This window comes from Propionispira arboris, from assembly GCF_900109225.1.
Lineage (GTDB): Bacteria > Bacillota > Negativicutes > Selenomonadales > Selenomonadaceae > Propionispira > Propionispira arboris.
This window is the reverse complement of record NZ_FNZK01000007.1, coordinates 1-115,343: the sequence shown is the minus strand read 5'-3', so window position 1 is coordinate 115,343 and position 115,343 is coordinate 1. Positions and strand designations below refer to the sequence as shown.

The window sequence follows — 115,343 nt, the reverse complement described above, 5'->3', positions numbered from 1 at the left end:
AACAGGCCTCGGCTAGAGTTTCCCATATGACTACCAAAGGAATGAAATGGTATAAAACTTAAAGATAATGGTTGCACTTGATTCTCCAGCTCTAACAAATCACTTTCACTCAAATCATTAATCCCTAACTTGGCTGCTGCGATATGAATAATTTGTCTATCATATAGTTTAATATTTAATTTTTCTGCTAATTTTGTTGCTAGCTCACGTCCACCACAACCATACTGCCTACTAACGGTTATCACAACTTTTTCATTCATAAAAAATCACCTCATCTTATTTTTTAGTCAATACCAACAAATTATTTATTGCATCTTTGTTTCATTCGTCATAGTAAACGTTTTCTTTTTATTAAACAAATTTACCTTATCAAATTAAGCCGACTGGTACAAAACTTCACACTACTTCGACACCAAGCCGAGAATTGATCTACTTTCAAAAAGCAAACGTTTTCTTTGACAGCTTTCATTTTACACTCACCATAATCTAAAATCAACATTATTTTTGTAAAAATGTTTTTTTTCTGATAATATCGTTATTTTATGAAATCAAACCGGCCTAACAATCACCCCTCCGCTTTATATAAATTAGCCGCTCAGTCTGCCTCTAGACCAGAAAATTATTTCGTAAGTGTATGTTTCTGACTTAATTTTATAAAATAAAAAAAGGCTCCGCGCAAGCCATGCGAAGCCTGGAAATCACTACTGGCAGAGAGGGTGGAATTCGAACCCACGGTACCTTGCGGTACAATTGATTTCACTGGGTTTTTAAAGCAATATTTTTCTTAAAAATTCACACTTCGTTATATTTTCCTATAGAAACACCCACTTATTGCACCCTAAAAATCAGCAAAAGCGAAAAGGTAATCTATGCATAATTCTATAGATTACCTTTTCGCTTTTTCAGGAGTCAATCGATCCAATTGTATGTCACTTTTTCCAGTTCCGATATATCCAATGATTTTTTTAGTGGACATTTTAAGTGGTTACTGAATAGTTAAAAAGTGACATAAGCAAAGACCGTCTGCTTCGAAACGACCTTTGCTTATATTATTTAGTTAGCGGAACATGAAGACCACTTGCGATAAGGCACATAGCCATTTGATTTAAACTTACACCTTCATCTTTTGCGCACGCAGCTAAATTTCTATGCAAACTCTTAGGCAATCTTAGATTAAATTTACCACTAAAATCATCGTCATGAACTGGTTCTAGAATATCTATCCCTGACTCCAAAGCAGTTTCAATCCACCCCTTCTTTGCATCCTCCAACATATCTAATAATTCGGTTTTTGTTTCCGCCTGCGTAATACATCCTTTTAGATCCGGAATATATCCAACATAGCCCCCCTCAGAAGATGCTTCTATAATTTCTTTATAAGGTAATTTCATATAATACTCTATATTTTTTTTCATGCTTTTCACTTCTTTCTATCGTGATATTTATAATAAATTTAATAAGCCAAAGTTTAACAAAGGCTCGCACACTTTATCAATCTTTTTCTTCCAATGCTTTTATAACCAACTTCACATAAAATTCTTTTACATACGGCTCTTTATACGGAATCGTCAATATCATCGGGATACCTGGTTTCGTATATGAATGATGGCTAGAACCCCCATTCGGCTGCCTACACTTAAACCCTGCTTTTTTTAAAATCTTTTCCAGTTCTTCAAATCGAACAGATTTAGGGTTGTTCCTGATTCGCTGCAAAAGCTTTTCTATCTGACTCAACAGTACCATATACGATACCACCATGTAAATATTTTTTACAACGTTTGATAGTTCAAAAGAGTCTGGGGGAAAGATTTTGATCACTGCCCACGGGCTCCGTCATACCCACGCCACCCAACTTTTCAAATGGCAGAGAGCCCATGGTACCTTGCGATGCAATTGATTTCGAGTCTCTTAAAATTAGCACTTCGTTATATTTTCATATAGGAATACCCACTTATTGCACCCTAAAAATCAGCGAAAGCGAAAATGTAATCTATGCATAATTATATAGATTACATTTTCGCTTTTTTAGAAGTCAGCCGATCCAATTGTATGTCGCATTTTCCAGTTCTGATATGTACCTTCTCTTTATATAACAATGTCTGAAATATCTGCTTCAAATATAAATAGTTTATTATGTAAAAAAATATACTGAAGATCATTTAGCTGGCAATGCATATAATGAAAATTTGCAATATATCGATTATTTGCGTTATAATATTCAAATTATAATAGGATCAATAAAAAGAGGAAAGGAAGCTATTCTTTCAGAAGAAAAGACCCATCTATATAAAAAAATGAATTTCTTATAGGTCATTCACTATTTCTAATAAATATGATATATTATATTTCCAGTTTTATAGATGACCTTTATAATAAAAAGATGTTTGAATATACGGCTTTAAATGAAAAATATACATTAACTCCTGAACAATATATATTCCCAAAAGAGCATCGCCAATCTGGTCATATGAGACAAAACCTTACAGCTACAGAAATATTTCAGTTGCGTCAATCTATCGAATTACGGATCTTAGAAATTTTAGGAGTTAGGGGAATTAATGAAAGTAATGGTGCTTGGAAAAAGATAACAGCTGATCAGTTAGCCAATGCACTTGATATTGAAAAAGGCTATATTTTCCCAATTTGTATCACAAATATAATGAAGATTCATCACTGGACAAATGTCTTTATACACCAAGGCTTTATTGGAAATTATTGGCTTTCATAGTTTGCACAACATTATATCGGTAACTTTATATTTGTTAATACTTTCGTTAATAAAAAATTCTATTATGATATTCCCGAAGTTTTGAGTAATACCCTAAACTGCCCAATAGATCAAATTAAACGTACCAAGAATTTATCTGTGAAGATAATTGAAGATCCTCAAGCTCTTAAAAAGGCAAAAAATGACACTGCTAATCTTTTCAACAGTAATTATATCTTTTGAGGACGAAAGCACTGTCAGAACTCTTGAAAAATATATTTGAACCACAGCGATTTAGGAACATGGGATATAACCCAAAATGGAACCGTCGCATAAATGCCAAATTACGAGGTTTATGCTTTTCAATCAAAAAAAGTCACCTTATTTCTATTACAACACCATAGTAGACACCTTCTAACGTATACTAAATTTAAAAGGAGGTGATTACTATGAGTTGGGTCTCTCTCACAGTTCATGCCGCAGATGGGGATGATTATAAATATTATTTCCCTTATATTAACCACGTAACAGAAGATGACCAAAGAGAGCGAATTATTACTGACCTAAGAGACACTTATCATACATTCCCTGACCCCCAAAAACCGCAACCGGGCGTTAAGCCGGCACCTAATTTTAACCCTAACAACGCTGAACGAGATTTAGGTAATAACTTATATTTTTAATTTTCTAATAGGCCGTCTTGCCAGACGGTCTATTTTTATGCCCTCTATGTAATTTCAGTCCGCAAATGTAGGAGGTTGCGGACCTATAATAAAAAAAGACGCTGGTTCATTGCAACCAACGCCCTTATTATTTCAAAATTTTATTTCCTCTCCCATGCGGTACAGGCTCATGATTAATAACTGTCCTATTATCTGCCCAGAGCTCCGATATTTCGTTGCACCGATTAACCAGCACAGAAAACTGCTTATATACCATTTCTTCCGCACAATGCCTATCTCGCTTATCCCTTAGAGCGTGCTTTATAATGCAGCACTCTTTATATGTTAGTTTCAATTTGATTCTTGGGCTCATTTCACACGCTCCTCATTTAATAAAATAAGTCGCCGGCTAGTGCCAACGGCTGTTTATATTTACCAATACCATAATTTTACAAATTTAATTAATGCGTTATCGCATTTTATTCGTATAACGAATGGCAATAATTTCTTTTTCATCAATCTCTTTTTCTCTCATACTTATTTCTTTACTCCGTTCATCCAAGCTTTTTGCCTGTTTTTTGCTAATATTTTCTAAGTCTATAATCATTGAACCATAAAAAGCTATATTAGGCGATATACTCGTAAGTACAATTGATATAAAAACGGCTATCATGCAAATTTTTATATCAAGAGCATGTATAGCCCAAGACTTATCAAGCTCTATAAGATTCGTTAAAAATAAAAAAATCAATGCAGATATTAAAGATATTATTATCCCCATCAGTGGCATTGCATCTTTCTCCAATTTAAAAGCTTTAATATAATAATCGTTCTCATTTTCATCAAAATTTTCATCAAAAAATATTTTTAATTTATCGCCATAATTGATGATGCCTTTATTAATTTTGCGTGCAAACAATATTGTAATAATCAAACTTATTATAGTACTGACTAGATTCGCCATCATTGAATTATTAAATAATTTGTCACCAATAAAATATAGAGCAAACATCAATGCTGTCAATATTAAATAAAAACCAATTATTTTAGCTGAAATATCTTTTTCTTTTCCACCGTTAAATTTTATAATACATCCTAACTTCCACCCTGGCAAAGGTATTTTTTTATTAACATTATCCATAAATTACCCTCCATCCTTTAGATATATTATATCAAAAAAATGGAATAGAAAAAGTGGCTGTCGCACGAAAAAGCCCACATGCTAATAGTTTTTTCGTACGCCTTTTTTTATCCTTCAATATTAAAAATGATTTAAAACTGTTTTGTTCCGAAAAAAGGAGCCGTCGCAGAAGTGAAAAATCACTTCATGCGACAGCCCCTTTGTATCATTTTTTATTCTAAGTCTTTAAGACCTAAAAAATATTTTTTTATGATAGCGTCCTTTAAGGTATTATTTTTTTTGATTAAATCTAAAACTCGATTTTCATATTTATCAACAATATTTTTTGCCAATTCTCTAGTAAGACGCGTTTTAAAATTGACTATGTGCAATGCTTCCTCATATGATTGTTTTTCAATGATCGATTCGATAAGTGCTAACCGTTCTGTATATATGCTTTCTGCGGTCGAAGGTGATGTTATTCTTGATAGTTCCGTTTTAAGAGACTCTATACTATTTTTTTCAACTAAATAGTTATCTTTAAATTTAGCATTTATACAATTATTTACAAACCATACAGCTTGTTTTTCTTTTTCTGATTCATATAATTTCCAAAAACCACTATAAAATTTATCTACTTCTTTCTTATCTGTACAAAATCTATTTGCGGCTGCGGTTAGTATGATTGGATCACATAGCAAATTTTCAATTTCATTAATTTTGAGTACAAAAATTTTCTTTTTTTCCCACTTCTCAATTTGCTCTGGCAAATGGCAATCACCATCGATAATACCAATAGCCTTAGTAACAAACGACCGGTTTTTATTGTATGCATCAGTATAATCAATTACATTTCGATGCCCGGAAACGGGTATTATTGTGTATTCTGGAAAAAGAATTGAATAAAGCCTATAATCTAAACTACTTTTCGTATCACCCTCGCAGAAGCAAATATTTTTCCTACTCCCTACTAACTCCATTACTAAGACTTCCGGAAGCGTATCCATTGAGGGTAAAATTTCAAAATCCCATTGCGCTGGAGGAACAAAACTCTTATTCCATAATATTGTACTATCTGTTCTTGTAGTTGCAAAATCCAAATTATGAGTGAGGTAAACAAATTTACAATCTGTACGTTCTTGTTCAAGACAATCCCAAAGTTTATTACAAATTGCTAAGTGGAGGTGATTTTCTGGTTCATCGACAATAATGTATGAATTTTCTCTAGCTAATAAAATATGACCAATATAATAAAAAACAGTTTTTTCACCATCACTTAGTTGATTAAAGAGATAAGAATCAATATTCTCTCCCTGTACAAAAATACCTGTACGACTAGTTTTTAACGCTCTATGCTCTATTATTAATTTCCATAAATTTATGGTTCTTGATAAGTAGGATGTTTCTTTTTGATTGTCATCGTAATACTGAACGGTACAATCTATATGTTCAGATATTAATGCATTTACTAACTTGTTCATATCAGAAAGTAATAAGTTTGAAAAACTCGCATCATTACTTGATTTAGAATCGAGTTGAAAATTTCTAACTTCTTGTATTTCAGTTCCAGTTGCAGATATGTTCGAATTTTGTGAATAAAATAGTAAATGTTGCGCAGATAATATCACAATATTATTGGCTATTTTTCCGTTTAATTGTCGTGCAAATGTACTTTTCCCTGAACCATTGGCTCCAATCATTACAATATTTCCCTTGATGTTTTTTAATTGATTGAAAATATGGATTTTTGTAAACTTATCCCTAAAAAGATCGATATAGTATAAATATTGAGCTGGAATGTCTTTAATGTAAGTAATTGTATTATTGTCATCCGCTACAATATTTGTAGCAGTATCATTTTGTCTATTAATGAATCGAATTATTTGCTCCACAATATTTGGTTGAAATAAATGCTGCTGTGCTGGGTTAAACAATACTACCTCAGAAAACAAGAAGGTTTTAAAGTGTTCTGTTATCTCACTTTCTATTGGAGGAATAGATACATAATCATTTTCTATCAAAACAATTTTATTCTTTGAATCAATAAATTTATTAAGGTTTACTTCAAAAGTTTGAATTTCTGTAGAAAAACGATCAGAAACAATTTTCTTAATAATATGTTGTTTATCCTCAAATAAATTGCATACAGCTAATAATTGTGTTGCACCAGCGTAGATATTTTCAAATCCTTTTTTTATAGCAGCACGTTCTTCTGGTGTTATCATAAAAAACTTCCTTTCTCACAATAGTATTGGTATTAGATAAAAATTTTTTCACAACAAACTTAATACTGACCCCAAACATGAAATAAGGAGGTCATTATCTAACTATATATGTAAAGTGATGAGTAAAAACAATTATACATTGGAACAACAAAAAAGGCTTCACACTCAAGCCGCGTAAAGCCTTATAAAATACTACTGGCAGAGAGGGTGGGATTCGAACCCACGGTACCTTGCGGTACGTCTGATTTCGAGTCAGAGACCTTCGACCACTCGGACACCTCTCCATAACCATGTTCTTAATCAACGGTAATAGTATACCATAAATGGCAATAAATAAAAACCACTGATAAAAAACTGTTTCATTATAACATGAAACTTTATGAAATTTTTCTGCATACATAATAAAAAACAGAATGAATAAAAATTACATTCTCTTATGACGCATTACCGCTACTGCACCCCAGTTGCACCCTAACTGTAAAATAATTACTAAAAAGCATAATTTTATGTAGTCAAAAAGTCAGCAACATCAAGGCTTCGCGGCACTTTCTCTAAAAAACACAATTTCTGCTGGATTGATTTCGAGTCAATCACCTTCGACCACTCGGACACCTCTCCGTAAGTGTTCTATAGAGAACATAAAATATTATATCATAGAATGCTAAAAAATAAAATACATAAAGCTAGTTTTTTCAAAAAAAAGCCCTTTTTAACAAAAAATACAAGATGAATTGTTACGTAAAATATTACAGAACAATTCATCTTGCTTTTTTTTCTTGTTTATTCATTTCCCTACGCTGGCGAAAAAATGTTTTCATTATTGCAGAACATTCATCACTTAAAACGCCTGCTGTAACCTGCAATTGATGATTCAATGCAGCATTATCGACAATATTAAATACCGATTCTGCTGCGCCAGCTTTATAGTCCAAACCACCATAAACAATACGATCAATTCGGCTCATAACAAGTGCACCTGCACACATTGGACAAGGTTCTATCGTGACATATAATGTCGTTCCCGTTAAACGCCAACGTTTCAGCTGCTTGCAAGCTTCTTGAATCACAATCATTTCTGCATGTGCCGTTGCATCATGCCAAGATTCACGCATATTATGCCCAGAAAAAATTATACCGCCATTTCTATCCACCAAAATCGCGCCTATTGGTACTTCGCCCAAATCGAATGCTTTCTGTGCTTCTGCCAAAGCAAGTCTCATATATGTTTCATCTTGATTCATCTTGTCATTCCACACTCCACTACTTGTATGAGTGCATTATACACTACCACTAAAAAAGCGTCAAACTCGAGGCATCCTGCCCAACTCCAATGTATATGCTGCCGAGGGTTGTTCTTCTACTGACTTTTCCATTGTATGTTTCAATATGTTTCGGAAAGCTGATTGTTTCTTTTTCTTCGGGTTGTCAAAAGATTGACTTTGTTGATCATACTTATTTTTCAGATCGTATTGATGAATTTTTTGAACCCTAATAATTTCCGATACTTTTGGTAACATGACGTCTCCCCCTTAAACTACTTGAATTAACATCCTTGTTACTAATATTATCGGCATTATTTGTAAAAACTTAATAGTTTTTGTAAAAATAATAGGACTTTTTCCTTATTGCTATAATTGAATTAATGAATATTAGTTTTCAAATTGTTATAATGTCGTTTAAGTACGAAGATTTTAAACTTTATATTATGAGCAATAACAATTTAATTTTGTACTGCTTTTTTCAAATTGCGCATGTCATTTTGTTCATAAATTAGCAATTGACTGAACGTCAATTGGAAACACAGTGCCAGTGCCCCTATCAAAAGAAGGATGACCATCAAAATAATGCCCGTCCAACCATAATTTTTCAAAAAAACACCGCCTACAGCCCCGATCGCACTACCGCCTACGTAATAGAAAAACATATACAAAGACAAGGCAGAGGCTTTTATCTTAAAAGATGCTATTTTTCCTGCCCAACTGCAAGCGGCAGAGTGACTGCCAAAAAAGCCAAAAGTTAAAATTGCCAAGCCAAAAATTTTAATAATAAGGCTTGTTGCCAGCGTCAAAGTCACCCCAACGATCATAATCATAAGACCAAAGCATAATATGCGCCCATTGCCATATTGATCTGACATACGCCCCAAAACCGCAGAACCAATTGTGCCAAAAACATACATCAGAAAAATAAATCCAATTAATGTTTGACTTAAATTGTAAGGAGCTGCCATAAAAATATACGTAATATAATTATAAATACAAGTAAAGGCACCAAAGATCAAAAATGCTATACCATAAATCCCCCAAAGCTTGGTGTTGGTAAAAGTTTCTTTTATATTTTCCCAAATAGGAACAGACTGTCTTCCAGCCGCTGGTTTGTTTTTAGCTGCCGGCAAAGCAAAATAAAACAGCACACTAATCAGCACATAAATTAGCCCCACACTGCCAATCCCAACTCGCCAAGAAACATAATCGGTGAGCACACTAATTACCAAACGCCCCACCAAGCCACCGATTGTAATCCCCGCGACATAAAAACCTACAACCCGACCAATCACAGCTGGTTCGAATTCTTCATTGATATAGACCAAAGCTAAAGCCGGATACCCCGCCAATAAAAAACCCTGTAATGCCCTAATTTCCAAAATAAGCTGAAAATCCGGACTGACTGAAACACCAATTGCCAATAACGATGATATCAGTAAAGCAACCGTCATTGTATATTTACGATTTAATTTTTTGGCAAAACCGGCAATCAGCAGCATCGACACTGCCATTCCCATTGTGGCGAAAGACATTGCAAGACCTGCCGTCATCGGCGTCAACTTAAAGTTTTCTGCCAAAACCGGAATAATCGGCTGCACAAAACACTCGACGCCAAAAGCAACAAAGCTCCCTAAAAACAGACTCGCAATTGCCCGCCAATATTTTACTGTACCTTTTTGTATATATTCATTCACTATGATCATCCTCTTATATAGCAACTCTTTCTTTATCTTTATACTACGCGCCCCCTATCTATGTGTCCAATACACCGTTTAGATATAAATGATAACCTCCGTGCATTATATTAAATATTTATACCGATAGCTCTTGCAATGATCTATGTTTATCGGTTACGTTAATTTAAATCATGCACAATAAACATAATTATTATAATTAAATAACATAAATATAAAACATATATTAAAGCCAATCAATTACTAATAGTTATTATTATATTTACTTTAAGCTATAATTCGCGTAAATATAAGTTTTCAATAATAAATATCTATATAAATAATAAAAAATAGTCATGGAATTTATTGAATTTTTCTATTATAATAAAATTCAAACAATACTTTTTATGCATCATAAAGTCAAACGGTAGTAACTATTAAATACAATTTGGGAGGATTCCTGTGGAATTAAATCAATTAGAGTACTTCAAAGTATTGGCACGTATCAATCACTTCACGCAGGCAGCTGAAAGTATATCCGTATCACAGCCTGCACTCAGCCGTTCAATTGCAAAATTGGAAAAGGAACTTGGTGTTCCGCTTTTTAATCGTGTCGGTAAAAAAATCAAATTAACACAATATGGCCAGACTTTTTTAATTCACGTTGAACGAGCTTTGCAAGAAATTGCCAACGGCAAGCAGGCTCTGGTTAATTTGTCCGAACCTGATCAAGGTGTAGTAAGTTTATCTTTTTTACATTCCTTAGGCAGTTATTTAGTCCCTGTCCTTTTAAGTAATTTTAAAAAGAAATACCCTAAAATTCAGTTTAATTTAAATCAAAACAACTCAGCTTTACTGACCAAAGAGTTAATCGATGGTGATACCGATCTTTGTCTTTGCTCAACATTAATGACAACGGAAACTCTAGGCTGGGTTTCACTTTGTTCCGAAGAACTTTTTGTTATTGTCCCCTCGAAGCATCCCCTGGCTAAACGAAAAAGTATTCGTCTTGAAGAAATCGTCCATGAACCATTTATCACCTTCAAACCGATGTATGGACTCCGTTTGCTTGGTGATCAATTCTTTGAAACAGCATCGATTCGTCCAAAAATTACATTTGAAGGCGATGAAATCATGACTGTTGCCAGCCTGGTTGCCGCTAATCTTGGCGTTGCCCTTATCCCTCATATACCCGGCCTCGAATATCTGGAAATCGTCTTTATTCCTGTATCAGCACCGCTTTGCACGCGGCCTTTAGGAATTGCCTGGAATACAAATAAGTATCTTTCTCCGGCAGCAAGAAAGTTTCAACAATTCATTATTGATGCCTTTGCGAATCAGGAATCTGTGCCGCTGGCACCTTATATCAAAGAATTTTAAAATGAAGAATCACAAAGAAATCCCCTGAAATATGTTTTGCTGAAAAACATATTTCAGGGGATTTCTTTATATTTTCTTTGGTAATTTTTCCAGCATGATTCTGGCTAAAATGATTCCCAGTAAACCGGTAACAATTTGCGGCCAGCTCATCATGAAGGATAAAATAGCAGCAGTCTTTTCTGGCAGGTGCAGCATGTGGATAACCCACAAAGAACCTACATACAAAATAGCCATTTTTATAAAAGGAGCCAGCCAGACAAATTTTTCCTGCCAAAATTTCCGGCAATAAAGAACATAAACGATATTGCCAACCGCCACAATTGGAATCATAAAAACAATCGCCAGCTGCCCCTGCATAAATGCCACAAGCGGCAATAAAATAGCAATGATACTAGTTGGCATCACCCCTGTATAACAGATAGCCAGAATAAGTGTCATATTGAGTAAACTACCAATCAAAAACATTGTAATTGGACCCGGCAGGGGCAATACCACACGAATATTTTGAATGATCAATGCAATTGCCAAAAAAAGTGCGGCGTATACAAATAATTTCCCTGCATTTTTTTCCTCCATCTAAAAACCTCTTTTCCCGCTAAACAACTACTCCCCATTATAGCAAAAAAGACAGCTATGCAAAACCAGCTGCCTCTCAAAAAATAAATCTATGAAATTATCATTCTCTCATTCTGTTAATTCTTTATCTGTGACTTCAACGTCAGGTGCCGGCACTGCTTTTTTATCCGCTTCCGCCGTTTTATCAGCAAGTAAGATGGCTCGAATTTTACTTTCAATCTCATCGGCCAACTGTGGATCTTCCATCATCGTTTTCTTTACATTTTCCCTGCCCTGACCAACTCTTTTGTCCTGATAGGAATACCAACTGCCACTTTTGTTGATGACTTCCATCTCTGTCCCAAGATCAACAATAATACCTTCACGCGAAATACCATGCCCATACATAATATCAAATTCCGCTTCTTTAAAAGGTGGCGCGACTTTATTTTTCACAACTTTCACCCGTGTTCTAGTGCCAACGATCACATTATCCTGTTTTATCGGTTCTTTTTTTCGCACATCCAACCGAATCGAAGAATAAAATTTTAAAGCCCGTCCGCCCGTCGTAACTTCTGGACTACCAAACATAACTCCCACTTTTTCACGGATCTGATTGATAAAAATAACCGTAGTCTGCGATTTACTGACAATACCAGTCAGTTTTCGCAAGGCCTGTGACATCAATCTTGCATGCAAACCCACGTGAGAGTCGCCCATTTCGCCCTCAAGCTCGGCTTTCGGTACAAGAGCGGCTACTGAATCAATTACAATAATATCAACCGCAGCACTGCATACAAGTGCATCTACAATATCCAGGGCTTGTTCTCCATAATCAGGCTGCGAGATCAGAAGGTTATCTATATCTACCCCTAAATTACGTGCATAACTGGGATCTAGTGCATGTTCTGCATCAATAAATGCTGCCACGCCGCCTAACTTTTGAGCTGCTGCTATAATATGCAGAGCCACTGTCGTTTTTCCCGAAGACTCCGGTCCAAAAACTTCAATACATCGACCACGCGGAATCCCGCCCACACCGAGTGCGACATCAAGTGGTAATACGCCAGTCGGTATTACTTCTATATTCATTTTTGCTGCCGCATCACCAAGTTTCATGATGGAACCTTCACCAAAATCTTTACGGATCTGCTTTAAGGCAGAAGCCAAAGAGGCTTCTTTATTACCAGTTTTATCGATTGATTTATCTGCCATTGCCATCGCTCCAGACATTCACTTCATTTCTCTTAAACATATCACAAAACAAGTGTTCTGTAAAGAAATATAAAAGAAAAGCAACCCCGAATATAGATTAAACCAATATAATTCTCAAATTTGTGTTATAGTAGAAGATATTGACTATTTTCGTAAAAAAGAGACGTCGCTTGCACGTTTGTATAAAATAAACAGATTTACGAGAACGAGAAGGAAGTAATAGCACAATGAGTATTTTAACAGTTGAAAATATGAGCCATGCCTTTGGTGAAAGAACCATCTTCAGTGATGTATCCTTTCGACTATTGAAAGGCGAACACATCGCCTTAGTCGGTGCCAACGGCGAAGGTAAATCGACCTTTATGAAGATCATCACCAACCAATTACTGCCAGATGCAGGAAACATTGAATGGAGCAATAAAATCAGCGTTGGCTATATGGATCAGCATGTCGACTTGAAAAACGGTAATACCGTTGAAACCGTACTAAAAGGTGCCTTTTCCTATTTATTTGATCTTGAAACGCAAATTGCCGACTTATATAATGACTTTGGCAATTTAAGCGAAGAAGAAGGTACTAAGACCTTGCAAAAAATTGCCGGCATGCAGGATATCTTAGATGAAAATGATTTTTACGGTATTGATTCAAAAATTCAAGCTACGGCAGCCGGTCTTGGCATCCGCGAATTTTTAGATGTCGATGCATCAAATTTAAGCGGTGGACAAAGAACCAAAGTCTTACTGGCAAAATTACTTTTAGAAAAACCAGATGTTTTACTACTGGATGAACCAACTAATCATTTGGATGAAGAACATATCGAATGGCTTAAAAGTTATTTGATCCACTATGAAAATGCTTTTCTCTTAATTTCCCATGATAGTGAATTTGTCAATGATGTCATCAATGTCGTCTATCATTTGGAACACAAAAAGCTAACCAGATACGTTGGCAACTATGTGCATTTCCTTAAACTATATGAAATTCAAAAAGAACAACGCCTGATCGAATACAAAGAACAGCAAAACGAAATTTCCAAGCTTGAAAATTTCGTTCGGAAAAACAAAGCCCGTGCCTCTACCGCCAAACAGGCAAAATCCAGAGAAAAGAAATTAGAGAAAATCGATCGTATTGAAATAAAAAGCGAAAATATGAAACCTCAATTTCAGTTCAAAAAAGCTCGTCGCTCCGACAGCATGATCTTCCAATCCAAAAATCTAGTAATTGGTTATCAAAAACCACTGAGCAAATCCCTCAATTTAAAAATGCAAAGAGAACAAAAAATAGCTATAGTCGGTGCTAATGGCTTGGGTAAATCTACCTTGCTAAAAAGTCTGCTCGGTTTATTAGAACCAATCGATGGAAATATTGATTTAGGTGATTACCAGTCTATCGGCTATTTCGAACAGGAATTGGCCGAAGAAAATACGAGTATCGTACTCGATGATGTCTGGTTAAAATTTCCTGAAGCAACCCGCAGCGAAGTACGACGCAACTTAGCTCAATGCGGACTGAGTCATCAGCATATTGAAAGCCCAATCAATCGCCTAAGCGGTGGTGAACAGGCCAAAGTAAGATTATGTAAGCTTATTAATAAGCCAACCAATATACTCGTTTTAGATGAACCGACCAATCATCTCGACGTTTATGCAAAAGACGAATTAAAACGTGCCCTAAAAGCCTATGAAGGCAGCATGATTTTAGTATGTCATGAACCGGAATTTTATAAAGACATCGTAACCGATGTATGGAATTGCGAAGACTGGGCAATCTAAAGTATCCCCTATTTTCACCAAACGGAAACGAAATACAAAAAAGCCCGCAAACACATTAACGATTTCACCTGAAATCCAATACGTTCGCGGGCCTTTTTATATCAAATTACAATTAATATTGCCATTCTTTAACTGTACGCAAGCCTTCCATAAAGCTTTTACCACTTCGCAACGGGGTATTTTTTATATCTGTTGTGACAACTTGCATCACTGGCACTCTTGCCAAACGCCCGTCACTGCCTACATTATTACTGTCACCATAGGAACCTAATGAATTGATCACATAATACTGATCATCCATATGTCCAAGATAAAGCATCACGTGTCCATCCATATGAAGTGTAGCCCCCGGCAACGTTGAATCCAGAACCGACTGCACATTTTGTGGTGTAACGCTTTGGACCTTCCCGACTGCAACCTCCTGCGTATCCGCATCACGCGGCATCATAAAACCAAAAGAGCGATAAATATCCATAACAAAGCTCGAACAATCCACACTATTTTCCAGGCCGCCCCAGCCATATGGCTGGCCATAAAATTTAAAAGCCTGTTTAATGATATTCGCACGTGTATAAGGTAAATTTCCTAAATGCACCTGACCATCAGCAGAAACTGTTTTTTTGATAAAAACTGCTTTCCCATCACTCTGCCGTTGTGGTAATTTTACAATATAATTATTCTTATCTTTACCAACAACAGGTAAATGCGACCCCATTTCCAGCAATAAAGCCTCAGACTTCGTTTGTAGATTGAGTTCCGCCACCGTCACTACCAAAAAGCGATCCGGATTTTGCCATTTCAGCCACTCTTTATAACTCGTTTCGGCAATATTATCAGCCCAAACCCAGCCTCGATAATTATTACTTTGGACAAAATTCCATTTTTGATCGGTACTCTTATATAATATAGCTACTGCCTCACCCGGATTGATAATCGTAGCTTGCAAGGAATCAAACTCCTGATCATCCGCATCATCAAAAATCCCCTCAGTTGCAGGATATAAACGTAAAGAAGAACGTCTAACCGCTAATCCCCATTTTACGGGATTATCAACGGCTGCGGCTCCTAGATTCATGTTACTCAATATTTGATTTTTAAAGGAACCCGAAATGGGCTGCCCGTTCACATACCCTGTCGGAAAATCATTTTCCTGTAACATGGCTTGCAGCGTCGTGCCTTTAACAGATTTCGGATAATTCTTTAAATCATAATTCGTGGTCGGTTGTTTACGAAGCATCTCTTTATTATATTTTGTAATGTCATTACTATTCATAATAACGGCATCACCATTTTTTAAATTTTTGCGCCAAAAATCCACATTATTAACATCCGCTGAACTTGCCAGTACAGAAACTGAACTCACTGCGTAATATATGAAAACCATGGCACAGGAAACTATAAACCTGTTTTTCAAACTAAAATTCCCTTTTAAAAACTGCATGGACGAATCAATTCCTTTCATTTTACTTTCTAACAGGATAACAAAATGATTTTTGAAACTCCTTTGACTAAAAAATTACTGATACGGAGGATTACAAATTTATTTAGTGATCAATTCTTTTACCGTAATTTGCGGATGACGATAACGTCGACGGCCAGACGTACGTTTGCCGAACTCAATACATTGTACTGGGCAAACATGCAGGCACGCCAGACATTCCTGGCAATTGTTCAACCACTGAACCTTACCCGACTCCAATTGAATATTTCCCACTGGACAGATTTTCTTACAAAGTCCACACACCGTACAAGAATCAGCGCAGGAGAATTTTTTATACGAATTCGGCAGTTGATTTTTTTGCCAATAACGTGAAATCGCCGTCCAAAGACTTTTGATATGTTCCCCGTCGAAATGATGTTCTCGCTTAGAAATCATAGCGATGATGCGATCGAGTTTACGATCCGCTTTTGCCAACAATTTATCTTGTTTATCAATAGAAGGCAATGCAGATAATGGAAGATAAATGGATAACATTTGCACAAGAAACCCCGCCGAAAGCTGCTGATCTTTTTTCCCTAAAATATGCTTAACCCGACTCAAAGCGCTACTAAACGCTGAACTTCCGCATGTCACAACAGCAAATACATAGGCTGCACTGGGTATTTCTAATCGTTCAACAAACTCCCTCACCAATGGTGGAACACTAAAATAATGCAGGGGAAAGACCAAGCCAATCTGATCGCCATCTACTAAAATTTTATTTTGATCGCCAAGTGAGGCCATTGCCACTAGCTTACAATCCCCTATTCCTTCACTGATTTTCTTAGCAGCATGGAGCGAATTTCCGGTAGCTGAATAATAATAAATCGTTGTTTTCATCTAAAAATCAAGACCTCCCTGAATGAAGCTTATTTAAAAACTGCATGAACGAATCAAATTCTTTCGTGCTGCTTAAAACAAGATGCATCTCTATTATCGCATTTTACGATCGAAAAGGATAACAAAATGATTTCTAAAACTCTTTTCTTTATAATTAGGAAACATTTTTTTATAATTGTAAATCTCAGTCTTGTAAATCCATCTTATATTTTATTTCGCTAAAGGAAATAAAATAACCTGCCCTAAAGGAGTGCTGCCGTCTACCTTATAAAAGAAAAATACCTCTCTTTGCGAGAGGCATTTTTTTGTAGACATCCGTAAACTATCTTCGTACCGGACCCCATGTTAAAGATTCCAAAAGCATTCGTACACCATCGGAAAACCCTTGGTCATAAAAGATATCTTCGGCAATACTTTCCTGCAGTCCAAGTTTATACCAACTCTCCCGTATTTTTGTCATAGTTTCTTGCGGTAAATTTGCTTCTAATTCTTTCTCTAATTGATTGATCGCCTTCTGCGCCCAATAATAATCTGCCGATATGTCCTCCAAGTTTTTCAAATTCCCTTCTTCGTGCTTCAACAATAACTCCTGTGTTGCCATTTCAAAAACTTGCATAATACTCTCTCCCTTTAATATTTATTTCTGTTTGTGTATATTATACTATTCAAACAGAAATAAATCAATAACATTTTACAATTTTATTTACAAACAGAGGTTTTAATGTTATTTTTTATATGGGAAGGTGACATTTTGGATATTTTAAATACTCGTTTTAAAAACATTCGTGAAAAATTACATTTGAGTCAAAAAGATTTAGGTAACGAATTAGGGCTATCTAATTCTGGTATTTCTAATATTGAAAAAGGAATTCGCAGCGTAACAGATAAACATATAAAATTATTATCTGCTGTATTTAATGTAAATGAAACTTGGCTGCGCACTGGTATCGGTGAAATGTTTATCGAACCTGACGACTCTGCTATAGAACAGCTCGCAAAGACCTACAATCTGGATAAATTTGACCAGCAGCTGCTTCTTACATATTTGGAACTCCCCAAAAGCGACCGTGCTATTTTAAAGAAATATATTCTTAATTTATCTGCAAAAATTTCCGCACCAACATCCAGCACGGATTAAGCTATCCCATCACAGAAAATAGGAACAGATGGCTTATCCGATCGGGAAATTTTAAACATTATAAACGAAATATTAAGCTAGAATAAACTTAGTAACAACTGCATTGCAGCTTACAATAAATTCAAGAAAGAAGTGTTGATATGGATTCAAATTTATTAGCAAAAAGCAATCTATCCCCTGAACAATTAGTATTATTACAAAGCGAGTTTGACAAAAAGAAAAAATCAAAAACAATCGCTTATTTATTATGGTTTTTTACCGGAGCTTTTGGCGGTCATCGCTTTTATGCTGGGGATACCATTCGAGGAATATGTATGTTATTAACACTTGGCGGTATCGGAATTTGGGCACTTATTGATGTGTTTTTTATCGGCAGTCGCATTGAAGAAAAAAATGATGGCCTAGAATCAAATATTTTACAAGATGTTTTAGCTATTGCCGCTTCTAAAAAAGAAGCATTGTCCGAAGCAGTCCAGTAAAATGAATCATCTATCTCTATTGCAATTATTTATTATGTAAATTCATTAAGACTATCAAAAAAACAACGATCCACGCAAAGCTTTATGGCCTTGCTAACCGGGTTATTGTGATAAAATTATTAATAATGTCATTCAACTTTATACAGTGCCTAAATAAAGAGACGACTAGAATAAAATCTAGTCGTCTCTTTATTTAAATTGATCTAATTCTTCCCACCCTAAAAACAGCATTTACTGAAACGGCAGAGTGATATATTGAATGGATATTAAATATATCATTTATATCAATATTAATAATTTTCATAAGTTATTAACATGTTCTTCATAGTTCCTTGATATTTAAATTGTAAAATAAAGCCAAACATAATAAGAGAAGGTGTTCTGTTTGAAAAAATTCTGGTTGGGAATTTTAATCAGCCTTGCAGCAGCAGGGATTTTTTTATCACCAAGCTATGCAGCGAATCATTCTAATGAAACAGTCGTTAATCAACATACTACAATGGTTATGGACGATGGTATGGAAATGTCGCATGAACATGCTTCCGATGCAAGTACGTCGGAAGGAAATACTATGTCCGGAGAAGATATCCATAAAAGCCACGGTTCTGAAAATGCAGGTAAAGAACCAAATCACCATAAACATGATGACCGGACAACAGGAAAAGCAGGTGTCGGTCCTAATTGGCCATTTATCTATACCTTTTTGTTGTTTAATACTATCGTTGTTATTTCTGCTGGCGTAATGAAATTCAGAAACAAGGAGGTGTTGGGAAATGGACGAAAAATTTAATTATGTATTAAAAAGAATTTTTAAAAGTCGCTGGTACCCTGGAATCTTGCAATGGCCTACAGCTATCGTATTTTGCGTTATTATCTTTCAAATGCTCTTTGGAAGTTCTTCCCCGCATGATAATTTCGGTACTGCAATGACATGGATTTTTTGGTGGTCTATTATTCCGCTAACCTTCTTGATTGTAGGACGTGTTTGGTGTGCAATTTGTCCTTTTGCCATGTTAAGTGATTTTGTGCAAAAATTTGTAGGCAATCATCGTCCCGTACCTCGTTTTTTAAAAAAATATGGCATATGGATTATTGATTTTATATATGTGCTAATTACCTGGAGTGATCATGTTTTTGGTATGGTAGAATATCCCCGAGGCTCTGGCGTTATAATGCTCTTAATTACCACAGGTGTAATCGTTTCCGGAGCTTTTTTTGAGCGTCGAACTTGGTGTCGTTATCTTTGTTTTTTAGGTGGACTATCAGGGAATTATTCACGTAGTGCAGCTTTAGAACTTCGGAGTTCTCCTGAAACATGTAAAACATGTAATGTAGCAGCTTGCTATAAGGGGGGAGAGCAAGCTCCCGGATGCCCAATGTTTGAATTTCCTAAAACAATGGACAGCAATGCTTCCTGCAATTTTTGTGGAGACTGTATAAAAAATTGTCCCAATGATTCTATCAAGGTTTCCCTTCGTATGCCAACAAAAGAACTTTGGTTTATTCAACGCCCTAAAGTTGCAGAAGCTTTCTTAGCGGTAATTATTATGGGAATCGTTTTTGTTCAAAACATTACAATGCTTGACGTCTGGGCTGAAGCACAACATTACCTAGAAATATTTTTAGGCACAGATAATTATGCGATAACATTTACCGTAATTTTTGCTATTGCCATGGCTATTCCTGTTTTATTACTTTACATTACCAGCTGGATTAGTTCTCGTATAAACTCTGCTTCGACATATATAAATTTTGCTCGTTTTGGCTATGCATTAATCCCCTTGGATTTTGCCGGACATATGGCACATAATTTATTTCATTTGCTTGCCGAAGGAAAAGCTGTTTTGTATGCCGGTATGGCAATGTTTGGAATACATGTACAGCCAACTTCAACAGCAGTACTATCGGCAAACACAATAGAAATCATGCAATTTGCATTGTTGTTCTTAGGTGTAGTAGGGTCTGCCTATACAGCATATCGTATTTCTGGATTTAATTACGGACCACAAAGCAATGATCCGAAAAAACAAGCAATATACTCCTATGTTCCTTATGTGATATTAATTATTCTATTGACTCTGTTAAATGTATATATTTTCCTACTTCCAATGTCACATCGTGCCTAACTGTCACAGCTTCTTGATTCACTCTAAAAAAACCACCGTCGAAGCACCCTAAGCACAGGTAAGTGCCACATTAGGAATAAATGATAAAATCCGCAATCTTTATAGTTAAAGGTTGCGGATTTTTATCATTCAAAACTCTTCGTAACTGGCTGGATTTTGGTTAGCAAGACGTCCATTTTCTTGATTTAATGTCGAAATCATCATCATATCTTGTTCGCTTAAGGTAAAGTCAAAAAGAGCTAAATTTTCAAGTTGGCGTTTGGGAGAGGAAGACTTTGGTATAGGAATGGATCCGAGTTGTATGTGCCACCGAAGAATGATTTGTGATATGGATTTGTGATGTGTTTCTGCAATTCTTAAAAGTTCCTTATTTTCCATCAGTAGAGTATTTTTGCGACCTAAGGGACTCCATGATTCAGTAATAATTCCGTGTTTTTGATTATATATAAGTTGTTCTTTTTGCGAGAAAAAAGGATGTAATTCAATCTGATTGATGCTTGGTATTACGCCAGTTTCTTGAATCAATCGTTCAATATGCTCTGGCAAAAAGTTACAAACTCCAATAGATCGGATTAACCCCCATTTTTTTGCATCGATTAACGCTTGCCACGCTTCTACATATAAATTTTTAATCGGGTTTGGCCAATGAATTAAATAAAGATCATAATAATCTAAATTTGCTCGATATAAAGATTCTTGGATCGTTGTAATGGCTTCATTATATGAATGATGTCTTCCTGGTAATTTGGAAGTAATCAGTAGCTGCTCTCGTGGAATGAATGAACGTCGCACAGCTTCACCAACTACTCCTTCATTTTCATAATTAAAAGCTGAATCCAATAAACGATAGCCAATATTTATGGCGCTTAGTATTGCCTGTACCCCTGCAGCCCCATTTAATGTATAGGTGCCAAAACCAACACGTGGTAATGCTAAACCATCGTTTAAGATGACTTCGGGAATTGTATTTTTCAAAATCCATCCACCTCAATACTTTGTTTTAGATATATTATATACCGACTGCTCTGGAATGTCATTCTATTAGTAAATACTATCAGGTATTTATCTTACATTTTACTTGTCAAAAATTTAGGGCAGGCAACGTGATGGATAATATTTTGAAACAAATTCTATCTATTTTTTGCTATTATGCAACAAACTGCATGTTGATGTGCCAATCCAGCTGAATTACAGTCTATAATTTGCTCATCATAATATAGAATTTGCCAATCTGCATAGAACTTAGGCACATCACCTGATAAATAAAAGAATTCATTTTTCTCCCAGTCTGGTGCAATCTTGATAAAAGGCTTTTCTACAAAAACTAGATGTGCATTAATTCCTCCGACAGCCGTATTTTTCTTATAATTTTCAAAATGATCTTTTCTTTGATCAAGCGGTAAAAATTGTAAACTTCCACTTGAATAAATAATATTATATGTTTTTTTCAATTCGTAGTTAATCATATTTTCATGCAAAATATTAACATTACAGCCATTTTCTACACTATATTTCTGTATTTTTTCTATACCAGGTTCAGATATCTCTAACGCATCGACTTGAAACCCATTCTTTGCAAAATATACTGCATCACGACCTTCGCCGCTTCCAATGTCTAGCAAACTTCTATTTGGTATATCATCAACTAATTTTATAATTTGTTTTGCTAGTAAAGACGGTTCCTTCCCCCAATAATACGTTTCTTTTTGATATTGATTATCATATGGGCTTGTCTTTTCTATCAAGATCTCGCCAACTAACAAATAATCTATAGATACTTGTAAGACTTGTGCCAACAATGGTAATATCCCTGTATCAGGCAATGAATCACCATTCTCCCACTTAGAAATTGCTTGTGGCGTAACATTTAAAAAAGAACTCATTTTTTCTTGCGTATAATTTTTATTTTTTCTCAATAGCGCAATTCTTTTCCCAAATTCTATATTATTCAACATAAAGCATCATCCTTAATTTTAATTAACAGTATTGTCAAAAATAATTCTATGCTTAAATATATTGAATGTCCAACAAATATTATTTGAAGTTTCTACATAAAAATCAACCAGTAGTTGTTTTGGCTTTTCCATTTGAAATGCTCATGAACACCACTAACACTTGACAAAGAACCAAAAAAAGCCCCCCATCGCTGGGAGGCATTGATTTCATTTGGTGTGATTGGGGGGAGTCGAACCCTCGACCTATTGCTTAGGAGGCAACCGCTCTATCCGTCTGAGCTACAACCACACACTAAGTTATAGTATAACAAAGCAATGATTCTTTGTCAAAATTTCTCTATTCTACATTGTAGCGAGAAACCCAGTCTTTATGGGATGCGATGTATTTTTTTAGTTCCTTGATGCCAGCATCTTCGTTACTGTCGGGTACAATAGAATAAAATCTGCCATCGATTCCGTCCGTTTCAACAATCCAGCCCTTGCTTTCATTCCAGTAATTATAGGTCATGATTTTGCTTGTTTCGTTCGTTAAATTATAGATCTTTTTGCGGAATTTTATTTCCGTCACTTTGCCGCTCGTATTGCGTTCTTCCCATACCCAAAGGGTTGCCGTATTACCACGCAGACGAATTGTGGTGGTGTCAGCCCAGCATACGGTAGAACCGTCTGCTGCTTCGGATTTCCACAAGGTTAACCAGCGGTCACTTGCTTTGCTCTGCTGGGTTTCATGTTTGTTAAATACCTGATCGACAATCAGACAATAAAAATCTTCATCAAAAGAGCGAGAATTTATCTCTTTCACGATAGGTGTACTGGTATCTTTCGACCATAATACATTCCCATTCACATCATAAAAAATCTCCTGTACATATTCTACCGTACGCTCCTGTGGATTTATATGAAGTCTGGCTAAACTATAGCTGAGTCTTGCCGGATCTGGAATAATAGCTTGAATTCCATAATTCGCAATTGTTTCTGCCGCACCAGCATAATCATAACCGGTTTTGGTCCAGGCTTCAATTTGAGTTGCGATATTATTTTTTTGCACGGTGACCACAACTCGTTCCGGTGCAAAGTATTTACTGTATTTGCTATCCGATGAAATCCACTGCCACTCTGTTTCCGCACTTGCTACCTGGATATTTGCTATAAGAAATGTAAACAGCAAAAACAACAGCATGATTTTTGAATGTTTCAACATATCATCTCTCCTCATATTGGCTGGATCAATAAAAATCACAGCTTATTTAAATTACGAACTCTTTTCTATTATACTATATCAGGGGATTTTCTTCTCTAAAAATCCGCAAAAATTATTTTCTTGCTAAAATCAAAAGGAAAATTCGCCCGTCTATTGTTTTCTGGGTTTTTGAACTATACAATAGAGAAAAGGAGTGACTGATTCATGGACGAAAAAAAATATCGACGGATTCTGGCAGTTTCAGATATCCACGGACAAAAAAAATATTTTCTCAAAGTTTTAGAACAGTCTCAATACGACCCCTCACAAGATTTATTGATTATCGCAGGCGATTCTTTAGACCGCGGTGAAGATAATATTGGAAGTTTTGAACTCTGCCAGAATTTACACAAAAACGGTGCTATTTTCCTGAAAGGCAATCATGAACAAATGCTGGAAGAAAATCTACAAAAAATGCTAGCAGATACGAACTGGAAAAAACGTCCGCCAGAAGAACTTTTGATTTGGTTCACCTACAATGGTGGGTCAAAAACGCTGAACGAAATCAAAGATTTTTCGGTGACAAATTTAACCCAACTTTTTTTCTACATTCGTGCCATGCCGACACATTTTGTAATAGATGATTATATTTTTGCTCATGCCGGTATCAATCCAGCGAAAGAACTGGCTGAAAATACAACCAAAGATTTTATCTGGGGACTTCGTGATTTTTACGCGCACCCGGCTTATGTCGGCAAAACGGTCATCTTCGGGCATACCCCTACATTTTATCTGCCGAATGCCCCCAAACGTATCAGTGACTCACTAATCTGGCATGATCCGATTCACCATGACAAGATTGATATCGACTGTGGTTGTGTCTTTGGCGGGCGTCTAGCCTGCTTGGAACTTCCGTCCTTACAAGAATATTATTGCTCATAACCTAAGTCGCACGTTATAAAAAACCGTACAATTGACCAATTTTCTATATTTTTTCGCTCCACAGAAGGTGCTCATTTAGAGGTTTAGGATCTATCAGAAACGAGATATTCAGAAGCGCTTCAAACAGATATTTCACATAGTTGTATTGTCAGAAAATAAAAAACGTATTTGCAAATTTCCGGTTTGATTCTCTTGTGATTTGAAAGATTGATAAATATAAGAGATGTAACAATGTCGTTCTTACCCCCTTGTAAATATTCAAGTTTTAGAAAAATTTTGCTTGTAAAAAAAGAGCGATCGCATGGAGTGGCGGGCATACCTGGCAAATCCAGGGCGAATACAGAAAAATGCCTTTTGAAGAAGACAGTGCCCTACGACATTTAAAACCCCGTCAATCCCTGTTTTACAGGGATTGACGGGGTTTATTCTTCCTTATGTGTGTTTTTTTAATAATGCATTTCTCTTTATATTCCATAGACTATAAGGCTAATTTACGTAAAGATTTCATAAAAGCTGGTAAAGCATCGCTCAATTTTCCAAAATAGAGATCATCAATATTTTCAATTAGAGGGATTCCTTGATTCACTTTATCTCGACCAGCATCCAGTAAAAGTATGATTTTGGCGCGTGTGTCTGTAGGATGTTGCATCCTTTGAATATATAGTTTTTTTTCAAGCAATTTTAATATTTGCGAAGTTGTCATTACATCAATCGAAGAATGATCTGCAACCATTTTTTGTGTTGGATCTTCACCACGATTTTGAAAATAGGCAATGACTGTCAAAATCACAAGTTGCGAATGTGTTAATCCAATGGTATGAAGAGTTTTTTGTATTTCACTGTACCATTTACTATAGGCTTTAATAAATAAGAACCCGGGACTTTTTGAAGAATCATTTTGATATTTCGAATTAAACATTTATATCTCCACAAGTTTTTTTATCGCTAATATAGATTGAGGTGTGTCTGAAAATATATTAGATAAAAACAAAATATCTTGATCTGTAATTTCACCGGTTGATTTCTCCAATTTTGCACTCACTTTTAATAATGTCCCATTGTCATCTGGCGTAAATTCATGGCCAAAACATATTGCAATTCCTGTGTGAGGAATCTCTGTGCGATCCCAATATTGACTATATGGAATCACCGAAGTGAGTGTATATACCATTTCTGGCTGGTCTGCCAATTTCATAACACCAAAAGTCCCTGTTGAAAATAACCCATCCAATTTAATATATTCTAAATCTGTTTCCCATTGGCGGCGCTTATCAAAATCAGCATACATATTCCAAATGTCCCGTGCAGGTGCTTTAATTTTAGTTTGAAATGTAAATTCCAACATTTTATCTACCTCCATATATTATATACACTTATTATAAGTTAACTTATTATATAGCGCAATGAAAAAATAATTTTAGTGTTGCTGTTTTTAAAGGATAGATACATTACTTCACTTGCTACGAAACCAAAAAATGGGAACTATCTCGTTGGTGTTCCTCTTTTTTTCAATTACACGTACGCTCAGACGATTAAACGCCTGGGAGTTCTTTTTTTGTAAAAAAACTGCCGCACGTTTTTGCAACGTGCGACAACACCTTTTTCATTTAGAAATCAATTTTATCCAAGATACCGGACAAATAGGCGAGCACGACACCATAATTGGACATCGGTACATTTTGGGAGCGAGCCTTTTCCGCACGGGATAAGACATATTTGCGATTGAACATGCAAGCTCCGCATTGAATGACAAGATCATATCCTGATAAATCATCAGGAAAATCGGTACCACTCACAACTGTTATCGTAAGCTTTTCACCAATTTTTGCACGCAGCAATCTTGGCAATTTTTCGCGGCCAATATCTTCTTTAAGCGGTGCATGTGTGCAGGCTTCGGCAATCAATACATGAGAATCTTCCGTCAAGGAAGCAATGGATTTTGCACTTTCCGTGAAAAATTTGATATCCCCTTTATAATTAGCAAAAAGCACCGAAAATGAAGTCAATTTACTTTCTTTCGGCTTTTTATCATACACTGTTTTAAAGACTTGTGAATCGGTAATGATGAGATTAGGTGGATTTTTCATTGCTGCTAAGGCTTCATCGAGTTTATCTGTTGTTGCACTCATAACAAGACATTTTTTATCGAGCAAGTCACGTAAGGTTTGCACCTGTGGCAAAATCAAGCGGCCTTTTGGTGCCTGAATATCCTGCGGCATCACAAGAAGAACCGTATCGCCAGTTTTGGCAAGATCACCAGTAATGCTTTTAATTTCATAATCTTCCGGCAGGAGACGAATAATTTCTTCCCGGATTTTTGCTATCCCCTGTTTTTCTTTTGCACTGACAACAATCGGGTCCAGCCCACTGTTTTTCTTAATGACCTTTTTGAGTTCATCAATACGATCGGCAAGAATATCCGCCTTGTTGATAATCGCCACGACTGGTGTTTTCGCATGTTTAAAATGAGCAATCCATTGCAGTTCTTCGACAAGATCAACATCGCTGAATAAGACAAGTGCAATATCGGTTTTTTCACGAGCTAGTTTCGTTTTTTCGACACGCATTGTGCCGAGATCTCCACTATCATCAAAACCAGCTGTATCGATAAAAACGCATGGACCAATTCCATATATTTCCATAGATTTATAAACAGGATCTGTTGTCGTTCCTGCCACTTCGGACACAAGGGCAATATTTTGATTGGTAAGAGCATTGACGAGTGAAGACTTGCCACTATTACGTTTGCCGAAAAGCCCGATATGAAGGCGATTTGCTCTTGGTGTATCTGTTAAGCTCATAGATTTTCCTCCAAATATATAAAGGGGTGCTATAAAACAGACGCCGTAAAAACAATCTATATTGTTTTACTGTGTTATGTTTTATAACGACCCCTTTGTCATTTATTCTTTTGTATATAAAATGCGTTTAAAATCTGAAATCACGTTTCCCATCATGTAGTTCCTGCAAATGTTCCTGTGCGGTTACACGCACTTTTGGATTCGGGATATTGGGAATTTGGGCTTTAATGGCGATTTCGCCTTTACGCTGCGTATCTTCTGATGCATAATCTTCCAAATATTCTTTGAGCGTCATCAAAGCATTTGGCAGGCAGCAGTTCGCAATCTGACCTGATTTCACCAATTTCATGAAACGGTCACCCGTGCGGCCTGCACGGTAACAAGCCGTACAGAAGCTTGGTATATAATCAAGATCGAGCAGCCAGTTCACGACCTGATCAAGGGTACGTGTATCGTTGACGTCAAACTGCGCTGAATTGTCATCTTCAGCTTCTTTATGATCATAACCACCAACACTGGTACTGGATGCACCACTGATTTGTGAAATCCCCAAATCTAAGACACGTTCACGAGATTTTTGTGATTCACGGGTCGAAACAATCATCCCTGTATATGGTACGGCAATTCGAATAATAGCAACAATTTTAGCAAAAACATCGTCATCAATTGCATTCGTGAATGTTGCCGGATCAATATCGTCAGCCGGACGAATCCTCGGTACACTGATCGTATGTGGGCCAACGCCCATTCTGGCTTCAAGATGTTCCGCATGCATCAAAAGACCGGTAAAGTCATAACGATACATATTGAGACCAAAAAGTACGCCAATACCGACATCGTCGATGCCGCCTTCCATCGCCCGATCCATTGCTTCTGTATGATACGCATAATTATGTTTCGGACCAGTCGGATGAAGTGTTTCATAATTTTCTTTATGATACGTTTCCTGAAATAAGATATAGGTACCAATCTGTGCTTCTTTCAATTTGCGATAATTTTCTACCGTTGTTGCGGCAATATTGATATTTACCCGGCGAATTGCCCCATTTTTGTGTTTAATATTATAAATTGTTTTAATACTGTCGAGTACATATTCCATAGGATTGTTGACAGGGTCTTCGCCTGTTTCAATAACCAGACGTTTATGCCCCATATCCTGCAAAGCAATGACTTCTTTTTCAATTTCAGCCTGCGTCAGTTTTTTGCGGCTAATCGTTTTATTTTTATGATGATATGGACAATATACACAACCATTTACACAGTAGTTGGAAAGGTATAACGGCGCAAACATAACAATGCGATTGCCGTATAGTTTTTGTTTTAATTTTTTTGCCAGCGTAAACATTTTTTCATTGAGATCTTCCTGGTCACATTCTAATAAAATAGATGCTTCACGATGACTGATGCCTTTACCAGCAGATGCCTTCTCAATGATTTGCTCAATTAATTCACGATTGCCTTTATTGGCTTTTGCATAGTCTAAAGTTTCTAAAATTTCTTCGTGGTCAATAAATTCTGTTGCTTCGCCTGATTTTGGATCATACATAGCTTACTCTCTCCTTTTGTGTCATTCCGCAGTCGACGGCATTTTGGCATAAATCGTCTTCGTACTTACATTTGGCAGCATACCCAGTTTGCCTGATAATGCACTGATTTCATCCTGCGGCGCATCCATAACAATACTGATAACCGAAATATTTCGCTTGTGGTAAGGAATCCCCATACGCCCCACAATATATGTACCATATTCTTCTAAAATAGAATTCATTTTACTAACAGAATCTCGGTTTCCCACCATAATTCCAATCAGTGCCACACGTGTTTCCTCCATATAAGAACTCCTCCGTTCAGACATAAAAAAATCCTGTGCAGCCAAGGCACAGGAATAGTATATACACCAAAATTTAGACAATAAATCAAGTGTCACTATAACTCGCCTTCTCATTCAGGACGAACCTTCATGAAAATCAGCACGATTACTTTTATCCAAAATTCGGTTTGTTGTCAGGTAATAGAATCCTATCCCTAAACAACGCACCCGCTATTTAAAATAAGTATAGCACCGTTTCAGCGAAAAAACCATACTTATTTAGCTGGCGCACACTCAAACTTCCCATATAAACAGAGCTGTTTTTACCTTATAAATTCAAACAAAATGATGACGTATTTTATAATAAGTTGTTCTCCCTGTTAGAAAAGCCCTTTTGTTTTTTATCATTAAATCCTTATCCATAAATTCCAATCTTGTTCCTTCTGCTATTATCACAATTACTCTTTTATAATTCTAACTTCATACAACTACTTGATGTTGGACAAAAATTATTTAGCATGGAACTTTGTATAAGTTCATTTGGTATTTCTGATCGTTGTATCTTATGAAACCCCCAACGCACTACAAATTTTTCTGCTGTATTCGTTAAAAGGTATGCATCTTTGCTGCCTGCAGCACGTGCTATTTCTAAACAGCGATTAAATAAGGCTGCCCCTATACCACGTTTTCTTAACTCTTGAGAAATTGCCATTGATCTTAGCATTACGCCATGTCCAGCAAATTCGATTCCAATAACGCCTACAATGTCTTCACATTCAGCTACTAAAAAATTCGATAAATTTTCTCGTACACCGACGTTCGTTAATCCGCTGTCTGACAAAAGTTTATCAATCGCTGATAAATCCGATTCTCTAGCAGTACGAATCGTATAATCCGTATCTACGACAAGCTTATCAGTTGGCTTTTTAGCACGAATAAAAGCACTTACCAAACTACCACTTAAAGATTTTCTTTCCGGTTCTGACAGTTCAGATAAAAGCACATCTGCCTGTTCCTGGCTAAATTCATACGTCCGTGTTCGTACTATTTCTATATTAGTAAACCCCGCAGAAATAAGTTTTTCCCTATATTCTTCTTCAAGCAATGCCCCAGCTATGCAGCCTGCCCAGGCTGTTATATTTTTTTGTACGCAATGGTAAGACACGAGTTAGTACAATATCGGAGATTGCTAACCTGCCACCAGGTTTTAACACACGATAACCTTCCTGTAACACTTTATCTTTATCACCGGAAAGATTAATAACACAGTTAGAGATAATTACATCAATTGCATTATCGATTAATGGAATGGCTTCTATGTGACCTTTTAAAAATTCGGCATTGGAAATTCCCGAACGAGCCTTATTTTCTTTAGCCACTGCTAACATTTCGTCCGTCATGTCCAATCCATAAGCTTTACCATAAGTTCCCACTCGCTTTGCTGAAAGAAGTACATCAAGGCCAGCACCGCTGCCTAAATCCAACACAATTTCTCCCGCATGTAACTCTGCAAGGGCTGTTGGGTTTCCTCACCCGAATGATCCCTTAACGATGTCTTCAGGCAATCCCTCCATTTCATTTGCTTCATATAAATTTCCTGTTATTGGATTATGAGATGCCCCAGCACCACAACAACTCAACTTCTTTGTAATAGCTTGTGCATATTTTTTTCTTACATCTTCCCTAATATCTTGTGTCATACTATCCACCCCTATCATTTATTTATATTTATCAGCAATGATGCCCCTTAACTAATTAACAGCATCGTTTTTTGTGTATTGCTTCTGAGAAAAGTTGCAAACTTTCTATCACTTGTTCTCGTTTCTCTTTCGGGATCTCCTCTATAATTTCTGTAAAATATACTGCCATTCGCTGCTCGATAGTTCCAAACAAGACTTCACCTTTTTGGGTGAGTTGTAACACGACATAACGTCGGTCACTCAAATCGGGTTGCCGAACTAAAATATCATTATTCACTAACTGTTCTACCGTTCTACTGACTGTACTCTTATCAAGGTTTAGTAATTCTGATAATTCATTGACAGATATTTGCTTTCTCCTACCTGTTTCAACGATTGTATGGCATTGGGTTAACGTGATACCACAGCATACTGCCTCACTCCTATCTAAAAATCCAAGATTGCGAATTAACAAGCGGGTAGTTTCTCTAAGCCGCTGACTAGTATCTAAATTTTTCATAAAATCACCTCTTGATGACATCTTACTATGTATAGTTGTATTTTGCAACTGTTTCTTAACGAAACTATATGTTCAATAAATAATTGCTCGAATAGTTGGCAGCATAACCGATCAGATAGGTCGAAAGCTTAGACATGATGGATTTGCAACTCCAAAAGCTAGTTGTCTTGCAGGAATTGGTGCTGGCATTCAATCGTTTATTGATGCGGCCAAAGGTGCAGACAGGGTCATTCCTATCGATGGCTGCGATATAGAATGTGCTAAGAAAACGCTTGAAAACATAGGAATTCAACCACAACTAGTTATATTAACACGAATGGGCCTAGAAAAAGATAACTCATCGCCTACGCCTGAATTAGTTAATGATCTTTGTCAGACTATCGTAAATCAGTTTAAATAACATGATTTTTAAACAAAAAGCACATACTGAGATAAAAATCATCTCGGTATGTGCCTTTTGTTTAAACGTAAGCGTCTCATAGGTTCTTTTCAATTTTAGTTGAAAGAACCTATGGTGCCGTGGTAAAAGCTAAACTATCAGAGTGCGCACCATTAAAAATCACCTAAAACTGGAGAGAAGCCCTTGATCAACCTTATATCACTTATCCGTATATCATTTGGTACAATCTCAACGCAACCTTGGCGGCAGTACATAACAACAATATTTTGCCCGCCAAAAATATTCTTTCTAGCTTTTTTCTTTAATTGATTGAGACTCAAAGTCAAACCAATGCTGCGTCCGGTTGCAGAAGCTACACACCGACAACATAACTGGAACTTCCACCAGCACGCCAACAACAGTAGCCAGTGTCGCTCCTGACGTCAAACCAAATAAGGAAATAGTTACCGCAACCGCTAATTCAAAAAAGTTGCTAGCTCCGATGAGGGCCGCTGGTGAAGCGATATTATGTGGTACTTTAAAATACCGGGCCAAACCATAGGTTAACGAGGAATTAAAGTAGACCTGAATAATAATCGGGATGGCAATCAGAATAATACTAAACCAATTATTTGTAATGACTTCCCCTTGGAAAGCAAAAATAATAATGAGTGTTGCTAGCAACGCAATAATAGTTACTGGTTTTAAAGGCGTCAATATTGTGTCATTAAACCACTTCTCACCATGGGATGGAATCAATATCCGTCTAGTAACATAACCCGCAACTAGTGGAATGACAATATAGAGTAGCACTGACATAAACAATACATCTTTAGGTACGACAATGTCAGAAACCCCTAACAAGAGCATAACAATTGGTGCAAATAAAAACAGCATAAGCAGATCATTGACAGCTACCTGCACCAATGTGTATGCAGGATCACCGTCCGTCAAATAGCTCCACACGAATACCATAGCAGTGCAAGGTGCCGCCGCTAGAATAATGGTGCCAGCTAAATATTCATTGGCCATTTGTTCACCAATCATACCAATAAAAAGATATTTGAAAAAAAACCACCCCAGTAGTGCCATGCTGAATGGTTTTACTAACCAGTTGACAAACAAGGTGATGAATAGTCCTTTCGGTCTATCGCCAACTTTAAGAATAGCTGAAAAATCGATTTTCAACATCATGGGATAAATCATCAGCCAAATTAAAACAGCAATAGGTAAATTCACGTGACTAATTTCCATTTTGCTCAGTGAATCAACCACCCCAGGTAATAACTTGCCAAAACCAATGCCAATCACAATGCATAATGCTACCCATAAGCTTAAATACCTTTCAAAAAAGTCCAACCGTTTTTCTGTAGACATTGAAATAGACCTCCTTTTAATTTTAAAAATCCTTTATTAATATAGGAAAAGAAACTGCTAGCTGCTGTACACTACGATCTCTTTATTTAAAAAGAATGATATGTTTAGTATTTTTTAATTGTCATCAATTCTAACATTTTTTTCACAACTGCCGCCTCTCTCTTTGTACTTTTTCAGTCGTGCCACATCTTTTTGGCATTGTGGAATTTTGTCCAATTCCTTTTTCAAAAGCTCATTTACAAATGAATATTCCTCAAGTATTTTTTCATTAACTCGATAGTATACCCACTGTGCTTGTTTTGTACCGGTAATCAATTTTGCATTTTTTAATTTGGTTAAATGCCTTGAAGCATTAGACTGGTTAAGTTTTAATATTTCTTCCAAATCACACACGCATAAAGTTTCTTTATATAATACGTTCAAAATTCGAATTCTTGTTTCATCTGCCAAGGCTTTGAGCACTTCTACAATAACCACTATTTCCACCTCTTCATGTAATGTTTTTTGCCTTTCATCTCCCCCACCCCAAGAAAAATGAACAATCTTAAGTATATGATACTATGCCAATTCTACCCATACGTATTAATAAAATTTCAATAGCAATATAAACTCCTTAAAAAGTAGTCTCTGTTTTATATTCTTTATTAATCTTTTCTTTTGTTTACTATAGAATAAATATTACTATATTCGATTTTAATCATATACTTTTCATCTTACAGAGTCAATAAAAAAGATGTTTCCCGTCACACTGAGAAACATCTTTTTTGAGAGATTTAAGCGTATTATCTATCTTGTATTTCGTCGTAAACTATAAAATCATCAAGCGGGCTGACCAATATCAGCTGGCAAGTAGAGACATTGATTCATCGCATCGTGCGGAAGTTTCAATGTTTTGTCGTCTATATCATATAACTGGCGCAATATTTCTGCGGTAAAAACTTCTTTGACATTACCATCGGCTATAATATTTCCCTGTTTGAGAGCTAATAGTCGATCACTAAAACGTGCTGCTTGATTAAGATCCTGCATAGTAATTAGAATCGTGAGTCCTAGTTCTTTTTTGAGACGTTTGAGCAAAGTCATCACTTCAAGTTGTTCATAAATATCAAGGCCAATAATTGGTTCCTCGATTAAAAGGACTTCCGGTTTATGCGTAAGTGCCATCGCAATGGATACACACTGGCGCTGCCCCGCTGTTAATTTTGACAGACGCAGCCTCGCGAGATTTTCGATATTCACGAAAGCAAGTGCTGCTTCTACCACAGCAACATCCGCCGGATTTTCCCGAAACAAGAGTTTGCGATATTTAAGCTGACCATAAAACATCCATTCATATACAGTCATATCTTCGGAAACTTTTGGAGATTGTGCTAAAAAAGCGATTTTTTTGGCAACTTCCCATGGTTTCAAGATTCGAATATCCTGCGTTTCCAACAAAACGACTCCCGTCAAAGGTTTCAAAACTCGTCCTAAAATTTGCAATAAGGTGGATTTTTCTGAATCAGCTGCTCCTATCAATGAAATAATTTCCGGTTTTTCAACTGAAAAATCCATATAATCCGATACTCTGTAATTTTTATATTGCAACCGCAATCTTTCTGCTTGTAAAATCATCACTGACTCATCCCCTTTTCACTCGAATAGCTTAAACCATACCTATGTACAATGGATGTTATTCTTCTTATTACTCATTGTATCGATATTCATTATCATTGTCAACCAATTCTTTTTCAAGCTTTTCTATATTCTATTTTGTCTATCTAAAATATATGCTATAGTATTACATGATATATTCAAATAGTATGGAGGATTTCTTATGTCATATACAAATTTCCAAGTAGGCGAAAAATTCCCGCTGCCCATCAGCACACCCGGTGAAGGTGGTCTTTTTCAATATGATATCAATGGACTTATGTTTATTTTAAAACTTAACAAAACAGATATAATTGCAGTGGAAGCATTTCGAACCGGCAAAATGGAACTTGCCCTGTTCGCCGAAAACGATATACTTTTTTTTCTTTATAAAATTGATGGGATTTTTAAAGACGATTGGGGCGACTGTCCTTATAGTGTAAAATTCCAAAAAGCAGCGATGCGACCTGATTTCAATAAACCTCAGGAATCGGAAATTCATCTTTATTTAGTAGATAATCGGCTTGATGTATTATTAGCTATGCGAACGATCAAATTAAATGACGAATTCAAAACCAAGCTGCGGACCGCTGCACAAGAACAGCTGAACAAACCATTTAATAGTACGGAATATATGGCTTCCGTGCAAAACGTCTGGAGAAAATATACCTCAGCCCAAATGCGGGAAAAAGCAATTGCTATTCAAAACGTAGCCTTCGCACTGCCAACAAAAACTCCCCCACTGCATTAAGCAGCAAAAAATAAACGCCTTTGATCCGAATAACGAATCAAAGGCGTTTATGTGTTTCATGGTTTAGTGGTCGGTTTATTTGAAATAGGAGGAGGAAATTCTATTGTAAAGCGACAAATCAATCGTTGGAATCATTGCTGCCAAGGCTCATGGAATGAGCTGGGCTCAGAGAAGCATTTTCGCCTTCGGAACCATTGCTGGCATTACTTTGATTACTGCCAGTACTCATCACATGTGCCACACTTGTTGGTGCATTTGGTCCATCAATTGGATCTGTTGCATTGCTTTGGTTGCTGCCTGTACTCATTACATGTGCCAAGCTGGTTGTTGCCTGATCAAAAGCGGCGGCCTGTACTGCTGCCTGATTGCCAAAGCCTAAACCAAAAACTGCTGCTGCCATAAGGCCGCTTACTACTAATTTATTTAAATTCTTATTCATTATATTTACTCCCTTTATTTCCATATGTACATGGAATCTTTTTATATTTTAAGCTGCTGTCGAAAAAACATCTACAACATTCGATGTTTTGATGCATCGTCCGTATTTTTTATCGGCAGCTTCTCTGCGATAGCTTATGTTCTATATATTACAGGAGATGTGTGAAGATGTTGTGAAGAACTTTTGAAGATATTATGTCTTTTTCAATACAATTGTGAAGATCATTCATAATATATGACAACTATATATAACAAATTGAATAATTAATACAATTTATCTATTAGAAAGAGACTATCGTTCCTAAATTAGATGACTAGCAAAAGAATTCTATGTTACAATATTTCTTATAAGAAATTCATCTTGAGGAGTGAACAGGAATGAAATTTGATTATCATATGCATTTTGAATATGGATCCTATGACCTTGACTGGGTTCAGGGATTTTTTACAAGTGCCGCAGCACGTGGCATTGATGAAATCGGGATTTCAGAACACAGCCATGGGTTTAGTGATTTTAAGGATCTATATTATGAAGATCTTATCCTCGATGATTCGTTTGTTGGTTCCTTTCAACAAAAATGGCTGAAAGAAAATAAGTTTAAATACAGCCTCGATGATTATTTCACATTTATAAATACACTGAAACAGAAAGGCTATCGAGTAAAAACTGGCATTGAAGTCTGCAATTTTCAAAACCAGGCAAAGGTAAAGGACATACTTGCTCGCTACCCGTTTGATTACATCATCGGTTCTGTACATTTTTTACGCGGCTGGGCTTATGATTCATCTGCCATTAAAGCTGAATGGGAAAACCATGCGCTGTCCGATATCTACACCTGGTATGCTGAAGAAGTTGAAACCTTATGCGCCTCTGGTCTGTATGATGTATTAGGGCACCCATTTAATATACGACTTTTTAAGTTTCTGCCTGAATTTGATGTTACCCCGATCTTAGAACGTGTAGCCCTCGCACTAAGTCAGGCAAATATGGCCATCGATATCAATACAGGTACATTTTATCGTTATCCAATTGCTGAAATTTCTCCTTATCCAGCTTTTCTCAAAATAGCAAAAAAGTACGATTTACCAATCATCACGTCGTCGGATGCACATAAACCAGAAGACTGCGGACGTTACATTGACGATGCCATTGCCTATGCCAGGCAGTATGGGTATGATTCTTGTTTACAATTTACACAGAGGCAGCGAACCAACATAAAATTCGATTAAAAAATACCGCAGCGGCAAAATAATTTGCTGCTGCGGTATTTTTGTCTATATACTACAATTAAATACATTATATCCAACCTATCAGTCTGCCAGAAATGGGATATAGGGTACCCCGTTCCTGACGATTGCCATATATAATGCATTCTATATATATGAATTACATCTCGATCAGATTTCAATCAATGTATATTTTCTCGTTCCCAAACCAATTTTTTCGGCATGATCAAGGCAAACCGTCCAATTTGTATTCGGACTTATATTATGAAAATGATCATGTTTTTTTGCTTCTTCAGGATTTTGCTGAATCTGTTCTTCCAATAAAGATCGACCGAGCACAGGCGCAGCATTTACAAGATCCGCACAAGCTTCGTCGAGTGCAACCGGATCAAAAGAAGCCGCCATGCCGATATTTGGTACAACCGCTGCATCATTTTCTGCATGACAATCGCAAAATGGTGATACATCGACAATTAGGCTGATATGAAAATGTGGCCTGCCATGCAAAATAGCAGCAGCATATTCTGCCATTTTTTTATTTACCATATCACATGAAGCATCCCAGGCTGGAGTAATCGCATTAAAATGACAGGCTCCAATACAACGGCCGCAGCCAACGCATTTGTCCAAATCGATTTTTGCTTTTTTATTTGTAATAACAGGTGCATCATGGGCGCATATTTTACGGCACGCACCACAGCCCACACAACGTTTTTCAATCACTTTCGGTTTACCATCGCTGTGCATTTCCATTTTTCCAGCACGAGATCCGCCGCCCATACCGATATTTTTAATTGCCCCGCCAAATCCAGTTAGTTCGTGACCTTTAAAATGAGACAGTGTAATAACGATGTCCGCATCCATCAACGCTGTACCGACCTTAGCTTCTTTAATATATTGACCATTTGGCACTGGTACATAGGTTTCATCTGTACCTTTTAGTCCATCGGCAATGATAATCTGACAGCCTGTAGTAAACGGATTGAAGCCATTTTCATACGCAGCATCCATATGTTCCAGTGCATCTTTGCGTCGTCCGACATAAAGCGTATTACAATCGGTTAGGAAAACTTTACCGCCCAAATTTTTGACCGCATCAACCACAACTTTAGCATAATTTGGTCTTAAATACGATAAATTACCCGGTTCACCAAAATGAATTTTAATGGCTGTGAATTTTTGCTTAAAGTCGATTTGCTCAATACCGGCTTTCTTGATCAACTTGTCCAATTTTTGTAATAAATTCATGCCTGATTTGGCTCTCATATTTGTAAAATATACGTTTGATTTTTCCATTTTTTTCTCCTTTGAATGTGTTTTAGTCGAATTTTAAAACGCGAAGGATTTACGAAACATTCGCAGTGATAAATTTAGTTGTGCTGGAAGCCGCCGTTTCGCAAGTATCCTTGTTATGAACCGCTTCCGTACCAGCTTCTACCGCCTTTGTATAATACCAGATCTTATAATTTATTTTTTCCATGCAATGTTCAAGTTCCGCCATTTGCGCCTGTACTTCTTTCTGATGACGTAAAAACATCATAAGTCGTTGCTGCAAAGTGGCATCGCCCTCTCTACACCAATTAATAAACTCACGGATGTTTTTCACAGGCATACCTGTCCGTTTTAAACAGGTAATAAGATTCAACCATTCAAAATCACTTTCTTTAAAATCACGATTTCCGGCTGAGGTACGATCAACGAAAGGCAAGAGTCCTTCTTTGTCATAATAACGCAGTGTATATGCTGTCAAACCACTTCTTTTCGCAGCTTCAGAAATAGTACACCCCACAATGCATGCCTCCTTATAGTTTACTATCTAAATTATACAGATTAGAGCTGACTCTAAGTCAAGCTTTTTTTCTATTGTACTCTTTATAAAAACAAGAATCAAACTGTCCCCATTAATTTTTTATTTTTCCAGGCTCCACTATGCCAGCGATAAACAAAAATAACGGCTCGTACACATTCATCGGCTGCCATGCCGATCCAGATTCCGACCAGCCCCATCCCCATGATAATACCAAAGAAATAGGCAAGACCAACAGCAGTGCTCCACATGCTAATGATCCCCACAACCACTGGCATTTTTATATCACCAGTTGCCTGGAGTGCCCGGACCATCGTGATGTTAATTGAACGTCCAATTTCCAGAAAAATATCGACAAAGAGAATCTGTTTACCTAATGCTAATATCTCTGGGTCTTTCGTGAAAATCCCCAGTACATAATCACTGGAAAAATATAAGATGATAATCATACCTACAGCAATCGTCACTGCAATCCGCACCGTATACCAAACACGCTGTTTAACCTCATCATATTTCCCGGCTCCAATCAGATAACCAACGACCACTTGCATTGCCGCTGAAATTGCCAAAGAGTATACATAGGCAAACATCAATAAGATATAGACATATACCTTGGTATTGATAACCACTAACCCAAAAACATTGACCATTTTCATGATGGTTGTCTGTGACAATTGATACGATAAAGCTTCTCCACCCGTCGGAATGCCAATACTGAGGATTTTTTTGATCGACTCCCAAGGAAAGGGCTTTAAATATTTCCAAGAAATTTCCACATCTAAATTTTTCCGAAACAAATAATAGATGATGATTAAACCCAAAACTTTACTGATGTTGGTCGAAATAGCAACCCCCATAACACCTAAAGCTGGTACACTGCCAAAACCATATATCAATAAATAGTTACCGCAAATATTAAAGATATTCATAATACTCGAAACAATCATCGTCGTTTTCATTAAAGAATAACTGCGAAAACACGCTATAAATGAAAAATACAACGCTTGAAAAACGATACCACCGGCGTAAATTGTAAAAAAAGTACTTGTTTCGGGCATAATCGATTCCGGTACCTGAAGCCAATGAAACATCGGCTCCTGAAATGTAATGAGTAAAATACTTGCGACTAAACCAAAAACACCATTCATCGCTAACGATACCGTAAATATTTCTGAAATTTTCTTATGATTTTTCGAACCTAAATACTGCGTTAATAAAATGGTAGTTGCCATACACATTACCGTCAATAAAATAATAATGACATTCATGATCTGATTACCATTGCCAACAGCAGCTACAGATGGTTGTGAATATTGGCTGATCATAAATTGATCAATATTCCCTACCATTAACTGTAAAAATACTTCAATAAAAATAGGCCAGCTCATTTTAACAATGGACTGCTTATTTAAATTCATCTGCATATAAACCTCCTCCTAAAACTCCCTATAAATAGAGCTACGGGGTTTGTTTAAAATGTATGAGGGGTGCAAGTTCCCTGTGAACTCGTACCCCTCATACATTTTAAACGATTCTTTCTATGAATTTTCCCTGCTGCTAAATACCCTTTTCCAAAAGTTCTTTAATCCCCAGCATAACGCCATGATCTCGATTGCTTTTCGCCGCAAAATTGGCTACTTCCTTAATTTGCGGATGCGCATTGTCCATCGCAAAACTATAATATACCGAAGACATCATTTCAAGATCATTCAGGTAATCTCCAAAAGCTGCACATTCCTTTGGTGAAATCCCTAACATTTTCTGGACTTGCTGAATTGCAATTCCTTTATTAATTCCATAGTTCATTACATCCACCCACAAATTGCTGCTCACCGCAATTTGTAATTGCTCACTATACTCGGAAAAATGCGGATAGGTATTAAATTCAGAACCTTGCTCACTGAAATCACAGAAGGATACTTTGATGACTTCATCTTGAATCTGTGAAAAATCTTTCACAATCTGAAATTTCGTATAATATTTTTCAAGTTCAGCCATAAAAGGTTCATAGGCTGCTGTAACATAAGCACCTTTTTTACCACAAACAACCGGATACGACTGCGGGATCGTTTTGGCAATCCGCAATAAATTTTTAACCGTTGCATTTGGCATAACACTGGAAAACAATTCAATTTCTCGATGGGCAACATATGTACCATTTTCCGCAAAGAATATAAATTCATCTTTATATTTTTCAAATTGACTAAGTAAAGCATAATACTGTCTACCGCTAGCTGGGGCAAAAAGAATTTTTCTCTCTTTCATCATTTCCATTACTTCGTCAAATTCATCTGGCAATTTCCCATTTTCATCAAGCAATGTTCCATCCATATCTGTCATAATTAATTTTATCATGATTGCTCCTCACAAGGGACACGCTTGTTCGTACGCCCTTTTTCCGTTCTATTATTCATCTGCGTTTCTAATTATAACAGATTCTCGATTCACACTCAATTGGGAAGACGACAAAACGGGAATAAATCAGCCATTAAGGTGGTTGATCAATTCCCGTTTCTCAGTTAAGCCTGACCTGTACGACCATGATATAGACACCATGGCTCTTCTGCCATGTAATCACCTTCATGGTAATAAGCAGCCCTGGCACGACAGCCGCCGCAAGCCACTTTATATTCACAAGCCCCGCATCCGCCTTTATATTGAAGCGTCCGCAGCTCTTTAAGGACAACATTATTTTCCCAAATTTCATCAAACGGAGTTTCTCTGACATCACCAAGCGGTATATTGAGATACGCACACGGCTGAACTTTGCCACGAGGACTAATAATACAATAAGATGTCCCTGCCAAACAACCGCGTTTGAAACGGAGATCCATACCCATTTGTTTCGCAATACGCATAAACTGTGGTGCACAAGTCGGTTTAAGCTCAATCTTCACTTCTTTTTGTTTATTCATAATCCGTGTCAGCACATCTTCATAATCATGTGCCCGCAAGGATTCTGCTTCAATCGTTTTCGCACGTCCCGTTGGTACCAAAAAGAAAAAGTGATGAGCGACAGCGCCTTCGGCTACAGCAAAATCAGTCATGGCTTCGAGTTCATGCTGATTCCAATCCATGACCGTTGTATGTATCTGAAACGGCAGACCTACCTGACGGCAATTACGCATGCCTTGGACTGCACCTTCCCAAGCGTTCGGAAATTTACGGAACGTATTATGTTTGTCCCTATCGAGGGAATCTAACGATATCCCCATCCCCATCGCTCCGGCATCTTTTAACTTTTGTGCCAGCTCAACCGTAAGCAGAGTTCCATTCGTACCAAATACAGAGCGAAGCCCCAATGATTTTGCATGCGCCACGAGTTCAACAATATCCGTACGCAGCAACGGTTCACCACCACTGAAAATCATAATTTTAAAACCAGCTTTGGCGATCTGGTCCAAAAGTGTCTTTGCTTCACTGGTATTCAGTTCTTCTTCTGCCTTACAGCCTGCATCACGATAACAATGATCACAATACATATTACAAGCATTTGTTGTATTCCAGGAAATAATCATAATCTAGTCTCCTCGCTCTCCAAAACATAGTCAAATTTATTTCGTAAGACCAATTTCTTGATCGGTTAAATAACAAGACGGATCAGACTCCCAAAAATCACCGGTTCTTGCTTCAGCGCGAGTTCGAAAATTCCCATTGCAATTAGCCAAATATTTACACTTACTGCAACGCCCCTTTAACAGTGGTTTTCGGTCTTTAAGTCCCGCCATAATTTCATTGGATGCATCCGACCAAATATCACCAAATTTGCGATTCCGCACATTGCCAAACGTATGATGCTGCGTAAATTGATCTGGATGAACATAGCCCATTGGATCAACTTCCCCAAAAGCAATACCAGAGCGATTACCACCATTCATCGAAATGTATTTTTCAATCTGCTTCGCCACTACAATATCGCCTTCAGCAATAGCTTGCAAATACATATAGATACCATCACAATGGTTATCTACTGTTAAAATTTCTTTTTTCAAACCACGCGCTTCAAAATCTTTCGTACGACGAATGATGATATCCATCGCTTTGCGAGACTCTTCTGCCGTCACATCTTCATCCATCATCTGATTACCGCGACCCGAATAAACAAGATGATAAAAACAAACCCGATTTATATTTTCCGCTTCAATAAAATCAAAAATACGTTCCAGTTCCTGTATATTATGATGATTAATTGTGAAACGAAGTCCTACGCGCTGATCCACAGCTACACAGTTTTTAATCCCCTGCATGGCTGCATCAAAAGCGCCTTCTTTACCACGGAACTTATCATTCACATCACGCAGCCCATCCAAAGATATACCTACATAACCGACACCGATATCTTTAATCTTCTGCGCTACTTCCCGTGTTATTAAAGTTCCATTCGTCGACAATGTCGGGCGGATGCCTTTTTTCTCTGCATATTCAGCCAACTCAAAAAAATCAGGACGAATCAAAGGTTCTCCGCCTGAAAATAAGATGACTGGTACTTTAAAATCAGCCAAATCGTCAATAAACTGTTTCGCTTCTTCCGTCGATAATTCATCTTTATACAATTTTGCATCGGAACTCATATAACAATGACGGCAACTTAAATTACAGGTTCGTGTTGAATTCCAAACAACGACTGGACCAACGCCTGCATGTACACCGTTTCGAGCTGTATTCGCGCCTTTCGTATAACGCAGTGAATCCCCAAAATATTCCGTTCCAAATAATAATTTCGTAACACTAATCATTTTCCCACTCACCTATACATCGTATTTTGATATACATAACTTATAAAATCTCTTTCACAACATAATTTTTCATTATACACAATTGAAAAATAAAATATAAACCTTGTTTTATGCCAAAACTTTATAAATTACAGCTACAAACAACTTCTTTGCTAAAAGAGAATCATCCTCAAAACTGAATCGCATTCATTATTTTTATCATAACAGTTATTGATAGTTTGGTCAATAAATGAATTTGTAATTTATCATAAAGTTTTCATTTTATTTTTAGCAAATCAACAAAGGGATACAACATCCACTTGGTTTGGATGCTATATCCCTTTGGAATACAATCCGTAAAATAAAAATCTTATTTTTTCAAAATAATTCCATCCATAATCAAAATTAATTTATAACGAATATTGGCTAGAAAACTAATCTGAATACTGCTAAAAGATGCTGCTTGAAAAACCGAATGAAACATCTCCGTAATAATCTCCGCTGGAATGTCTTGCCGAAACTCGCCGCTCGCCTGACCAGCTTTAATAATCTGATCAAATATATGTTTAAATGTCATTTTTTTTGGCATACTGGCTGGTCTCTCTGTCTCGCTCATATCTTTCGATGGTTCCATACTATGTTCTTTGAATCCACCTTTATGAGCAGCACTTAAAAACAGTGGTAACACAAACCGTTTGCTATCTAAGATTTCAGCTGTAAACAAAAACATCTCACGCAGTGTCTCTCCCGCCAAGCGAGATTCTTTTTGCAACTCTTCAAATTTATCATTTGTTTCCACTATAATCTGAAATAGCAAATGCTTCAAAATGTCTTCTTTAGACTGGAAATAGTTATAAAAAGTGCCAATACCTAAATCTGCTTCACTCATAATATCCGCTACCGTTGTTTCCTGATAGCCCTTTTGTGCAAATAATTTTACAGCGGACTCTACAATGGCCTTCTGCGAAAATATTTTTTTCCGTTCTCTACGATTAATTTCTGCCAAAACTTAGCCCCCTTTAGCAACAATAACGATACTTACTATTTATTATATATGAAAATGCTTTTATCTTCACGTATTTTTTTATACAAAAAAACTCCGAAACAACTTCGGAGTTTTTAATTTCGATATGGTGACCCTGGCAGGAGTCGAACCTGCGACCCTTTGATTCGTAGTCAAATACTCTATCCAGCTGAGCTACAGAGTCATGTTTAAGTTGTTCTCACAACCAACGAATATTATAATACCATTTATAATTTCATTTGTCAAATCTCTTTTGCAAAATATTGTTAAAAATGTATTGTTTACTATTTATACACATTTTATACACAGAATTTGTGAATAAAAGTTCCGCTCTAGCCTTAAAAGTTAAAACTTATACACATAGTCAGCTTATTTATCCACATATTTTTGCTATTTCAGCTTACTTATCCACTTTTTTGTTTTTTTTGTGGATAAAATTGTGGATAAGTCTTGTTTTGTTGAATAAAAATATTTTAAAAACTTGTTTACTCCATTATTATCCAAAAATTTATCCACAATCATAAAATAAAATACCCTGATTTAACTGCTTATATCCAATAGTTATCCACAAGAACAGCCGTTTTGTGGATAAAATTGTGGATAACTACAAAAAGAAGGCTGTCGCCAACGATAAATTTATATCGTTCATGCGACAGCATTTTTCAATCCTGATCAATTTGTGCCTTCAAAGAACCTTCATCTACCGCATCGGCTTTATTAAATCCGGCTTTGTAATAAATGACGGTCAGAATCAGCAGCCAGACAGGGCCGACAAACAAAGATATGCGATGTGCATCGTCGATAGCCATTGCAAAGACTACAAATCCCAAAAATATCATCGTCATCCAGTTCGTATAGGGATAACCCGGCATCGGAAATTTAAGCTTTGACACCTCAGCAGCGCTTAATTTTTTGCGATAACTATGCTGCGACCAAAGGATGATAAACCATACATACAGTCCAATAAATGTAATAACACTCATAAGATAATTAAAAATCGCTTCTGGAACAAAATAATTGAGAATAACACTAAGCACCATCATACCTACCGATGCTAAAATACCACGGTGCGGCACTGCAGATTTACTGAGTTTAACAAAATACTTAGGAGCTTTACCCTGCAGTGCCAGACTATGAAGGGTACGACCCGTTACATAGATACCACTGTTTCCCGTGGATAAGGAAGCCGTAATAACGACAAAATTGATGATTCCCGCTGCCGCCGGAATACCCAAATGATCAAAGATCAAAACAAACGGACTTCCCATCGTACCAATATCCTCCCATGGATAAACCGATAAGATGACCAACAGGGAACCCACATAAAAAATAAGCACACGATAAAATACTTTATTAATCGCTGATGGAATTGTTTTATCTGGATTTTCCGCTTCACCGGCTGTAACGCCGATGAGTTCCATCCCTAAAAAAGCAAATGCCACCATAACTAAAGATGTAATGAAGCCGGATATGCCATTTGGAAAAATTCCGCCATGAATCCAAAGGTTGGAAAATCCGATTGCGATACCACTATTTCCTATGCCAAAAAAAATCATGGCCGATCCGAAGAAAATCATGGCAATAATTGCAATAACCTTAATCAAAGCAAACCAAAATTCAAATTCGCCAAACACTTTTACTGAAGCGAGATTCGCCACCGTAAGAAAAACCGTACAAGCCAACGCTGCGATCCACTGTGGCATATCCGGCCACCAAAACTGTACATAAATTCCTGTAGCTGTTGTCTCCAACATACATACGAGCGCCCAAAAGAGCCAGTATGACCAGCCGGTAAGGTAACCTGCCAAAGGCCCAATGAATTGATATGCATAAGCCGTAAAAGAGCCGGAAATCGGCTGTTCTACGGTAAGTTCTCCTAATGCCCGGAGAATGAAATATATAAAAATACCGCCAAGCCCATAGGCTAGAACGATCGATGGCCCCGCTGCCTTGATGGCTGATGCTGAGCCGAGAAAAAGCCCGACGCCGATAGCGCCGCCAATTCCGATGAGTTGAACATGCCGCTCTTTCAAGCCGCGCTGCAGTCCTTCATGCAGAATATCAGGTTCTTGCTGTTGTTTCATGAAATAACCTCTTTTTTTTCTAAATTCTTCTCAATAAACGCTTCTTTGATACAGCGAGCATGATGACAAGTTTATCATCATAGCATAATCCCGAACCCCGTTTTGTACGTCCAGGAAAAACATAGCTCCGTTATCGCAACATGATTTATATTTTACGACAATTTTTTTGATTAGTAAATTGTTAAATCCATTTCAAAGAAAAAAAGTACAAATGTTTCCATGAAGAATAAGTTCGGTGTATTGAATCGTAAAAATCTAACAAAATACTACATATTTTGTTATGCATAAATAACAACGTACAAAAAAAACGAGCGGCTTTTAGCAAAACCGCCCGTAAAAACATGCATTATTTCTTTTACTTCTCTTTTAGCTTTACTTACTTAACTTCATAAGACTGACAATCTGTCTGCGAAATCTGCCTCGTTACCATATATGGCATCGTTTTGCTTTTAAACCCCATTGCCTTACAACCATACGGCGATGTACGATCCCACGTGATATAGAAGTATTTACAGTTTGAACAAATTGCCCGTGAATTTTTCGTTTGCTGCATTTTTTCTCCATCCTGCAAAACCTATTTTTTCATAGCTTACATAAATTTAAAGACCGCTTCTATAAAAATAAGAAAAAGGCGTACAACTACAGCTGCACGCCTTTTTCACATTTTACTTATCCATACCATCCAATACGTAGTCAATCGGACGGCTCCAGTCAACGTAGACATCCGTTTCGCCCCAAACGCGTGTCATAGCTAATTTGAATGATTCCAGACTCGCAAGCGGCTGAATTTTTTCTGTCGTAAAATCTCTAAGCGTCGCATGCGGTACTTGGATTTCATGTTCATTGGCCAAATAGTTTTCTACGGCCGCTTTCTTATCTAATGTCTTTAAAAAGACGTTTGCTGCTTTTGTATTAATTACATATTCCACATATCCAATATCATTTAGATAATGAACAGCTACACGATATATATTTTCCATATGCAGGTCTCCCTCGTATAAAAATCTCTTATATATTATAATCTGTAAATTTCAATTTGTCTTGTCTTATTTTCGAAAGCCTCGGTTTGTGTGATTGTCGAAAGGCAAGATTTGCCTATTATGATGAATCATTATATAATTATCTGCAAAACACAAATAAAGGATGATTCTCTTATGTATTCTGAATATATTGCGATCGCAGCAATTTTGATTCTCAGTCTGGTTGGTCACAACTTATCGGTTGCGTATGCCGCTGGAATTATTTTGGTCATTAAGGTGCTTGGGCTTACTTCTATAATGTCACTGCTTCAGACCAATGGTCTTAATTGGGGCATTATACTTTTGACAATAGCAATCCTAATTCCAGTAGCGACTGGTGAAATCACAATCCAAATCATGATAAACTCTTTCAAATCCCCGCTTGGCATCACGGCCATCATTGCTGGTATTCTTGCCGCAGCTTCCGGCGGAATGGGTATTCAGCTTTTAAAAAGTTCCCCGGAAGTCGTAAGTTCGTTAATTATCGGTACCATGATCGGCGTATTTTTCTTTAAAGGAATCACCGTCGGGCCTTTGATTGCCGGTGGTATTGTCTATATGGTTATGAATATCCTGACTTATTTCAAATAAAATTTATTGCAACGTTTTTTTTTCTGTTGTTATGGTAACTTGGCGAAAATATCGACCATGTATTTCAATTACTTCATAGTCCTCATTTTGAATCAGTTTCGCTCGCCCAGCTTGTAAAAACCTGTCCACTTTGGCAGGTTTTTCTATTTCTACCCACTTATAGGCCCGTTCTTCTGGTGTGCCTTCATTTTCTATATAAATTTCACCTTTGGAACTTGGTTTTTCATCTCCCTGACATGGTTTAAAACTGCTCTTGATCTGTTCTATAAACATGTGGCATACATGTTCCGGCATATCCACAATGCCTTCTTTACCACTTTTTTCATTATAAACAGCAATAAATAAACAATTGCCAAAAATAATCTCCGCCTGATCCGGCTCTGGGAAATGACGATTAGGAGCAAGCCCCAATGGCACACTTAAATCATTTGTCACAATAAATAAGGACGCCCCATTTCCCACATCAAAAAATTCGGTTGCCCCAAAGTTTCCGTCCACCAAGTCACAAATAGTGTCCTGCTGATCAGGGCCTGTCGGAATTTCAGCTATTTCCGGCTGCTGACCCGGTTTGACTAAAATCGCATGTATTACATTTTTCAATTCTTCCATTGCCTATCTCCTTCTCATGTCCTAATTTCAGTAGTATTCGCCAAAAAGCACAAAAGTTCCTTTGTTGCAAACCGGAATAACCTCGATTCGTTTTACATTTGCTCTTGAATTTGCGTGAATATTAGAAATATTGTCCTTAAACATACTTTTTTCAGGGTTGCACACCGGCTTTATTTATGTTATCATTACCTCAGAAAGATTGATTTGCCTGAGATGCACGCAAACCTTTGATATGTCTAACCTACTTTTATTTATTGGGAATCTGATTTGTTTTGTGGATGCTGGATCGTCTCGTAGCGAATAGCAGAATCACGACTTAAGATACCCACCTGCTGAGCCGCAGGTCTTAGACATAAAGAGGTAACGGCATTGCGGGCGCAATTTTTTTAGAAAGGACCTACCCTTTGGGTAGGTCCTTTTCGTTATGCGGTTTCTGAATCAAATTGGCTTTCGTAATGATATTTTCACCAAAGCGAGCTTTTAAATCATCCATCATGTGATATAGTGCTTTCTTTTTTTGATCTTCCTGAAAGAGGGACTCTTCTTCATGTAAAGACAGATTACTCCCCGTAATGCCGAGCAGCCGAATACTTTCTTTAACTTTAACTTGTCGATATAGATTCACCGCCATCTGATAAATCACTTCATCAAAATTGGTTGGTTCAATCAAAGATTGGCTGCGGGTAATGGTTTGAAATGAAGCAAAACGAATTTTAATCGTTAAAGTTCTGGCTTTAACTCCCGACAATCGCAGACGCCATCCTACTTTTTCCGCAAGCGCCAAAAATTGTTTTTCAACCTGTGCTGCTTGCAGAAGATCTTGTTCAAAGGTTATTTCATTGCCAATGGACTGGATATCACGCTCCGGTTCCACTTTACGCTCATCGCGGCCATTGGCCAGTTCAATTAATTGATAAGACAGCGTCTTGCCCAAATATTTGGCCAGTTCATCCAGCGAAGCCTGTGCAATCTGCCCAATCGTTCTAAAACCCAATTCCTGCAATTTTTCACCTGTTTTTTTCCCAACACCCCACAGCCGACGAATCGGCATATCCCGTAAGATAGATTGTTCCAGACCACGCTCAATAATGACCAATCCATCGGGTTTATCGAGGTCCGATGCCAGTTTTGCCAAAAATTTATTTGGTGCAATACCGACGGAAGCAATCAGTCCCAGTTCATCTTTGATCCGTTTTTTTAGCAATTTTGCGTAGTCTCGCTGATTAAGGGTGATTTTTTCCATACCGGTAATATCCAAAAAAGCCTCATCCAATGATAACGGCTCCACTAGTGGGGAAAATTCTTGAAAAATATGAAATATTTGCTTGGATACCGCTTTATATAAACCATGATTTCCTGCAACAAAAATCCCCTGTGGGCAGCGGCGCCGTGCTTCAACCATAGGCATCGCCGAATGTATGCCAAAACTGCGTGCTTCATAAGAAGCCGTTGATACAACCCCGCGATTGCTGAGACCGCCAACAATTACCGGCTGCTTTTGATATGCTTCATGGTCTCGCTGCTCAACCGAGGCAAAAAAAGCATCCATGTCTACATGCATGATCCAACGTTCCATCAAACCCCTCCGATCTACCAATCATATGTTCTATTCTACTTGAAAAACCTTACGGATGCAAGTATCCAGAGGGCCATATAAGTTGCATCCAGACTATTAGGCTGCCAGAAAAGGGGGATAGCATCGTTTGCTTCCTACGTAACGCCACGGAGCCCTATACCTCTTTTCTGACGATTTCCATATAGAATATTTAATGCAACTTATATAATAAAAAAAATGTCTTTTCCGATGGGAAAAGACATTTTTCTATTTCGTATTAAATAGCTCGCGAATTTCAGTTTCAGTAAGTTTTGAAAGGAAATTATCACCTGGTTGAATCATTTGGTCAATCAGTGCTTTTTTCTTTTGCTGCAAAGCAAAAATCTTTTCTTCGATTGTGTCTTTTGTAATAAATTTAAAGACCTGCACATTTTTTTTCTGTCCCAGACGATACGCGCGATCTGTTGCCTGATCTTCAACGGCCGGGTTCCACCATGGATCATAATGAATAACCATATCCGCACCAGTTAAATTGAGCCCCGTCCCCCCAGCTTTGAGCGAAATCAGAAACACCGGCTGGGTACCACTATTAAAAGCCTTAACTCGTTCAATTCGTTCAAGCGCTGGTGTATGCCCATCAAGATATTCATAAACGATACCCGCTTTTTTTAATTTAGCACCAATCATCGCCAGCATACTCGTAAACTGAGAAAAAATAAGTAAACGGTGCCCCCCGTCGACTGCATCATGCACGACTTCTTCCAACATCTCCAGTTTACCACTGCCGCCTTTATAATCTTCTAAAAACAACGAAGGATGGCAGCATATCTGTCGCAGCCTTGTCAAAAGTGCCAAAATCTTCATACGATTGTTATTAAAACCGGACTGTGCCAGCCCAGTTTCAAATTCCTGTTTGGCCTGCATAAAATAACCTAAATAGACCTTGGCCTGCTGGGTAGTCATTTCATTGATCATCTTGCCTTCTACTTTATCCGGCAATTCTTTTAAAACATCTTTTTTCATACGCCGCAAAATAAACGGTGTAATATGTCGATTGAGATCCCGGAGAGCATGTTTGTCCTGATCACGGATAATCGGTATTTCAAATCGATTTTTAAATTCTTTATGTGATAACAAGTACCCTGGCATTAAAAAATCAAAAATAGACCACAATTCCGTCAAAGTGTTCTCAATTGGAGTACCTGTAAGCGCAAAATATCCATGTGTTTTAAGCCGTTTGACTGCTTTTGCATTTTGCGTACCAGGATTTTTGATATGCTGCGCTTCATCAAGGAAACAATAACAAAAATCTAATTTCTCATATTCTTCAATATCTTTTTTTAACATATTATAGGTCGTAATTACGAGATCCGCACCTTGAATTGTCGCTAATTTTTCCCGACGTTCACTTTTGCTTCCCGCCAATACAATGGCTTTTAATTCTGGGGCAAAGTGTTCGATTTCATCCAGCCAGTTGTACATGAGTGATGTCGGCGCCACAACCAGTGATGGACTTTTAGCATCATCACGCTGCGATAATAAAAAAGCAATGACTTGTAGTGTCTTGCCCAGCCCCATGTCATCCGCTAAAATGCCGCCTAATCCATATTTAGCTAGTGTTGCCAGCCAGCGGAAACCAACTTTTTGATAGTCACGCAATATTTTTTTCAGTGATTCTGGAACTTCAACATCAGCATCCATGGGATCTTTAAGATCGGTTACTAATTTTTTGAAGGCCTGATTGCGCTCTAAGCGAAAACCGTGTTCCTCTTTAGCCAAACTATCTATATAGGCTGCTTTGGCCAGCGGCATCCGAATAAACTCTGCTTTGCCTGCCTGAAGCCCTGTATTTTCAACAAAATCCGCTACACCAGCCAAAGCATCATCTTCCAAAGGAATAAATGTACCATCTTTTAACCGGTGATAACGTTTTTTTAATCGATAAGATGAAATAATATCGAGAAGTTCATTTAAATTAAAGCCTTCATGATTGAGTGATACTTCCAGTAGATTATCCTGATTGACGCTTACCCCTGCTGTCACTTTTTCGAGACGCTGAATCGGTTTTTTCTTAAGTGACTCCGAATAATAAATATCGGCTAATTCAGTAAGTTCGGGCAAAGCCTGCGTCAAAAAGTTATAACATTGTTCTTCTTCTTTTTGTACATATAATTCTTGTTCAGCTCGAAACTCAAACTGTTCAAAAAAACGTAAAATCTGTCCTTCTACTAACTGATCACGAATCAAAATCTTACGATTCATCGTTGAAATCTCCTGTGAACCAATGGCTGGATTAAATGTCACATCACCATAACTAAACAGAATTTTTGCACCGATGCCAGAACCTGCATAATCGAGATAGATATCCGCACTGAGTGGCAGAATTTCAAAACGATTCAAGAAGGAAGGCGCAACCTTCACATTTACAATTTTTTCAATTTCCGGCATAACATTACTAAAAAAGTCTGGCATATATTTTTTATCTATTTTTATATGTTTGTCCTCTTTAAAACATTGGATGAGTGGTTTTATATAACGGGAAAATTCTTCATCAACCTTATGGATGATGGTATGATTATATAACAGATAGCGAAAATTTTTATCTAAATTGACAAGTTCATCCTGCCCCATCGATAGCTGCCCGCCTGCCGCCAAATCGTTTACCATAAGACGAATCTGCGGCCTTGACTCCTCAATTTTAATTCGAGTTGGTGCAAATTCATTGAGCCCAAACGAAAAAGCATGCTCTTCCATAATGGTGAAAAATTTCACCAAGTTGCTTGGCGACAATTTAAACCGTTTTTGATCAAATGTTTTGCTAATCCCTGAAGCAGCACTATATGGTGAGAGGCTTTTTTCATCTTCATAAGCCATGCGCAGCAAATCCCATAGCTCTTGCGATAGTGCATCAAATTTAATGCGATGCGGTCGCAGTGTCAATTCTTTGCCGAAGACAATTTCTTCTTCATATAACATGGATTTAACAAAATCCGCTACATTGCGCATCACATATTGGCGAGTCCGACCAATTTTAAACTCCAGCCACACGGTCATTTCATTATATTGCTGCGTGCAGCGGCATTCAGGGATTAAATGAAGTGGTTCCATATCAGCCACTTCATTCGACTGCACTGCCTCTGCAAATAGAGAAAACAGTTTGCCTTTCGACTCCTGATGCATTCCCATATTTTGAAGTTGATCCATAAATTGGAGTTTCTGCATTTCTTTAAGGACCGCTACAATATGTTTGCAAATACCATCATATAAATCATATGCCGGACAGCTGCAAGAGCAGGAATGTACCGTATCTTGATCCGTTAAATGAACCGCTATTGAATAAATTGAATTTCCCCAAACTTCAGCCGTATAATGCCCATCCTTGTGAAGTTTCATTTTTTTTACTGCTTTATTCTTAAAATATCGGCAGCCACGCTGATAAACTGCTTCCGTTGCTCTTTTTTGGATTTCACTATCTTTGATCATACCTTTAAAAATCCTTTCGATTTTCTGCATTTATGTTCCAGCAAAAAAATAAGTCTTCCCTATATCATATCATTGCTTGAGAAATTTGTATTTCTCAAAATTCATATTTTAACACAAAGCCAATATTTTTATGATGTTTTTTTGCGATTTTAAGCATCTCATGCTACAATAACAATTATATTTTTACTGTGACGGAACAAAATAATAAGAAAGCATGGTTTATTATGTTTAATAACACAAAATTCTTAATTGTACGTTTAAGTTCCATTGGAGATGTTCTGCATGCAACACCAGTTGCCCGTACATTGAAAGAAAACTATCCAAACTGTCATATAACATGGATTGTAAGCCAAACAGCTGCTGAATTATTAAAATACAATCCCGATATTGATGAACTCTTCATCTGGTCTAGAGAAGAGTTTGAAAAAGCTGCCATTCATCTTAATATCAGCAAAGTCATTCAGTCATGGCAAACACTAAAAATTTTTTTAAGCAACATCATTTTGATATCGTCCTTGATATTCACGGACTCTTTATGTCGGGTATTATAACCAGGTTAAGCCAATCAAAACGACGTATCGGCATGGCGGGAACACGTGAACTCAACCGTTTTTTTATGACCGAATTGGCACCTGCCATTGACAGTCCTCATATGATCAAACGCTATCTTTCCGTACTGCAGCAGCTTGGCATTGAAACCACCGATTATCACCTAACATTACCCCTGCCAAATCAGTTTGATACTTTCGTAAAAGATTTTTTTACTAGATATAAAATAAATCCTCTGAAAAAAACACTCATGATAAATCCACGTACAAGCTGGCCCAATAAAAATTGGGGTAATCAGCATTTTGCGAGCTGCATTGATTTGCTTGACCCTGAAATTCAACTGCTTATCTCCGGCGGTCCCTCAGATAAAAAGGATGCAGCTGAAATCATGACCTTAACGAACAAGCAGGTTATAAATATTGCCGGAAAAACATCACTCATAGAAATGGCCGCACTTTTGAAACATATAGATCTTCTATTAACCGGTGATACCGGAGCGCTGCATATAGCCACCGCGGTCATGACACCCACGATCAGTCTCTGGGGACCGACACGACCTGAACAATATGGCCCATTGGTCAAAGGACATACATTCATTTGCAGCGACAATGAATGTCGAAATTGTAACAAAACAAAGTGTCGTTATAAAACCAATGCCTGCATGAACCAAATTGAACCAGCAGCTGTAGCAAAAAAAATTCATGACCTCTTAACTTTATGACGTTTTTCATCGATATTCTATTATATAATGATAGTTGTTTAATGGAAAGGCAGGTTTCATCTATGTCAGAACAAACAAGAGACAAAATAGTAATTATTGATAATAATTTTGATAATCTTGATATGGTTTGCTGCGCTTTATTTGATGTTTATGACTTATACCCTATTTCAGATGATTTTACCTCGACTGCATATCTAGAAGTATTTTTACCAGATTTAATTATCTTAAATACGGATCTCATTTATTCTGAAAATTTTTCTTTCGCTCAATTTCGCAGCCATCCGCTCATTAAGAATATTCCCTTTTTACTAATTACACCTTCCGGTCCTCCGCCCGAAGGCTTGCAGAGCTTATCAAGTCAGCTGCTTTACCCTTATACACTCGATTCTTTACAACAGGCCATTAAAACAAAAATCATACATTATAAAAAGGAGTAATTAAACATGAGCGAAAATATTGATGTCAGTATTCCTCACGGTATACAGCAAGATATAAAAATAGAACTAATGGATATGATTCATAATTGTGAAGATCCCTTTCAAATCATTATCCATATTGCCAAATACTTAGAAAGAACTTCAGCTGAGGGCGGTTATGCCCAAATCGTCAAAGATAATATTCGCTCAATTTATGGCATTGGTCTGGGCGAACCAAAACTTTTAGAAAACGAACTCCATGATATTATTGAGCGTGGGAAAAAACTAAAACAAGCATATGAAAGTGACATTGAATCAGAAGAAGTAAAAAAACGTATCGAATTTGCCATCATTGCGCACCGCAAACGGGCCGAGCAATTACAGCTGATGATCCGCTCCGAAAAAGCAGATCGAATCGAACAAGTAAAAAAAAGTTTTTAACCAAAAACACCCCTGAGACGCTTGAGCGTGACAGGGGTGTTTTTTAGCCCATAAAACGATATCCGACTCCGGTTTCCGTAAGAATATAATGCGGCTGTGTAGGATTTGATTCTATTTTGCGCCTGATTTGACCTATATAAACACGAATATAATGCGTGTCTTCATTGTATTCGCTGCCCCAGACTGCTTTTAACAATTGCTTATGGGTTAATACACGGCCTGCATTTTGGGCCATGATTTTTACAATATCATATTCGGTGGGTGTCAATTTGATCTCACGATCAAGGATCGTTACTTTCCGTTTGGCAAAATCAATCTTTAAGTCACCACATTGGATGACCGATTCCTCTGCATCGGCATCGGTGATGCTTCGCCGCAAGCAGACACGCAGTCTGGCTAATAGTTCACCTGTACTAAATGGCTTGGTTACATAATCATCAGCGCCTAAATCCAGTGCTTCAATTTTCTCTTGTTCTTCGTCACGAGCCGTCAATACAATAATCGGCACTTTTGACCATTCGCGAATTTCTTTGACAACAACTTTACCGTCTATATCCGGCAAACCCAAGTCAACAATCAATAGATCTGGTTTAAACATGGTAGCTCTGACAATACCATCTCGACCATTTTTTTCTTCTTCTACTTCATAGCCATGCGCACTTAATACGACACGCAATAATTTTCGAATCTGCGCCTCATCATCAATAACCAAAATTCGTGTTCCTGCGGTTGTCACATTGATCACCTGCTGCCTGTTTTTAACCTAATTATAGCAAATTAATTGCTGCTTTTTTTGTTTTTATCTGGCAGAGGAAGTGTAAATACGATCATCGCCCCGCCCAAACTGCGATTTACTGCTGTTATTTTCCCTTTATGTGCTTCAATGATACCCTTACAAATAGACAGTCCAAGTCCCGTCCCCGTGACTTTTTTAGGTTGTTTGACCCTATAAAACTTATGAAAAACATTCTCCAAATCTTCTATGGGAATCCCAACCCCCTGATCCATTATGGCGATTTCAATTGCTCCTTGTATTTTTTTTACCCGAATGACAATTTCAGTCTGTTTCTTAGAATATTTAATTGCATTATCAAGCAAATTCACTAAAACCTGTTCAATTAAAACACAATCTCCTTGCACAAAAGGCAAATTTGGTTCAACATCCACCGTCACCTTATGATTTTTTAAGAGATCTCCCAGCCGCCGTAAAGTTGTGCCAATGATATCTTCCATATCACACCAATCCGATTTTAGTTTCATCATCCCACTTTCCATACGTGCGGTATCCAACAAATTACCAATCAGACGTTCCATACGAAACGAGCTGTCTTTTATGTTGGACAATAATTCAATTCTATCTTGTTGATTATAAACAGAATCCGCTTCCAACAATGTTGTCACACAGCCCAAAATAGCCGATAGTGGGGTTTTTAATTCATGTGAAATAGAATTAAATAAAGCCGTACGCAATTTATCAGCTTCCAAAATCAAATCCGTCCGGCGAGCTTTTTCAGCCAAATCCACCCGTTCCATTGCAACAGCTGCCAGCCTCACCCAGGCATCAATCAATCGCCGTTCACTTGGTATCAATTTTTGCTGTGCCAAATCTATACCAAGTACACCAAATACTGTTTCCTGGCTATAAATAGGCACATACATATATGTCCCGCCAGGCAGAGTATCCGTGCTGCAGCCTGCAGCTTGTTTATTTTTATACACCCACGCTGCAACAGCGGACTCTGACTCGTGCAGGGTTATCTGGCGAAGCGTTTCATTAACAGTCCCCGTTTGCGGATCGTATTGCATTTGCTTGCTGATATTTCCTTTATCATCTGGCAGTAAAAGTAAAATTTTTCGTTCAATCGTTTCCCCTGCCTGTCTGACCAAACTTTTCGCAATCGCTTCCAGATTGACTACTGCCACAATATCACGACTGAATTCATAAACGGCCCGTGTACTTTTTTCTTGCTGCCGGGCCTGTTTGCTTTCTTTGCGCAATTTATCTGTTCTGCCACCGATCAAAGCCGATAACAGCAAGAAGATCACAAAACTCCATATATAACGTACATCCCCCACTGAAAAAGTCATAATCGGTTCAATAAAATAAAAATCTAAAGCCAAAATTCCAACAATTGCGCTCAAATACGATGCCCATTTCCCCCACCACAAAGCACTGAATAAAACAGGCAGAATATATAAAAAAGCAATATTTAAAATTTCCAACTGCTCTTTGAGCCACCAACCAAACACTGTAATAAAAACAACCATACTAAGGCTCAAGCATACCTGACGGTAACTAAGTGCCACCGAGTTCGGGGTAAAATCGTTAACTCTGACATTTTTTGTCTCCTTCGTTCCGGGAATGACATACACATTGATATCTCCGCTGCGCCGAATAATATTGTCTACAATAGAGCCGCGAAACAGTTCCAGAAGTTTACTATGATTTGGCTTGCCAACAACAATCGCCGTAACATTTTGTTTACGGGCAATCATCAGCATTTCATCGACTAAGTTTTGTCCTACTACTGTTAAAGTTTTAGCCCCCAAATCTTCAGCCAGCCGCATATTTTTGGCAATACGATCTCGTTCCTTATCGCCAATGGGAAAATCCATTTTTTCGGCTTCAATATGTACAGCCAAAAGCTCGGAACGCAGACCCGTTGCCAGACGGTTCGCCGCACGAATCAGCTGCGCCGAAAAAGGACTGCCGCTAATGCAGACCATAACTCTTCCAGCAGCAGGCCACGGTCCTTCAATATGGTGATCCTGCATATATTCTGCTAAATCTTTATCAACCCGCTGAGCGGTAAATCTGAGTGCCAGCTCACGCAGCGCACTGATATTACCCTGACGAAAAAAGTTTTTCAAAGCCTGTTTGGCTTGTTCTGGTATATAAATTTTTCCGTCGCGCAGCCGCTGCATCAAGTTTTCCGGTGCAATATCAATTAATTGAACCGTGTCTGCTTCTTCCAAAACATAGTCCGGCACAGTCTCTTTCACAATAATACCCGTAATCTGAGCCACAACATCATTGAGACTTTCTATATGCTGTATATTAACAGTCGTATAAACATTGATACCAGCCTCTAATAATTCTTCCACATCCTGATATCGTCTTACATGTCTTGAGCCAAAAACATTCGTATGTGCCAATTCATCAACCAAAACAATTTCCGGTTTCAATGTCAAAATTGCATCTATATCCATTTCCAAAAGGTCATTTTCATGATAACGAACGGATAACGGGGCTACTTTAAAAAGCCCCGTTACCAGTTTTTCAGTTTCAGCTCGACCATGTGTTTCAATCCAGCCAATTACAATATTTTTTCCTTCACTTTGTTGATCATGAGCCGACTTTAGCATGGTAAATGTTTTGCCAACCCCAGCCATTGAACCTAAAAACACCGTCAATTTTCCCCGTGTCTCTTTATGCAGTTTTTTTAATAACACTTCAGGATTCGGGCGGTTTTCCATTTTCTTTCCTCCCTGTTTTATGTCACGTATTTCACAAAGCCATTGCATCCAACGCTAAATTAAGCCGCAATACATTCACTCTCTTATCTCCTAAAAATCCTAGTTGCGGATTTTCGATGTTTTTTTCGACCAGAGCATCCACCTGATTTTCAGCCAAACCTCTGGCTTTCGCTATGCGTGTAATTTGCAGTTTGGCGGCCGCCGGTGAAATATGAGGATCAAGTCCACTGCCGGATGCCATAACCAAATCACTTGGAACCATCGCCGTTTGGGATAAATCATTATCCTGACGTACCTGATCGGCCCTTTCGGTAATATTTTTCATCAGTTTTTCACTCGTAGGACCTAAATTTGAACCAGCGGAACTGGTCGCATCATACCCATCATCACCAGCAGCCGATGGACGCCCATTAAAATATGCATCACTTGCAAATGTCTGTCCAATCAACTCTGAACCAACGACCTGCCCATCTTTCGTTATCAGCGAACCATTGGCCTGTGACGAGAAAAACAGTTGTGCAAATCCCGTCATACTTAAAGGATAAAAAACTCCTAAAACCAAGGTTAAAACCAAAAGCATGCGAATTGAAGTACTAATTTCTTTCAACATTTATCTTCCAACTCCTTTTTATCAACCAACAATATTGAGCGCCACTAAAATCATATCAATGATTTTAATGCCAATAAAGGGAGCAATTAAGCCACCCAAACCATAAATAAATAAATTTTGCTTTAAAATCATGGCTGCTCCAACCGGTTTGTATTTCACACCTTTCAATGCAAGCGGAATTAAACCGATAATAATTAAAGCATTAAAGATGACTGCGCTTAAAATAGCACTATCCGGTGTAGCTAACTGCATGATATTAAAGACACCCAGTGCTGGATATGTCCCAACAAACATCGCTGGTATAATCGCAAAATATTTTGCAATATCATTGGCAATACTAAAGGTGGTCAAAGAACCGCGGGTCATCAAAAGCTGTTTGCCAATTTCAACAATTTCAATCAATTTGGTTGGATTCGAATCGAGATCCACCATATTGCCGGCTTCTTTGGCTGCCTGGGTACCACTATTCATCGCCACACCCACATCAGCCTGTGCCAGTGCCGGGGCATCATTTGTACCATCGCCCGTCATCGCTACCAGCATACCACCCTCTTGATAATCACGGATCATTTGTAATTTTGCTTCCGGAGTTGCTTCGGCCAGAAAATCATCAACGCCTGCTTCTGCTGCAATTGCCGCTGCCGTAAGGGGATTATCTCCGGTTATCATAACCGTCTTGATTCCCATCTGCCGAAGTTCACGGAAACGTTCTTTGATACCGCCTTTTACAATATCTTTCAAATGAATTGTCCCCATAATTTTTGTATCTTGTGCTACGACGAGAGGTGTACCACCGCTTTTTGCAATACGTTCGCTCGCCTGTCTCACATCATCCGGCAAAATCCCGCCCCGTTCTTTCACATATCTTTCAATTGCATCAACCGAACCCTTGCGAATTTCTAATTTTTGAATATTGACACCACTCATGCGTGTTTGGGCTGTAAATGGCACAAATTCAGCTTGTAAAGCATTAAGGTCGCGTTCTCTTAAACCATATTGTTCTTTCGCTAAAACAACAATGCTGCGGCCTTCCGGGGTTTCATCAGCTAAGGATGACAATTGTGCAACATCCGCCATTTCTGCAGCGCTGACCCCTTCAGCCGAAATAAATTCCGTTGCCATACGATTTCCTAACGTAATCGTACCTGTTTTATCGAGTAACAATACATTGACATCACCAGCAGCTTCGACAGCACGCCCCGACATTGCTAAAACATTATGTTTTAGCAATCGATCCATACCGGCAATCCCGATAGAACTTAAGAGCCCACCAATCGTTGTCGGAATTAAACAAACCAGCAGCGCCATTAACGTGGTCGTGGAAACGACGGCTCCTGAATAAATGGCAAATGGTTCAATAGTAGCTACGGCAACCAAGAAGATTAAAGATAGACTTACTAATAAAATAGTCAAAGCTATTTCATTTGGTGTTTTTTGGCGCTGTGCCCCTTCAACTAAGCTAATCATCCGATCTAAAAATGTTTCGCCGGGATTTGCCGTAACTTTGATTTTAATCCAATCTGATAAAACTTTTGTACCACCAGTTACCGATGATTTATCTCCACCGGATTCACGAATAACCGGTGCAGATTCACCTGTAACCGCACTTTCATCTACCGTTGCCATTCCTTCGATGATTTCACCATCGCTGGGGATAAAGTTTCCGGCTTCTACCATTAATATATCACCTTTACGCAAGGTATCCGCATCGACCATCAACCAATCGGTCCCCATTAGTTTTTTTGCCTGCACATGGCTTCGCGTACTGCGAAGTGATTGTGCCTGTGCTTTGCCGCGGCCTTCAGCGACAGCTTCAGCAAAATTGGCAAATAACACTGTAAACCATAACCATACGCTGATTTGAGTTACCAGAAAAATAGAATTTGAGCTAGTGACAGCATCACGCAAAGCCACATAGCTTGTAAATATCGCCCCAAGATACACAATAAACATGACCGGGCTTTTTATTTGTATAGCTGGATGCAGTTTCCGAAAAGAATCACGAACTGCTTCTATAATAATTGTTGAATTCAAGTTGTTTTTTTGCGCATTCATATTCTATAGCTCCTTTAAAATGTTATTCCCTGTATCATAAGAACCTGTTCTACAATAGGCCCCAATGCCAATGCCGGTAAAAAGGTAAGTGCACCAATAATGAAAACAATACCTGCCAGTAAAATCATAAACGTGAAACCAGTTGTTTCAAACGTACCTAACCCACTCGGTGCTATTTTCTTTTCAGCCATACTGCCGGCGACTGCCAAAAGTGGCACAATGACCCCAAACCGGCCCAGCAGCATAGCGACGGAAAGGCTCAGATCGTAAAAGACTGTATTGGCCGTTAATCCAGCAAAAGCACTGCCGTTATTTGCCGTGCCTGACGTAAAGGCATATAAAATCTCACTCAACCCATGCGGCCCATCATTGTTTAGTCCCGCCAAACCAGCATCCGATACGGATGCTGCTGCACTAAACAGCAAAATAGTAACCGATGGTATGAGTAAGGCCAACATGACGAATTTCATTTCTTTCGCTTCAATCTTTTTCCCCAAATATTCCGGTGTACGTCCGACCATCAGACCAACAATAAACACCGTAATCAAAACATAAACCATGATGCCATAAAACCCTGCACCAACGCCGCCAAAAACAATTTCACCTAACATCATTTGTAAGAGCGGCACTAATCCACCAAGCGGTGTTAAACTATCATGCATATTGTTGACTGCACCGCAAGAAGCAGCCGTTGTGATTGTTGTAAATAAAGAAGAGCTTCCCATTCCGAAACGAACTTCCTTCCCTTCAAAAGAAGTCGGCTCACTGATATTCATTTGATCAATGATTGGATTACCATTGATCTCACTGCTGTAATTAACACCCAGCATAATGAAAAACATCAAAAACATCGCGCCGGCAATCGCATAACCTTGTTTTTTATTTTTTGTCACATTTCCAAACATAAAAACAAGTGCTAATGGAATTATAAATATTGCCAGCATTTGCACGAAATTTGTAAGTGGGGTTGGATTTTCAAACGGATGAGCTGAATTTGCATTAAAAAATCCACCACCGTTCGTTCCCAGCATTTTAATGGACTCTTGTGATGCAACCGGCCCCATAGCAATCGTTTGCTCTGCGCCCTCAAGTGTTTGTACCGTTTGATACGTATCAAAATTTTGAATCACACCCTGCTGTACGAAAAACAGCGTCAAAACAATGGAAATCGGTAATAAAACCCGTACTGTAAAGCGTACTAAATCAAGCCAGAAATTTCCGATCAGATGCGTTGACTTCCTTGTTAATCCTCTAATAAAAGCAACTGCTACAGCACACCCCGTTGCCGCTGATAAAAAGTTTTGCACGGTAAGACCAGTCATTTGCGTGAAATAGCTTAATGTAGATTCCCCGCCATAAGCCTGCCAATTCGTATTGGTAATAAAACTAATCGCTGTATTTAGTGCCAAATGCCAAGTTTCCACAGAACCAAAATTTTGTGGATTAAGTGGCAGAGCCTGCTGGCTCAATTGGATCAGAAACAAAAAAACTGCACCAAATACATTAAATAGTATAAGAGCTGTGGCATATTGCCGCCAATTCATTTCTGTTTTTTCATTCACACCAGCCAAACGATAAAAAATTCGTTCGATTGGTAAAAAGAACTTACCAACGATTTTATTTTCGCCAAAAAATACATTGGTCATATAGCGACCTAATGGCAAAGCTATTGCAATAAGTACAACTGCAAAAACAACAAATAACGTCATATCACTAAACATGTTAAAATTCCTCCGGTTTCATTAAGACATAAACTAAATAAACAAATATTCCTCCAGCTAAAATAGCTGCCAGCCATAAATCATCCATACCCCTGAGCCCCTTTCGTTTGCTTGTTCTCATTATAAATCCATTCTCCGTAAAGATGTCGTCAATAATGATTCCATTTATATAAAGAAAGTGTAAAGATTATCCGCTAAAATACCATGCAAAAAAAGCCGACCACCATAAATTTGGCAATCAGCTTCGATATATCAACAGAAATAGCCTTTATTTTTTCCATCTCGGAGTTAATGTTTCAGCAATATGACTCACTACTTCATCCATCATTTCTTTTTCACCAACTGGATATTCTAAGATAAATCCCGCCGATTCTTCTTTTGTGAAATATACTTTTTTATAATAAATCATACCTTGATCCAGCCAGGAAATCACATACCAATCATCTTGCAGATCGCTGTATGTTACTTTTCCATGTAAATTTTTAAGCTGCTCTTCATACGCTGTATTAAAATACGTAGCATATACTCGCAGGTTTCGATTAAAAGTATTGTCCTTAAAAATAGCGCCATCGGCATTATCTGGTTTAAAAATCAAAACAAAAGAATTAGGAACCTCAATGGAATAACCAAACCTGGAATTCGTATAATTCATATAGCCCGCCCAGCGGGTACTCGGCAATAAAGAATCTGCCTGAGCGATACTGCTGCCAGCAAATAAAAGAACCAAACAAAATAAAAATCGCCAAACCTGTTGCATTATATAAGCTTTATTCATTCTCCATCCCTCCTCTGAATAAATAGAATTGTGCGCAAGGCTCGCTATATCTCCTATCGTATTATTTACGCAAAATCAGCAAAACTCCTTTTTACCAACTAAAGAATTATCAAATAGACAAATATGAAAAAAGCTGCTTAAACAAGATTTCTATCTTGTTTGAAGCAGCTTTATTTTTACAAATAAGGTTTTTGACAGCCTGTTTATATAACGATTCGTTATTTTTAATAGGCATCATCTTTAGGATTGAATTCTGCTGCCTCAACCCAATCATTAACATGATTGAGCATTTCAATAAGATCCTCGATGACATGGACATGCTTTGTTTCTTCTAAAGCCAAACGCTCGCAAATATCTTTTTCTTCTACCGTAACTACCTTTGTTTTCAAATCCTGATAAAGCGTAACGCTTTGTTGTTCTTTTAAAAGAGCGGCCTGATAGACATCAAGTTGTTCTTTTTTCCACTGAGCCAGCCATTCCGGCGATTTTTCTTTAAGTTCATCGGGAAAAGCAAAGACATTAGGAATAGTTGGCATTGGACCTGGCGTAAGCGTATAATGCCCCGCATCTCTTGCCTCTTTAATGATTTCGTAATGACGTTTTTCAGCCTCCGCTAAATCCAGGAAAACAACTTCCAGATCTTTATAACCAGCATGTTTAGCCAGCTCAGTATAATAGGCTTCACCATCAAGCTCCATTTTGAGTGCATAAGCAAAAATATCCATATAAATTCTCCTTTTTTTATCGTTCTATTTTTTCTGAAAACGTCGGCTAATCTTTATGCATTAATTCCTCTAGCCACTGCGTATGAAAAATTCCCTTTGTATCGGTTCTTTCATACGTATGAGCGCCAAAATAATCTCGCTGGGCTTGAATCATATTGGCACTTAATACTGGCTGTCGATAGCTATCGTAATAGTCTAAGGAGGCACTAAAAGCTGGTGCCGGAATTCCTTGCTGTTTACAGATCGTAGTCACCAAACGCCAGTTATCCTGCATTCGACTCAAGATATCCTGGAAAAATGGATCCATCATAAGATTGGTCAACTTAGCATTTTTCACAAAAGCCGCTTTGATCCGATCTAAGAATTGAGCCCGAATAATACAGCCGCCCCGCCATAGCAACGCCATATCGCCATAATTCAAATCCCATTTATATTCAGCACTTGCGGCCTTAAGCAAAGCAAAACCTTGCGCATAAGAACAAATTTTTGATGCATACAGCGCATCATGAATGGCCTGAATCAATTTTTTGCGATCACCCGTATAGTGGATTTCAGGACCTGTTAAAATAGTTGATGCAGCTATGCGTTCATCCTTATACGAAGACATGCATCTGGCAAAGACAGCCTCCGTAATGGTCGGTACCGGAACGCCAAGATCGAGGGCACTTTGTGACGTCCATTTACCTGTTCCTTTTTGTCCGGCTTTATCTAAAATCATCTCGAGCAACGGTCTACCTGTTTTTTCATCCTGCTTCAAGAAGATGTCACGTGTGATCTCAATGAGATAAGAATTCAATTCTCCCTGATTCCATTCATCAAAAACCTGATACATTTCAGCCGCTGTTAAGCCTAAAACTGTTTTCATAATGTAATAGGCTTCGCTGATTAACTGCATATCTCCATATTCGATGCCATTATGCACCATTTTCACATAATGGCCAGCTCCGCCTTGACCAATATATGCACAACAGGGTCCATCCATTACCTGAGCAGCAATCGTCCGATAAATAGTAGCAACTTCCTCATAAGCTGAAAGATCACCACCAGGCATGAGGCTAGGTCCATTGAGAGCCCCTTCTTCACCGCCAGAAACCCCCATACCAATAAACCGAATCTGTTTATCAGCTAATTCACTATAACGGCGCTGGGTGTCCATGAAGAACGAATTCCCCCCATCAATAATAATGTCGCCTGCTTCTAAATAAGGAACAAGTTCAGAAATGACATCATCCACTGGTGCACCCGCTTTTACCATCAGCATAACCTTGCGCGGTTTTTTAAGCATTTTGATAAAATTCGGAATTGTATAGGCTGCCCCAATCATATCCGATGCAGCTGTTGTATGTTTAAATTCATCTGTTTTACCAGCTGTCCGATTGTAAACAGCAACAGCAAAACCATGATTGCTCATATTCAAAACCAAATTCTGCCCCATGACAGCTAAACCAATCAGTCCGATATCATATTTTTTATCCATACCATCCACCTCTATTTTTTTATTCTATAAACTTCAAGAAATAAGCTGAGCTGCTGCTTGATCAAGCAGCCAAATCAACCGGCCTGTGAGCGGTTGAATACGCTGAGCTGGATAAATCAATTCTGTCGAAACAGGTTTTAAAATCTGTTTTACCATTTCTGCCTTTTCTTTTCCGGTTACCATAAAACAGACAAGACCCGCCCGGTTTAAAACAGGAAAAGTCAATGTAATTCGTTCCGGCCCCGGCACTTTTGTTTTAGACGGACAAACCCAGCGTGTCTCTTCATTTAAGGCATTTGATCCAGGAAATAGAGAGGCTGTATGTCCATCCGGACCCAAGCCTAGTAAAATAAGATCAATTTGCGGCCATGAATCCATGAAAAATTGTTTAAGAACTGCTTCATATTTTTCTGCTGATTCTATAGGAGTTTCCGCAAACGGAATTGGGAAAATATTTTCTTCGGGAATTGGCACATAACGCAATAAACTTTCCCGTGCCATTTTTTGATTGCTCTGGGCATCATCCGCAGGAACAAAACGTTCATCGCCCCAAAAGACAAAAATTCGCTGCCAATCTAATTTTTCATGCCACTCTTTTTTCGCAATCTCTTCAAATAATCGGCGCGGCGTGGAACCGCCAGAAAGAGCCACCGAAAAACGACCTCTTGCCACAATCGCTTTTTGCGCTTCTTCCACAAATAAATTTGCTCCAGCCACACATAATTCATTCATATTTTGATAAATTTTATTCAACAGAACAACCTCCCCGTTTCGGTTCAAAAGAAATTGGTAAAAGCCAGGTACGTCTATCCTGTGCAACTAAACTTTCCGCTTCAGGCGGCCCCCATTGCCCTGCTTGATAATTTGGAAAATTAAGTTCTGTATTTTCGCTCCACACCTCTAAAATTGGATCGATTACACTCCATGCAGCTTCAACCTGATCCGCTCGCATAAACAGCCCCGGATCATTACGCATGATATCCACCAGCAATGTTTCATACGCATCCGGTGATGCCTGATGAAATACATCTTGATAACAATAACTCATATCAACTGGTTTCAATTTCATCCCCATTCCCGGTTCTTTGGCCTGAGTTCTAAGAACCACCCCTTCATTCGGTTCAATTTGCAGCACCAAACGATTTGGCTGAAAAACCTGCGTATTTAAATGAGCAAACGGATGATGCGGCACTGGTCTAAATTGCAGTGAAATCTCCGAAACACGACCAGGCATACATTTACCAGTCCGCAAATAAAAAGGAACGCCTTGCCAACGCCAGTTATCCACAAATAATTTCAAAGCTGCAAAGGTTTCAGTATTAGAATTAATATCGACATCTTTTTCACAGCGATAGGCTTGCACTGGCTGTCCATCCATCCAGCCTTGTCCATATTGCCCCCGAACGGCAAAAGCCGGAACGTCTGCTTTATTAATAGCTCGAATCGCATGCATGACATCTACTTTTTTGTTGCGAATTTGATCCGCTGTAAATTCCGTAGGTGCTTCCATAGCAATTAAGCACAAAAGCTGCATCAAATGATTTTGTATCATATCCCGCAAAGCACCGGCTGAATCATAATACTGGCCGCGACGACCAATACCAATTTTTTCCGATACGGTAATTTGCACATGATCAATGAAATTTCGATTCCAAACAGGCTCCCACATGGCATTGCCAAAACGGAACGCCAAAATATTCTGCACGGTTTCTTTGCCTAGATAATGATCAATCCGATAAATCTGCTTTTCTTCAAAAACTTGCAGTAATCGTTGATTTAAAGCTTTAGCTGAATGCAAATCATGGCCAAATGGTTTTTCAATGACAATGCGATAGCGGATATCACCCTGAAGTTCCGAAAAGCGTCCTAATTGATCAATAACAATAGTAAATAAATTGGGTGGTGTCGCCAGATAAAAGACAATATTGGGTGGTGTTTCCCATCCAGTATCACCAAGTTTCGTCAAGCGATCATACAACGTTGGTTCATCATAGTTCGACTGTATATAATGAAGATGCTCCGCAAAAGCATCCCATTCCTGTTCCTTGGCAGGTCCCCGCCGAGAATATTGATCAACACCCTGCCGAAAACGCTCGCGAAGCGTTTCCTCAGTCAGAGAACTTCTCGCTACACCAACAATTGCATACTGCTGTGGCAATAAACCATCAAGATGCAAATTATATAAAGCAGGAATTACCTTGCGTGCTGACAAATCACCCGACGCTCCAAATAAAACAATAATGACTGGCTCCATCTGCGAAGATTTATTCATATGAAACTCTCCTTTATTACCTTTGTAAGATAAAAATTTTTGCTAATCGATAATAATTATTATATAGTTTTATTTTAACACTTTGCTAATTTTATGCAAGAGCAACTTTACAAATGCTATATATTAATGCTCTGCCAATTGTTCGAAACAACATACTTGATTCCGTCCATTCTTTTTCCCTTTATACACGGCAATATCTGCATTTTTAATTACTTCATCCAAGCTAAGCCCGTCTTTGTACATAGCAATCCCTAAAGTCATCGTCGCTTTCAACGGTGTTTTTTTACAAACAAATGCATGTTCCTCTATACCACTCCGTAGCAGTTCAGCAATTTCAATCGCCTGTATTAACGTTGTTTTTGGCAAAAATACTAAAAATTCTTCGCCGCCCCAACGAGAAACACAGTCTTGCTTACGAACTACTTGCTGCATAATCATAGCAGTATCTTTTAGAACTAAATCGCCGCAATCATGTCCATATTCATCGTTTATTTTTTTAAAATAATCCAGATCCATCATAACAATGGCAAATCCATCATATTTAGTCCCGAAATTTTCTATTTCCGTTTCAATTTGTTGTATAATAAATTTTCTGTTATACAACCCTGTTAAAAAATCGGTCTGAGCAGAAAGCTCCATCTGTTCTTTCGCTTTTGCGAGTTCTGTATTTCTTCGTTCCAATTCTTGCGTTCGTTCAACAACTTTATTTTCTAAATGATTGATCAGTACTTCTAATTCCTCTGCCATTTTATTAAATGCTGACCCTAACTTACCAACCTCATCTCGTTTGGATATATTGGCTCGCTTTGAAAAATCACCTAACCCATATTCTTCCGTAATAGAAATCAATTCATAAATCGGCCTTAAATATTGATCTATTTTTTTTGTCCAGATCACAATTGCAATGATAATCGTTAAAACAGATAAAAATACCGAAAAAATAATGCTTTGCTTAAGTTCAACAATAGAATGATCTTCTGGCATCGCCATAATAATCAACCAATTTAAACCGTTTTTTTTCAATTCAGATATTTTAATATACCATTGGCCTTTTGTCGTATCTTCCATAAACTCAGGTTTTTCATCCTCATGATAATTTTCCAGCGCTGTGTGAATAATTTTATTTTTAATCTGCATACTGTCGATTCGATCAATCGTCCCTGCCTGATCTACAACAAAATTTGATTCATCTTCGGTGTTGGCAACTAGTTCGCCGGAATTTTTTTCTACGATATAAGCAATCGCATTTTTGTCACGGACTACTTCTTTTAGCTTCTGATTCATTTCTGATAAAAGAATATGAGTTCCCATAACTCCCATTAAGTCGCCCGTTACATTATAAATAGGATATGAAGCTGAAAGTGCCAGATCGTGCATAATAAAATGTTTATACACAGGAGAAAAGATTGGTTTATGTGTTTGTTCGGCAAGTTGATACCAGCTTCTAGTCCGCGGATCAAATGCACCTAATGTCAATCGCAATTCACCTTCACTAAAATCATCATTTGCCGCATAATATTTTGAATGTCCTTGTGTCGTTTTATCGCTTTTCATAAATTCTAACTGATTTTCGTGATTGCGCCTTACACCATAATACTCACCCATGCGAGTCCCATAGCTGAAGCTATATACATTTCGTGGTGCTGTTTGCATAACACTCGAAAAAAAATCTTCTCGATTGTCTGCATTATTTATATCGACAAGACCGCTCTTAATGAACAAACTATTTCTTTCATTCATATCTAAAGGAGTTGTAATGAAATTTTCTATTTCATGTAAAATAGCGGTATTCGCTTCTTCCTGAATTTTCATGACCATATCATCAATCGATAATTTCCAATAATAAAAAGCAATAAAACTCACCACTGCAACCATCATCGTCATGAGAATAATAAATAAATAACGAATTTGATTTTTCATCGATCGTTGATATGTCTCCATGCTTTCACAACTTCCTCCCCAAAGATCCAATAATCTTGTATGTAAGTCAGTTAATAAACCATGTTACTCGTTATTTTACGAAACGCGCCAACTCGTTATTTTTTTAAATCCGTTCATATAGTACTAACAAAGTAAATCTTCTCTATTTAAAAGAAAATACCTCTAAATAAACTCATATGCTTTAGCTGAAAATTTCTATAAAATATAAATTTACATACTAAAAAGGACTTTGGGCAAAACCCAAAGTCCTAGATGTTTAAATTATGGCGGAGTGGGAGAGGTTCGAACTCTCGCACGCTTGCGCGTCTAACGATTTAGCAAACCGTCCTCTTCAGCCACTTGAGTACCACTCCATGATACGAATCATAATATTTATAAAAAAATGGCGGAGAGGGTGGGATTCGAACCCACGGTTCCTTGCGGAATCACTGGTTTTCAAGACCAGCTCCTTAAACCACTCGGACACCTCTCCGTAACGTACTATAACAGTATACCAAATTTTATTTTTATTTGTCAAATTTTTATTTAAAATATTTTTTCAACTTAATTATTTGCCATAAATAACCTATGCCAGCTCAATTAATGCGTCTTATCTCGATTTTTTTACTTATTCCCCTAAATTTATCTTTATTTTTTGTAAAATTTTCATTAAATGACTTGAAATCTAATATTCTAGCAGAAGATATATTGACTAATGCCTGCTCAGGGAGTAATATTTTAATGTAATCTATGAAATATCAAAGGTTGGTGAGAAAAATGGACGCAGACCACCCTAGTTCGCGGTCTAAGTTAAAAACAAAAAAATATCGCCGAATTTCGTCATTTTTCTTGCTATTTTTTGCTTTTTAGCAGAATGATGACTGATTTTCTTTGCGAAGGGAGCAGTTATACACTATGCTAAAAATATATAAATCATTAGAAAGTGGTCCATTGCAGGAACTTAGTTTAAAAACTCTCGAAAAAGGTTCCTGGATCAATATTATCGCCCCAACCCCTTATGAATTAAAAGTCGTAGGAAATTTGACTGAAGTAGAACCTGACTTTTTGAAATCAGCCCTGGATGATGAAGAACGTTCTCATACCGATGTTGAAGATAACTGTGTTATGGTTTTAACAAATGTACCTGTAATGCGTGGACGCGACAGTTATGATACTTTACCATTGGCTATTATTGTCACCACTGATTATGTCATCACCGTATGTTTAGAAGATACGCCTGTTATTTCAGAATTTAATGAAACAACGTCCAGAACCTTCCGTACATACAAAAAATCGCGGTTTTTATTTCAGATTCTCTATAAATCAGCAACTTTTTATTTACGGTATCTACGACAAATGAATAAAATCTCTGATGAAATAGAACAAAAGCTGCGTAATTCTATGAAAAATCGAGAAATACTGCGCTTATTGGAACTGCAAAAAGGATTGACCTATTTTAATGCAGCACTTCGTTCCAATGGGGCCGTACTTGACAAACTTTTACGCTTATGTTCGAATCATAATGTACAAGCTTTTTTAAAAATGTATGAAGAAGATGAGGATCTGTTAGAAGATGTCATTATCGAAAATAAACAGGCTAAAGAAATGGTTGAAATGTATAGTAAAATCCTCTCGCGGCTTGCTGATACATTCTCCTCAATCATCTCCAATAATTTGAATTTGGTTATGAAGTTTTTAGCATCCATGACTATCATGCTGGCAATTCCAACTGTGATTTCAAGTTTTTTTGGCATGAATGTTGATATTCCATTCGCTTCAGCTGGCCCCAACGGATTCCTGTACGTCTCAATTATTGCCATAGTACTGACTTCGCTTTGTGCGTTTGTCTTATGGCGCAAAGATATGTTTTAGAAAATAGGTGATTTTTATGAGTGTTATGGTAGCAGCCGAATTAAAAGTCGGCACTATTTATGGCGATACAATGAACCAAGAATATGTTTATATGCCTGCCAGTGAGATTGGTCTCGCTGAACCGGTCTGCATATTTGAAAAAAGTGCCGTGCGGCAAGATATTAGTCTGACCGAAGCGCTCACGCTTGTTCGTAAGCTCAGCCTCAAACCTGCCTGCCATCCTCGTTTTGGCAGATCATCCTGCTAATATGCCGACACAAAACAAAGGGAGTCGATTGTTATGCTTGCTGTTTCTTCCTCCGAATTTTTAAATGAATTTACGATTTATGCCAATAAAGCGCATGATGAAAAAGAAATTTTTATTATTCAGCGTGCCAATGATAAAAATGCCGTTTTACTCTCACTAGTTGAATATAATGAATTAAAAAAGCAGCTTTTTCTATTGCAAAAAAATAATAATACAACTAAATAAAAGCATAAAAAAACTGGCTCCACTATTAAGAGGAGCCAGTTTTTTTATGCATATTCTAAAATTTTAACGTAAAACTTACGTGACCTTGGACCATCGAATTCACAGAAATAAACACCTTGCCATGTACCAAGAATTAACTTTCCCTGATCTATGATCATTGTGACACTACTGCCAATCGATCCCGCCTTAAGATGGGCGGTTGTATTGCCTTCCGCATGTTTGTACTCCAGGCGGTCTGGATACATCTTGCTCATAGCAAATAACATATCTTCAACTACATCAGGATCAGCATTTTCATTGATTGTAATCCCCGCTGTTGTATGTGGACAAAAAACAATACACATCCCGTCCTGAATACCGCTTTTACGCAGTGCAGTTCGTACTTGACCAGTTATATTAATATAATCTTCCCGCGGTGTCTCCAATTGAAATTCATAAATCATGATCCTTGCCCCTTTCAATCTGATACAATCGTTTATTTCTTCACAAGGCGCAACCGTGTCCGAATCGGCACAGCATCTTCTGTTGTCACCTGTTTAGGATGTTTTGCCGCATATTGTCCAACATTCACCAGTAAGCCGATTCCTACCATATTAATAATTAAGGATGTCCCGCCATAACTGATAAAGGGTAAAGGTACACCAACAACCGGCAAGATCCCGCTTACCATAGCAATATTGGCCACACTTTGTCCAACAATTAGGATCAGCACGCCGCTGACAATCATCTTACCAAACCCATCCTGCACTTGGTTCGCAATTTTCCCGCCGTAAAAAGTCAAAAGGGAAAGTAAAAAAATCAAAAAAATCGCACCCAGATAGCCATTTTCCTGACAGAAAATCGCAAAAGCAAAATCAGTATGTGCTTCTGGTAAATAAGAGTATTTTCCGGTCCCCTCACCTAATCCTACACCGAAAAAGCCGCCTGATCCAATTGCGGACATCGATTGCACTGTTTGATAGCCTTGATTTTGCTGGTAAGGCCAGGGATCAATCCATGCCTTCATGCGTTCAAGTCGATACGGCTGTAAAATCGTCAGACCAATTATAATCAAAACGACCGGCACTATTAAAATACCGAGCCACTTCCATTCCAGCCCTGCTAAAACATGCAATATCAAGGGAATACCAAATACAAGTGCCGCTGTTCCCAAATCTGGCTGTAATTCAATCAATGCTGACAAAACTAGCAGCATAAACATTGGTGTCGTAAATACACGAATTTCCAGTTTTTTATCAATTCGCGGACCTAAATAAGCCGCAGCCATTAAAATAGAAACCAATTTTGCGAGTTCTGATGGTTGAAACTGCATCACTACGAGATTCAACCATCTTTTAGACCCATTCACTTCCACACCAACGATCAACACCAACACTAACGCGATAAGAGTAACCGCAAACAACAACGGAACGCCCCCTCGCCAACGACGGTAATCTACTTTGATTGTAAAAACCAGTGCTGTAATTCCAACTGTCAGACTAATCAAATGCCGTGTCAGAAAATAGTAAGGATTATGAAACTGCGTTCCCGCTAGAACAAAGCTAGCACTAAATACATTGATTGTCCCAATAACAATCAATATGCTCATAATCACTAATACCGCTTCCGTATTGTTCACCCAAAATTTTTGACGTGGCATATATAAGCCTCCAATTTCCATCCACTCTCAGCCTTTAAACTCACTTAAAATGAAACTTCACAACGGTTTATTTTTTCACCGAATCCACTAAATTTACGTTCATATTCAGTCATAATATTATCGGTCATACCACTATTGTGCAAATCAAAAGTCAATGCATCCACTTTTAAATGTGCCAATTCAAATTGTTCTAACGAAAAATCAAATAATGGACGATTATCTGTTTTAAAAAAAAGTTTTCCATGTTCTTTTAACAATTTACGATATTTCGCTAAGAAATCAATATGTGTCAAGCGGCGTTTCGCATGGCGGGATTTTGGCCACGGATCACAAAAGTTCACAAAAAAACGATCAATTTCATTTTCGCCGAAGATTCCTTCAATATTATTAATATCAAAAACAAGCAGTTTGACATTTGTAAGATTCAACTCTTTAACTTTTTTTGCCGCATAATAAAGGACATCCTGCTGCGCTTCAATTCCAATAAAATTAAGTTCTGGATAACGCAGTGCCATCTGGCTGATAAAAGTTCCTTTACCAATGCCAAGTTCCACTTGAATGGGTGCCTGCCTCCCAAACAGATCACACCATTTTCCTTTTTCGGCCTCGCCGATTTTGGCTTCATCAATATAAACAAAATCACTGAAATCCAAAATTGCCTCATCAATCCAAGGCTTTTTCCTTAAACGCAAAATCCTCTATCCCCTTTAATTATGATTTTTCTAATCCATATTTTTTCAGATAACGATACAATGTCACACGACTTACATTCAGCAGATTTGCCAATCGACTTACATTGCCACCAGCAGCCTGCCAAGCTTTCACAAAAACATCGCGATCTTCTTTCCATTTGTTATCCGGTTTGATATCCCCATCAAATTGATATCATCTGGGCAAATCACATCATCTTTCGTATTGAAAAATGCATACTCCAAAACACCCTGCATTTGTTTGATATTACCTGGCCAATCATAATTTTTTAAAACTTCTGCCGTTTCTGGCAAAATTACTTTTTCTTTCATTTGATGCTGCAATGCCAATTCACTAACAATATGTTCCGCCAGCACAGGGATATCTTCACGGCGACTTCTAAGTGCTGGTACACGTATCACACTTTTAGCCACAATTTCATAGAGCGTTTTGTCAAATAATCCACGCTCGGTAAGACGTTTTAAATCGCTGTCACAGGCAGCGATAATGCGCACATCAATCGTGCGTTCTACACGTTCACCAATACGATACATCTGCTGTGAAAGTAATGCCTTGGCTAAAGTAACAGCTAATGGTTTCGGTATTTTTTCAATTTCATCCATAAAGAGCGTTCCACCATTAGCCAGTTCGAGCTTCCCCTGATGGCTGACCTCTGGTGTCAAGGATACACCAAACAATTCTTGTTCTAAAAGTTCCGGCGTTGCATCACCGCACCGAACTGAAATAAGTGGGCCAGCAGCTCGAGCACTGGCTTGATGTATGCCATGCGCCATCCTCTGTTTACCAGTCCCTGACTCACCTTGCAGCAATATATGATTTTTGTTACGTGCTACACGTGCCGCTTTTTCCTTCATCGCGCCAAACAAAGAGCCTTCTCCGACCATAGAACTCAAACTATATTTCGCAGTATAGCCTGCGGCATGTGCTACCAAAGTTCGCAGATCTTCAATTGGCATTGATACCGCGACCACACTGCTCACAGCCTGATCCAGATCGCGTTCAAGCGGCACAACCGTTGTAATATCTTCGTAGGTTTTTGCTTTTGTAATCCAAGTTACTTCTTTATTATAAGATGGTACGCCACTAAAACCTTTATAAATTGGTGTATGTCGATAATTCAGCACTACATCATTTAGATTCATGAACGGACTATCTTTTTTATGTGCACCGATACCCGCCAAGCGGCTTAATCCCAGCTTGTTAGCATAGGCTACATCGCCGCCTGGCATCACATGATACACTGCAAATGGCGTCGAATCCAAAATCGCTTCCTGTGCTTTTAAACGCAGCGACAAGCTAAGATGTGTTTCTAGTGCATGCTTCATCGTCAGCATCAACGAAATCACTGCATCTTGTGGCAAGGTTTCATGTTCAACAGAAACAAGTGTAATAATATATACGAGCTCTCCATTTACAAGAATCGGTGCCGAACAAGCATCTCCCAATTGACATTCTTCTACCCACATTTCCGGTCCAAAAAGCCAAAATGGCATTTTATGTTCATGGGCTATACTAATACTCGATGTGCCAACATCAGCAATCCCGACCTGTACGCCTTCGATTTCTCCTGGTGTTTTTTGATAAAACGGCAGCGAATAACTCTTTAATACATTGCAGTCTGCGTCAATCAAGAGCAGACTCAAATTGTATTTTTGAAAAAACTCTCTAATTTCCTCACTAAATTGACTGAGATAGTCAATTGCATTTTTATGTTTTTTCTGATATTCAGTAAAAACGGCGTTGTCTAAACGATTTTGCGTGGACATTGTTTTTGTTCCCACCTGGTATTGTCTGCTCTTTTGCCAAGATTGAGCAACCCACGGATGAACATTCGGATCAAGAATACCTTCTTCCTGATACTTTTTATAATAGGATTCCAGCTTTGTCCTACTACGTTGTTCTCTAATCATGTATTTTCCTCCTACCAACGTGAAACTATAATTTAATGGAACGATCTATAATACGATTTTCCATCAGCCATCGCTCTTTGAACTTTTTTTACATTGAAAAGCAGCCGAGCTTTACACGAATAAAATGATTTCCAGCTATCTTTTTTCCGCAAATTGTGTTTCACGCATACTTGTGTATATTACATTGTACCAATCATTTATCCCAGTGGCAATTCATTCACGAAAAAAGTTTACAAAAAAACGTGTAAAATCACTTTTTCAGCATTCCAGCAAACACTTTTTTCGAAATAAGCTTATATTTACTTATATATTATTGATTTTAAACTTATAATTGCTTATAATATAAGCATGTTGTAAGCAAGGAGTATGATTCATATGTCGCAAGAGGAACGTTTGTCGATTATTCTTAATTATCTAAAAACACACAAAGAAATGTCAATACAAACAATTTGCCATCAATTATCAATCTCGCGTACAATAGCAAGAAGTGACATTTTGAAACTGTTAGAACAAAAACAAGTCGTCGTAAATAAAAACCATATCCATATATTATAGAAAAGAGGTTTCTTATGCATCAAGAAGAGCGCTTACTCGCCATATTCACCTACCTAAAAGAACATCAGAAGATGTCAATCCATACGATTTGTGATCAACTGCACGTTTCACGCGACACCGCCAGACGTGACATTCTAAAGTTATTAGAACAAGGTACCGTTACACGTACCTATGGCGGTATCAGTCTGCCTGTCTTAAAAAATTCAATAAAAGAATATCGGGAGCGCTTGCAAGAAGGCTCTGCCGAAAAAGAACGGATTGCGCAAAAAGCTTATGAATTTATTCAAAAAAATGGTCATTATTTTTTTGATGTTTCAACTGCTGTCCGTTTCTTAGCGCAAAAAATTGAAAAACCAATTTGGGTACTCACACATTCTCTAGATAATGTGGAAGTATTGTCGGAAAAAGAACACGTTCAAGTTGCCTCTACGGGCGGTTCATTGCAACCCCAAAATCGTTTTTTTTATCATCCGGGCTGTACGGACTATATTGATTCCCTGCATTTTGATGCTGCATTTTTAGGTACAGCAACGATCAATAAACAGGGTTTATACTACACCGATGAAGAAGATGCCTTCATAAAAAAAGCTGTTATCAAAAAATCTGATTGTGTCATCGTTTTAGCCGAAGCTGAAAAATTCAATGCCACAAGTTACCATAAAGCTGCCGGTTGGGAACAAATTGATATTCTTATCACGAACGAGGAACCACCGCTTGATATGAAACGCAACTTTATGCTGCATAAAGTGCAAGTTATCGTGGTCTGATTTATTCAATAATAGAGGAGTTGATTTTTATGTCTGTTTACAAAATGATTTGCCTTGATATCGATGGAACGCTTTTAAATTCAAAGCACAAAATCACACAGCCAGTAAAAGATTCCATTCAAAAAGTCGTCACAGAAAAAAACATTCCCATTATCCTTGTTTCAGCAAGAATGCCAAAAGGAATCATTTTTCTACAAAAGGAACTTGGTATCGCGTTCCCGATTATCAGTTACAGCGGTGCTTTAATTTTAGACAAAAAACAAAATATTCTGCACCAGGAAATACTACCGTCAACTGACGTTCAAAGCATTTATGCTGCGGCAAAAAAGCTGCAAGCTCATCTTAGTATCTATAAAGAAGATACCTGGTATATCGAAAAAAATGACGTCTGGTCAAGGCAGGAAAGCGACATCACCGGAATTCGTCCTGAAATACAGCCTTTCGCTAAGCTCTTAACCCAATGGAATAGCCAAAAAACTGGACCTAATAAACTTTTATGCATGGCTGCCCCCGAAATTATTCAAACTTTAAAAAATTCGCTTGCTGCAAAATCCATAACCAGTTATTGTTCAAAACCAACCTATTTAGAAATAGTCCCCAGCTCTGCCTCAAAAACAAACGCTATAAAATATTTGGCTAATATCGGCTCTATTGCCACAAAAGAAATTATGACCATCGGTGACAATTATAACGATATCGACATGCTGGAATCCGCAGGACTTGGAATTGCAATGGGAAACGCTCCTGATGCTGTCAAAATCCATGCAGCTGCTATAACAGCATCAAATGATAACGATGGAGTCGCCGCCGCAATTGGAAAATATTGTTTACGTTAATTATGTCCATGCTTTATGGTATAATAACGATAGTCTTATTATTAAGATATATACGTTGCATTAAATATTTTATATGACAGCTTAATAGGCTAGATGCAATTTCTTTAATGCAACATATAGATCATTTCGAAGGATTGGTGATTTCCCATATGGCAAGATTATCGAAACGCATTCAACAAAAAATTACAAAACCAGTTGAAACTCCAACAAAAAAAAGGTCGCCCCGGACGCGATTTTTGGCTTATTGCCATCATCTGTTTAAATCTATTTATTTTAGCTTTAGGCTGGTCAGAACTGGATACACCGAGTCTGCTCATGTATGTACTGCTTGCATTATCGCTCATTTCTATCTATGTGCGAAAGCATGTCAATATACCAGAGAAATTTAGTCCATATCTTGATAAAGCAGGGTTAGTCACGATAGGCGCCGCTTGTATCCTATTCGCTTATATCTGTTATGTAAAATTCATTTCGTAAAATGAATTAATTTTTTATCCATGGGTATTCGTTTATTCGTTATATATAATAAAAACGGTAAGATTTCACAAGCGAAATCTTACCATTTTTATTATATATTAATAATTTTTCGCTACAACTTGAAAGAAAGCTTGTGGGTGATCACAAACAGGACAAGTTGCCGGTGCAGTTGTACCTACAGAAACATACCCGCAATTTGCACATTGCCATATGACTTTCTCATCTTTTGTAAAAACTTTGTCTTCTTCAACATTGGTCAGCAAGAGATTGTAGCGTTCATCATGGTCTTTTTCAATTTTAGCTACGGCCTCAAAAAGATAGGCAATTTTGGTAAAACCTTCTTCTTTGGCGATTTTTGCAAAACCAGGATACATAGAAGTCCACTCATAATGTTCACCTGCGGCAGCATCTTTTAGATTTTCAGTTGTCGTTCCAATCCCATGAACTAATTTAAACCAAATTTTTGCATGTTCTTTTTCATTGCCCGCAGTTTCTGTAAAAAGGTTTGAAATTTGAACGAAGCCATCTTGCTTGGCTTTTGCTGCATAATACGTATACTTATTTCTTGCCTGCGATTCGCCTGAAAATGCTTCCAATAAATTTTTTTCTGTTTGTGAACCTTTTAAATCCATTAAAATCTCCCCTTTTTATTTCATTTTATTCTATAACCGCTATGGTCATAGAGTAAACTATACATATAAGAATGATTCAAAAAGAATCATTCTATATATTGATTGATTAAACCGTTAAGTCATCTGCTTCGAAGTTGCACTATAAAAAATCCACAAAGCAAGTATTCCAGATCTCTTTTTATTGTAGTATTTTCAAAACTTGATGTCAATTGAAATCCTTTTTTAGGCCTCTTTCGCCGGAATCGGACCTCTCGACAATGCAATAGCACCGGTTCGGGCAATTTCAATAATTTCATATTCAGCCAAAACTTCACAAATCGCATCGATTTTGCTTTGTTCTCCTGTCAGTTCAATAACAACATTTTCACGGTTCACATCCACGATTTTCGCTCGAAAAATATTAACAATATTTATAATGTCAGCTCTCGTCTGCGGCGTTGCTTTAAGCTTGATCATCACCAGTTCTCTCTTAATCGAATCGACTTCACTGAGATTAACTATTTTGATCACATCGATCAATTTTGAAAGCTGATTAACCACTTGATCAAGTTCCAGCTGATCATCTACGGATACAACAATGTTAATCCGTGTCACGTCCACCTCTTCGGTATAGCCAGCCGCAATACTTTCAATGTTAAAAGCACGACGACTGATAAGACCAGCAACATGTGTAAGAACCCCTGGCTTATTATCGACTAAAACAGCTAATAAATATTTTTTCATTGTGCATCCCTCCCCAGTACCATCTGATCAAGTCGATTTCCGCCAGGCACCATTGGTAAAACATCTTCAACTTCTGGCAATATAACATCAATCAAAGCAGGACCTTTATGGGAAAGTGCTTCTTGTAGTGTAGTCTCTAGTTCAGCTAGTTCATTAATCCGATACCCGGCAACCCCCATTGCTTCTGCTAGTTTCACAAAATCAGTCTTGCCATTCAGCCGCGACTGCGAATAACGTTCCCCATAAAACATGCGCTGCCATTGTGTCACCATGCCTAAAACATGATTATGCAAAACTATTATTTTTACATCAATATCATAATCAGCAGCGGTTGCCAGTTCCTGACAATTCATCATAATACTGCCATCCCCGGTAAATAAAACAACCGTATTTTGAGGTCGACCAAGTTTAGCACCAAGCGCAGCAGGGAGACCATATCCCATCGTACCCAATCCACCTGATGTCAGTAATTTTCTTGCTTTGCCAAATTTATAAAACTGTGCAGTCCACATCTGATGCTGTCCAACATCCGTCACAACAATCGTATCGTCATCGGTCAATTCATTCACTTTTTCAATAAGCTGCTGCGGCATAATACAACCGGTATCTTGCTTATAAGAAAAGGGTACTTTACTACATAGACCAATGGCATACATACGCCACGCTGAAAATATGCCTTTAAAATCATCCGAAAGAGATTTTATTTTACGTGAAAAAATGGGGAGTGACCAACGCAGATCACCCACTACCTTATAAGTAACCGGAATATTTTTATTGATCTCAGCTGGATCTACATCAAATTGAACAATTTTTGCCTTAGGGGCAAATTCAGCAATAACCCCTGTTACACGGTCATCAAAACGTATACCGATCCCAATTAAAAGATCGCATTCCATAATAGCCATATTGGATGCATAAGAACCATGCATCCCCGCCATACCTAAATTCCCATCATAAGAAGCTGGTATACAGCCCAGTCCCATCAATGTAGTTGTAACTGGAATACCTGTCTGGTCAATTATTTTTTGCAATTCAGCTCCCATATCAGCTAATGTCAAACCACCACCAATAAAAAACAAGGGGCGTTTTGCAGCTTTCACCGCTTCAACAGCCACCTCTATCTCAGCTTCATTGCCGTTAAACTCACCTTTATACCCTTTGAGATTTACACTGGTCGGATATATATAATTAAACTCAGCCGCAAAAACATCTTTCGCTATGTCAATCACAACCGGCCCCGGACGTCCGGTCCGGGCAATAAAAAAAGCCTCTTTCATTACGCGCGGCAGCTCTTCAACATTTTTCACAAGATAATTATGTTTTGTAATGGGCGTTGTAATACCACACATATCCGCTTCCTGAAATGAATCTTTACCAATAAAAGATGTTCCAACCTGCCCTGTAATGCAAACAAGAGGAATCGAATCCATATTGGCTGTTGCAATCCCTGTAACCAGGTTGGTTGCACCAGGACCAGATGTTGCAATACAGACACCTACTTTACCCGTTGCCCGCGCATAGCCATCAGCAGCGTGTACAGCACCTTGTTCATGTTTCGTCAGGATATGTCTAAAACCCATTTTATATACTGCATCATATAAAGTCAGAACAGCTCCGCCTGGATAACCAAATACAACATCTACCTCTTCTTTTTTTAAGCTTTCAATCACTGCTTGAGCACCATTCATTCTCAACAGCAGCCCCTCCTTTACACTATCACAGTATTTTCATTATATTATATACTATTTTTATACATTATGTCACTCTTTGTTTCTTATAGAAGCAGATTTGTATATTAACAAAATCTGCAATACCTAGCATTATTAAATTATGCAATCATCCCCTATAAAATTTTTTAATTTTACATTACTCCGCTATTTTTATATGATTTAATTAATAAAATTTATAAAGCGAATTTTCATACATTTTAAAAATTCGTTGTATCAGGGAGCGTTGCATATGAAAAACCTTTTCGGACAAAGCAAACTACCAGCTATTATCCTAACATTAGGTACAGTCCTCGTCCTATGGTTCATACCTGTACCAGAAGGATTGAACCTTCAGGCTTGGCGTTTATTCGCTATTTTTATGGGAACTGTCGTTGGTTTCATGTTACAACCAGTCGAATTAGGAACGGTCGCCTTTGTTGCTATGGTTTTTGCTGCCTTAACCGGAGCATTATCATTTCCACAGGTACTGTCAGCGTTCAGCGGTAGTACAGTATGGCTGATTGTTTCGGCTTTTATCTTAGCCAGAGCTTTCATCATTACCGGACTAGGGCGCAGAATCGCCTACATAACAATGCGTGCCTTCGGGGACAGCAGTTTAAAACTGGTTTATTCATTGGCACTCAGTGATCTCATTATTGGACCAGCAATTCCTTCGAATTCAGCTCGAGCCGGTGGTTTGGTTTTTCCAATTGTCCAAAGTCTTGCGGAAGCATTTGATTCATATCCTGGTAAATCAGCTCGAAAAATTGGTGCATATTTAGTTGTTTGCGTTTTTCATTTAGATTTAGTCGTATCGGCAATGTTTTTAACAGCCATGGTTGGAAATCCGATTGCTGTTGGTATTGCCAAAAAAGTTTTAGATGTTGATATCACTTGGATCGGCTGGTTTGTTGCCGCCGTAGTTCCTGGCACAGTTGCCTTACTAGCAATCCCTTATGTACTTTACAAAGTCTATCCACCTGAAATAAAAGAAACACCTGAGGCAAAAGTCATCGCCGCCAAAGCCTTGACGGATATGGGTCCAATGTCTCGCAGTGAAAAATATTTGCTGTTCGTCTTTGTATTCTTACTTGCATTATGGGCAACGGCTTCTATTACAAAAATAGAAGTTACTCTGATTGCTTTTATGGGGTTAGCCATTTTGCTTTTAACACGAGTACTCAGCTGGAATGATGTTATTAGTGAAAAAAGAGCTTGGGACACACTGGTCTGGGTCGGCAGTGTTATCACCATGTCGGATTATTTGAACAAAACTGGTTTCATTCCTTGGTTTTCTCGTCTTTTAGAAAATCAAATGGTTGGTGTCGGTATGCTGACAGCTGTTGTACTCTCTTTTGTGATTTATCTATACAGCCATTATTTCTTTGCCAGCATGTCCGCCCATGTAACAGCAATGTATGCAGCCCTTATTACTCTCGGTGCCGCTGCGGGCGCACCAGCTTTTATTTCCGTCTTTGTTGTAGCAATCGCTTCTAATATTTGTGGTTGTTTAACACATTTTGGTACAGGTCCTGCTCCCGTATATTTCGGTGCAGGTTATGTAGATCAAAAAACCTGGTGGAAAATAGGCTTTGGAGTATCCCTTATGCATATTGTCATCTGGCTTGGTGTCGGCGGCGTATGGTGGAAAATTCTCGGTTATTGGTAATAACCACCTTATATTGATATCCCTTCAGCCGAACGGTATAAGCGCCCGTTCGGCTTTTTATTTTTTATAAAGGAATGCCGTCCACAAGTACAGAATCTATATAATATATGTATTATAGCGTTTTAAGGGGGATCATCTATGGAAGACCGTGATTGGTTAATCATGCAGGCTTTATATGCCGAAAAAAACATAACAAAAACCGCACAATCACTTTATATGTCACAGCCAGCGCTTACATCAAGACTCCAGCATATTGAACGAGAATTCGGTGTAAAACTCGTTCACCGCAGTACAAAAGGAATCCAGTTCACAGCGGAAGGGGAATATCTTGTCACATCATCCAGCGATATTGTTAATCGCTTCAATCTCATAAAAGAAGAAATCAAAAATTTATCCCAGCAAAATGCAGGTACCTTGGAAATCGCTGCCTCAAATTATTTGACCATGTATACGCTTCCTCAGCTCCTGAAACGATTTAAAACAGAATATCCAAATGCCAAATTCAAAGTAACCACAGACTGGACGAAAAATATTTTCAGTCTTATCTATAACCAAAAAGCTCATGTTGGTTTTGTAAGCGTCGACTACGGTGGTTGTAAAGATATGCATCTCCTATATGAAGAACCCATCTGTATCGCCTCAACAACACCTTTTGACTTTAAAGATCTGCCAAATTTACCGCGTATCGAATACAAAAGTGATTATCTATTAAAGTCACAGCTTGATAAATGGTGGCGAGAAAATTTTGAGCAGCCGCCAACAATTAGTATGATGGTTGATAAATTAGCAAATTGTAAAGAAATGGTAAAATTTGGTCTCGGTTATGCAATACTACCGTTGCGCATTCTGCACGACATTCCTAATATCCATCGTTTGAACTTAAAAAACAAGGAAAATCAGCCAATCACACGAAAAACATGGATGATTTGCAACGAAAGTTCAATGGAACTGCCACTTGTTAATTTATTTGTCGATTTCGTGAAAGCATCACATTTATAATCGCCTTTATGTCCAGACAGAATATAAAAAATGACAGAGCCTCCAAGGTTCTGTCATTTTTTTGTTTTGTTCAATTGGAATTTTATCGTTTATATTTCTCACATAATTTTGTAAGTTCCTTACTTAGATCCAAAGTGAAATCTGCTTTACCCGCACACCATTGCCAGTTTGTACCAACGGTTCCCGGTTTGTTCATTCTACCATCACTACCAAGCCGCAATAAGTCTTGCATCGGCACAATGACTGAACTTGCATTCGACGCATAGGCAAACTCAATCAGTTTATCACAAATGTCCATTGGAACTTTAGCATCTGCACCAATTAAATCCGCTACTGCTTCTAGTGTTTTACCATCAATATTTTCTGTTGCCCACCCCACTGTTGTATTATTGTCATGCGTTCCAGTATAAACAACGCAGTTTTGATTGCATATAAAACCCAGTCGCTCCATTTCATTAAGATACAATTCAAAATGCAGAACTTTCATACCTGGAAAGCCACATTCATCTTTAAGATTTTCTACGGCTTCCGTGATAATACCTAAATCTTCAGCAATAATCGGTAATTTTCCAAAATATTTTTCCAGTATCGCAAAAAAATGCCGGCCTGGTCCTTGAACCCATTTTCCATCGATCGCAGTTGTTGCTGCGCCATCTACCTCCCAATACGATTCAAACCCACGAAAATGATCAACACGAATAATATCCACCATCGTCAACAGTGTTTTGAAACGATTGCGCCACCACAGATAATCATCTTGTTCCATCTGATCCCAGCAATAATGAGGGTTCCCCCAAAGTTGTCCTGTTACACTAAAATAATCAGGCGGTACGCCAGCCACCTTGAGTGGATGTCCTGCTTCATCGAGTAAAAATAGGTTTTGATTTGCCCAGACATCAGAGCTGTCATGAGCAATAAAAATCGGCATATCACCAATGATTTCAATACCTTTGCTATTGGCATATTCTCGCAATTTTTTCCATTGCTTAAAAAATATATATTGCAAAAATTGATAGTACGAAATTTCTGTATGAAGCAGCTTACGAAATTTCGTCAAAATTCCTGGCTGCCGTGAAATTAGGTCCTTATCCCAAGTATTCCAAGCAGTTTCCTTAAATTGTTTTTTCAGTGCCATAAAAAGAGCATAGTCTTCCAGCCATACCTTGTTTTCGTCACAAAAAGCCTGATAAGCACCGTCAGCTTCTGCTGTCACAAATTTTTGATGTGCTTTGTGGAGACATTTTTCTTTAAATGCCCAGACACCCTCAAAATAAACGCAATGACGGACATCTGCAAAGGGAACCTTGACATCCTGTGCCGTAAGCAGCCCCTCATCCAATAGTTGAGTCAATGAAATAAGCATCGGATTCCCCGCAAAAGCTGAAGGGGACTGGTAAGGTGAATATCCATAGCCCACTGGATTAAGTGGCAGGATCTGCCACAATTTCTGCTTTGCCCCCACCAAAAAATCGACAAAATCATAGGCCGGCTTACCAAAATCACCAATTCCATACTTAGATGGCAATGATGTTGGATGCAGTAAAATCCCGGCACGGCGTGGCAGCTGCTCAGCTTCAGAAATCATCTGATAGACAAGTCCTGTCAATGCCTTGATTGTAATCGTCAGTTTTCCATTATGCACCATAACCAACTCGCCGTTATGGAACACTTCTGTAAGCGATCCACAAGCTATCCCATGTACATCCAATTCGACCGTCCGTTCATGCACTTTACTGCGATTGAGTAAAACAATAAATACTTCATTATCCGCTGCTTTACCAAAAACATCTTGATTTTTTTCAAGAATCCTCGCATACGCATATACATCAGCCGTATCATAGATTGGAATCAACTTACCAGTTTGCAAAACAACATGCTGATTTCGCAGTGCTATCACACGTTTATACCAATCTAACAGAATTTTATTTTCTTTACCCCAGGTATAAGTGCCACGATTATAAGGATCTTTAAATCCTTGCATTCCAATTTCATCCCCATAATATACGCAAGGAACACCAGGAAATGTCATCTGCCATAAAACTGCTAATTTGAGACGATCCAACCCTAATTGAAAATGCTCCTGATCCATACGATATTTTCCCTGATTCACCGCTGGCATGCCTTCATAAAAAGGTGCTTCGCCTAATGTTGTGATCGCACGTTCCACATCGTGGCTATCGACAAGATTCATCATTGCATAAAAATTTTCAATCGGATAATTTTCTTGAAGGCTCAAAAGTTTCCGATTGGTTTGCTCTGCATCCACATAGTCTAAGAGAAAATCTAAAACGATCCGACGGAACGGATAATTCATCGCTGAATCCATCTCTTGTCCACAAAGATACTCCCGCGTTGACCCATAACTAATCTTATTTGAAGCATCTTCCCATACCTCACCTATCAAAACAGCATCCGGATTTTCTTCTTTGAGAACCTGATAAAAACGTTGCGAGAAAGCCGCTGGAAGTTCATCCACCACATCAAGCCGCCAACCACTAACACCTTTTTTGATCCAATGTTTCAGCACACTGTCATCTTGATTAATGATGAAATCCATGTAGGATGGTATAGTTTCATTCACATTTGGCAATGTATGAAAACCCCACCAACTATCATATTCATAGGGATAATTATGAAAACTATACCACTCATAATATGGTGAACGCGTCGATTGAAAAGCACCAATTGAATCGTAATTGCCATCCCGATTAAAATATTTGCTGTCACTACCGGTATGACTAAAAACACCATCGATAATAATTGCTATGCCCATCGTTTTGGCCGTTTCACACAATACGGTAAAGTCTTCATTGCTGCCCAATAAGGGATCAATTTTATGATAATCTCCTGTATCATAATGATGATTACTCGGTGATTCAAAAATTGGATTCAAGTAAATAACAGAGATACCTAATTCTTTCAGATACTGCAGCTTTTCGATTATCCCCGTCAAATTTCCACCAAAAAAATCATAAGCTACAATTTCTTTGGTATCAACATCTTTATAGTAACAGGGGGCATCTTCCCAATTGGCATGAATAACGGCGCCTTTTTTAGAAATCAATTTATCTCCGCTGCGATAAAATCGATCTGGAAAGATTTGATACATGACCGAATGTTTAAACCAATCCGGTGTCTTAGCACCTATATTGAATACCGTAATTTGGAATGAAGGCGGCACATGGTCATAGCACTGTCCTACGCCGCCTAAATGCTCCATATTATTTCCATAAAAAAAAGATTTTGTTGCCGTCACAATCACAAAATAGTACCAAAGCAGGCAGCCTTTATCCGGAACCATAATTTCACAAGTATAATGATCACAGTCTGTACCTGCAGAAACCGTAGACATCGGAACCAATTTTTCTCCAGAGCTTTCCTGCCAAATTCTAACAAATATAGAAGATATATTACCACGCATATTTACATCTAAACTCAATTTAATACTGGATTTTGCCCGAACTGCACCAACCGGATTTCGATAATATGAATGCTGTGAATTATGAATAATTTTTCTTTGTTCCCGCATATTACCTCACCTTTTTATTAATCAAGCTATGGAAAAAGCCCAACAAGTATTACAGTACCTGTTAAGCTTCCCATAGTTCGATCTATTTTTTTAGACTCGTATAGAGTTCTTTATATTGCTGGGCTGATTTTTTCCAGCTGTAATCACTTGTCATAGCATTTTGAACAATCGTATTCCAAATGGATTGATCGCTATAAGTCCCCAAAGCTTGTTTGATCGCAAATAAAAGTTCATGTGCATTATAATTTGTAAAAACAAAACCATTACCAGTCTGTGTATATTTATCAAAAGCTTGAACCGTATCTTTTAACCCGCCCGTTTCACGAACAATCGGAATGGCTCCATAACGAAGTGCAATCAGCTGACCAATACCACATGGTTCATAACGAGACGGCATGATAAACATATCAGCTGCCGCATAAATTTTATGAGCTAAACTATTACTAAAGGTGATATTCGCCGAAACTTTTTTGGGGAAACGCCACGCCAAACCTTTGAACCAGTCTTCATATTTTTTATCGCCTGTCCCAAGAATAACAACCTGTACATCTTCATGCTGTAAAATTTCATCCATGATACGAATAATAAGATCAAGGCCTTTCGTACCAACGAGCCGCGATACAATCGCCAGCACAGGCACCTTACGGTGCACCGGCAGACCAAGTTCTTGCTGCAAAGCTACTTTATTATCAAGCTTAGCACTGGTTGAATTCTCATCGTAATTGACCACCAAATGCCTATCGGTCTTAGGATTATAAAGATCATAATCGAGTCCATTTATGATACCAACAAGTTCTTTGGAACGTTTGCACAATAAACCATCTAGTTTTTCACCAAAATATTCATATTGGATTTCCTGCGCATACGTGCGGCTTACTGTCGTGATGTAATCTGAATAAATAATACCGCCTTTCATAAAATTAACTGCATCAAAAAATTCTAAATCACCATTTTGAAAATACTTCATATCCAATCCCAATACATCATTCATAACGCTCTTGGGAAAAACACCCTGATATTTTAAATTATGAATCGTATAAACGGTACGGATATTTGTATAATAAGGGTCATTCTGATGTTCTAATTTCAGAAAAACACTTACCAAACTTGCATGCCAATCATTAATATGAATAATATCTGGCTTAAAATCAAGTTTTGGTAACATATTTAATACAGCACGACTGAAAAATGAAAAACGTTCTGCATCATCATCATACCCATAAAACCCTTCACGTTTGAAATATTCTTCATTGTCAATAAAATAAACCGGAACGGTATCATGTTCTACATATTCTACACCACAAAATTTTTCACGCCAGGCCACACGAATTTGCGTATTAAGCAACGGTTTCATCTTTTTTTTATATTTTTCTGCTATATTTCCATATTTCGGCATAACAACTCGCACATCAATCCCCTGTGCCCGTAACTCTTTCGGCAAAGAGCCCGCTACATCTGCCAGGCCACCCGTTTTTGCAAATGGTACTACTTCTGATGCTACAAAAAGAACTTTTAACATATTGTTTTATTCCTCCTTTTTTGCATTCTTATTGTATTGACTTATTTTTGGGGCGGGATCTTTTTTTTGCGCCCTTATCATTTGAAACCTCTTTTTTCATTATGTCTGTTTTTTTATGTTTTGGCATGTCTAAGTTTACTGAAGTTTTTATTGCTTTAGCTTCTGCAACTATATTTTCACCAACAGAGCGATTTATTGTTTTTTTTTCCAATTGCAATTGAAAATAAATAGTAGCTAAAGGCGGTACTGTAAAGCGAATCGATTGTTCCTGGTTGTGCCAAATGACATTCTCCGTACAAATATCATCTTTATTCAAAACATTGGACCCCCCAAACATTTCCGCATCACTATTAAAAATCTCTCGATAAGAACCTTTTACCGGCACACCAATCCGGTATTCATGATACACTGCCGGCGTAAAATTGCACACAACAATGAGAAAGTTATCGGGATCTTTCCCCTTGCGAATAAAAGAAATGACACTGTTTTCATTATCATTACAGTCGATCCATTCAAATCCATGCCAATCAAAATCAACTTCCCATAATGCCTGGTGCTGCAAATAAAAGGCATTCAAGCTCTGTGAATACGTCTCCATTTTCGCATGCATCGGATATTCCTGTACCAAGTGCCAATCCAAACTATCATCGTATTTCCATTCGATAAATTGACCAAATTCACTGCCCATAAACAATAATTTTTTACCAGGATGGGCTATCCAATAGCCAAAAAATGCCCGTAAATTCGCAAATTTTTGCCAATAATCACCTGGCATTTTCTCGATTAATGAACCTTTTGCATGAACTACCTCATCGTGTGAGAGCGGCAAGACAAAGTTTTCCGAAAATGCATAAACAAATGAAAATGTAACCTTACCATGATTCCATTTACGCTGACTCGAATCCAAACTCATATAATCAAGCATATCATTCATCCAGCCCATGTTCCATTTGTAGTTAAAACCAATTCCCCCCATGTGAACGGGCTTTGATATCATCGGCCAGGAAGTTGATTCTTCCGCCATCATCAATGCATACGGATGATATTTAAAAATTGCCTGATTGAGTTTTTGCAAAAAATCCATACCTTCTAAATTACCGGAATCTCCATATTTATTAGGTTCCCATTCACCATCTTTGCGGGCATAATTCAGATAAAGCATATTAGCCACTGCATCAATCCGCAGACCATCTATATGGTACTGCTCCAGCCAGAACATAGCATTTGAAATCAGAAAACTATGCACTTCCGTACGACCATAATCAAAGTTCGTTGTACCCCATTCCCAGTTTTCAGCCCGACGTTCATTATCAGATTCATAAAGCGGCTGCCCATCAAAATGCCGCAGGCCCTGTTCATCTTTACAAAAATGTCCCGGTACCCAGTCCATAATGATGCTAATGCCATTTTGATGGGCTGTATCGACTAAATAACAAAAATCATCGGGCGATCCATAACGACTTGTTACCGCAAAATATCCGGTTGCCTGATAGCCCCATGAACCATCAAACGGATGTTCACACAATGGCATAAATTCAATATGTGTATAATTCATTTTTTTCACATATTGTATAAGCGAATCCGCCAGTTCACGATAGCTTAAATAGTCCCCTGCAGAATTTCGACGCCATGAACCGAGGTGCACTTCATATATAAGCATCGGTGACTCATAGGATGTTTGCTGCTTCTTCTGCTCTTCCCATACCCGATCATGCCATCCATATTGAGTGATATCAAAGACTTTTGACGCGGTTTGCGGTTTTTTTTCAGCATAAAATCCATAGGGATCTGCTTTTAAAATATGCCCACCGTGCACTGTCTCAACATCATATTTATAAATATCACCCACTTTAACATCTGGAATAAAGAGCGCCCACACTTCTCCGTCCGAAACTTTTTCCATATAGTTTAAAGAACTATTCCATTGGTTGAAATCGCCGACGACACTAACAGATTTCGCATGAGGTGCCCAAACAGCAAACCGAACTCCCAAAACACCATTCTGTTCTATTAAATGTGCACCTAACATCTGATGCGTATGATAATTGGTTCCTTGATGATATAAATATAAGTCAAACTCACTAAGTCTTGAAATCTCCATGATAATGCCTCACCAACTCATTGAATTTTCACCATAAATAAAAATGTCATTCGCTTGCCTGCAAAATTTCTTTTATATAAATCTAATTTCATTTTATTTCCAGCCTAGAAAAATACCTTCATGGAATCAACACAGGATTTATTTTCCAAATATCTCTTGCATACTCTTCAATCGTTCGATCACTGGAGAATTTTCCTGAATGTGCAATATTTATAACACTTGAAGTCAACCACGCCGAACGGTTCTGATATTTTTTTACAATTTCCAGATGAGCTTTCGCATATGCCTCAAAATCTTTCAAGACAAAAAATTCATCATTACTATTTAAAAGATAATCATAGAGATCTCTAAATTCTTCATTTTCATTGACAAAATATCCATTAACCAATTGTTCCAAAACCGTTCGTACACGACTATTATTGTTATAGACATCCCAAACGGAATAACTTCCGCTCGCATAATAGTTTAAAACTTCTTCGGCTCGCAGCCCAAATATTACACAATTTTCAGGTCCTACAGCTTGACTGATTTCAACATTTGCCCCATCAAGCGTCCCGAGTGTAATTGCACCATTCATCATGAATTTCATATTACCTGTACCGGATGCTTCTTTACTGGCAGTAGAAATTTGTTCGCTTATATCAGCAGCTGGGAATAAAATTTCGCCAAGAGATACACCATAATTTTCCATGAAGACAATTTTTATTTTATTATGGATTGATTTATCATTATTTACCAATTCCGCCACCGTATTAATCAATTTAATCGTTTCCTTGGCCACATGATACCCCGGTGCTGCTTTACCCCCAAAAATAAATGTATGCGGCACAATATCAAGTTTTGGATTTTCTTTTAAACGATTATATAGATCCATAATGTGTAATAAATTCATAATCTGGCGTTTATAAGAATGAATCCGTTTAATTTGGATATCAAAAATTGAATTTGGATCGACCACAAGATTGTTATGCTCTTTAATATATTTTGCCAAATCTTGTTTTCGCTTCGACTTAATCTTCTCCACCTGACTTGTAAATGCTTTATCTTTACTATACTTCAATAAATCAATCAATCGTTCCGGTCGTTTATGCCATTTTGTCGAAATGGCATCATCAATTAAAGCGGCCAATTCAGGATTCGCTCCAATCAGCCAGCGCCGATGTGTAATACCATTTGTTTTGTTATTGAATTTTCCCGGATAATACGTATTGAAATCATGCATGGTATGACTTTTTAATATATCAGAATGAATCTGCGCTACCCCGTTGACACTGTGACTGCCAACAACAGCTAAACGTGCCATATGCACTTGCCCATCTTGTAAAATAGATAATTCCTGAATCATATGTTCATCATCATCGTACCGCTCACGAACATCATCCAGTAAGCGACGGTTGATTTCTTCAATAATCATATAGATTCTTGGCAAAAGTGACTTAAACATGTCAATTGGCCATTTTTCCAACGCCTCTGGCAAAATGGTATGATTGGTGTAGGCCATCGTTCCCACTGTAATTTTCCAAGCTTCAGCCCATTCCATATCCGCTTCATCAATAAGTATACGCATGAGTTCAGCTACCCCTACCGCTGGATGTGTATCATTTATATGGATTGCAATATTATCAGCAAAATCAACTAATTTCATGCCTTTTTTCCGATAATGACGAACAATACTCTGCAACCCCGCTGAGACAAAGAAATATTCCTGAATCAATCTAAGTCTGCGTCCTTCATATGAGCTATCATCCGGATACAAATATTTTGTGATCTTTTGGACATTATGTTTATAATGCATTTTAGCCTGTTGCTGCTCATGTGACAATAATCCATAATCAGAGAAATCTTTATTTACTTCGGCATTCCAAAGCCGCAAAGTATTGACTGTTTTATTGCGATACCCAACAATTGGTACATCATAAGGAATGGCCGTAACCGAAGTATAATCTTTATGGATTGCTTTCAATTTTCCATTTTTTTGTTTTTCCATATAGGCATTACCTTCAAATCTGACCTCAATTGCCTTGTCAGTTTTGCGAAACTCCCACGCAAACCCTTCTTTAAGCCAGTTATCTGGTATTTCCACTTGATAATTATTAACAATCTTCTGTTCAAACAGACCATATTTATAACGAATACCACACCCATGGCCAGGAAGACCTAATGCTGCCATCGAATCAATAAAACAGGCTGCCAGCCGCCCTAATCCACCATTACCAAGTCCAGCATCAGGTTCTTCATCTAAAATCACATTTAAATCCATATTTAATTCTTTAAAAGCCTCTTCACAAATTTGTTTAAAATTCATATTAATCAAATTACTATTTAATAAGCGACCAAGTAGAAACTCAATTGAAAAATAATATACCTGTTTTTCTTTATGATCTAAATAATATTTATTGGTCTTGACCCAGTTTTCACTGATATATTGACGTATGACGCGGGAAAGAGACTGATAACTTTCATTTTTCGTAAGATCGGTTAAGTCCTTACCCCACATAGCGTGGGCCGCTTGCGTAAACCTTGTTTTTAATATATCTTTCAACTCTTTATCTTTAATCAAAATACGACAGCTCCCTCACATTCTTTTGTATAGCTTACCGTAGAAACAAGCTAAGCCGCCTCAAATGCATAGCATCCTTGCGCAAACAAAACGTTTGTTTATCACTGGAATACGCTAATACATTTGAGACGGCCTCATCTCCTTAAATAACAACACCTTTTTCAACGATGAGCGGATAATTTGAAGCGCCCTTGAGCCATTTCCCGTGGGTAATAACTACGTTCTTATCACAAATAACATTTTCAATCAACGCATCTTCCTGCAGATCGCATTTTTGCATAACAATACTATTTTTCACATGTACGCCTTTCCCGACTTTTACACCACGAAACAAAATACTGTTCTCGACAGTTCCCTCAACAACACAACCATTGGCAATCAAAGAATTCGTTGCTTTTGCATTCTTCTTATATTGAGCCGGAGCCTCATCTTTCACTTTAGTGTAGACCCGATCCACGTTCATAAAGATTTCCTGCCAAATTTCCGGATTTAATATTTCCATACTTGCTTTATAATAACTGGCTGTTGAATTAATCCTCGCGACATAACCATCATGCTTAAAACCATAAATGGAATAAGAATCATCGACATGCATTAGACCATCAATCAGAAAATTCGTTCCACCATGAGAAAAACACGATTCTACAATATTTGTAAAAATATGTTTATCCATTAAGTAAATTCCCATAGCAACCTTAGCATCTTCATACGTAACCGCCTGAACAGCAATATCCTGAACCAGTCCATTTTCCGCAGTCTTAATGACCGTACCACCTGCTGTATTTTCTGTAGATTCCATATTGTAGACCATCGTAATATCAGCACCTGTATTTTGATGGAAACGCAATACATTATCAAAATTCATATTATAAACAATACGACTTCCGGAAATCAACACATATTTTTGTGAACTATTTTCAATGAAATCCAAATGGCGATAAAAACTTTGTATATTACCATTGCGCAGCCCATTTTCAGCTTCTGCAGGAGGTAAATAAAACAAGCCATCATGTTTACGTGCCAAATCCCAGTCTTTGCCTGAACGAAGATGATCTAAAATAGAACGTGACTTATTTGGCAATAAAATTCCCACTGTATCCATGCCGGAATTCACCATACTTGATAATGAAAAATCAATCAATCGATATCGACCAGCAAATGGAACAGCTGCTAAAGGTCGTTTTGCTGTCATTTCTTTGATTAATTTATCGTTTTCCTGAAGATCAATAATACCCATTACCGTTTTCAATGTTATCCACTCCGATCAAATCATTAAAAAGACATCAACCAACTTGTTTACTGCTATTTTCCGCGAGTACAACTTCACCTTCTGGAACAACGATAACCGAGTTATCTTCTGAAATAATTTTTGCCCCGCTGCCAATTTCACAATTTTGTGCCACAACTGCTTTTTCAATATAAGCATTTTCACCAATGGTTGTAAATGGCATAATAACCGAATTAATAATTTTTGCACCTTTACCAATCTTCACACCATGGAAAATAACTGAGTTTTCCACCTCACCATAAATCATGGCACCCTCACTTACAATAGAACTCGTCACATTGGCTGTAGACGCAATATAATGTGGTGGCAGCGATGGATTCACGGAGTAAACCTTCCATAATGGATCATGTAAATTAAGGGATGGATTTTCTTTCAAAAGATCCATATTCGCTTCCCAAAGGCTGGCTATTGTACCTACATCTTTCCAATATCCATCAAAAGCATAAGAAAAAAGTTTCGCATCGGCTGCTAACATTTTTGGAATAATATTTTTGCCGAAATCATGATTCGATACACTATCTTTTGCATCTTCTTCCAAATAACGTTTCAAGAATTTCCAATTAAAAACATAAATTCCCATCGAAGCAAGATTGCTTTTTGGTTTTGACGGTTTTTCTGCAAACTCAGTAACGCGACCCTTCTTGTCCGTACTCATAATGCCAAAGCGCGGAGCTTCTTCCCACGGTACTTCTATTACACCAATGGTCGCTTCACCTTTATTCATTTTATGCGATTCAATCATCCATGAGTAATCCATCGTATAAATATGATCACCCGACAAAATCAAAACATATTCCGGATTCGTTATTTCGATAAAATTGATATTTTGATAGATTGCATCCGCGGTACCTTTATACCAGTCCGCACCTTTTTCCTGGGCATATGGAGGCAAAATAAACACACCGCCGCCATTTCGGTCAAGATCCCAGGCTCCGCCAGTTCCAAGATAACTATGCAATTCCAATGGACGATATTGTGTAAGTACACCTACTTTGTCAATTCCCGAATTGGAACAATTACTTAAAGGAAAATCGATAATACGATATTTCCCCCCAAACGGTACTGCTGGTTTCGCAATTTTTTTCGTTAGCGCTCCCAGCCGACTTCCTTGACCACCTGCCAAAATCATTGCTAAGCATTCTGTTTTTCTCATAAAAACTCCCCCTGGAATTGTTTTCATACTTTTCTGTTTACAATAACACATAATATATTTATAAACTTGTATATAAAAGCGTTTACACTATCATATACAAACCGTGGACTGATATCATGTTCCTGTATAAACTGTATTACTTATGAGATTTACAATCATCGCTTGCTTACTTAATCGTTCATATTATAAAATAATTCTATATTTAAGTATCTATTCTCCATTTCTTTAATGTTTCTACATATTTTTTTGTCAATTCCTCTAATGTTGTACCCGCAGCCAAAGCATCTTCCGGCATCAGCGTGATAAGCAAGTTATCATCGTAATAAATACTCATGTTGCTGCCATCTGTATCTAAAATATAGTGATCGGCAGAATAATCTGGTTGCCGGGCTATTTGATACAACCGCCCTGCTGTCAAATACGCTCGATAACAAGGTGTCAGCTTTTCCGCACTGATCTTAATTGGCGGTAACGACCAACTACCGTCGACAACCTGTGCCGATGCAGTACTTATATCTTCTATAATTGTTGGATAAATATGTTTTTTTTCTAAGTACTGCTGCATAAGCTTAATTCGCTCTGCAGCTTCCGGATGATCGGAAAACAAATCGCTTTTTACGTCAGGATTCAATTCCGCTAATTTCATTAGACCTATCAATGATCCATACGGATTATAGCCTGCTTTGACAGATTGTTCAAAGCCAAGCTTATCTGCTTCACGTTCATCACTGCGGCTATAACCGGCAGCAATTGCATTAAGTGCAATCATTTCTGCACCAATTTCGCGTCCACCAAAAAGTCCACCCATGAGAACCGCCATTCCTAATGTCTTTTCCAGTTGTGCCATCGAATGACGTTTCACAATATGACCAATCTCATGACCGATAATTCCAGCAAGTTCATCATCGGTCAGCATACAATCTGTTAGTCCTTTATTGATATATACAAATCCCCCTGGTAGTGCCATAGCATTCACCTCATCCACATCAAGAACTTTAAATGTATAAGGTAAATTAGGGCGATCGCTGACTGCAGCAATTCTCCGGCCAATCTTACTAACCCGCTCTTGCAAAACCGGATCATCTACTAATTTATACTGTGTTTCAATCTGTTTCACAGCACTTTGCCCAATCGCAATTTCCTGCTTCGTACTGATGATACCAGCCTGTGCTGCCGATACCATAAAAACATTGAAAAAAAGTATTCCGATAAAAAATCTTTTAAAACTAAAACACTGCCTCAAAAAAGATCATCCTTTCATGCTCAAAAGACTCATATTCAGGCAGTTTTACAGCATATATATAATATATATAATCTTGTTTTAATAAAAATTTTTCTAACAATTTTATATATTTTATATATTCTATGAAAAAAATTTATTCCCTGCTAAAATACATAAGTTTTCACTTTTAAGTTGTATTTTTTTAATTATATAACCAACCTGTTACAAAATCATATTTTTCCAAATCTGTAATAAACTAAACATGTATTTTTGCCTATCATATTTACCTGTTTCATTAAGTTTATTATAGATTTCTTGTAGTTCAATTTCCACTCCTATTATTTGTTGGCGATAAGAAAGCAATCCAGCCAGTATCTTTAAATGCTGTCTGCTATCCACTTGTTTTTCCTCTGTCCATTCTTGAGAAATTAAGTCCAACAATTCATATACATAATAAAGTGGATTTGAACTATCTAAAAAAGAAATCGGTTTTTCTTTTGCTCGCCCCGCCAAAATGAGCCCGCGGAATAATTTGCTTTTTGACTCAATTCGTAAGGGAAACTGCCCTGCTAATTGCGCTCCTAAAGACAGCAGCTCAGCGGCCTTCCCCTTTTTAAGTTCAAGCTCTACCTCTAATATCGGACTTTTTTTATCCGCAACGATAATGCTGCCTTGATCAAGAGCAATTTCGATCCATGTTTCATTTTGTTCAAACAGTAGTGCCTCGCGTTCAAAATCCGTCTGAACAATCCCTTCGAGTACACCTCCATCCAACACTTGTAAAATTTTTTTATGAATATCATTTGCTTGAAAAACACTTAGATCCGGTTTTGATGAATAAACCGGAACATTGATTTCCATGCGAGAATGAAGTCCACCAAGCGATGACCCATCCCCTTTAATCGTAGCAATCCATACATCATTTTCTCGACGGACTCGATATGATAACCTCGCTTTGCTTAGCCGTTCATCTACCGTATCAAAATAATTTGCCCGCAAGTGAATTTTATCCGAATGTTTCACCCCTCGCAAATTTTTTATATACATAACAATCATCGGCCAGACATGTTCATCCATGACTTGCAATTTCAACTCAATTTCTTTGTTCTTATTCATCAAATACACCTTTTTCCATAATATTTACATTAAATTTTTCAATATATGACTCGTTTATATAGATTTTATCACATAATGCAAAAACTCTTCATCTTAACATTTACAACCAGCGAACAAAATGCTAAAATTTTAACAATAGATTTTATACACAAGAGGCTTTGTCCATTTCAGTCATTACAGCCCCTTTTCGTAATATTTTGGAGGTTTATTTTTTATGGAATTATTAAAGCAGCGTATTTTGCAAGAAGGGTTCTCGCTTCCCGGCAATGTTCTAAAGGTCGATTCATTTCTCAATCAACAAATTGATCCGGAATTGTCCTTAAAAATGGGAGAAGAATTCGTCAAACGGTTTCACGACTGCAAAATTGACCGCGTGCTGACTATTGAAGCATCAGGAATTGCTATTGGCCTTACTACCGCATTGAAACTAGGCGTGCCTCTCGTTTTCGCTCGTAAACGCACATCAATTTTGATGACCGAATCAATGTATTCGACAAAAGTGTTTTCTTATACAAAAAAAGAAACAAATACAATTTCTGTTCTCAAAAAGTTTTTACCTGCCGCTGAAAATGTATTGATCATTGATGACTTTCTTGCTAATGGTGACTCCGCTTTAGGACTTGCTAAGATGGTTGAAGAAGCTGGATCAAAAGTAGTCGGCATCGGTATAGCAATTGAAAAATCTTTTCAAATTGGCAAAAGTAAACTCACTGAGGCAGGTTACCGTATTGAATCTTTAGCCCGCATAAAATCCCTTGCGGATTGCAAAATTGAATTTGTTGAGGAATAATCTTTTTTATAAAAACAAACATGTTGATATTTATATATTTCAGTTATATACTATATAAGTAATAAGAAAAACCCACTATTATACGTGGGTTTTTCTTATTTTATACAGTATCGTCAGAAAGGGTTTATACTATGTCATTATTACAGCGTTATGTCTTATTTATTTTTGGTCTTTTCCTTACCTCGTTGGGACTCTGCCTAATCATAAAAGGCGGCCTTGGTACTTCACCAATTTCGAGTCTTCCCTATATTTTAAATCTCAAATATCATCTCTCCTTAGGTACCTTAATGTTTATCTTAAATATTATTCTCATGAGTATACAGCTTCTCATTTTAAAACGAAATTTTGCCTATATCCAGATACTGCAAATTCCGATGAGTTTTATATTTAGTGCATTCATTGATCTGATTATGTTCGTACTAAGCTCCTATGTTCCCGAAATCTATATGCTAAAACTTTTAACCTTGCTGCTTGGCTGCAGCGCACTCGGCTTGGGTGTCGCACTACAAATTATCGGCAACGTTGTCATGCTGCCAGGTGAAGCAACTGTCAATGCAATCGCTACCCATTGGAAATTCGACTTTGGTAAGGTTAAAACCTGCTTTGATATATCTATGGTTATACTCTGCGGAATCTTATCCATTATTTATTTCGCTAGCATTGAGGGTCTTCGTGAAGGAACTGTAATTTCTGCTTTATTAGTAGGTTTCATTGCCAGATTCTGCATCAAACATCTCAGCAGTGTAAATCGTCAAGGTATCTTAGCCTTTCAAACCAATTTACACGCGCAATGCTATACATCACATAATTACCTGCACTTAAAATCAGCAATTCTCATTGTAACATTTTCCGCTTTAGGATTTTAAATAAAACAGAGTGTATAGACAAGTTGAAGCTTGAATATACACTCTGTTTTTATTTTATTTCCTGTAAGATCTGTAAGGCAGTCTTTTTTGTTGTGCATGCCATTAATCGATTGCGAAAAACTGGATCAATGAGTTTACGTGATAACTGCGCAAGCATTTGCAAATGCAGATCAGCCTTATCATTACAGGCAGCAATCATAAAAATGAGATAAACTGGCGTCTTATCTTCGCTGTCATAATCAATTCCATTTTTCGATATAGCAAAAGCCACTCTGGTTTCCTTCACTGCTGTTGTTTGTGCATGTGGAATGGCAATTCCAAAACCAATGCCTGTTGTTGACTGCTCTTCACGTGCCAATATTTCCTGTTGGTATATATTTTTGTCATTTAAAATTCCAGCTTGATCTAGCAAATCTACCAATTTGACAATGGTCTCATGTTTCGATTGTGCTTTAAAATCCAGATAAATCGTATCTTCACGAAATAGTTCCATGCCTTTCGTCTCCTTCACTGTCAATAAGCTTTTCTCTACTAAAGCCATATAAAACCGCACCTATGCCTGAACCGATAAAAATGCTTAAAACCCAGGCAACCGGCTGATCAACTAGTGCAAGAATTAAAAATCCACCATGTGGTGCTGGTACTTGTATTTTAAGTAAATATGTTAAAACAGCTGCAATTGATGACCCTAACATTAGAATTGGAATAACTTTAAGTGGTGATTTCGCTGCAAAAGGAATAGCACCTTCGGTAATATGCGTAAATCCGAGAATATAATTTACTACCCCAGCTGCACGTTCATCTTTCGTAAATCTATTTTTAAATACGGTTGTTGCTATCGCAATTAAAATCGGTGGAGTAATGCAAGCAGCCGATACCCCTGCCATAAAATAATAATTACCTTGACCTAAAAGTAATGTACCTGTAACATAAGCTGCTTTGTTGACTGGACCGCCCATATCGAAAGCACACATACAGCCAATTACAATACCAAGTAAAATCGGACTCGAATTTTGTAAATTTGATAAAAACACCATCATATATTCATTGACTGCTGCAACCGGTCCTGACAGAAAACACATTATTACGCCGACAAACGCAACACTAATCAGTGGTACAACAAAAATTGACTTTAATCCTTCAAATTGTTTTGGCAAACCAGCTAAAGCTTTTACCAACCCAAGCGCAGTATATCCGGCTAAAAATCCTCCAATAATACCACCCAAAAATCCGGACCCGGTAGTTGCAGCAATCGTCCCTGCCACAAATCCGACGATAAGCCCTGGTCGATCTGCTATGGACTGTGCTATATACGCTGTAAGTATCGGAACCATAAGTCCCATCGAGTATCCACCTACCTGCTTCAAAAGAGCTGCCGTTGGATTATATTGTTCCGAATTTGGATCAAAAGAATAAATACCCCATAAAAAAGAAATGGCTATCAATACACCGCCAGCTACAACAAAAGGAATCATATGCGAAACACCATTCATAAGGTGTTTGTAAATCACATGACCAATACTAGGTTTTTCATCAAAAGCACCAATGTGGTGATGCACTTCGATTCCACCTCGTACCGTAACATTTCCACTTACTGCTTCTAAAACCAGCTCTTTAGCTCGTTGAATACCTTGTGCTACCGACACTTCAATAACAGGTTTTCCATTAAATCGTTCCATATCAACTTTTTTATCACAGGCAACTATGATACACTTAGCTTGCTGGATATCATCCCAAGTCAAAGCATCTTCGACGCCAATCGCACCATTTGTCTCAACTTTAATTTCAACATTTAATTCTTTTGCTGCCATTTTTAAAGCTTCGGCTGCCATAAAAGTATGCGCTATTCCAGTTGGACATCCTGTTACGCCTAAAATTTTTTTCATGATAAAGTCCCTACCTTTCGCACCCGTATATTATTTATATATGAATCTACTTTTTTAAAATCCCCCAGAGCATCACTTTCTGCCACATTGGCTCCGACTGCTGCTGATTTTTTTAGTGCTTGCACTATATCCTGTGTTATCAACCACTCACTCAAAAATGCACCTAAAGCAGCATCACCAGCACAAGCAGAACTAATCAATTGCACTGGCTGTGCACTGCACTCATAGATCGTATGCCCATCACTAAAATAAGAACCTTTCTCGCCTAATGTCAAAAGTACATTTTTAACTCCTTTTGTTTTTAAAAAACTCATGACCCTGTTAATATCAGTTTTTGATTGAATCGTAATACCAAATATTTTTTGAACTTCTTCATCATTTGGCTTTATCAGTAATGGTTTATACTTCAATAAATCTTTTAATTTACTTGAACTAATATCTAAAATAACCTCTATACTTTTCTCTTGGCATATATCTAAAATTTTTTCGTAATACTCTTCGCCAATCCCAGCTGGTAAACTACCACTAATCACTAGATATTCACAATCTGTAAGATTTTTTAATTTATCAATAAATTCTACCTGTTTCTCAACTGGTACAAAAGAACCACTGTTAACGAATTTATATTCATCACTGCCATCATTTACAAAAATATTAATTCTCGTTTTATCCTCAACCCAGACTGGTAATACTTGAACTTCACGTTTTTCAAGTTCGTCTATAATATAGTGTCCCGTAAATCCGCCAAAAAATCCAAGTACCGCAGAATTTACGCCAAAATGCTTTAAAACCAGAGTAACATTTATCCCCTTACCATTTGGTGAATACACAGTATTAGCTGTACGATTCACCTGGTTAGGCCGGATAGCATTTCCCATCAAGTTCATATCAATCGCTGGATTTGTTGTCAATGTATAAATCATGGCTATTCACTCCGATTTCAATAACGATTTAAGCTTCCACAAACTTTGATTTTATGTGTTACGACTGCTCTCATAGCTTCTTTACCCGGCGTCATATATTTTCTTGGATCATTTGCCTTTGGATTTTCCAAGAAAAACTTCTTAACTGCATTGGAAAAAGGTATTTTAAGATCTGTTGCTACGTTTACTTTACAAATTCCAAATAAAATAGCCTTTTTCACCAGTTCATCTGGTACATCCGATGCACCATGTAAAACCAGCGGTATATCAATTTGTGCACGAATTTCCTTCAATCGATCAAAATCCAGCTTTGGTTCACCTTTGTATAAACCATGTGCTGTTCCAATCGCAACCGCTAATGAATCAATATTTGTCGCTGCAACAAATTTCACTGCATCGGCGGGATTCGTATAAATACTCTCTCTTTCATCTACTACCAGATCATCTTCAATACCTACTAATTTGCCAAGTTCCGCCTCTACTGTCGTATCATATCGGTGCGCATAAGCTACAACCTCTTTTACTATCGCTATATTTTTTGATAAAATATCTTTCGAAGCATCAATCATGCAAGAGCGAAAACCAATATCAATCGCTTGTTTTATATTTGATATTTCTTCAAAATGATCCAAGTGTATGGCTACTGGCGTTTTTGTATTTCTAGCAGCAACGTTGGCCATCGCCACAACATATTCACCTCTCGCATACTCAATCGTTGATGGTGTTACAGCTATAATAACGGGTGAACCCATTTCTTTTGCTGTATCAACAACCACTTGAAATGTTTCAAGATTGTGAATATTAAAAGCCGGTACCGCGTAATGATTTGTCTGTGCATCCTGGAGCATTTGTCTTGTCGATACAATTGTGTTCATAGTATTTTCTCCCTCGTATCTGTTTTCTTTTATCTAGCTCTATCATAAAAGAAAACAGCATGAAAATCTTTTCGCATTTTGCAAATAGATTTTCATACTGTCCATGGTAAGTCAGATTCAGTTAAGGTAAATATATAAAACACAAACGAATTAGTTTTCTTGCTCTACTAAATAATCAATTAAAATTCTTGCAATAATAAACAAAGGTAATCTGGATGTAACCTCAAATTCTTTTATAGCAATTTTTTCATGCTTATATCCAATAAGATACTTTGAAGAATACTGCAGTAGTGGACTTTTATCTGAGCAACAAATTGTAATAACTTTTGCCCCTGCTAAATAAGCATTTTGTGCAGATTCAACCAATTCTCTTGTTTGACCATTCAATGAAAATATGACAATCAGATTCTCTTGTCGAATGGATTTGGTTAGTTTCACCATAATGTTCGGATCACCAGTTTCAGTTATATTATAATCCAGTAATTCCAATTTCAAACTAAACTCACGAGCCACTTGTTCTGTTAAGCCACGTGAAAATACATATATTTTTTTATCTTTTGCCAATATGATTTCCTTAACAATATCTAAAATATTCGTAAGAGATATTCTTTGTAAAACCTCAGTTGCTTCAATCAAAGACTTATTCATAATTTCATTAATACTCACCAATTCTTTATTCTCACTTGGCACTGTTAATTTATAGCGTAATTCATTAAATCCATTGATTCCACATTTGCGAATCGCTCGTGAGACCGTAGACGGGGAAGAAAACGTCTCAAAGGCAATATCCACAATCGACATATGTGATAAATCGGTCTCATGCTCATTAATAAACTGTACAATCTGTCGTTCCGTCTTGGAAAGATTATCTAGCATAGCACAATCCAGTGTAATAATCATTTATCATAACCTCACTTATCACAAAATTCTATTAAATTTATTATAGTATAAAAGTAAAAATTGCACAAACAGTTGCCCCCACAAGTAACACCAAGCGTTTGACTACATATACTTTATCGAATTTATAATAAGTTAAATCACCTATTATATAGTTTGCTTACTCAGCAAATTTCTCATTAACAAAAAAGGTACCTCGAGCCTTACCATAAATTTTATTGGCTGCATCAACAATATCACATTCAGCCACAATCGTTCGCGCACCATTATGTAAAATCCGGCCAACAGCATAGATCAATTGATCTTCCGGTACAGCTTTCATTAAGTTTATATTAAAATCGAGGGTCACAACTTTTTTATTCACACTCAAACAAGCCGCCCCCATAGCCGTATCCGCTACTGACATTAACGCCCCGCCATGGGCGATTTTATAAACATTTGTACATTCATGATGAATCTGCATTGATAACTGTACTTTGCCAAATTCCACCGATTCTACTTTGATACCTAAATATTGGACAAATGGATTATCCTGATAAAATGACAATAACAACATCTCTACTCGTTTTAACGTTTCTTCCATAATTCCACTCACTTTCAAATACATTACTATATTGCATCTAGCCTAGTAGGCTGCCAGGAACGGGATATAGGGTCGTTTGCTTCCTGCGTAATAAAACATTGAATGCAACTTATATATATAATAGCTTGTTTCGTTCTCAAATATTGCATTTTCGAAAAAATAAGGTTACTGCAAAAACACATTTGCAATAACCTTATTTTTTATTGGATAGATTTACACCATACTTAAAATGAATTCGCCCTCACCGTGTAAACTATAGTTCCCCATACCCGCGGGAATAAATGCACTTTCACCTTTGTTCAATATCATTTTACCTTCTCCATATGAAAGAGCCAATTCACCTTCTAATACGAGAATAGAATGAAACGTATCTGTATCTGCATTCAAATTGCATTGACGTATAAGATCAAAATGATACACTGTAAAATATTCGCACTGTGCTAATAATTTCATATCATAATCAGCAAAAAAATGCATTTCTGCTTCAGGAGCCGTAGGTTTTGTTGGACGACTCAGCTTCGTTACATCAAGTGCTTTTTGAACATGTAAATCACGCGGCTTACCATCTTTACCCAAACGTCCATAATCGTAAATACGATAGGTTGTATTCGAATTTTGTTGTATCTCTGCCGTTAAAATACCTTTCCCTATAGCATGCAGCGTACCAGCATCGATAAAAAATACATCCCCTTTTTTGACTGGTACATTATTGCACACTTCTAACAACGTGTTATTTTCAATACGCTGTTTAAATTCTTCCTTTGATATTTCATGTTTGAACCCATATAAAAGTTCCGCTCCTGGTTCACAATCAACGATATACCACATTTCCGTCTTGCCATATTCACCTTCAACGCGAAGTGCATATTCATTTTCCGGATGAACTTGCACCGATAAATTATCTTTTGCATCAATCAATTTAATAAGCAATGGAAAATAGGTAAAACGCTCCGCATTACTGCCTAAAATTTTTTTACCTTGCTGCTCAATATAGTCAGTTAAAGTCATACCAGAAGCTGCCCCATTTGCGATCAGACTCTGCCCATCTTTATGACAAGAAAGCTCCCAGCTTTCTGCAACTTTTTCAAGTTCGGATTTTTGGTTGTATTTTGTTTTTAAAGCAGTACCGCCCCAAATATAATCTTTGAGTGGTGCTATGAGTTTTAATGGATATAACATACTTTTATTGCTCCTTTTACTGTATTATATATTTTCTTTTCTATTTACTTATTATACTAAAAATAGTTAAGCTTTTGGGAAAGTATCGCTGAAGATTTTACTGCCGAATGCTAACCGACTTAAAAACAATCTGATCACTGCGATGATGTGAAATGGAATATTCAAAGGCACGTCCATCATCTAAAAAAGCAATCTGTTCTACTTCTAAAAGAGGGAATGAGTCCCTAACCTTTAAATGCTCTATTTCCAAGGCATTCGGTGAAATAGCTCGAATCGAGCGATGTGCCGACTGGATTTTAAGCTTCAATTGATGCTGAATATAAAAATAAATGGATTTTAACAAAACATCTTTTTTAATTCCTGGAATCAAATTGATCGGCATTTTTGTATATTCGATTACAATTGGCATCCCATCAGCAAAACGAACTCGAATAATATCATAAACAAAATCATCCGTCGCGATTTGCAGCTTAGCGGCAATTTCTTTATCAGGATGTACAACATCAAACTTAATAATTTCAGTCCGAAGTGTTTTCCCTTTGTTAGTTTCTGTAAAGCCTGTAAATTGTCTAGCCATGCTCAGATCCTTTGCATCTTCATCATCAATGGACTTAACAAAAGTACCTGCTCCACGTCGTTTAATAACAAGACCTAGTTTGACCAGTTCATCCACTGCTTTTTTTATGGTGATACGGCTTACATTATACTGTGCGCACATTTCTTTTTCGAGTGGAAGCTGCACCCCCGACAAATATTGTCCTGCTAAAATGTTTTTTCTTATATCGTTAGCAATCTCTTGATATTTTATCATCGAACTTTCTCCTTTGTTCGTACATATTCTTATTATATCATGATCTCGTCTAACTTAAAATTAGAACTACTCTTATATATAAAAAAGTATATCTTAGCAGCAAAAAAAACAAGGCTTATCTTTTTACATTTTTCAGTTATGTTTCGAAGAAACACTGCTGATAAAACATGTACAAGACAGCCTTGTTTTATATTTATTTATTAAAATCCATTTTCCTTCGCTACGTTTTTAATCCAATAGCCTGATTTTTTTATTGTTTTTATTTGAGTTATCAGATCAACTGCTATATAACCGTAACGATTTTTATAAGCATTTGACCATGACCAGCAATCAATCGCTGTCCAAGCATGAAAACCAAAGCAATTTGCCCCATCTTGAATCGCTTTATACAGATAACGTAAGTGTTCTTCATAAAAATCAATACGGTAAACATCTTCGATTAAACCATCCGCATTACGGTACTTTTCTTCCCCCTCAACGCCCATTCCATTTTCTGATATATACCAGTGAATATTATTATAGTTATCTCGAATATTGATTGCTATATCATACATCGCCTGTGGGTATATTTCCCAACCACGATAAGGATTCATTCGACGATTCGGGAGTTCATAGTCATCAAAGTACTTATCTGGCATCCAGCTTTTTGTCTTGTCCCAGACAGCCCCTTTGCTTTTAGCCCGCCGTGGCTGATAATAATTGACGCCCAAAAAATCAACTGTATTATTTTTTATAATCGCCAGTTCCTCAGCCGTAGATTCCCATAATACACCATCTTTTCGTAATGTTTGAACCAGTGATGGTGTAAATTCACCCTTTACCACTGGATCCAGAAAAGATTTATTAAAAAAATCTTCGACAAAAGCAGCGGCTTTTATATCGTCCTCGGCTTGTGACCGCGGATAAGAAGGTGTTAAATTCAAAACAACACCAATTTCACCGCCTTGTTTTGCACATTTTGACTGTTTAAATGCCGCCACAACTTTAGCCGAAGCCAAATTTAAATTGTATAATACCTGAACGGCTTTTTTACCATCCACAATATTGGGATAGTGAAATTTATACAAATATTGACCTTCCACGATAACCATTGGTTCATTAAAGGTAATCCAATGTTTTACCCTGTCACCAAAAAGTGCAAAGCATTTTTCGGCGAATAAAACAAATAGGTCAAGCACATGTTTGGATTCCCAGCCGCCATATTTATCATACAATTCAACCGGCAAATCAAAATGCTGCAAATTCATTACAGGAATAATCTTATTTTTAAGAAATTCGTCAATCACCTGATTGTAAAAAGCAACGGCTTCTGTATCAACTTCCGCCGTCTCAAAGTCTTTAATTAATCGTGTCCATTGAATCGATGTCCGAATTGAATTCAGTCCAATATCAGCCATCATTTTTATATCCTCTTTATAACTATTGTAAAAATTGGATGCAACATTTGGTCCAACCCCATTAAAAAATGCATTTTTTTCAATATCAAACCAATGATCAAAAACATTTGCATGCTTTTTATTAAAACGTCCCTCTGTCTGTGGACCTGAGGTCGCTGCCCCCCACCAAAAATTTTTTGGGAACTTATATTTTATACTCAAAATTGCCACCTCTATTTTTTTGTCTATCGTTATTTGATACAATGATGCATCTTTTCTAATAAATTACAATTGTTTTACATATTTTTGCAAAACGGGCTGAATGATTTGTGTTAATCGTCTATATCCACCATCACTCAAGTGTAATCCATCAATTGTATATGCGGGAATGATTGAATTTGCCTCTTCATTGAAAAACGCTGCACAAGTCGGAACTAAAATCAAGTCAGGAAAAAGCTGTGCCAAATTTTTATACTCTTCATTTAATAAGGCTATCATTTTATTGGATCGCATCTTTTTCCCCACAAACGCTCCTTGTCGTTTTTCATCGCAGGGCAAGGTTTCTAATAATAAAATTTTTGTATTTGGTAAATTACCCCATATTAAATCAAGTAAAACTCGCACATTACAACCAACATCACGAGGACTTCGCATATTAGTATTGCCAAAATCATTCGTCCCCACCATTAAAACAATAAGCTGGGGATGATATTTGATTACCGCTTCATCGCAAATCCAACGTAATGATTCGGATGTAGCTCCGGCAATACCTGAATTATACTTTACGGAGATTTCCGGATAATATTTTTCGATATTATACCATTGGGTAATGGAATCACCAAAAAACAAAACACCATGCGGTTTCGATTTTTTATTATCAGCAATAATCCTGAGAATTGTTTGAATCATATATTCCCGCAGCTGATAGAAATTCGGATTATAAATCATCTCTTCACGCATGACATGCTCACCTCCCTTAATCCATATTAACGAAGTCTAAACCTTATTTTTCTAATTTCTCATACATTTGTACCATAAGCAATCCCATATCGCGGACAGTCAAAGCATTCATAAAATGATCTTGTGCATGAATCAAGAGAATTGATTTTTCTACCGGTTCTCCATCACATTCTGCTGCCATAAGTGCTGTTTGAATTTCATGTGCTTTACCGATTTCTTTACCAGCTGCTGTGATAGCAGCTTTCGCCTTGACAACATCATTATCTTCCAATAGTTTTTTCACTGCTTCCAAAACCATGGAACGACCTGTACCAGCATATAAAATTAACTGCATGGACTGTTCTACTATTTTTTCATCCATTCATCTTTCCTCCAAATTCATAAATAACCATTTTCAAGTTCATACTTAACCTAACCACAAAAACAAGATGCAACTCTACATTGTTAGCCGTCTGCAACGGACTTTATTTATTCCTCTTCATAACCATCTTTAATCTTGTTCGAAGCTATGACAAACGGTGCATATATTATGATATCTACCACTAACCAGACTATTTGTAAAAGTCCACCAGCTAGAGAACCTGTACCGATCATGCCACCAAAAAACAGAGGCATTGTCCATGGAACCACAAAGCGGAAAATCGGCACCAGACCACCTGAAATAACCAGCCAACCAATTATCGTATTTGCTAACGGTGCCAAAATATACGGTATCAATAAAATTGGATTGAGCACTATTGGCAAACCAAAGGCCAGTGGTTCTTGAATATTGAATAACATGGCTGGTACACCAAGTTTGGCAACAGCCCGCCAACTTTCTTTTTTGGAAAAAAGGAAAATAGCAATGACCAAACCCATAATGTGCATTAAACCAGCTTCAAAAAAGCCATTACTAAAAATATAAGCAGCTGTCCCATCTTGATTGGCCAGTTGTGCTGGCATATAAACCATATTCTGCACAGCGGCTGTAACATTATGACCATGAATACCAAACCACCAAAAGAACCAAACTACAAACTGATACAAAAGCGAGAAACCAAGCCCCTGTGAAAAACCCATCAGTGGAGCTTGAATAATTTGATAAATAAGATCGTTTAACGGCTTCAATCCCAGCCAGGTTAAAGTTGCAGTAAAAATTGTGAAAACACTGAGTGTTATAAATACTGGCACTAAAACTTCAAATGACTTTGCAACTGCCGGTGGTACTGTATCCGGCATCTTGATACACATTTTCTTATTTTTAGATAGCTTCACAAAAATCCAAGAAGCAACCGTAGCTACGATCAGCGCAGAAAGAACTGCCCGATTACCAAAATAATCCAGACTGAATCCACCAATCTTGTCACCAGCCTTACCGATGATTTGCTGTGGTGTAACAATAATAAAAGCTCCAAGTGCTGTCAATGCTGTTGAGAATTTATCTCCACCCCATATCCCAGCAAGGCGATAAGAAAATGCCGCTACCAGCAAAAATGAAAACATTCCAAAACCAACGGTTACAACATTATTACAAAGCCCCTGCAATGATTGCATTGCTGCGACAAAATCAGAAACCTTGTACGCATCACCTGTAAGACCACCGGATAAAGCATAACCAAAATTCAAACCATTTGGTCCCATGACCGTACCCCACGGATCAAGAATAACCCATTCCATAATACCAAAAAACGAACCAACAATAATAAATGGCAGTAACATAGAAAATGCGTCTCGCATAGCTAACAAATATTTATTACTCGAAATCTTTGCTGCGACCGGCATCATGATTTTTTCAAATGATGAAATTACAGAACCCATTATTTTTATTCCCCCTTATTATTTTGAACCATCTTCAATGCTTTTTCCAGAACCTTATCACCGCGAATCATTCCATAGTCGCGCATATCAATTACTTCGACTGGACATTTATCCGCAACGACTTTTTTGACATCATTAAACATATGGCGAATTTGCGGTCCCAACAGAATAACATCGGCGCTATCTATCTTTTCATCCAATATTTCGACTGAAAAAGCTTCAATATTCACATCAATCTGTTGAGTTTTTGCTGCATCCTGCATTTTTTTGACTAAAATAGATGTTGACATTCCGGCGTTACAAACTAAATAGATATTCATAGTCCTACCTCCTGATTTTTATTGGTTCAGCTTGTTTTTCTTTCTTCCTACAAAAATTATACTTCTAAGCATTTCTTTTGTCAATAAAAGATATATCTTTTATTGACAAAAGAAATGCTTAGAAAAAAATAAAAACAAGTCAAGTATATTTTATACGTGACCTGTTTTTATTGTAAATTTAAAAATATTTTATTTTCGGACTACAATACGCTGACATCAATATCGGAAATTTTTGCTACAATTTGATCTGCCTGTGATAAATTTTGCTTACCAGAATTTTTATTTTGAAAAGCAATACAAAACATCTTCGCGGCTTTTGCAGCCTGTACACCTAAACTGGCATCTTCCAAGACCACACAATCCACGGGGTTTACACCAAGCTGCTTAGCTGTGAGTAAATAAATAGTTGGGTCCGGCTTACTTTGCGGTAACGATTCACCACTCATGATTATATCAAATTGATTGGAAAGTTGAAATTTTTCTACAACCGCATCAATAACTGGAAAAGCAGAAGATGATGCAATCGCTAGAGGAATTTCCCTCACCTTCAAGGCTGACAGTAAATCAAGAATTCCCGGAATTGGCACCAAATTCATTTCGCGAATTCCTTTAATAATATACTGATCTTTATAGGCTACCATTTCATCAATGGATAACTGTAAATTTCGTTCTTCGACTATTTTATTAAAAAGAAATGCTGTAGTCGTTCCTGCATACTGCTCAAGGTTTTCCGGTTCAAAAGAAACTTTGAAATATGATAACGTTTTTAAAATCCCTTCATTATGTAAAGGCTCACTATCAATAATAACCCCATCCATATCAAAAATAAATGCTTTCATTTACAATCAACCTCATTTCGGTACTTTTAAACTTAGCTTACCATATTTATCATCACTTGCCAAATGTACATGCCAATATGCAATGTGTATTTTGCAAGTGAAAATTCCTCACTTTTGCAAAAGTTTTTCCTCACCTATATGGGTGGGGAATTTTATCCATCTTGCCGCATAAGCGAATCGCGCATGCGGTTGCTAGGGCCATCGTAAAGCAAGAGATAACTATGGTGTACCAGCCGATCAATTATGGCTGCGGTCATTTGTTCATCATAAAAAATACTCACCCAGCGGCTGAACTCAAGATTGGTTGTCAAAACAACGTTCCTGCGCTCATAGCTGTCGGAAATAACTTGAAACAGCAATTGTGCAGCTTCTCTGTCCAATGGCACATAACCCCATTCATCACAGATT

The 115,343-nt window shown here is 37.6% G+C and carries 111 protein-coding genes, 5 tRNA genes, 1 other RNA gene and 1 pseudogene (1 of these 118 running past the window's edge); 29 read left to right on the top strand and 89 right to left on the bottom strand.

The genetic code is table 11. The features are described from left to right. From BMY14_RS08840 to BMY14_RS08830, 3 genes are all read right to left on the bottom strand, one after another. Positions 1–260, bottom strand: the beginning of a protein-coding gene (locus BMY14_RS08840; protein ID WP_091830958.1) for a cytidylate kinase-like family protein. Its footprint begins 343 nt before the window's first position; only the first 260 of its 603 coding nucleotides appear in the window; the start codon lies at positions 258–260; the stop codon falls past the left edge of the window. A 789-nt stretch (positions 261–1,049) separates the two neighbouring features. Continuing rightward, positions 1,050–1,415 carry a type II toxin-antitoxin system HicB family antitoxin gene (locus BMY14_RS08835; protein ID WP_091830956.1) on the bottom strand — a complete coding sequence of 122 codons (366 nt, stop codon included), beginning with the start codon at positions 1,413–1,415 and terminating at the stop codon, positions 1,050–1,052. A gap of 76 nt (positions 1,416–1,491) precedes the next feature. After that, positions 1,492–1,743, bottom strand: coding sequence for a type II toxin-antitoxin system HicA family toxin (locus BMY14_RS08830; RefSeq protein ID WP_342741763.1), 252 nt, complete (start codon positions 1,741–1,743; stop codon positions 1,492–1,494). A 589-nt stretch (positions 1,744–2,332) separates the two neighbouring features. On the opposite strand from BMY14_RS08830, the gene BMY14_RS08825 reads away from it, so the two are divergent. Together BMY14_RS08825 and BMY14_RS08820 are read left to right on the top strand one after the other, a co-directional pair. Then, positions 2,333–2,728: a hypothetical protein gene (locus BMY14_RS08825; RefSeq protein WP_177177529.1), complete on the top strand. Its 396-nt coding sequence runs from the start codon at positions 2,333–2,335 to the stop codon at positions 2,726–2,728. A gap of 428 nt (positions 2,729–3,156) precedes the next feature. Then, entirely contained in the window at positions 3,157–3,390 is a 234-nt protein-coding gene (locus BMY14_RS08820) for a hypothetical protein (protein ID WP_091830952.1), read from the top strand. A 448-nt stretch (positions 3,391–3,838) separates the two neighbouring features. On the opposite strand, the gene BMY14_RS08810 is transcribed toward BMY14_RS08820, so the two are convergent. From BMY14_RS08810 to BMY14_RS08785, 6 genes are all read right to left on the bottom strand, one after another. Continuing rightward, on the bottom strand, positions 3,839–4,510 hold the full coding sequence (locus tag BMY14_RS08810) for a hypothetical protein (RefSeq protein ID WP_091830948.1): 672 nt from the start codon (positions 4,508–4,510) through the stop codon (positions 3,839–3,841). Between the two features lie 212 nt (positions 4,511–4,722). Then, complete coding sequence (locus tag BMY14_RS08805) at positions 4,723–6,714, bottom strand: AAA family ATPase (RefSeq protein WP_091830946.1); 1,992 nt, start codon at positions 6,712–6,714, stop codon at positions 4,723–4,725. 196 nt (positions 6,715–6,910) lie between these two features. Next, positions 6,911–6,998: transfer RNA gene (locus BMY14_RS08800), tRNA-Ser, on the bottom strand. Between the two features lie 474 nt (positions 6,999–7,472). Next, the gene (gene tadA / locus BMY14_RS08795) at positions 7,473–7,955 is read right to left on the bottom strand and encodes a tRNA adenosine(34) deaminase TadA (RefSeq protein ID WP_091830944.1); all 483 of its coding nucleotides are present in this window, start codon (positions 7,953–7,955) and stop codon (positions 7,473–7,475) included. Positions 7,956–8,015: 60 nt separating this feature from the next. Continuing rightward, positions 8,016–8,231 carry a hypothetical protein gene (locus BMY14_RS08790; protein ID WP_019552857.1) on the bottom strand — a complete coding sequence of 72 codons (216 nt, stop codon included), beginning with the start codon at positions 8,229–8,231 and terminating at the stop codon, positions 8,016–8,018. 203 nt (positions 8,232–8,434) lie between these two features. Continuing rightward, entirely contained in the window at positions 8,435–9,682 is a 1,248-nt protein-coding gene (locus BMY14_RS08785) for an MFS transporter (RefSeq protein WP_245741337.1), read from the bottom strand. A 432-nt stretch (positions 9,683–10,114) separates the two neighbouring features. Here BMY14_RS08785 and BMY14_RS08780 point away from each other — a divergent pair, with 432 nt between their 5' ends. Beyond that, entirely contained in the window at positions 10,115–11,032 is a 918-nt protein-coding gene (locus BMY14_RS08780; RefSeq protein ID WP_019552859.1) for a LysR family transcriptional regulator, read from the top strand. Between the two features lie 66 nt (positions 11,033–11,098). Here BMY14_RS08780 and BMY14_RS08775 read toward each other — a convergent pair whose 3' ends face one another. Both BMY14_RS08775 and recA read right to left on the bottom strand, forming a co-directional pair. Then, complete coding sequence (locus BMY14_RS08775; RefSeq protein WP_091830941.1) at positions 11,099–11,608, bottom strand: hypothetical protein; 510 nt, start codon at positions 11,606–11,608, stop codon at positions 11,099–11,101. A 108-nt stretch (positions 11,609–11,716) separates the two neighbouring features. Beyond that, positions 11,717–12,802: a recombinase RecA gene (gene recA / locus BMY14_RS08770; RefSeq protein WP_245741335.1), complete on the bottom strand. Its 1,086-nt coding sequence runs from the start codon at positions 12,800–12,802 to the stop codon at positions 11,717–11,719. Positions 12,803–13,029: 227 nt separating this feature from the next. Here recA and BMY14_RS08765 point away from each other — a divergent pair, with 227 nt between their 5' ends. Next, positions 13,030–14,574 carry an ABC-F family ATP-binding cassette domain-containing protein gene (locus BMY14_RS08765; RefSeq protein ID WP_091830937.1) on the top strand — a complete coding sequence of 515 codons (1,545 nt, stop codon included), beginning with the start codon at positions 13,030–13,032 and terminating at the stop codon, positions 14,572–14,574. Between the two features lie 112 nt (positions 14,575–14,686). Here BMY14_RS08765 and BMY14_RS08760 read toward each other — a convergent pair whose 3' ends face one another. The 3 genes from BMY14_RS08760 to BMY14_RS08750 all read right to left on the bottom strand — a co-directional run bounded on the left by BMY14_RS08760 (position 14,687) and on the right by BMY14_RS08750 (position 17,510). Then, a complete protein-coding gene (locus tag BMY14_RS08760; protein WP_177177528.1) occupies positions 14,687–15,937 on the bottom strand; it encodes an SH3 domain-containing protein in 1,251 nt (416 codons plus the stop codon). Between the two features lie 177 nt (positions 15,938–16,114). Beyond that, positions 16,115–16,894 carry an EFR1 family ferrodoxin gene (locus tag BMY14_RS08755; protein ID WP_019552864.1) on the bottom strand — a complete coding sequence of 260 codons (780 nt, stop codon included), beginning with the start codon at positions 16,892–16,894 and terminating at the stop codon, positions 16,115–16,117. 322 nt (positions 16,895–17,216) lie between these two features. Beyond that, positions 17,217–17,510: a hypothetical protein gene (locus tag BMY14_RS08750; protein ID WP_091830934.1), complete on the bottom strand. Its 294-nt coding sequence runs from the start codon at positions 17,508–17,510 to the stop codon at positions 17,217–17,219. A 135-nt stretch (positions 17,511–17,645) separates the two neighbouring features. Here BMY14_RS08750 and BMY14_RS08745 point away from each other — a divergent pair, with 135 nt between their 5' ends. The 4 genes from BMY14_RS08745 to BMY14_RS08730 all read left to right on the top strand — a co-directional run bounded on the left by BMY14_RS08745 (position 17,646) and on the right by BMY14_RS08730 (position 20,637). After that, positions 17,646–18,032: a helix-turn-helix domain-containing protein gene (locus BMY14_RS08745; protein WP_177177527.1), complete on the top strand. Its 387-nt coding sequence runs from the start codon at positions 17,646–17,648 to the stop codon at positions 18,030–18,032. A 140-nt stretch (positions 18,033–18,172) separates the two neighbouring features. Further along, positions 18,173–18,511, top strand: a complete 339-nt coding sequence (locus tag BMY14_RS08740; RefSeq protein ID WP_091830930.1) for a TM2 domain-containing protein — start codon at positions 18,173–18,175, stop codon at positions 18,509–18,511. Positions 18,512–18,896: 385 nt separating this feature from the next. Continuing rightward, positions 18,897–19,301: a hypothetical protein gene (locus BMY14_RS08735; RefSeq protein ID WP_091830928.1), complete on the top strand. Its 405-nt coding sequence runs from the start codon at positions 18,897–18,899 to the stop codon at positions 19,299–19,301. Then, a complete protein-coding gene (locus BMY14_RS08730) occupies positions 19,285–20,637 on the top strand; it encodes a 4Fe-4S binding protein (RefSeq protein WP_091830926.1) in 1,353 nt (450 codons plus the stop codon). Before BMY14_RS08735 ends, BMY14_RS08730 begins: the two co-directional genes overlap by 17 nt. A gap of 129 nt (positions 20,638–20,766) precedes the next feature. Here the strand turns inward: BMY14_RS08730 and BMY14_RS08725 are convergent, their stop codons facing one another. From BMY14_RS08725 to BMY14_RS08710, 4 genes are all read right to left on the bottom strand, one after another. After that, a complete protein-coding gene (locus BMY14_RS08725; protein ID WP_091830924.1) occupies positions 20,767–21,612 on the bottom strand; it encodes an aldo/keto reductase in 846 nt (281 codons plus the stop codon). Between the two features lie 155 nt (positions 21,613–21,767). Then, a complete protein-coding gene (locus BMY14_RS08720) occupies positions 21,768–22,592 on the bottom strand; it encodes a helix-turn-helix domain-containing protein (RefSeq protein WP_091830922.1) in 825 nt (274 codons plus the stop codon). A gap of 212 nt (positions 22,593–22,804) precedes the next feature. Continuing rightward, positions 22,805–22,881, bottom strand: a tRNA-Arg gene (locus BMY14_RS08715). A 48-nt stretch (positions 22,882–22,929) separates the two neighbouring features. Further along, on the bottom strand, positions 22,930–23,793 hold the full coding sequence (locus BMY14_RS08710) for a hypothetical protein (protein WP_091830921.1): 864 nt from the start codon (positions 23,791–23,793) through the stop codon (positions 22,930–22,932). Positions 23,794–23,997: 204 nt separating this feature from the next. On the opposite strand from BMY14_RS08710, the gene BMY14_RS08705 reads away from it, so the two are divergent. Further along, positions 23,998–24,714, top strand: a complete 717-nt coding sequence (locus BMY14_RS08705; RefSeq protein ID WP_091830919.1) for a metallophosphoesterase — start codon at positions 23,998–24,000, stop codon at positions 24,712–24,714. 478 nt (positions 24,715–25,192) lie between these two features. On the opposite strand, the gene BMY14_RS08700 is transcribed toward BMY14_RS08705, so the two are convergent. From BMY14_RS08700 to BMY14_RS08670, 9 genes are all read right to left on the bottom strand, one after another. Then, entirely contained in the window at positions 25,193–25,633 is a 441-nt protein-coding gene (locus BMY14_RS08700) for a MarR family winged helix-turn-helix transcriptional regulator (protein WP_091830917.1), read from the bottom strand. Continuing rightward, on the bottom strand, positions 25,634–26,059 hold the full coding sequence (locus BMY14_RS08695) for an SRPBCC family protein (RefSeq protein ID WP_091830916.1): 426 nt from the start codon (positions 26,057–26,059) through the stop codon (positions 25,634–25,636). A 262-nt stretch (positions 26,060–26,321) separates the two neighbouring features. Beyond that, the gene (gene hydF / locus BMY14_RS08690) at positions 26,322–27,515 is read right to left on the bottom strand and encodes a [FeFe] hydrogenase H-cluster maturation GTPase HydF (RefSeq protein WP_091830914.1); all 1,194 of its coding nucleotides are present in this window, start codon (positions 27,513–27,515) and stop codon (positions 26,322–26,324) included. A gap of 127 nt (positions 27,516–27,642) precedes the next feature. After that, positions 27,643–29,061: a [FeFe] hydrogenase H-cluster radical SAM maturase HydG gene (gene hydG / locus BMY14_RS08685; RefSeq protein WP_091830912.1), complete on the bottom strand. Its 1,419-nt coding sequence runs from the start codon at positions 29,059–29,061 to the stop codon at positions 27,643–27,645. 21 nt (positions 29,062–29,082) lie between these two features. Continuing rightward, on the bottom strand, positions 29,083–29,346 hold the full coding sequence (locus BMY14_RS08680) for a TM1266 family iron-only hydrogenase system putative regulator (protein WP_019552876.1): 264 nt from the start codon (positions 29,344–29,346) through the stop codon (positions 29,083–29,085). A gap of 445 nt (positions 29,347–29,791) precedes the next feature. Beyond that, positions 29,792–30,430, bottom strand: coding sequence for a GNAT family N-acetyltransferase (locus BMY14_RS20860; RefSeq protein WP_245741334.1), 639 nt, complete (start codon positions 30,428–30,430; stop codon positions 29,792–29,794). After that, positions 30,423–30,809, bottom strand: a complete 387-nt coding sequence (locus BMY14_RS20855; RefSeq protein WP_245741332.1) for a methyltransferase domain-containing protein — start codon at positions 30,807–30,809, stop codon at positions 30,423–30,425. The genes BMY14_RS20860 and BMY14_RS20855 overlap by 8 nt, the downstream gene beginning before the upstream one ends. Positions 30,810–30,854: 45 nt before the next feature. Next, complete coding sequence (locus BMY14_RS20850; protein WP_245741330.1) at positions 30,855–31,025, bottom strand: hypothetical protein; 171 nt, start codon at positions 31,023–31,025, stop codon at positions 30,855–30,857. Between the two features lie 55 nt (positions 31,026–31,080). Beyond that, positions 31,081–31,524, bottom strand: coding sequence for a MarR family winged helix-turn-helix transcriptional regulator (locus BMY14_RS08670; protein ID WP_091830910.1), 444 nt, complete (start codon positions 31,522–31,524; stop codon positions 31,081–31,083). Between the two features lie 79 nt (positions 31,525–31,603). On the opposite strand from BMY14_RS08670, the gene BMY14_RS21180 reads away from it, so the two are divergent. After that, positions 31,604–31,924, top strand: coding sequence for a putative zinc-binding protein (locus tag BMY14_RS21180; protein WP_091830908.1), 321 nt, complete (start codon positions 31,604–31,606; stop codon positions 31,922–31,924). Between the two features lie 288 nt (positions 31,925–32,212). On the opposite strand, the gene arsB is transcribed toward BMY14_RS21180, so the two are convergent. From arsB to BMY14_RS08650, 3 genes are all read right to left on the bottom strand, one after another. Beyond that, the gene (arsB, locus tag BMY14_RS08660; RefSeq protein ID WP_091830906.1) at positions 32,213–33,280 is read right to left on the bottom strand and encodes an ACR3 family arsenite efflux transporter; all 1,068 of its coding nucleotides are present in this window, start codon (positions 33,278–33,280) and stop codon (positions 32,213–32,215) included. 114 nt (positions 33,281–33,394) lie between these two features. Beyond that, positions 33,395–33,757 (bottom strand): ArsR/SmtB family transcription factor, encoded by a 363-nt coding sequence (locus BMY14_RS08655; RefSeq protein ID WP_091830904.1) that lies wholly within the window; start codon positions 33,755–33,757, stop codon positions 33,395–33,397. A 342-nt stretch (positions 33,758–34,099) separates the two neighbouring features. Further along, positions 34,100–34,894 (bottom strand): ABC transporter ATP-binding protein, encoded by a 795-nt coding sequence (locus tag BMY14_RS08650; protein ID WP_091830902.1) that lies wholly within the window; start codon positions 34,892–34,894, stop codon positions 34,100–34,102. A 202-nt stretch (positions 34,895–35,096) separates the two neighbouring features. On the opposite strand from BMY14_RS08650, the gene BMY14_RS08645 reads away from it, so the two are divergent. Continuing rightward, positions 35,097–35,663: a hypothetical protein gene (locus BMY14_RS08645; RefSeq protein WP_091830900.1), complete on the top strand. Its 567-nt coding sequence runs from the start codon at positions 35,097–35,099 to the stop codon at positions 35,661–35,663. 118 nt (positions 35,664–35,781) lie between these two features. On the opposite strand, the gene BMY14_RS08640 is transcribed toward BMY14_RS08645, so the two are convergent. Further along, positions 35,782–36,102 carry a hypothetical protein gene (locus BMY14_RS08640; RefSeq protein ID WP_091830898.1) on the bottom strand — a complete coding sequence of 107 codons (321 nt, stop codon included), beginning with the start codon at positions 36,100–36,102 and terminating at the stop codon, positions 35,782–35,784. Positions 36,103–36,479: 377 nt separating this feature from the next. On the opposite strand from BMY14_RS08640, the gene BMY14_RS08635 reads away from it, so the two are divergent. After that, on the top strand, positions 36,480–37,331 hold the full coding sequence (locus BMY14_RS08635) for a PHP domain-containing protein (RefSeq protein ID WP_091830896.1): 852 nt from the start codon (positions 36,480–36,482) through the stop codon (positions 37,329–37,331). A 168-nt stretch (positions 37,332–37,499) separates the two neighbouring features. Here the strand turns inward: BMY14_RS08635 and BMY14_RS08630 are convergent, their stop codons facing one another. The 11 genes from BMY14_RS08630 to BMY14_RS08580 all read right to left on the bottom strand — a co-directional run bounded on the left by BMY14_RS08630 (position 37,500) and on the right by BMY14_RS08580 (position 47,938). Next, positions 37,500–38,624: a DUF362 domain-containing protein gene (locus tag BMY14_RS08630; RefSeq protein WP_091830894.1), complete on the bottom strand. Its 1,125-nt coding sequence runs from the start codon at positions 38,622–38,624 to the stop codon at positions 37,500–37,502. A 49-nt stretch (positions 38,625–38,673) separates the two neighbouring features. After that, the gene (locus BMY14_RS08625) at positions 38,674–39,117 is read right to left on the bottom strand and encodes a MerR family transcriptional regulator (protein ID WP_177177526.1); all 444 of its coding nucleotides are present in this window, start codon (positions 39,115–39,117) and stop codon (positions 38,674–38,676) included. A gap of 98 nt (positions 39,118–39,215) precedes the next feature. After that, entirely contained in the window at positions 39,216–40,559 is a 1,344-nt protein-coding gene (locus BMY14_RS08620) for an MATE family efflux transporter (protein WP_091830890.1), read from the bottom strand. 133 nt (positions 40,560–40,692) lie between these two features. Continuing rightward, the gene (locus tag BMY14_RS08615; protein ID WP_091830888.1) at positions 40,693–41,490 is read right to left on the bottom strand and encodes a Cof-type HAD-IIB family hydrolase; all 798 of its coding nucleotides are present in this window, start codon (positions 41,488–41,490) and stop codon (positions 40,693–40,695) included. A 164-nt stretch (positions 41,491–41,654) separates the two neighbouring features. Further along, entirely contained in the window at positions 41,655–42,653 is a 999-nt protein-coding gene (gene nirJ2, locus BMY14_RS08610; RefSeq protein WP_091830886.1) for a putative heme d1 biosynthesis radical SAM protein NirJ2, read from the bottom strand. Positions 42,654–42,689: 36 nt separating this feature from the next. After that, entirely contained in the window at positions 42,690–43,871 is a 1,182-nt protein-coding gene (gene nirJ1 / locus BMY14_RS08605) for a putative heme d1 biosynthesis radical SAM protein NirJ1 (protein WP_091830884.1), read from the bottom strand. A 349-nt stretch (positions 43,872–44,220) separates the two neighbouring features. Beyond that, positions 44,221–44,856 carry a TetR/AcrR family transcriptional regulator gene (locus BMY14_RS08600; protein WP_091830882.1) on the bottom strand — a complete coding sequence of 212 codons (636 nt, stop codon included), beginning with the start codon at positions 44,854–44,856 and terminating at the stop codon, positions 44,221–44,223. A 125-nt stretch (positions 44,857–44,981) separates the two neighbouring features. Continuing rightward, positions 44,982–45,058, bottom strand: a tRNA-Arg gene (locus tag BMY14_RS08595). 478 nt (positions 45,059–45,536) lie between these two features. Next, on the bottom strand, positions 45,537–46,958 hold the full coding sequence (locus BMY14_RS08590) for an amino acid permease (protein ID WP_091830881.1): 1,422 nt from the start codon (positions 46,956–46,958) through the stop codon (positions 45,537–45,539). A 376-nt stretch (positions 46,959–47,334) separates the two neighbouring features. Further along, positions 47,335–47,511, bottom strand: a complete 177-nt coding sequence (locus BMY14_RS08585; protein ID WP_091830879.1) for a uracil-DNA glycosylase — start codon at positions 47,509–47,511, stop codon at positions 47,335–47,337. A 112-nt stretch (positions 47,512–47,623) separates the two neighbouring features. Continuing rightward, positions 47,624–47,938, bottom strand: a complete 315-nt coding sequence (locus BMY14_RS08580) for a hypothetical protein (protein ID WP_019552892.1) — start codon at positions 47,936–47,938, stop codon at positions 47,624–47,626. 174 nt (positions 47,939–48,112) lie between these two features. On the opposite strand from BMY14_RS08580, the gene BMY14_RS08575 reads away from it, so the two are divergent. Then, complete coding sequence (locus BMY14_RS08575; RefSeq protein WP_019552893.1) at positions 48,113–48,568, top strand: DUF441 domain-containing protein; 456 nt, start codon at positions 48,113–48,115, stop codon at positions 48,566–48,568. Between the two features lie 3 nt (positions 48,569–48,571). On the opposite strand, the gene BMY14_RS08570 is transcribed toward BMY14_RS08575, so the two are convergent. Then, positions 48,572–49,177, bottom strand: a complete 606-nt coding sequence (locus tag BMY14_RS08570) for a DUF3846 domain-containing protein (protein ID WP_091830877.1) — start codon at positions 49,175–49,177, stop codon at positions 48,572–48,574. A gap of 202 nt (positions 49,178–49,379) precedes the next feature. On the opposite strand from BMY14_RS08570, the gene ssrS reads away from it, so the two are divergent. After that, positions 49,380–49,559, top strand: a non-coding RNA gene (gene ssrS / locus BMY14_RS08565) — 6S RNA. A gap of 15 nt (positions 49,560–49,574) precedes the next feature. On the opposite strand, the gene BMY14_RS08560 is transcribed toward ssrS, so the two are convergent. Then, positions 49,575–50,753, bottom strand: coding sequence for a DNA polymerase IV (locus tag BMY14_RS08560; protein WP_091830876.1), 1,179 nt, complete (start codon positions 50,751–50,753; stop codon positions 49,575–49,577). Positions 50,754–50,999: 246 nt separating this feature from the next. Continuing rightward, positions 51,000–54,245 carry a DEAD/DEAH box helicase gene (locus BMY14_RS08555; protein WP_091830874.1) on the bottom strand — a complete coding sequence of 1,082 codons (3,246 nt, stop codon included), beginning with the start codon at positions 54,243–54,245 and terminating at the stop codon, positions 51,000–51,002. Positions 54,246–54,439: 194 nt separating this feature from the next. Between BMY14_RS08555 and BMY14_RS20510 the strand changes: the two genes are divergently transcribed. The 4 genes from BMY14_RS20510 (at position 54,440) to BMY14_RS08540 (ending at position 56,342) form a co-directional block, all read left to right on the top strand. Continuing rightward, entirely contained in the window at positions 54,440–54,766 is a 327-nt protein-coding gene (locus BMY14_RS20510; RefSeq protein ID WP_177177525.1) for a glycosyltransferase family 9 protein, read from the top strand. After that, the gene (locus BMY14_RS08550) at positions 54,751–55,485 is read left to right on the top strand and encodes a glycosyltransferase family 9 protein (protein WP_245741328.1); all 735 of its coding nucleotides are present in this window, start codon (positions 54,751–54,753) and stop codon (positions 55,483–55,485) included. Before BMY14_RS20510 ends, BMY14_RS08550 begins: the two co-directional genes overlap by 16 nt. A gap of 62 nt (positions 55,486–55,547) precedes the next feature. Further along, positions 55,548–55,922, top strand: coding sequence for a hypothetical protein (locus BMY14_RS08545; protein ID WP_091830870.1), 375 nt, complete (start codon positions 55,548–55,550; stop codon positions 55,920–55,922). A gap of 6 nt (positions 55,923–55,928) precedes the next feature. Next, on the top strand, positions 55,929–56,342 hold the full coding sequence (locus tag BMY14_RS08540; protein ID WP_091830868.1) for a hypothetical protein: 414 nt from the start codon (positions 55,929–55,931) through the stop codon (positions 56,340–56,342). Positions 56,343–56,385: 43 nt separating this feature from the next. On the opposite strand, the gene BMY14_RS08535 is transcribed toward BMY14_RS08540, so the two are convergent. The 14 genes from BMY14_RS08535 to BMY14_RS08470 form a co-directional block, all read right to left on the bottom strand. Beyond that, positions 56,386–57,087, bottom strand: coding sequence for a response regulator (locus BMY14_RS08535; protein WP_245741326.1), 702 nt, complete (start codon positions 57,085–57,087; stop codon positions 56,386–56,388). 32 nt (positions 57,088–57,119) lie between these two features. Further along, positions 57,120–59,819, bottom strand: coding sequence for a sensor histidine kinase (locus BMY14_RS08530; RefSeq protein ID WP_091830866.1), 2,700 nt, complete (start codon positions 59,817–59,819; stop codon positions 57,120–57,122). A 31-nt stretch (positions 59,820–59,850) separates the two neighbouring features. After that, the gene (gene kdpC / locus BMY14_RS08525) at positions 59,851–60,429 is read right to left on the bottom strand and encodes a potassium-transporting ATPase subunit KdpC (protein ID WP_091830864.1); all 579 of its coding nucleotides are present in this window, start codon (positions 60,427–60,429) and stop codon (positions 59,851–59,853) included. A gap of 21 nt (positions 60,430–60,450) precedes the next feature. Next, a complete protein-coding gene (gene kdpB, locus BMY14_RS08520) occupies positions 60,451–62,484 on the bottom strand; it encodes a potassium-transporting ATPase subunit KdpB (protein ID WP_091830862.1) in 2,034 nt (677 codons plus the stop codon). Positions 62,485–62,498: 14 nt separating this feature from the next. Then, positions 62,499–64,205, bottom strand: a complete 1,707-nt coding sequence (kdpA, locus tag BMY14_RS08515; protein WP_091830860.1) for a potassium-transporting ATPase subunit KdpA — start codon at positions 64,203–64,205, stop codon at positions 62,499–62,501. A 1-nt stretch (position 64,206) separates the two neighbouring features. Then, the gene (locus BMY14_RS08510; RefSeq protein ID WP_083923956.1) at positions 64,207–64,326 is read right to left on the bottom strand and encodes a potassium-transporting ATPase subunit F; all 120 of its coding nucleotides are present in this window, start codon (positions 64,324–64,326) and stop codon (positions 64,207–64,209) included. Between the two features lie 147 nt (positions 64,327–64,473). After that, the gene (locus tag BMY14_RS08505) at positions 64,474–64,980 is read right to left on the bottom strand and encodes a hypothetical protein (RefSeq protein ID WP_091830858.1); all 507 of its coding nucleotides are present in this window, start codon (positions 64,978–64,980) and stop codon (positions 64,474–64,476) included. Positions 64,981–65,204: 224 nt separating this feature from the next. After that, positions 65,205–65,705, bottom strand: a complete 501-nt coding sequence (locus tag BMY14_RS08500; RefSeq protein WP_019552907.1) for a ferritin family protein — start codon at positions 65,703–65,705, stop codon at positions 65,205–65,207. A 46-nt stretch (positions 65,706–65,751) separates the two neighbouring features. Next, the gene (gene gndA, locus BMY14_RS08495) at positions 65,752–67,182 is read right to left on the bottom strand and encodes an NADP-dependent phosphogluconate dehydrogenase (protein ID WP_091830856.1); all 1,431 of its coding nucleotides are present in this window, start codon (positions 67,180–67,182) and stop codon (positions 65,752–65,754) included. Positions 67,183–67,215: 33 nt separating this feature from the next. Next, a complete protein-coding gene (pgl, locus tag BMY14_RS08490; protein ID WP_091830854.1) occupies positions 67,216–67,935 on the bottom strand; it encodes a 6-phosphogluconolactonase in 720 nt (239 codons plus the stop codon). Next, positions 67,928–69,454 (bottom strand): glucose-6-phosphate dehydrogenase, encoded by a 1,527-nt coding sequence (gene zwf, locus BMY14_RS08485; RefSeq protein WP_091830852.1) that lies wholly within the window; start codon positions 69,452–69,454, stop codon positions 67,928–67,930. Before zwf ends, pgl begins: the two co-directional genes overlap by 8 nt. 123 nt (positions 69,455–69,577) lie before the next feature. Continuing rightward, positions 69,578–71,395 (bottom strand): diguanylate cyclase, encoded by a 1,818-nt coding sequence (locus tag BMY14_RS08480; RefSeq protein ID WP_091830850.1) that lies wholly within the window; start codon positions 71,393–71,395, stop codon positions 69,578–69,580. 264 nt (positions 71,396–71,659) lie between these two features. Next, positions 71,660–71,748 (bottom strand) — tRNA-Ser (locus tag BMY14_RS08475). A 30-nt stretch (positions 71,749–71,778) separates the two neighbouring features. Beyond that, a tRNA-Ser gene (locus BMY14_RS08470) sits at positions 71,779–71,867 on the bottom strand. Positions 71,868–72,289: 422 nt separating this feature from the next. Between BMY14_RS08470 and BMY14_RS08465 the strand changes: the two genes are divergently transcribed. The 3 genes from BMY14_RS08465 to BMY14_RS08455 are packed head-to-tail and all read left to right on the top strand — an operon-like array spanning position 72,290 to position 73,718. Next, positions 72,290–73,246 carry a magnesium transporter CorA family protein gene (locus BMY14_RS08465; protein ID WP_019552912.1) on the top strand — a complete coding sequence of 319 codons (957 nt, stop codon included), beginning with the start codon at positions 72,290–72,292 and terminating at the stop codon, positions 73,244–73,246. A 16-nt stretch (positions 73,247–73,262) separates the two neighbouring features. Next, complete coding sequence (locus BMY14_RS08460) at positions 73,263–73,493, top strand: hypothetical protein (protein WP_019552913.1); 231 nt, start codon at positions 73,263–73,265, stop codon at positions 73,491–73,493. A gap of 33 nt (positions 73,494–73,526) precedes the next feature. After that, complete coding sequence (locus BMY14_RS08455; protein WP_091830848.1) at positions 73,527–73,718, top strand: type II toxin-antitoxin system Phd/YefM family antitoxin; 192 nt, start codon at positions 73,527–73,529, stop codon at positions 73,716–73,718. 44 nt (positions 73,719–73,762) lie between these two features. On the opposite strand, the gene BMY14_RS08450 is transcribed toward BMY14_RS08455, so the two are convergent. The 4 genes and pseudogenes from BMY14_RS08450 to BMY14_RS08435 form a co-directional block, all read right to left on the bottom strand. Continuing rightward, entirely contained in the window at positions 73,763–74,161 is a 399-nt protein-coding gene (locus BMY14_RS08450; RefSeq protein WP_019552915.1) for a secondary thiamine-phosphate synthase enzyme YjbQ, read from the bottom strand. A gap of 32 nt (positions 74,162–74,193) precedes the next feature. Then, a complete protein-coding gene (locus tag BMY14_RS08445) occupies positions 74,194–75,357 on the bottom strand; it encodes an FtsW/RodA/SpoVE family cell cycle protein (RefSeq protein WP_091830847.1) in 1,164 nt (387 codons plus the stop codon). Positions 75,358–75,401: 44 nt separating this feature from the next. After that, on the bottom strand, positions 75,402–76,049 hold the full coding sequence (gene trmB, locus BMY14_RS08440; protein WP_019552917.1) for a tRNA (guanosine(46)-N7)-methyltransferase TrmB: 648 nt from the start codon (positions 76,047–76,049) through the stop codon (positions 75,402–75,404). A 19-nt stretch (positions 76,050–76,068) separates the two neighbouring features. Beyond that, positions 76,069–77,978, bottom strand: a pseudogene (locus BMY14_RS08435) (sigma 54-interacting transcriptional regulator). 375 nt (positions 77,979–78,353) lie between these two features. On the opposite strand from BMY14_RS08435, the gene BMY14_RS08430 reads away from it, so the two are divergent. From BMY14_RS08430 to BMY14_RS20330, 4 genes are all read left to right on the top strand, one after another. After that, entirely contained in the window at positions 78,354–78,533 is a 180-nt protein-coding gene (locus tag BMY14_RS08430) for a DeoR family transcriptional regulator (protein WP_019552919.1), read from the top strand. Positions 78,534–78,547: 14 nt separating this feature from the next. Beyond that, the gene (locus BMY14_RS08425; RefSeq protein WP_019552920.1) at positions 78,548–79,300 is read left to right on the top strand and encodes a DeoR/GlpR family DNA-binding transcription regulator; all 753 of its coding nucleotides are present in this window, start codon (positions 78,548–78,550) and stop codon (positions 79,298–79,300) included. Between the two features lie 29 nt (positions 79,301–79,329). Continuing rightward, the gene (locus BMY14_RS08420) at positions 79,330–80,136 is read left to right on the top strand and encodes a Cof-type HAD-IIB family hydrolase (RefSeq protein ID WP_091830845.1); all 807 of its coding nucleotides are present in this window, start codon (positions 79,330–79,332) and stop codon (positions 80,134–80,136) included. A gap of 195 nt (positions 80,137–80,331) precedes the next feature. Further along, the gene (locus BMY14_RS20330; protein WP_143063151.1) at positions 80,332–80,613 is read left to right on the top strand and encodes a hypothetical protein; all 282 of its coding nucleotides are present in this window, start codon (positions 80,332–80,334) and stop codon (positions 80,611–80,613) included. 98 nt (positions 80,614–80,711) lie between these two features. Here the strand turns inward: BMY14_RS20330 and rbr are convergent, their stop codons facing one another. The 3 genes from rbr to ilvB form a co-directional block, all read right to left on the bottom strand. Next, positions 80,712–81,245 carry a rubrerythrin gene (gene rbr, locus BMY14_RS08415; protein WP_019552923.1) on the bottom strand — a complete coding sequence of 178 codons (534 nt, stop codon included), beginning with the start codon at positions 81,243–81,245 and terminating at the stop codon, positions 80,712–80,714. A gap of 222 nt (positions 81,246–81,467) precedes the next feature. Next, positions 81,468–81,968 (bottom strand): acetolactate synthase small subunit, encoded by a 501-nt coding sequence (gene ilvN, locus BMY14_RS08410; RefSeq protein ID WP_019552924.1) that lies wholly within the window; start codon positions 81,966–81,968, stop codon positions 81,468–81,470. Beyond that, positions 81,965–83,656 carry a biosynthetic-type acetolactate synthase large subunit gene (ilvB, locus tag BMY14_RS08405; RefSeq protein ID WP_177177532.1) on the bottom strand — a complete coding sequence of 564 codons (1,692 nt, stop codon included), beginning with the start codon at positions 83,654–83,656 and terminating at the stop codon, positions 81,965–81,967. Before ilvB ends, ilvN begins: the two co-directional genes overlap by 4 nt. Positions 83,657–83,927: 271 nt before the next feature. Here ilvB and BMY14_RS08400 point away from each other — a divergent pair, with 271 nt between their 5' ends. Further along, positions 83,928–85,346, top strand: coding sequence for an anion permease (locus BMY14_RS08400; RefSeq protein ID WP_091830841.1), 1,419 nt, complete (start codon positions 83,928–83,930; stop codon positions 85,344–85,346). Positions 85,347–85,484: 138 nt separating this feature from the next. Beyond that, positions 85,485–86,345, top strand: a complete 861-nt coding sequence (locus tag BMY14_RS08395) for a LysR family transcriptional regulator (RefSeq protein WP_019552927.1) — start codon at positions 85,485–85,487, stop codon at positions 86,343–86,345. Between the two features lie 82 nt (positions 86,346–86,427). Here BMY14_RS08395 and malQ read toward each other — a convergent pair whose 3' ends face one another. The 8 genes from malQ to BMY14_RS08355 all read right to left on the bottom strand — a co-directional run bounded on the left by malQ (position 86,428) and on the right by BMY14_RS08355 (position 100,833). Beyond that, positions 86,428–89,874 carry a 4-alpha-glucanotransferase gene (gene malQ / locus BMY14_RS08390; RefSeq protein ID WP_091830839.1) on the bottom strand — a complete coding sequence of 1,149 codons (3,447 nt, stop codon included), beginning with the start codon at positions 89,872–89,874 and terminating at the stop codon, positions 86,428–86,430. A gap of 82 nt (positions 89,875–89,956) precedes the next feature. After that, positions 89,957–91,393 (bottom strand): glycogen synthase GlgA, encoded by a 1,437-nt coding sequence (gene glgA, locus BMY14_RS08385; RefSeq protein ID WP_091830837.1) that lies wholly within the window; start codon positions 91,391–91,393, stop codon positions 89,957–89,959. 28 nt (positions 91,394–91,421) lie between these two features. Further along, positions 91,422–93,494 (bottom strand): 1,4-alpha-glucan branching protein GlgB, encoded by a 2,073-nt coding sequence (gene glgB, locus BMY14_RS08380; RefSeq protein ID WP_091830835.1) that lies wholly within the window; start codon positions 93,492–93,494, stop codon positions 91,422–91,424. Positions 93,495–93,612: 118 nt separating this feature from the next. Further along, positions 93,613–96,054 carry a glycogen/starch/alpha-glucan phosphorylase gene (locus BMY14_RS08375; protein WP_091830833.1) on the bottom strand — a complete coding sequence of 814 codons (2,442 nt, stop codon included), beginning with the start codon at positions 96,052–96,054 and terminating at the stop codon, positions 93,613–93,615. A 142-nt stretch (positions 96,055–96,196) separates the two neighbouring features. Further along, on the bottom strand, positions 96,197–97,303 hold the full coding sequence (glgD, locus tag BMY14_RS08370) for a glucose-1-phosphate adenylyltransferase subunit GlgD (RefSeq protein WP_091830831.1): 1,107 nt from the start codon (positions 97,301–97,303) through the stop codon (positions 96,197–96,199). A gap of 34 nt (positions 97,304–97,337) precedes the next feature. Next, positions 97,338–98,495, bottom strand: a complete 1,158-nt coding sequence (locus tag BMY14_RS08365; RefSeq protein ID WP_019552933.1) for a glucose-1-phosphate adenylyltransferase — start codon at positions 98,493–98,495, stop codon at positions 97,338–97,340. Positions 98,496–98,697: 202 nt separating this feature from the next. Continuing rightward, complete coding sequence (locus tag BMY14_RS08360) at positions 98,698–99,678, bottom strand: M48 family metallopeptidase (RefSeq protein WP_245741324.1); 981 nt, start codon at positions 99,676–99,678, stop codon at positions 98,698–98,700. Positions 99,679–99,939: 261 nt separating this feature from the next. Further along, complete coding sequence (locus tag BMY14_RS08355; RefSeq protein ID WP_091830827.1) at positions 99,940–100,833, bottom strand: CYTH domain-containing protein; 894 nt, start codon at positions 100,831–100,833, stop codon at positions 99,940–99,942. 214 nt (positions 100,834–101,047) lie between these two features. Between BMY14_RS08355 and BMY14_RS08350 the strand changes: the two genes are divergently transcribed. Together BMY14_RS08350 and BMY14_RS08345 are read left to right on the top strand one after the other, a co-directional pair. After that, positions 101,048–101,623 carry a xanthine phosphoribosyltransferase gene (locus tag BMY14_RS08350; protein ID WP_091830825.1) on the top strand — a complete coding sequence of 192 codons (576 nt, stop codon included), beginning with the start codon at positions 101,048–101,050 and terminating at the stop codon, positions 101,621–101,623. A gap of 131 nt (positions 101,624–101,754) precedes the next feature. Beyond that, a complete protein-coding gene (locus BMY14_RS08345; RefSeq protein WP_091830823.1) occupies positions 101,755–102,489 on the top strand; it encodes a YczE/YyaS/YitT family protein in 735 nt (244 codons plus the stop codon). A gap of 49 nt (positions 102,490–102,538) precedes the next feature. Here BMY14_RS08345 and BMY14_RS08340 read toward each other — a convergent pair whose 3' ends face one another. The 15 genes from BMY14_RS08340 to BMY14_RS08270 form a co-directional block, all read right to left on the bottom strand. Then, the gene (locus BMY14_RS08340; protein ID WP_218144890.1) at positions 102,539–102,982 is read right to left on the bottom strand and encodes a PTS sugar transporter subunit IIA; all 444 of its coding nucleotides are present in this window, start codon (positions 102,980–102,982) and stop codon (positions 102,539–102,541) included. Continuing rightward, positions 102,966–104,375 (bottom strand): PTS fructose transporter subunit IIC, encoded by a 1,410-nt coding sequence (locus BMY14_RS08335; protein ID WP_091830818.1) that lies wholly within the window; start codon positions 104,373–104,375, stop codon positions 102,966–102,968. The genes BMY14_RS08340 and BMY14_RS08335 overlap by 17 nt, the downstream gene beginning before the upstream one ends. After that, entirely contained in the window at positions 104,372–105,298 is a 927-nt protein-coding gene (locus tag BMY14_RS08330) for a 1-phosphofructokinase family hexose kinase (protein ID WP_091830817.1), read from the bottom strand. The genes BMY14_RS08335 and BMY14_RS08330 overlap by 4 nt, the downstream gene beginning before the upstream one ends. Positions 105,299–105,315: 17 nt before the next feature. Then, on the bottom strand, positions 105,316–106,173 hold the full coding sequence (locus BMY14_RS08325) for a tagatose bisphosphate family class II aldolase (RefSeq protein WP_091830815.1): 858 nt from the start codon (positions 106,171–106,173) through the stop codon (positions 105,316–105,318). Between the two features lie 150 nt (positions 106,174–106,323). Then, entirely contained in the window at positions 106,324–107,073 is a 750-nt protein-coding gene (locus BMY14_RS08320; protein ID WP_091830813.1) for a MurR/RpiR family transcriptional regulator, read from the bottom strand. Between the two features lie 157 nt (positions 107,074–107,230). Continuing rightward, a complete protein-coding gene (locus BMY14_RS08315) occupies positions 107,231–107,677 on the bottom strand; it encodes a PaaI family thioesterase (protein WP_245741323.1) in 447 nt (148 codons plus the stop codon). A 189-nt stretch (positions 107,678–107,866) separates the two neighbouring features. Next, a complete protein-coding gene (locus BMY14_RS08310) occupies positions 107,867–108,832 on the bottom strand; it encodes a type I phosphomannose isomerase catalytic subunit (protein ID WP_091830809.1) in 966 nt (321 codons plus the stop codon). A 97-nt stretch (positions 108,833–108,929) separates the two neighbouring features. Next, positions 108,930–109,643, bottom strand: coding sequence for a GntR family transcriptional regulator (locus BMY14_RS08305; RefSeq protein WP_019552945.1), 714 nt, complete (start codon positions 109,641–109,643; stop codon positions 108,930–108,932). A 200-nt stretch (positions 109,644–109,843) separates the two neighbouring features. After that, entirely contained in the window at positions 109,844–111,250 is a 1,407-nt protein-coding gene (locus BMY14_RS08300) for a glycoside hydrolase family 1 protein (RefSeq protein WP_245741322.1), read from the bottom strand. A gap of 54 nt (positions 111,251–111,304) precedes the next feature. Then, a complete protein-coding gene (locus tag BMY14_RS08295) occupies positions 111,305–111,979 on the bottom strand; it encodes an SGNH/GDSL hydrolase family protein (protein ID WP_091830805.1) in 675 nt (224 codons plus the stop codon). Positions 111,980–112,022: 43 nt separating this feature from the next. Then, entirely contained in the window at positions 112,023–112,340 is a 318-nt protein-coding gene (locus BMY14_RS08290; RefSeq protein ID WP_091830803.1) for a PTS lactose/cellobiose transporter subunit IIA, read from the bottom strand. 107 nt (positions 112,341–112,447) lie between these two features. After that, positions 112,448–113,776, bottom strand: a complete 1,329-nt coding sequence (locus BMY14_RS08285; protein ID WP_091830802.1) for a PTS sugar transporter subunit IIC — start codon at positions 113,774–113,776, stop codon at positions 112,448–112,450. 5 nt (positions 113,777–113,781) lie between these two features. Continuing rightward, positions 113,782–114,096, bottom strand: a complete 315-nt coding sequence (locus tag BMY14_RS08280) for a PTS sugar transporter subunit IIB (RefSeq protein ID WP_091830800.1) — start codon at positions 114,094–114,096, stop codon at positions 113,782–113,784. Between the two features lie 200 nt (positions 114,097–114,296). Further along, complete coding sequence (locus tag BMY14_RS08275) at positions 114,297–114,935, bottom strand: HAD family hydrolase (protein WP_091830798.1); 639 nt, start codon at positions 114,933–114,935, stop codon at positions 114,297–114,299. A 152-nt stretch (positions 114,936–115,087) separates the two neighbouring features. Continuing rightward, on the bottom strand, positions 115,088–115,343 hold a 256-nt coding region (locus BMY14_RS08270; protein WP_177177524.1), incomplete at its 5' end, for an ATP-binding protein.

Bases quoted from the DNA above. Each gene is read 5' to 3' on its own strand.
- BMY14_RS08835 (WP_091830956.1), bottom strand. From the start codon at position 1,415: ATGAAAAAAAATATAGAGTATTATATGAAATTACCTTATAAAGAAATT.
- BMY14_RS08830 (WP_342741763.1), bottom strand. From the start codon at position 1,743: ATGGTACTGTTGAGTCAGATAGAAAAGCTTTTGCAGCGAATCAGGAAC.
- BMY14_RS08825 (WP_177177529.1), top strand. From the start codon at position 2,333: ATGATATATTATATTTCCAGTTTTATAGATGACCTTTATAATAAAAAG.
- BMY14_RS08820 (WP_091830952.1), top strand. From the start codon at position 3,157: ATGAGTTGGGTCTCTCTCACAGTTCATGCCGCAGATGGGGATGATTAT.
- BMY14_RS08810 (WP_091830948.1), bottom strand. From the start codon at position 4,510: ATGGATAATGTTAATAAAAAAATACCTTTGCCAGGGTGGAAGTTAGGA.
- BMY14_RS08805 (WP_091830946.1), bottom strand. From the start codon at position 6,714: ATGATAACACCAGAAGAACGTGCTGCTATAAAAAAAGGATTTGAAAAT.
- tadA (WP_091830944.1), bottom strand. From the start codon at position 7,955: ATGAATCAAGATGAAACATATATGAGACTTGCTTTGGCAGAAGCACAG.
- BMY14_RS08790 (WP_019552857.1), bottom strand. From the start codon at position 8,231: ATGTTACCAAAAGTATCGGAAATTATTAGGGTTCAAAAAATTCATCAA.
- BMY14_RS08785 (WP_245741337.1), bottom strand. From the start codon at position 9,682: ATGATCATAGTGAATGAATATATACAAAAAGGTACAGTAAAATATTGG.
- BMY14_RS08775 (WP_091830941.1), bottom strand. From the start codon at position 11,608: ATGGAGGAAAAAAATGCAGGGAAATTATTTGTATACGCCGCACTTTTT.
- recA (WP_245741335.1), bottom strand. From the start codon at position 12,802: ATGGCAGATAAATCAATCGATAAAACTGGTAATAAAGAAGCCTCTTTG.
- BMY14_RS08765 (WP_091830937.1), top strand. From the start codon at position 13,030: ATGAGTATTTTAACAGTTGAAAATATGAGCCATGCCTTTGGTGAAAGA.
- BMY14_RS08755 (WP_019552864.1), bottom strand. From the start codon at position 16,894: ATGAAAACAACGATTTATTATTATTCAGCTACCGGAAATTCGCTCCAT.
- BMY14_RS08750 (WP_091830934.1), bottom strand. From the start codon at position 17,510: ATGCAAGTTTTTGAAATGGCAACACAGGAGTTATTGTTGAAGCACGAA.
- BMY14_RS08740 (WP_091830930.1), top strand. From the start codon at position 18,173: ATGGATTCAAATTTATTAGCAAAAAGCAATCTATCCCCTGAACAATTA.
- BMY14_RS08730 (WP_091830926.1), top strand. From the start codon at position 19,285: ATGGACGAAAAATTTAATTATGTATTAAAAAGAATTTTTAAAAGTCGC.
- BMY14_RS08720 (WP_091830922.1), bottom strand. From the start codon at position 22,592: ATGTTGAATAATATAGAATTTGGGAAAAGAATTGCGCTATTGAGAAAA.
- BMY14_RS08710 (WP_091830921.1), bottom strand. From the start codon at position 23,793: ATGTTGAAACATTCAAAAATCATGCTGTTGTTTTTGCTGTTTACATTT.
- BMY14_RS08705 (WP_091830919.1), top strand. From the start codon at position 23,998: ATGGACGAAAAAAAATATCGACGGATTCTGGCAGTTTCAGATATCCAC.
- BMY14_RS08700 (WP_091830917.1), bottom strand. From the start codon at position 25,633: ATGTTTAATTCGAAATATCAAAATGATTCTTCAAAAAGTCCCGGGTTC.
- BMY14_RS08695 (WP_091830916.1), bottom strand. From the start codon at position 26,059: ATGTTGGAATTTACATTTCAAACTAAAATTAAAGCACCTGCACGGGAC.
- hydF (WP_091830914.1), bottom strand. From the start codon at position 27,515: ATGAGCTTAACAGATACACCAAGAGCAAATCGCCTTCATATCGGGCTT.
- hydG (WP_091830912.1), bottom strand. From the start codon at position 29,061: ATGTATGATCCAAAATCAGGCGAAGCAACAGAATTTATTGACCACGAA.
- BMY14_RS08680 (WP_019552876.1), bottom strand. From the start codon at position 29,346: ATGGAGGAAACACGTGTGGCACTGATTGGAATTATGGTGGGAAACCGA.
- BMY14_RS20850 (WP_245741330.1), bottom strand. From the start codon at position 31,025: ATGACACAAGATATTAGGGAAGATGTAAGAAAAAAATATGCACAAGCT.
- BMY14_RS08670 (WP_091830910.1), bottom strand. From the start codon at position 31,524: ATGAAAAATTTAGATACTAGTCAGCGGCTTAGAGAAACTACCCGCTTG.
- arsB (WP_091830906.1), bottom strand. From the start codon at position 33,280: ATGTCTACAGAAAAACGGTTGGACTTTTTTGAAAGGTATTTAAGCTTA.
- BMY14_RS08650 (WP_091830902.1), bottom strand. From the start codon at position 34,894: ATGATTTTACAAGCAGAAAGATTGCGGTTGCAATATAAAAATTACAGA.
- BMY14_RS08645 (WP_091830900.1), top strand. From the start codon at position 35,097: ATGTCATATACAAATTTCCAAGTAGGCGAAAAATTCCCGCTGCCCATC.
- BMY14_RS08640 (WP_091830898.1), bottom strand. From the start codon at position 36,102: ATGAATAAGAATTTAAATAAATTAGTAGTAAGCGGCCTTATGGCAGCA.
- BMY14_RS08635 (WP_091830896.1), top strand. From the start codon at position 36,480: ATGAAATTTGATTATCATATGCATTTTGAATATGGATCCTATGACCTT.
- BMY14_RS08630 (WP_091830894.1), bottom strand. From the start codon at position 38,624: ATGGAAAAATCAAACGTATATTTTACAAATATGAGAGCCAAATCAGGC.
- BMY14_RS08620 (WP_091830890.1), bottom strand. From the start codon at position 40,559: ATGCAGATGAATTTAAATAAGCAGTCCATTGTTAAAATGAGCTGGCCT.
- BMY14_RS08615 (WP_091830888.1), bottom strand. From the start codon at position 41,490: ATGATAAAATTAATTATGACAGATATGGATGGAACATTGCTTGATGAA.
- nirJ2 (WP_091830886.1), bottom strand. From the start codon at position 42,653: ATGATTATTTCCTGGAATACAACAAATGCTTGTAATATGTATTGTGAT.
- nirJ1 (WP_091830884.1), bottom strand. From the start codon at position 43,871: ATGATTAGTGTTACGAAATTATTATTTGGAACGGAATATTTTGGGGAT.
- BMY14_RS08590 (WP_091830881.1), bottom strand. From the start codon at position 46,958: ATGAAACAACAGCAAGAACCTGATATTCTGCATGAAGGACTGCAGCGC.
- BMY14_RS08585 (WP_091830879.1), bottom strand. From the start codon at position 47,511: ATGCAGCAAACGAAAAATTCACGGGCAATTTGTTCAAACTGTAAATAC.
- BMY14_RS08580 (WP_019552892.1), bottom strand. From the start codon at position 47,938: ATGGAAAATATATATCGTGTAGCTGTTCATTATCTAAATGATATTGGA.
- BMY14_RS08575 (WP_019552893.1), top strand. From the start codon at position 48,113: ATGTATTCTGAATATATTGCGATCGCAGCAATTTTGATTCTCAGTCTG.
- BMY14_RS08570 (WP_091830877.1), bottom strand. From the start codon at position 49,177: ATGGAAGAATTGAAAAATGTAATACATGCGATTTTAGTCAAACCGGGT.
- BMY14_RS08560 (WP_091830876.1), bottom strand. From the start codon at position 50,753: ATGGAACGTTGGATCATGCATGTAGACATGGATGCTTTTTTTGCCTCG.
- BMY14_RS08555 (WP_091830874.1), bottom strand. From the start codon at position 54,245: ATGCAGAAAATCGAAAGGATTTTTAAAGGTATGATCAAAGATAGTGAA.
- BMY14_RS20510 (WP_177177525.1), top strand. From the start codon at position 54,440: ATGTTTAATAACACAAAATTCTTAATTGTACGTTTAAGTTCCATTGGA.
- BMY14_RS08550 (WP_245741328.1), top strand. From the start codon at position 54,751: ATGTCGGGTATTATAACCAGGTTAAGCCAATCAAAACGACGTATCGGC.
- BMY14_RS08545 (WP_091830870.1), top strand. From the start codon at position 55,548: ATGTCAGAACAAACAAGAGACAAAATAGTAATTATTGATAATAATTTT.
- BMY14_RS08540 (WP_091830868.1), top strand. From the start codon at position 55,929: ATGAGCGAAAATATTGATGTCAGTATTCCTCACGGTATACAGCAAGAT.
- BMY14_RS08530 (WP_091830866.1), bottom strand. From the start codon at position 59,819: ATGGAAAACCGCCCGAATCCTGAAGTGTTATTAAAAAAACTGCATAAA.
- kdpC (WP_091830864.1), bottom strand. From the start codon at position 60,429: ATGTTGAAAGAAATTAGTACTTCAATTCGCATGCTTTTGGTTTTAACC.
- kdpB (WP_091830862.1), bottom strand. From the start codon at position 62,484: ATGAATGCGCAAAAAAACAACTTGAATTCAACAATTATTATAGAAGCA.
- kdpA (WP_091830860.1), bottom strand. From the start codon at position 64,205: ATGTTTAGTGATATGACGTTATTTGTTGTTTTTGCAGTTGTACTTATT.
- BMY14_RS08510 (WP_083923956.1), bottom strand. From the start codon at position 64,326: ATGAGAACAAGCAAACGAAAGGGGCTCAGGGGTATGGATGATTTATGG.
- BMY14_RS08505 (WP_091830858.1), bottom strand. From the start codon at position 64,980: ATGAATAAAGCTTATATAATGCAACAGGTTTGGCGATTTTTATTTTGT.
- BMY14_RS08500 (WP_019552907.1), bottom strand. From the start codon at position 65,705: ATGGATATTTTTGCTTATGCACTCAAAATGGAGCTTGATGGTGAAGCC.
- gndA (WP_091830856.1), bottom strand. From the start codon at position 67,182: ATGGATAAAAAATATGATATCGGACTGATTGGTTTAGCTGTCATGGGG.
- zwf (WP_091830852.1), bottom strand. From the start codon at position 69,454: ATGAATAAATCTTCGCAGATGGAGCCAGTCATTATTGTTTTATTTGGA.
- BMY14_RS08480 (WP_091830850.1), bottom strand. From the start codon at position 71,395: ATGGAGACATATCAACGATCGATGAAAAATCAAATTCGTTATTTATTT.
- BMY14_RS08465 (WP_019552912.1), top strand. From the start codon at position 72,290: ATGCTAAAAATATATAAATCATTAGAAAGTGGTCCATTGCAGGAACTT.
- BMY14_RS08460 (WP_019552913.1), top strand. From the start codon at position 73,263: ATGAGTGTTATGGTAGCAGCCGAATTAAAAGTCGGCACTATTTATGGC.
- BMY14_RS08455 (WP_091830848.1), top strand. From the start codon at position 73,527: ATGCTTGCTGTTTCTTCCTCCGAATTTTTAAATGAATTTACGATTTAT.
- BMY14_RS08450 (WP_019552915.1), bottom strand. From the start codon at position 74,161: ATGATTTATGAATTTCAATTGGAGACACCGCGGGAAGATTATATTAAT.
- BMY14_RS08445 (WP_091830847.1), bottom strand. From the start codon at position 75,357: ATGCCACGTCAAAAATTTTGGGTGAACAATACGGAAGCGGTATTAGTG.
- BMY14_RS08430 (WP_019552919.1), top strand. From the start codon at position 78,354: ATGTCGCAAGAGGAACGTTTGTCGATTATTCTTAATTATCTAAAAACA.
- BMY14_RS08425 (WP_019552920.1), top strand. From the start codon at position 78,548: ATGCATCAAGAAGAGCGCTTACTCGCCATATTCACCTACCTAAAAGAA.
- BMY14_RS08420 (WP_091830845.1), top strand. From the start codon at position 79,330: ATGTCTGTTTACAAAATGATTTGCCTTGATATCGATGGAACGCTTTTA.
- rbr (WP_019552923.1), bottom strand. From the start codon at position 81,245: ATGGATTTAAAAGGTTCACAAACAGAAAAAAATTTATTGGAAGCATTT.
- ilvN (WP_019552924.1), bottom strand. From the start codon at position 81,968: ATGAAAAAATATTTATTAGCTGTTTTAGTCGATAATAAGCCAGGGGTT.
- ilvB (WP_177177532.1), bottom strand. From the start codon at position 83,656: ATGAATGGTGCTCAAGCAGTGATTGAAAGCTTAAAAAAAGAAGAGGTA.
- BMY14_RS08400 (WP_091830841.1), top strand. From the start codon at position 83,928: ATGAAAAACCTTTTCGGACAAAGCAAACTACCAGCTATTATCCTAACA.
- BMY14_RS08395 (WP_019552927.1), top strand. From the start codon at position 85,485: ATGGAAGACCGTGATTGGTTAATCATGCAGGCTTTATATGCCGAAAAA.
- malQ (WP_091830839.1), bottom strand. From the start codon at position 89,874: ATGCGGGAACAAAGAAAAATTATTCATAATTCACAGCATTCATATTAT.
- glgA (WP_091830837.1), bottom strand. From the start codon at position 91,393: ATGTTAAAAGTTCTTTTTGTAGCATCAGAAGTAGTACCATTTGCAAAA.
- glgB (WP_091830835.1), bottom strand. From the start codon at position 93,494: ATGGAGATTTCAAGACTTAGTGAGTTTGACTTATATTTATATCATCAA.
- BMY14_RS08365 (WP_019552933.1), bottom strand. From the start codon at position 98,495: ATGAGAAAAACAGAATGCTTAGCAATGATTTTGGCAGGTGGTCAAGGA.
- BMY14_RS08360 (WP_245741324.1), bottom strand. From the start codon at position 99,678: ATGGTATCGGCAGCACAGGCTGGTATCATCAGTACGAAGCAGGAAATT.
- BMY14_RS08355 (WP_091830827.1), bottom strand. From the start codon at position 100,833: ATGAATAAGAACAAAGAAATTGAGTTGAAATTGCAAGTCATGGATGAA.
- BMY14_RS08350 (WP_091830825.1), top strand. From the start codon at position 101,048: ATGGAATTATTAAAGCAGCGTATTTTGCAAGAAGGGTTCTCGCTTCCC.
- BMY14_RS08345 (WP_091830823.1), top strand. From the start codon at position 101,755: ATGTCATTATTACAGCGTTATGTCTTATTTATTTTTGGTCTTTTCCTT.
- BMY14_RS08340 (WP_218144890.1), bottom strand. From the start codon at position 102,982: ATGGAACTATTTCGTGAAGATACGATTTATCTGGATTTTAAAGCACAA.
- BMY14_RS08335 (WP_091830818.1), bottom strand. From the start codon at position 104,375: ATGAAAAAAATTTTAGGCGTAACAGGATGTCCAACTGGAATAGCGCAT.
- BMY14_RS08330 (WP_091830817.1), bottom strand. From the start codon at position 105,298: ATGATTTATACATTGACAACAAATCCAGCGATTGATATGAACTTGATG.
- BMY14_RS08325 (WP_091830815.1), bottom strand. From the start codon at position 106,173: ATGAACACAATTGTATCGACAAGACAAATGCTCCAGGATGCACAGACA.
- BMY14_RS08320 (WP_091830813.1), bottom strand. From the start codon at position 107,073: ATGATTATTACACTGGATTGTGCTATGCTAGATAATCTTTCCAAGACG.
- BMY14_RS08315 (WP_245741323.1), bottom strand. From the start codon at position 107,677: ATGTATTTGAAAGTGAGTGGAATTATGGAAGAAACGTTAAAACGAGTA.
- BMY14_RS08310 (WP_091830809.1), bottom strand. From the start codon at position 108,832: ATGTTATATCCATTAAAACTCATAGCACCACTCAAAGATTATATTTGG.
- BMY14_RS08305 (WP_019552945.1), bottom strand. From the start codon at position 109,643: ATGATAAAATATCAAGAGATTGCTAACGATATAAGAAAAAACATTTTA.
- BMY14_RS08295 (WP_091830805.1), bottom strand. From the start codon at position 111,979: ATGCGTGAAGAGATGATTTATAATCCGAATTTCTATCAGCTGCGGGAA.
- BMY14_RS08290 (WP_091830803.1), bottom strand. From the start codon at position 112,340: ATGGATGAAAAAATAGTAGAACAGTCCATGCAGTTAATTTTATATGCT.
- BMY14_RS08285 (WP_091830802.1), bottom strand. From the start codon at position 113,776: ATGGGTTCTGTAATTTCATCATTTGAAAAAATCATGATGCCGGTCGCA.
- BMY14_RS08280 (WP_091830800.1), bottom strand. From the start codon at position 114,096: ATGAATATCTATTTAGTTTGTAACGCCGGAATGTCAACATCTATTTTA.
- BMY14_RS08275 (WP_091830798.1), bottom strand. From the start codon at position 114,935: ATGAAAGCATTTATTTTTGATATGGATGGGGTTATTATTGATAGTGAG.